The organism is Siccibacter colletis (assembly GCF_000696575.1).
Lineage (GTDB): Bacteria > Pseudomonadota > Gammaproteobacteria > Enterobacterales > Enterobacteriaceae > Siccibacter > Siccibacter colletis.
Window position 1 is genome coordinate 227,439 of the sequence record NZ_JMSQ01000006.1, and the last position, 115,343, is coordinate 342,781.

At 58.8% G+C, this 115,343-nt stretch carries 103 protein-coding genes and 1 tRNA gene (2 of these 104 cut by a window edge); 56 read left to right on the plus strand and 48 right to left on the minus strand.

Annotation, left to right across the window (positions count from 1 at the left end; all coding sequences use genetic code 11):
- A protein-coding gene (gene rnz / locus ET34_RS0106770; RefSeq protein WP_031520592.1) for a ribonuclease Z crosses the window boundary here: on the minus strand, positions 1-226 show its start. The gene continues 689 nt to the left of window position 1, outside the view; only the first 226 of its 915 coding nucleotides appear in the window; the start codon lies at positions 224-226; the stop codon falls past the left edge of the window.
- Positions 227-297: 71 nt separating this feature from the next.
- Here rnz and ET34_RS0106775 point away from each other — a divergent pair, with 71 nt between their 5' ends.
- The 7 genes from ET34_RS0106775 to menE all read left to right on the plus strand — a co-directional run bounded on the left by ET34_RS0106775 (position 298) and on the right by menE (position 6,911).
- On the plus strand, positions 298-747 hold the full coding sequence (locus ET34_RS0106775) for a GNAT family N-acetyltransferase (protein WP_031520594.1): 450 nt from the start codon (positions 298-300) through the stop codon (positions 745-747).
- Between the two features lie 77 nt (positions 748-824).
- Complete coding sequence (gene elaB / locus ET34_RS0106780; RefSeq protein WP_406678781.1) at positions 825-1,127, plus strand: stress response protein ElaB; 303 nt, start codon at positions 825-827, stop codon at positions 1,125-1,127.
- A gap of 160 nt (positions 1,128-1,287) precedes the next feature.
- On the plus strand, positions 1,288-2,958 hold the full coding sequence (menD, locus tag ET34_RS0106785; RefSeq protein WP_031520596.1) for a 2-succinyl-5-enolpyruvyl-6-hydroxy-3-cyclohexene-1-carboxylic-acid synthase: 1,671 nt from the start codon (positions 1,288-1,290) through the stop codon (positions 2,956-2,958).
- Positions 2,955-3,728 (plus strand): 2-succinyl-6-hydroxy-2,4-cyclohexadiene-1-carboxylate synthase, encoded by a 774-nt coding sequence (gene menH, locus ET34_RS0106790; protein ID WP_031520597.1) that lies wholly within the window; start codon positions 2,955-2,957, stop codon positions 3,726-3,728. The genes menD and menH overlap by 4 nt, the downstream gene beginning before the upstream one ends.
- Positions 3,725-4,582 (plus strand): 1,4-dihydroxy-2-naphthoyl-CoA synthase, encoded by an 858-nt coding sequence (gene menB, locus ET34_RS0106795; protein WP_031520599.1) that lies wholly within the window; start codon positions 3,725-3,727, stop codon positions 4,580-4,582. Before menH ends, menB begins: the two co-directional genes overlap by 4 nt.
- Positions 4,582-5,547 carry an o-succinylbenzoate synthase gene (gene menC / locus ET34_RS0106800; protein ID WP_031520601.1) on the plus strand — a complete coding sequence of 322 codons (966 nt, stop codon included), beginning with the start codon at positions 4,582-4,584 and terminating at the stop codon, positions 5,545-5,547. The genes menB and menC overlap by 1 nt, the downstream gene beginning before the upstream one ends.
- The gene (gene menE / locus ET34_RS0106805) at positions 5,544-6,911 is read left to right on the plus strand and encodes an o-succinylbenzoate--CoA ligase (protein WP_031520603.1); all 1,368 of its coding nucleotides are present in this window, start codon (positions 5,544-5,546) and stop codon (positions 6,909-6,911) included. The genes menC and menE overlap by 4 nt, the downstream gene beginning before the upstream one ends.
- 2 nt (positions 6,912-6,913) lie before the next feature.
- Here the strand turns inward: menE and ET34_RS0106810 are convergent, their stop codons facing one another.
- Genes ET34_RS0106810 through ET34_RS0106820 form a run of 3 tightly spaced genes read right to left on the minus strand, consistent with a single transcriptional unit; the run spans position 6,914 to position 9,861 of the window.
- Positions 6,914-8,425 (minus strand): tripartite tricarboxylate transporter permease, encoded by a 1,512-nt coding sequence (locus tag ET34_RS0106810; RefSeq protein WP_031520605.1) that lies wholly within the window; start codon positions 8,423-8,425, stop codon positions 6,914-6,916.
- 12 nt (positions 8,426-8,437) lie between these two features.
- The gene (locus ET34_RS0106815; protein ID WP_031520606.1) at positions 8,438-8,869 is read right to left on the minus strand and encodes a tripartite tricarboxylate transporter TctB family protein; all 432 of its coding nucleotides are present in this window, start codon (positions 8,867-8,869) and stop codon (positions 8,438-8,440) included.
- An 11-nt stretch (positions 8,870-8,880) separates the two neighbouring features.
- Positions 8,881-9,861, minus strand: coding sequence for a Bug family tripartite tricarboxylate transporter substrate binding protein (locus tag ET34_RS0106820; protein ID WP_031520608.1), 981 nt, complete (start codon positions 9,859-9,861; stop codon positions 8,881-8,883).
- A 179-nt stretch (positions 9,862-10,040) separates the two neighbouring features.
- Here ET34_RS0106820 and tctD point away from each other — a divergent pair, with 179 nt between their 5' ends.
- Together tctD and ET34_RS0106830 are read left to right on the plus strand one after the other, a co-directional pair.
- Entirely contained in the window at positions 10,041-10,715 is a 675-nt protein-coding gene (gene tctD, locus ET34_RS0106825) for a transcriptional regulator TctD (protein WP_031520610.1), read from the plus strand.
- The gene (locus tag ET34_RS0106830; protein WP_031520612.1) at positions 10,702-12,117 is read left to right on the plus strand and encodes a sensor histidine kinase; all 1,416 of its coding nucleotides are present in this window, start codon (positions 10,702-10,704) and stop codon (positions 12,115-12,117) included. Before tctD ends, ET34_RS0106830 begins: the two co-directional genes overlap by 14 nt.
- A 42-nt stretch (positions 12,118-12,159) precedes the next feature.
- Here the strand turns inward: ET34_RS0106830 and ET34_RS0106835 are convergent, their stop codons facing one another.
- A complete protein-coding gene (locus ET34_RS0106835) occupies positions 12,160-13,611 on the minus strand; it encodes a catalase (protein ID WP_390901289.1) in 1,452 nt (483 codons plus the stop codon).
- A gap of 262 nt (positions 13,612-13,873) precedes the next feature.
- Here ET34_RS0106835 and ET34_RS0106840 point away from each other — a divergent pair, with 262 nt between their 5' ends.
- The 3 genes from ET34_RS0106840 (at position 13,874) to glpT (ending at position 17,413) form a co-directional block, all read left to right on the plus strand.
- Positions 13,874-14,416: a YfaZ family outer membrane protein gene (locus tag ET34_RS0106840; protein WP_031520616.1), complete on the plus strand. Its 543-nt coding sequence runs from the start codon at positions 13,874-13,876 to the stop codon at positions 14,414-14,416.
- 92 nt (positions 14,417-14,508) lie between these two features.
- Positions 14,509-15,705, plus strand: a complete 1,197-nt coding sequence (locus tag ET34_RS0106845) for a nicotinamide mononucleotide deamidase-related protein YfaY (RefSeq protein WP_031520617.1) — start codon at positions 14,509-14,511, stop codon at positions 15,703-15,705.
- A 355-nt stretch (positions 15,706-16,060) separates the two neighbouring features.
- Positions 16,061-17,413 carry a glycerol-3-phosphate transporter gene (gene glpT, locus ET34_RS0106850; protein ID WP_031520619.1) on the plus strand — a complete coding sequence of 451 codons (1,353 nt, stop codon included), beginning with the start codon at positions 16,061-16,063 and terminating at the stop codon, positions 17,411-17,413.
- 46 nt (positions 17,414-17,459) lie between these two features.
- Here the strand turns inward: glpT and yfaE are convergent, their stop codons facing one another.
- The 4 genes from yfaE to ubiG all read right to left on the minus strand — a co-directional run bounded on the left by yfaE (position 17,460) and on the right by ubiG (position 22,377).
- Positions 17,460-17,717 (minus strand): class I ribonucleotide reductase maintenance protein YfaE, encoded by a 258-nt coding sequence (gene yfaE / locus ET34_RS0106855; protein ID WP_031520621.1) that lies wholly within the window; start codon positions 17,715-17,717, stop codon positions 17,460-17,462.
- Positions 17,718-17,720: 3 nt separating this feature from the next.
- A complete protein-coding gene (nrdB, locus tag ET34_RS0106860) occupies positions 17,721-18,851 on the minus strand; it encodes a class Ia ribonucleoside-diphosphate reductase subunit beta (RefSeq protein WP_031520623.1) in 1,131 nt (376 codons plus the stop codon).
- A gap of 160 nt (positions 18,852-19,011) precedes the next feature.
- Positions 19,012-21,297 carry a class 1a ribonucleoside-diphosphate reductase subunit alpha gene (gene nrdA, locus ET34_RS0106865; RefSeq protein WP_031520625.1) on the minus strand — a complete coding sequence of 762 codons (2,286 nt, stop codon included), beginning with the start codon at positions 21,295-21,297 and terminating at the stop codon, positions 19,012-19,014.
- A gap of 351 nt (positions 21,298-21,648) precedes the next feature.
- A complete protein-coding gene (gene ubiG, locus ET34_RS0106870; protein WP_031520627.1) occupies positions 21,649-22,377 on the minus strand; it encodes a bifunctional 2-polyprenyl-6-hydroxyphenol methylase/3-demethylubiquinol 3-O-methyltransferase UbiG in 729 nt (242 codons plus the stop codon).
- Between the two features lie 225 nt (positions 22,378-22,602).
- Here ubiG and gyrA point away from each other — a divergent pair, with 225 nt between their 5' ends.
- Entirely contained in the window at positions 22,603-25,239 is a 2,637-nt protein-coding gene (gene gyrA / locus ET34_RS0106875) for a DNA topoisomerase (ATP-hydrolyzing) subunit A (protein ID WP_031520629.1), read from the plus strand.
- 149 nt (positions 25,240-25,388) lie between these two features.
- Positions 25,389-28,238 (plus strand): two-component system sensor histidine kinase RcsC, encoded by a 2,850-nt coding sequence (gene rcsC / locus ET34_RS0106880; RefSeq protein WP_031520631.1) that lies wholly within the window; start codon positions 25,389-25,391, stop codon positions 28,236-28,238.
- 47 nt (positions 28,239-28,285) lie between these two features.
- On the opposite strand, the gene rcsB is transcribed toward rcsC, so the two are convergent.
- Both rcsB and rcsD read right to left on the minus strand, forming a co-directional pair.
- Positions 28,286-28,936: a response regulator transcription factor RcsB gene (rcsB, locus tag ET34_RS0106885; protein ID WP_031520632.1), complete on the minus strand. Its 651-nt coding sequence runs from the start codon at positions 28,934-28,936 to the stop codon at positions 28,286-28,288.
- Positions 28,937-28,952: 16 nt separating this feature from the next.
- Positions 28,953-31,622, minus strand: coding sequence for a phosphotransferase RcsD (rcsD, locus tag ET34_RS0106890; protein WP_152548360.1), 2,670 nt, complete (start codon positions 31,620-31,622; stop codon positions 28,953-28,955).
- An 813-nt stretch (positions 31,623-32,435) separates the two neighbouring features.
- Between rcsD and ET34_RS0106895 the strand changes: the two genes are divergently transcribed.
- From ET34_RS0106895 to ET34_RS0106915, 5 genes are all read left to right on the plus strand, one after another.
- On the plus strand, positions 32,436-33,569 hold the full coding sequence (locus ET34_RS0106895) for a porin OmpC (protein ID WP_031520635.1): 1,134 nt from the start codon (positions 32,436-32,438) through the stop codon (positions 33,567-33,569).
- Positions 33,570-33,671: 102 nt separating this feature from the next.
- Positions 33,672-34,703 (plus strand): FAD:protein FMN transferase ApbE, encoded by a 1,032-nt coding sequence (gene apbE / locus ET34_RS0106900; RefSeq protein WP_035890946.1) that lies wholly within the window; start codon positions 33,672-33,674, stop codon positions 34,701-34,703.
- A gap of 72 nt (positions 34,704-34,775) precedes the next feature.
- Complete coding sequence (ada, locus tag ET34_RS0106905) at positions 34,776-35,843, plus strand: bifunctional DNA-binding transcriptional regulator/O6-methylguanine-DNA methyltransferase Ada (protein WP_031520639.1); 1,068 nt, start codon at positions 34,776-34,778, stop codon at positions 35,841-35,843.
- Positions 35,843-36,493, plus strand: coding sequence for a DNA oxidative demethylase AlkB (alkB, locus tag ET34_RS0106910; RefSeq protein WP_031520640.1), 651 nt, complete (start codon positions 35,843-35,845; stop codon positions 36,491-36,493). Before ada ends, alkB begins: the two co-directional genes overlap by 1 nt.
- Positions 36,494-36,572: 79 nt before the next feature.
- Positions 36,573-38,219 (plus strand): multidrug ABC transporter permease/ATP-binding protein, encoded by a 1,647-nt coding sequence (locus ET34_RS0106915; RefSeq protein ID WP_031520642.1) that lies wholly within the window; start codon positions 36,573-36,575, stop codon positions 38,217-38,219.
- Between the two features lie 66 nt (positions 38,220-38,285).
- On the opposite strand, the gene ET34_RS0106920 is transcribed toward ET34_RS0106915, so the two are convergent.
- Complete coding sequence (locus ET34_RS0106920; protein WP_031520644.1) at positions 38,286-39,758, minus strand: SulP family inorganic anion transporter; 1,473 nt, start codon at positions 39,756-39,758, stop codon at positions 38,286-38,288.
- 453 nt (positions 39,759-40,211) lie between these two features.
- Between ET34_RS0106920 and mqo the strand changes: the two genes are divergently transcribed.
- On the plus strand, positions 40,212-41,858 hold the full coding sequence (gene mqo / locus ET34_RS0106925) for a malate dehydrogenase (quinone) (RefSeq protein ID WP_031520645.1): 1,647 nt from the start codon (positions 40,212-40,214) through the stop codon (positions 41,856-41,858).
- Between the two features lie 38 nt (positions 41,859-41,896).
- Here the strand turns inward: mqo and eco are convergent, their stop codons facing one another.
- Both eco and ET34_RS0106935 read right to left on the minus strand, forming a co-directional pair.
- Complete coding sequence (gene eco / locus ET34_RS0106930) at positions 41,897-42,394, minus strand: serine protease inhibitor ecotin (protein ID WP_031520647.1); 498 nt, start codon at positions 42,392-42,394, stop codon at positions 41,897-41,899.
- Between the two features lie 193 nt (positions 42,395-42,587).
- The gene (locus ET34_RS0106935) at positions 42,588-42,815 is read right to left on the minus strand and encodes a YgdI/YgdR family lipoprotein (RefSeq protein WP_031520648.1); all 228 of its coding nucleotides are present in this window, start codon (positions 42,813-42,815) and stop codon (positions 42,588-42,590) included.
- Positions 42,816-43,066: 251 nt separating this feature from the next.
- Here ET34_RS0106935 and ET34_RS23185 point away from each other — a divergent pair, with 251 nt between their 5' ends.
- From ET34_RS23185 to ET34_RS0106950, 3 genes are read left to right on the plus strand one after another with little or no spacing between them, the layout of a single operon-like run.
- The gene (locus ET34_RS23185) at positions 43,067-43,426 is read left to right on the plus strand and encodes a hypothetical protein (protein ID WP_152548361.1); all 360 of its coding nucleotides are present in this window, start codon (positions 43,067-43,069) and stop codon (positions 43,424-43,426) included.
- Positions 43,427-43,436: 10 nt separating this feature from the next.
- On the plus strand, positions 43,437-44,039 hold the full coding sequence (locus ET34_RS21240; RefSeq protein ID WP_031520650.1) for a hypothetical protein: 603 nt from the start codon (positions 43,437-43,439) through the stop codon (positions 44,037-44,039).
- 52 nt (positions 44,040-44,091) lie between these two features.
- The gene (locus tag ET34_RS0106950) at positions 44,092-44,295 is read left to right on the plus strand and encodes a hypothetical protein (RefSeq protein ID WP_031520652.1); all 204 of its coding nucleotides are present in this window, start codon (positions 44,092-44,094) and stop codon (positions 44,293-44,295) included.
- 175 nt (positions 44,296-44,470) lie between these two features.
- Here ET34_RS0106950 and ET34_RS0106960 read toward each other — a convergent pair.
- The 3 genes from ET34_RS0106960 to ET34_RS0106970 all read right to left on the minus strand — a co-directional run bounded on the left by ET34_RS0106960 (position 44,471) and on the right by ET34_RS0106970 (position 46,635).
- A tRNA-Pro gene (locus tag ET34_RS0106960) sits at positions 44,471-44,547 on the minus strand.
- 77 nt (positions 44,548-44,624) lie between these two features.
- Positions 44,625-46,388 (minus strand): LPS biosynthesis-modulating metalloenzyme YejM, encoded by a 1,764-nt coding sequence (yejM, locus tag ET34_RS0106965; RefSeq protein ID WP_031520653.1) that lies wholly within the window; start codon positions 46,386-46,388, stop codon positions 44,625-44,627.
- 19 nt (positions 46,389-46,407) lie between these two features.
- A complete protein-coding gene (locus ET34_RS0106970) occupies positions 46,408-46,635 on the minus strand; it encodes a YejL family protein (RefSeq protein ID WP_024547518.1) in 228 nt (75 codons plus the stop codon).
- A gap of 133 nt (positions 46,636-46,768) precedes the next feature.
- Here ET34_RS0106970 and yejK point away from each other — a divergent pair, with 133 nt between their 5' ends.
- Positions 46,769-47,773, plus strand: coding sequence for a nucleoid-associated protein YejK (yejK, locus tag ET34_RS0106975; RefSeq protein ID WP_031520657.1), 1,005 nt, complete (start codon positions 46,769-46,771; stop codon positions 47,771-47,773).
- Between the two features lie 77 nt (positions 47,774-47,850).
- On the opposite strand, the gene rplY is transcribed toward yejK, so the two are convergent.
- Complete coding sequence (rplY, locus tag ET34_RS0106980; RefSeq protein WP_031520659.1) at positions 47,851-48,135, minus strand: 50S ribosomal protein L25; 285 nt, start codon at positions 48,133-48,135, stop codon at positions 47,851-47,853.
- Between the two features lie 126 nt (positions 48,136-48,261).
- The gene (locus ET34_RS0106985) at positions 48,262-50,022 is read right to left on the minus strand and encodes a DEAD/DEAH box helicase (protein WP_031520661.1); all 1,761 of its coding nucleotides are present in this window, start codon (positions 50,020-50,022) and stop codon (positions 48,262-48,264) included.
- Between the two features lie 179 nt (positions 50,023-50,201).
- Between ET34_RS0106985 and rsuA the strand changes: the two genes are divergently transcribed.
- The 3 genes from rsuA (at position 50,202) to ET34_RS0107000 (ending at position 52,799) form a co-directional block, all read left to right on the plus strand.
- The gene (rsuA, locus tag ET34_RS0106990; RefSeq protein WP_031520663.1) at positions 50,202-50,909 is read left to right on the plus strand and encodes a 16S rRNA pseudouridine(516) synthase RsuA; all 708 of its coding nucleotides are present in this window, start codon (positions 50,202-50,204) and stop codon (positions 50,907-50,909) included.
- A 14-nt stretch (positions 50,910-50,923) separates the two neighbouring features.
- Complete coding sequence (locus ET34_RS0106995) at positions 50,924-52,117, plus strand: Bcr/CflA family multidrug efflux MFS transporter (protein ID WP_031520664.1); 1,194 nt, start codon at positions 50,924-50,926, stop codon at positions 52,115-52,117.
- A gap of 337 nt (positions 52,118-52,454) precedes the next feature.
- On the plus strand, positions 52,455-52,799 hold the full coding sequence (locus ET34_RS0107000) for a YejG family protein (protein ID WP_031520666.1): 345 nt from the start codon (positions 52,455-52,457) through the stop codon (positions 52,797-52,799).
- 1 nt (position 52,800) lies between these two features.
- On the opposite strand, the gene yejF is transcribed toward ET34_RS0107000, so the two are convergent.
- The 9 genes from yejF to ET34_RS0107045 all read right to left on the minus strand — a co-directional run bounded on the left by yejF (position 52,801) and on the right by ET34_RS0107045 (position 64,482).
- Positions 52,801-54,390 carry a microcin C ABC transporter ATP-binding protein YejF gene (gene yejF / locus ET34_RS0107005; protein WP_031520667.1) on the minus strand — a complete coding sequence of 530 codons (1,590 nt, stop codon included), beginning with the start codon at positions 54,388-54,390 and terminating at the stop codon, positions 52,801-52,803.
- Position 54,391: 1 nt separating this feature from the next.
- Positions 54,392-55,417 (minus strand): microcin C ABC transporter permease, encoded by a 1,026-nt coding sequence (locus ET34_RS0107010; RefSeq protein WP_031520669.1) that lies wholly within the window; start codon positions 55,415-55,417, stop codon positions 54,392-54,394.
- Entirely contained in the window at positions 55,414-56,511 is a 1,098-nt protein-coding gene (locus ET34_RS0107015) for a microcin C ABC transporter permease YejB (RefSeq protein WP_031520671.1), read from the minus strand. The genes ET34_RS0107010 and ET34_RS0107015 overlap by 4 nt, the downstream gene beginning before the upstream one ends.
- A gap of 9 nt (positions 56,512-56,520) precedes the next feature.
- Positions 56,521-58,326 carry an extracellular solute-binding protein gene (locus tag ET34_RS0107020; protein WP_031520672.1) on the minus strand — a complete coding sequence of 602 codons (1,806 nt, stop codon included), beginning with the start codon at positions 58,324-58,326 and terminating at the stop codon, positions 56,521-56,523.
- Positions 58,327-58,422: 96 nt separating this feature from the next.
- On the minus strand, positions 58,423-59,979 hold the full coding sequence (locus tag ET34_RS0107025) for a cyclic di-GMP phosphodiesterase (RefSeq protein WP_031520674.1): 1,557 nt from the start codon (positions 59,977-59,979) through the stop codon (positions 58,423-58,425).
- Between the two features lie 184 nt (positions 59,980-60,163).
- A complete protein-coding gene (gene mepS, locus ET34_RS0107030) occupies positions 60,164-60,733 on the minus strand; it encodes a bifunctional murein DD-endopeptidase/murein LD-carboxypeptidase (RefSeq protein ID WP_031520676.1) in 570 nt (189 codons plus the stop codon).
- Positions 60,734-61,143: 410 nt separating this feature from the next.
- Entirely contained in the window at positions 61,144-61,863 is a 720-nt protein-coding gene (locus tag ET34_RS0107035) for a phosphatase PAP2 family protein (RefSeq protein ID WP_031520678.1), read from the minus strand.
- Between the two features lie 33 nt (positions 61,864-61,896).
- Positions 61,897-62,883 carry a CobW family GTP-binding protein gene (locus tag ET34_RS0107040; protein ID WP_031520680.1) on the minus strand — a complete coding sequence of 329 codons (987 nt, stop codon included), beginning with the start codon at positions 62,881-62,883 and terminating at the stop codon, positions 61,897-61,899.
- A 132-nt stretch (positions 62,884-63,015) separates the two neighbouring features.
- Complete coding sequence (locus tag ET34_RS0107045) at positions 63,016-64,482, minus strand: mannitol dehydrogenase family protein (protein WP_031520682.1); 1,467 nt, start codon at positions 64,480-64,482, stop codon at positions 63,016-63,018.
- Between the two features lie 205 nt (positions 64,483-64,687).
- Here ET34_RS0107045 and uxuA point away from each other — a divergent pair, with 205 nt between their 5' ends.
- Positions 64,688-65,878: a mannonate dehydratase gene (uxuA, locus tag ET34_RS0107050; RefSeq protein ID WP_031520685.1), complete on the plus strand. Its 1,191-nt coding sequence runs from the start codon at positions 64,688-64,690 to the stop codon at positions 65,876-65,878.
- Between the two features lie 46 nt (positions 65,879-65,924).
- Here uxuA and yeiP read toward each other — a convergent pair whose 3' ends face one another.
- The gene (gene yeiP, locus ET34_RS0107055) at positions 65,925-66,497 is read right to left on the minus strand and encodes an elongation factor P-like protein YeiP (RefSeq protein ID WP_031520686.1); all 573 of its coding nucleotides are present in this window, start codon (positions 66,495-66,497) and stop codon (positions 65,925-65,927) included.
- A 161-nt stretch (positions 66,498-66,658) separates the two neighbouring features.
- Here yeiP and ET34_RS0107060 point away from each other — a divergent pair, with 161 nt between their 5' ends.
- From ET34_RS0107060 to fruA, 4 genes are all read left to right on the plus strand, one after another.
- Positions 66,659-66,913 carry a YkgJ family cysteine cluster protein gene (locus tag ET34_RS0107060; protein WP_031520688.1) on the plus strand — a complete coding sequence of 85 codons (255 nt, stop codon included), beginning with the start codon at positions 66,659-66,661 and terminating at the stop codon, positions 66,911-66,913.
- A 276-nt stretch (positions 66,914-67,189) separates the two neighbouring features.
- Complete coding sequence (gene fruB, locus ET34_RS0107065) at positions 67,190-68,323, plus strand: fused PTS fructose transporter subunit IIA/HPr protein (RefSeq protein ID WP_031520690.1); 1,134 nt, start codon at positions 67,190-67,192, stop codon at positions 68,321-68,323.
- The gene (gene fruK, locus ET34_RS0107070; protein WP_031520692.1) at positions 68,320-69,258 is read left to right on the plus strand and encodes a 1-phosphofructokinase; all 939 of its coding nucleotides are present in this window, start codon (positions 68,320-68,322) and stop codon (positions 69,256-69,258) included. The genes fruB and fruK overlap by 4 nt, the downstream gene beginning before the upstream one ends.
- A gap of 16 nt (positions 69,259-69,274) precedes the next feature.
- On the plus strand, positions 69,275-70,969 hold the full coding sequence (gene fruA, locus ET34_RS0107075) for a PTS fructose transporter subunit IIBC (protein WP_031520694.1): 1,695 nt from the start codon (positions 69,275-69,277) through the stop codon (positions 70,967-70,969).
- Positions 70,970-71,585: 616 nt separating this feature from the next.
- Here fruA and nfo read toward each other — a convergent pair.
- Entirely contained in the window at positions 71,586-72,434 is an 849-nt protein-coding gene (gene nfo, locus ET34_RS0107080) for a deoxyribonuclease IV (RefSeq protein WP_031520696.1), read from the minus strand.
- Positions 72,435-72,509: 75 nt separating this feature from the next.
- Positions 72,510-73,559: a YeiH family putative sulfate export transporter gene (locus ET34_RS0107085; protein ID WP_031520697.1), complete on the minus strand. Its 1,050-nt coding sequence runs from the start codon at positions 73,557-73,559 to the stop codon at positions 72,510-72,512.
- A gap of 119 nt (positions 73,560-73,678) precedes the next feature.
- On the opposite strand from ET34_RS0107085, the gene yieE reads away from it, so the two are divergent.
- From yieE to cirA, 3 genes are all read left to right on the plus strand, one after another.
- Complete coding sequence (gene yieE, locus ET34_RS0107090; protein ID WP_031520699.1) at positions 73,679-74,545, plus strand: DNA-binding transcriptional regulator YeiE; 867 nt, start codon at positions 73,679-73,681, stop codon at positions 74,543-74,545.
- Positions 74,546-74,710: 165 nt separating this feature from the next.
- Positions 74,711-76,180, plus strand: coding sequence for an amino acid permease (locus ET34_RS0107095; protein WP_031520701.1), 1,470 nt, complete (start codon positions 74,711-74,713; stop codon positions 76,178-76,180).
- Between the two features lie 318 nt (positions 76,181-76,498).
- Entirely contained in the window at positions 76,499-78,472 is a 1,974-nt protein-coding gene (cirA, locus tag ET34_RS0107105) for a catecholate siderophore receptor CirA (RefSeq protein WP_031520704.1), read from the plus strand.
- Between the two features lie 154 nt (positions 78,473-78,626).
- Here the strand turns inward: cirA and fghA are convergent, their stop codons facing one another.
- Positions 78,627-79,457, minus strand: a complete 831-nt coding sequence (fghA, locus tag ET34_RS0107110) for an S-formylglutathione hydrolase (RefSeq protein WP_031520705.1) — start codon at positions 79,455-79,457, stop codon at positions 78,627-78,629.
- Between the two features lie 155 nt (positions 79,458-79,612).
- Between fghA and ET34_RS0107115 the strand changes: the two genes are divergently transcribed.
- From ET34_RS0107115 to mglC, 7 genes are all read left to right on the plus strand, one after another.
- A complete protein-coding gene (locus ET34_RS0107115; protein WP_031520706.1) occupies positions 79,613-80,740 on the plus strand; it encodes a YbfB/YjiJ family MFS transporter in 1,128 nt (375 codons plus the stop codon).
- A 127-nt stretch (positions 80,741-80,867) separates the two neighbouring features.
- Positions 80,868-81,539 carry a GTP cyclohydrolase I FolE gene (gene folE, locus ET34_RS0107120; protein ID WP_031520707.1) on the plus strand — a complete coding sequence of 224 codons (672 nt, stop codon included), beginning with the start codon at positions 80,868-80,870 and terminating at the stop codon, positions 81,537-81,539.
- 15 nt (positions 81,540-81,554) lie between these two features.
- Positions 81,555-82,712 (plus strand): DUF418 domain-containing protein YeiB, encoded by a 1,158-nt coding sequence (gene yeiB / locus ET34_RS0107125; RefSeq protein WP_031520709.1) that lies wholly within the window; start codon positions 81,555-81,557, stop codon positions 82,710-82,712.
- Between the two features lie 155 nt (positions 82,713-82,867).
- Entirely contained in the window at positions 82,868-83,890 is a 1,023-nt protein-coding gene (gene galS / locus ET34_RS0107130; RefSeq protein WP_031520711.1) for an HTH-type transcriptional regulator GalS, read from the plus strand.
- Between the two features lie 294 nt (positions 83,891-84,184).
- On the plus strand, positions 84,185-85,183 hold the full coding sequence (gene mglB / locus ET34_RS0107135; protein WP_031520713.1) for a galactose/glucose ABC transporter substrate-binding protein MglB: 999 nt from the start codon (positions 84,185-84,187) through the stop codon (positions 85,181-85,183).
- Positions 85,184-85,268: 85 nt separating this feature from the next.
- Positions 85,269-86,789, plus strand: coding sequence for a galactose/methyl galactoside ABC transporter ATP-binding protein MglA (gene mglA, locus ET34_RS0107140; protein WP_031520715.1), 1,521 nt, complete (start codon positions 85,269-85,271; stop codon positions 86,787-86,789).
- Positions 86,790-86,804: 15 nt separating this feature from the next.
- Complete coding sequence (gene mglC, locus ET34_RS0107145; RefSeq protein WP_031520717.1) at positions 86,805-87,815, plus strand: galactose/methyl galactoside ABC transporter permease MglC; 1,011 nt, start codon at positions 86,805-86,807, stop codon at positions 87,813-87,815.
- A gap of 45 nt (positions 87,816-87,860) precedes the next feature.
- Here mglC and ET34_RS0107150 read toward each other — a convergent pair whose 3' ends face one another.
- From ET34_RS0107150 to ET34_RS0107180, 7 genes are all read right to left on the minus strand, one after another.
- Positions 87,861-88,622 carry a hypothetical protein gene (locus tag ET34_RS0107150; RefSeq protein WP_031520719.1) on the minus strand — a complete coding sequence of 254 codons (762 nt, stop codon included), beginning with the start codon at positions 88,620-88,622 and terminating at the stop codon, positions 87,861-87,863.
- Between the two features lies 1 nt (position 88,623).
- Positions 88,624-88,818, minus strand: a complete 195-nt coding sequence (locus ET34_RS21630; RefSeq protein ID WP_072001983.1) for a hypothetical protein — start codon at positions 88,816-88,818, stop codon at positions 88,624-88,626.
- Positions 88,819-88,944: 126 nt separating this feature from the next.
- Positions 88,945-90,060: an AI-2E family transporter gene (locus ET34_RS0107160; protein WP_031520721.1), complete on the minus strand. Its 1,116-nt coding sequence runs from the start codon at positions 90,058-90,060 to the stop codon at positions 88,945-88,947.
- A gap of 89 nt (positions 90,061-90,149) precedes the next feature.
- Positions 90,150-90,863: an outer membrane permeability protein SanA gene (gene sanA / locus ET34_RS0107165; RefSeq protein ID WP_031520722.1), complete on the minus strand. Its 714-nt coding sequence runs from the start codon at positions 90,861-90,863 to the stop codon at positions 90,150-90,152.
- 112 nt (positions 90,864-90,975) lie between these two features.
- The gene (gene cdd, locus ET34_RS0107170) at positions 90,976-91,860 is read right to left on the minus strand and encodes a cytidine deaminase (protein ID WP_031520724.1); all 885 of its coding nucleotides are present in this window, start codon (positions 91,858-91,860) and stop codon (positions 90,976-90,978) included.
- A 218-nt stretch (positions 91,861-92,078) separates the two neighbouring features.
- Positions 92,079-92,771: a CidB/LrgB family autolysis modulator gene (locus tag ET34_RS0107175; protein WP_031520726.1), complete on the minus strand. Its 693-nt coding sequence runs from the start codon at positions 92,769-92,771 to the stop codon at positions 92,079-92,081.
- Positions 92,768-93,169, minus strand: coding sequence for a CidA/LrgA family protein (locus tag ET34_RS0107180; protein WP_031520728.1), 402 nt, complete (start codon positions 93,167-93,169; stop codon positions 92,768-92,770). The genes ET34_RS0107175 and ET34_RS0107180 overlap by 4 nt, the downstream gene beginning before the upstream one ends.
- Positions 93,170-93,359: 190 nt before the next feature.
- Here ET34_RS0107180 and dusC point away from each other — a divergent pair, with 190 nt between their 5' ends.
- Positions 93,360-94,319, plus strand: a complete 960-nt coding sequence (gene dusC, locus ET34_RS0107185; protein WP_031520729.1) for a tRNA dihydrouridine(16) synthase DusC — start codon at positions 93,360-93,362, stop codon at positions 94,317-94,319.
- Here the strand turns inward: dusC and ET34_RS0107190 are convergent.
- Entirely contained in the window at positions 94,259-95,221 is a 963-nt protein-coding gene (locus ET34_RS0107190; RefSeq protein ID WP_031520731.1) for a LysR family transcriptional regulator, read from the minus strand. The two genes, dusC and ET34_RS0107190, sit on opposite strands and share 61 nt — an antisense overlap.
- A 75-nt stretch (positions 95,222-95,296) precedes the next feature.
- On the opposite strand from ET34_RS0107190, the gene ET34_RS0107195 reads away from it, so the two are divergent.
- Entirely contained in the window at positions 95,297-96,223 is a 927-nt protein-coding gene (locus ET34_RS0107195; RefSeq protein WP_031520733.1) for an MBL fold metallo-hydrolase, read from the plus strand.
- A gap of 13 nt (positions 96,224-96,236) precedes the next feature.
- Here the strand turns inward: ET34_RS0107195 and yohP are convergent, their stop codons facing one another.
- Positions 96,237-96,320: a small membrane protein YohP gene (gene yohP, locus ET34_RS23085; RefSeq protein ID WP_000698460.1), complete on the minus strand. Its 84-nt coding sequence runs from the start codon at positions 96,318-96,320 to the stop codon at positions 96,237-96,239.
- A 189-nt stretch (positions 96,321-96,509) separates the two neighbouring features.
- Between yohP and ET34_RS0107205 the strand changes: the two genes are divergently transcribed.
- Positions 96,510-97,283 (plus strand): SDR family oxidoreductase, encoded by a 774-nt coding sequence (locus ET34_RS0107205; RefSeq protein WP_031520734.1) that lies wholly within the window; start codon positions 96,510-96,512, stop codon positions 97,281-97,283.
- 13 nt (positions 97,284-97,296) lie between these two features.
- Here ET34_RS0107205 and ET34_RS0107210 read toward each other — a convergent pair whose 3' ends face one another.
- A complete protein-coding gene (locus ET34_RS0107210) occupies positions 97,297-97,872 on the minus strand; it encodes a DedA family protein (protein WP_031520736.1) in 576 nt (191 codons plus the stop codon).
- A gap of 180 nt (positions 97,873-98,052) precedes the next feature.
- Here ET34_RS0107210 and ET34_RS0107215 point away from each other — a divergent pair, with 180 nt between their 5' ends.
- Together ET34_RS0107215 and pbpG are read left to right on the plus strand one after the other, a co-directional pair.
- A complete protein-coding gene (locus tag ET34_RS0107215) occupies positions 98,053-98,640 on the plus strand; it encodes a Yip1 family protein (protein ID WP_031520738.1) in 588 nt (195 codons plus the stop codon).
- Between the two features lie 174 nt (positions 98,641-98,814).
- Positions 98,815-99,732, plus strand: a complete 918-nt coding sequence (gene pbpG, locus ET34_RS0107220) for a D-alanyl-D-alanine endopeptidase (protein ID WP_031520739.1) — start codon at positions 98,815-98,817, stop codon at positions 99,730-99,732.
- A gap of 48 nt (positions 99,733-99,780) precedes the next feature.
- Here pbpG and ET34_RS0107225 read toward each other — a convergent pair whose 3' ends face one another.
- Together ET34_RS0107225 and dld are read right to left on the minus strand one after the other, a co-directional pair.
- Entirely contained in the window at positions 99,781-100,335 is a 555-nt protein-coding gene (locus ET34_RS0107225) for a GNAT family N-acetyltransferase (protein ID WP_031520741.1), read from the minus strand.
- A 93-nt stretch (positions 100,336-100,428) separates the two neighbouring features.
- Complete coding sequence (gene dld, locus ET34_RS0107230) at positions 100,429-102,177, minus strand: D-lactate dehydrogenase (RefSeq protein ID WP_031520744.1); 1,749 nt, start codon at positions 102,175-102,177, stop codon at positions 100,429-100,431.
- A 207-nt stretch (positions 102,178-102,384) separates the two neighbouring features.
- Between dld and bglX the strand changes: the two genes are divergently transcribed.
- The 5 genes from bglX to ET34_RS0107255 all read left to right on the plus strand — a co-directional run bounded on the left by bglX (position 102,385) and on the right by ET34_RS0107255 (position 108,620).
- A complete protein-coding gene (bglX, locus tag ET34_RS0107235; protein ID WP_031520745.1) occupies positions 102,385-104,682 on the plus strand; it encodes a beta-glucosidase BglX in 2,298 nt (765 codons plus the stop codon).
- Positions 104,683-104,909: 227 nt separating this feature from the next.
- On the plus strand, positions 104,910-105,782 hold the full coding sequence (gene osmF, locus ET34_RS0107240; protein ID WP_152548370.1) for a glycine betaine ABC transporter substrate-binding protein OsmF: 873 nt from the start codon (positions 104,910-104,912) through the stop codon (positions 105,780-105,782).
- A 16-nt stretch (positions 105,783-105,798) separates the two neighbouring features.
- Complete coding sequence (locus ET34_RS0107245; RefSeq protein WP_031520748.1) at positions 105,799-106,956, plus strand: ABC transporter permease; 1,158 nt, start codon at positions 105,799-105,801, stop codon at positions 106,954-106,956.
- Positions 106,949-107,905, plus strand: coding sequence for an ABC transporter ATP-binding protein (locus tag ET34_RS0107250; protein ID WP_031520750.1), 957 nt, complete (start codon positions 106,949-106,951; stop codon positions 107,903-107,905). The genes ET34_RS0107245 and ET34_RS0107250 overlap by 8 nt, the downstream gene beginning before the upstream one ends.
- Positions 107,889-108,620 carry an ABC transporter permease gene (locus ET34_RS0107255; RefSeq protein ID WP_031520752.1) on the plus strand — a complete coding sequence of 244 codons (732 nt, stop codon included), beginning with the start codon at positions 107,889-107,891 and terminating at the stop codon, positions 108,618-108,620. Before ET34_RS0107250 ends, ET34_RS0107255 begins: the two co-directional genes overlap by 17 nt.
- On the opposite strand, the gene ET34_RS22475 is transcribed toward ET34_RS0107255, so the two are convergent.
- Both ET34_RS22475 and ET34_RS0107265 read right to left on the minus strand, forming a co-directional pair.
- Positions 108,598-108,708 carry a protein YohO gene (locus ET34_RS22475; protein WP_031520754.1) on the minus strand — a complete coding sequence of 37 codons (111 nt, stop codon included), beginning with the start codon at positions 108,706-108,708 and terminating at the stop codon, positions 108,598-108,600. The two genes, ET34_RS0107255 and ET34_RS22475, sit on opposite strands and share 23 nt — an antisense overlap.
- Positions 108,709-108,768: 60 nt before the next feature.
- The gene (locus ET34_RS0107265) at positions 108,769-109,497 is read right to left on the minus strand and encodes a MerR family transcriptional regulator (protein WP_031520756.1); all 729 of its coding nucleotides are present in this window, start codon (positions 109,495-109,497) and stop codon (positions 108,769-108,771) included.
- A gap of 151 nt (positions 109,498-109,648) precedes the next feature.
- On the opposite strand from ET34_RS0107265, the gene ET34_RS0107270 reads away from it, so the two are divergent.
- Positions 109,649-110,119 carry a YehS family protein gene (locus ET34_RS0107270; RefSeq protein WP_031520758.1) on the plus strand — a complete coding sequence of 157 codons (471 nt, stop codon included), beginning with the start codon at positions 109,649-109,651 and terminating at the stop codon, positions 110,117-110,119.
- Positions 110,120-110,174: 55 nt separating this feature from the next.
- Here ET34_RS0107270 and metG read toward each other — a convergent pair whose 3' ends face one another.
- Positions 110,175-112,208, minus strand: a complete 2,034-nt coding sequence (metG, locus tag ET34_RS0107275; protein ID WP_031520760.1) for a methionine--tRNA ligase — start codon at positions 112,206-112,208, stop codon at positions 110,175-110,177.
- 325 nt (positions 112,209-112,533) lie between these two features.
- Between metG and ET34_RS0107280 the strand changes: the two genes are divergently transcribed.
- Together ET34_RS0107280 and apbC are read left to right on the plus strand one after the other, a co-directional pair.
- Complete coding sequence (locus ET34_RS0107280; RefSeq protein ID WP_031520762.1) at positions 112,534-112,863, plus strand: putative T6SS immunity periplasmic lipoprotein; 330 nt, start codon at positions 112,534-112,536, stop codon at positions 112,861-112,863.
- Between the two features lie 149 nt (positions 112,864-113,012).
- Positions 113,013-114,122: an iron-sulfur cluster carrier protein ApbC gene (gene apbC / locus ET34_RS0107285; protein ID WP_031520763.1), complete on the plus strand. Its 1,110-nt coding sequence runs from the start codon at positions 113,013-113,015 to the stop codon at positions 114,120-114,122.
- 21 nt (positions 114,123-114,143) lie between these two features.
- Here apbC and ET34_RS0107290 read toward each other — a convergent pair whose 3' ends face one another.
- Complete coding sequence (locus ET34_RS0107290; RefSeq protein WP_031520765.1) at positions 114,144-114,569, minus strand: GNAT family N-acetyltransferase; 426 nt, start codon at positions 114,567-114,569, stop codon at positions 114,144-114,146.
- Between the two features lie 338 nt (positions 114,570-114,907).
- On the opposite strand from ET34_RS0107290, the gene ET34_RS0107295 reads away from it, so the two are divergent.
- Positions 114,908-115,343 carry the 5' portion of a vWA domain-containing protein gene (locus ET34_RS0107295; RefSeq protein WP_031520767.1) on the plus strand. It continues 242 nt past the right edge of the window, so the window shows 436 of its 678 coding nt (coding positions 1-436); it begins with the start codon at positions 114,908-114,910; its stop codon lies off the right edge, out of view.

The window sequence follows — 115,343 nt, forward strand, 5'->3', positions numbered from 1 at the left end:
GCAGGCCGGGCAGGCCGAAGATGTGATCGCCGTGCAGATGGGTGATAAAAATACGCGTCAGCTTGCCAGGATTGTATGCGGTATGCAGCATCTGATGCTGCGTACCCTCCCCGCAGTCGAACAGCCACAGTTCCGGTGAGTTGGTCAGGGGCGAGAGCAATATCGCCGTGACGTTACGGGTTTTCGTCGGCACACCCGCCGAGGTGCCCAGGAATGTTAGTTCCATAGCAAGTAACTCCCATGCCAGTGTGAAAAACCTTTAGTATAACGACCATAACGCACATCAAGGAGCAACGCATGATCCAGTGGCAAGACCTGCACCATTCTGAACTTACCGTCCCCACGCTCTACGCCGTATTACAGCTGCGCTGCCAGGTATTTGTTGTTGAGCAAACCTGTCCCTACCTTGATATCGACGGTGACGACCTGGTCGGTGAAAACCGCCACATTCTCGGCTGGCGTGACGGAAAGCTGATTGCTTATGCGAGGATTCTGAAAAGCGAGGAAGATGTTGAGCCGGTAGTGATTGGTCGGGTGATTGTGGATGCGGCTGTCCGGGGTGAAAAACTCGGTGCGCAATTGATGGAACACGCCCTCGCCAGCTGCCAGCAAAACTGGCCGCAGAAGGCGCTGTATCTGGGTGCGCAGGCGCATCTGCAACCCTTTTATGCGCAGTTTGGCTTTCAGCCCGTCACCCCGGTTTACGACGAAGATGGTATTCCGCACGTGGGAATGGCGCGGGAATAGCCGTTACGCAGAATGTCGGGATGTTGTCTATAGTTAGCGGACCAGTAAACGTTTGAATACGGAGAACCGTTATGTCAATGAATTCACAACCATACGAACCGCGACTGGATGATGACCTGACCCTGCTGAGCGATACGCTGGAAGAAGTCCTGCGTGCCTCAGGCGATCCGGCTGACCAGAAATACATTGAGCTGAAGGCGCGCGCAGAGCAGGCGCTGCACGATGTTAAAAACCGCGTCAGCAATGCGTCCGATAACTACTACTTCCGCGCCAAAAAAGCGGCCTATCGTGCAGATGAATACGTGCACGAAAAACCGTGGCAGGGGATCGGTATCGGTGCAGCTGCTGGCCTGGTGCTTGGCCTGCTGCTTCGCCGCTAAGCCCGCCGCCCTGCGTTCCGCGCAGGGCTGGTTTTCAGCCCACCCCCTGCCGCCATCCCCGCACTAAATTCTCTCTGATAGCCACAATAGCGACCCACGTCAAAACAGCCCAAAACGCGCCCCTTATAATGGCCCGGTAAATTTGATACCGGACAACATCATGTCTACAAGCGCGTTTAACCGTCGCTGGGCGACAGTCATTGTCGAAGCGATTACCCGTCACGGCGTGCGGCACGTCTGTATCGCCCCTGGCTCCCGCTCGACTCCGCTGACCCTTGCCGCCGCGGAGCATCCAGAATTGACCACCCATACCCACTTCGATGAACGCGGGCTGGGGCACCTTGCGCTCGGGCTGGCAAAAGCCAGCGGCGAGCCGGTGGCGGTGATCGTCACGTCGGGTACCGCTGTTGCCAACCTCTATCCGGCGGTCATCGAAGCGGGTCTTACCGGTGAAAAGCTGATCCTGCTAACCGCGGATCGGCCGCCGGAGCTTATCGACTGCGGGGCGAATCAGGCCATTCGCCAGACGGATATTTTCGCCTCGCATCCTGCCGCCACGCTGTCGCTGCCGCGCCCGACCCCGGATATCCCGGCGCGCTGGCTTCTCTCTGCTATCGATAATCTGCTGGGGCCGTTGTCCGGTGGGGCGGTGCATATCAACTGCCCGTTTGCCGAGCCGCTTTATGGCGTGATGGATGACACCGGCAGCGCGTGGCTGGAAGAACCCGGGTCATGGTGGCAGAGCGACGCGCCGTGGCTGCACACCTCAGTCCCGCAGCGCATCCACACGCAGCCGGACTGGGCGGCGTGGAGCATGAAGCGCGGCGTCATTCTCGCCGGGCGTCTGGCGGCAAACGAAGGTGAGCAGCTCGCTGCCTGGGCGCAGCGTCTTGGCTGGCCGCTTATCGGCGATACGCTCTCCTGCACCGGTCAGCCGCTGCCCTGCGCCGATCTCTGGCTGGCGCATCCCGAGGCGCAGCGTCTGCTGTCCGGGGCCGATATCGTGCTGCAGTTTGGCGGCAGCCTGACCGGCAAACGTCTGCTGCAGTGGCAGGCGGCCTGTGCGCCGCAGGAGTACTGGCTCATCGACAGCCAGGCGGGGCGGCTCGATCCGGCTCATCATCGCGGTCGGCGTCTGGTTGGCAGCATCAGCGACTGGCTGGCCGCGCATCCGGCACCGTTACAGGCGCCCTGGGCACCCGCGCTGACGGCGCTGGCACGAAGCGCCCTGCATGAGGTGGAAGGGGCTACGACCGGGTTTGGTGAAGCGCAGATTGCCCACCGGCTGCCCGCGCTGCTGCCCGTCGACGGTCAGCTGTTCCTCGGCAATAGCCTGGTGGTACGGCTGGTGGATGCCTTTGCCCGGCTGCCGGCGGGTTACCCGGTGTTCAGCAATCGCGGTGCCAGCGGGATTGATGGCCTGATCTCCACCGCGGCAGGCGTGCAGCGCGGCAGCGGCAGGCCGACGCTGGCCGTGGTCGGCGATCTCTCCGCGCTCTACGATCTCAACGCGCTGGCGCTACTGCGCGAGGTCAGCGCCCCGCTGGTATTACTGATCATCAACAATAATGGCGGGCAGATTTTCTCGCTGCTGCCGACCGATGCCGCGGTGCGCGAACGTTTCTACTGCATGCCGCAGCAGGTTGAGTTCCGCCACGCCGCGGCGATGTTTGGTCTCGACTACCACCAGCCAGCCAGTTTTGCAGCGTTAAGCGCGGTGCTGCATCAGGCGTGGCAGAGGCCACGCGCAACGGTGATTGAGGCCGTGGTCAGCGAAACGGGCGGCGTGGAGGCACTCCAGCAGCTGCTGTCGCGGGTAAGCCAGCTGTGACTCTGCATGCCGTCGTCAAACCCGGAAACCCGGCGCTGCCGTGGATCGTCTGGCTGCACGGTTTTCTTGGCTCCGCCGCTGACTGGCAGGAGATAGCCCCGGCGTTTGACCATCCGCAGTTGCTCATCGATTTGCCCGGACACGGCGGCTCATGCGGCATTCCCCCAGGTAATTTTTCCTCGACCCATCGCCTGCTGCAAAACACGCTGTTTAATTACAACATACTGAACTACTGGCTGGTGGGCTACTCCCTCGGCGGTCGTGTCGCCATGTATCACGCCTGCAGGCAGCCCCGTGGGCTGCAGGGGCTGATCGTGGAAGGATCTCACCCGGGACTAACAACATACCGCGAGCGCCAGGCGCGGCGCGAGTCGGACGCCCGCTGGGTTCTCCGCTTCACTTCTGAGCCGCTGGAGTGCGTGCTTCAGGACTGGTACGCCCAGCCGGTATTTGCTTCGCTGTCGCCCGCCCGTCGTCAGGTTTTTATTGACCAACGCCGTGACAACCACGCCCCGGCACTGGCGACGATGCTGCATGCCACCTCGCTGGGGCGGCAGCCCAACCTGCGCCCGTATCTGGCGAGGCTGCCGGTCGCGTTTCACTTTCTGCATGGCGCGGGCGATACCCGTTTTCAGGCCATCGCGCAGGATATCCCCGCGCAGCGACATGCGATCCCCGATGCCGGGCACAACGCGCACCGGGAAAACCCGCAGGCGTTCTGCGCCTGCCTTGCCACCATTTTGTCTCACTCCACTGAGGATGCCCCATGATTTACCCTGATGACGCAGAGCTTTATGCCCCGGTCGAATGGCTGGACTGCTCCACTGGCTTTACCGATATCCGCTATGAGAAGTCGCGCGACGGCATAGCAAAAATCACCATTAATCGTCCGGAAGTACGCAACGCGTTTCGACCGCAGACGGTGAAGGAGATGATGCAGGCGCTGGCAGAGGCGCGCTACGACGATAACATCGGTGCGATCGTGCTGACTGGCGAGGGGGAAAAAGCCTTCTGTGCCGGCGGGGATCAGAAAGTGCGCGGTGACTACGGCGGTTATCAGGATGATTCCGGCGTGCATCACCTCAACGTGCTCGACTTCCAGCGCCAGATCCGTACCTGCCCGAAACCGGTAGTGGCGATGGTTGCCGGGTACGCCATCGGCGGCGGGCATGTGCTGCATATGATGTGCGACCTGACGCTTGCTGCAGATAACGCCGTGTTCGGCCAGACCGGGCCAAAAGTGGGCTCGTTTGACGGCGGCTGGGGTGCCTCTTATATGGCGCGCATCGTCGGCCAGAAAAAGGCGCGTGAGATCTGGTTCCTGTGCCGCCAGTATGATGCGCAGCAGGCGCTGGAGATGGGGCTGGTGAATACCGTGGTGCCGCTGGCGGATCTGGAAAAGGAAACCGTGCGCTGGTGCCGCGAGATGCTGCAGAACAGCCCGATGGCCCTGCGCTGTCTGAAGGCCGCGCTCAATGCCGACTGCGACGGCCAGGCCGGGCTGCAGGAGCTGGCCGGGAACGCCACCATGCTGTTCTACATGACCGAAGAGGGGCAGGAGGGACGCAACGCCTTCAATCAAAAGCGCCAGCCCGATTTCAGCAAGTTTAAACGGAACCCATAATGCGACGCGCGCGGCTGTTTGCTTATCAGATCCCGATGGATGCGGGCGTGGTGCTGCGCCATCAGCGTCTGAAAACCCGTGACGGGCTGGTGGTCTGTCTTGGCGAAGAGGGGCGCGATGGCTGGGGCGAGATCGCTCCGCTGCCGGGCTTCAGTCAGGAGTCGCTTGAAGCCTGTCGTCAGGCGACGCTGGCGTGGCTGGAGGCGTGGTGCTGCGGTCAACATCCGCCGCTCCCCTCGCTCCCTGCGGTAGCCTTTGGCCTGAGCTGCGCCCTGGCGGAGCTGGAGCAGCAGCTGCCTGTGGCCGGGGAGTACCGCACCGCGCCGTTATGCACCGGCGACCCTGATGCGCTGTTCTCCACGCTGGCGGCGCTGCCGGGGGAGAAAGTGGCGAAGGTGAAGGTCGGGCTGTATGAAGCGGTGCGTGACGGCATGCTGGTGAATCTGCTGCTGGAGGCGGTGCCGGATCTGCGGCTGCGGCTCGACGCCAACCGTGCCTGGACACCGCTGAAAGCGCAGCAGTTTGCGAAGTACATCAATCCGGCGTGGCGCGATCGCATTGCGTTTATTGAAGAGCCGTGCCACACCCGCGACGCCTCGCGCGCCTTTGCCGCCGACAGCGGAATTGCTATCGCCTGGGACGAAAGCCTGCGCGAGCCAGATTTTCGCTTCGTTGCCGAGCCGGGCGTGCGCGCCGTGGTGATCAAGCCCACGCTCACCGGCAGCCTGCAGGCGGTGCGCGCCCAGGTGCAGGCCGCCCATGCAGCCGGGCTTGAGGCAGTGATCAGCGCGTCGCTGGAATCCAGTCTCGGTCTGACCCAACTGGCGCGCATCGCCGCCTGGCTGACGCCGGGCACGCTACCCGGGCTGGACACGCTGTCGCTGATGCAGGCTCAGCTGATCCGCCCCTGGCCCGGCAGTGCGCTACCGCTTTATGGCGTTGAACATCTGGAGGCGGTGCGATGACCTTTTCCGACTGGCCCTGGCGTCACTGGTGTCGGCTGCGCCCCGATGCGCCAGCGGTGGAACTTGCCGGGGAGCAGCTGAGCTGGCGCGCGCTCTGTACGCGGGTGGATGCCCTGGCCGCCGGGTTTTACCAGCAGGGCGTGCGGGAGGGCGACGGCGTGGCGCTGTGCGCCCGCAACCGGGCTGCCACGCTGCTCGCCTGGCTTGCGTTACTGCAGTGCGGGGCGCGCCTGCTGCCGCTCAACCCTCAGCTGCCGGCGGAACAGCTGGCGGCGCTGCTGCCCGGGATGACCCTGCGCTTTGCCCTGACCCTCGACGGTGCCGTGCCGCTTGCCGGTCTGACGGCGCTGCGCATGGACAATGCTACAGGCGACTGCGGCGTGGCGTGGGATGCCCGGCGGCTGGCGACCATGACGCTAACGTCCGGCTCGTCGGGGATGCCGAAAGCAGCGGTACATACGCCCGGTGCGCATCTTGCCAGTGCGGCTGGCGTGCTGGCGGTAATCCCGTTCAGCGAGGACAACTGCTGGCTGCTGTCGCTGCCGCTGTTTCACGTCTCCGGGCAGGGCATTCTCTGGCGCTGGCTGCTGGCCGGGGCGCAGCTGGCAGTCCGGGAGGAGATGGGGCTGGCGCAGGCGTTGAGCGGATGCAGCCACGCCTCGCTGGTGCCGACCCAGCTCTGGCGGCTGCTCAATGACCCTCAGCGGCCGGAGACGCTGCATACCGTGCTGCTTGGCGGGGCGACCATTCCGGTAGAGCTGACCCATGCGGCGCAGCAGCGGGGCATCGCCTGCTTCTGCGGCTACGGTATGACCGAGCTTGCCTCCACGGTCTGTGCCAAAGCGGCGGACGGCTTGCCGGATGTGGGCGCGCCGCTGCCGGGGCGCGAGGTCAGCATCGTGGCAAACGAGGTATGGGTGCGCGCCGCCAGCCTCGCCAGCGGCTACTGGCATAACGGCATGCTGCTGCCGCTCACCAATGCTGAAGGCTGGTTCGCGACCCGGGATCGCGGCGTCATTGCCGATGGGCGGCTCACCATTGTTGGGCGGCTCGATAACCTGTTTTTCAGCGCCGGGGAGGGCATTCAGCCGGAAGAGGTTGAGCGGGTGATCGCCCGCCATCCCGGCGTCTGCCAGGTGTTTGTGGTGCCGGTGAAGGATGCCGAGTTTGGTCAGCGCCCGGTAGCGGTGGTGGAGTGTAGCGATGGCGTACTGCCCGAGCGGCTTAGCGCCTGGGTCAGAGAGAGCCTGGCCCGCTTTCAGCAGCCGGTGCACTGGCTGCCGCTGCCGGACACCCTGAAAACCGGCGGCATCAAGCTTTCGCGCCGCCAGCTTCAGGAGTGGGTTGCCAGCGTACTGGCCTGAACTTAGTCCGGCTGGAGAGTTGCCTTGCGGCGCTTACGCAGCCGTTTTATCAGCGGCGGCAGCGTCACTACCAGCACGGCGAGCAGTAACAGCGACTTCGTCACGCCGCTCTCCCAGAGGATCCCCAGGTTGCCGTTGCTGATGGAGAGCGCGCGCCGCAGGTTCTGCTCCAGCATCTCACCCAGCACAAAGCCCAGAATCAGCGGCGACATCGGGAAGTGCATCTTACGCAGCAGGTAGCCCAGCACACCAAGCGCCACCATCAGCACCAGATCAAAGGTGGTGCTGTGCACCGCGTAAACCCCCACCGCAGAGACGGCGGCGATGGCCGGCGCAAGGAACCACATCGGAATGGTCAGCATGCGGGTGAACAGGCCGATCAGCGGAATGTTCATGATCAGCAGCATGACGTTGGCGATCAGCAGGGCAGCAATTAACCCCCAGACAATATCCGGCTGCTCGGTGAACATCGCCGGGCCGGGCGTGATGTTGTAGAGCGTCAGCGCGCCCATCATCACCGCCGTGGTGCCGGAGCCTGGCACGCCCAGCGTCAGCATGGGAATGAAGGAGCCGCAGGCGGAGGCGTTATTCGCCGCTTCCGGGGCCGCCACCCCACGGATATCCCCGTCGCCAAACGTTCCTTTATCACCGCTGAGTTTCTTCTCGGTCATGTAGGTAATCGCACTGGCGATGGTTGCCCCGGCACCCGGCAGGATGCCGACAAAAAAGCCGATAACCGATGAACGCAGTGTGGTTGCGGTGCAGCTTGCCGCCTCTTTCATCGTGAACATCATCCGGCCTGTCTTACGCACCAGCGTCTGACCGCTGCTGGTGCTTTCCAGCATCAGCAGTATTTCCGATACCGAGAACAGCCCAATTACCACCACGATGAACTGAATGCCGTCGGAGAGGTGAACGCTGTCGAAGGTAAAGCGGTAAACGCCGGTATTGGCATCCACGCCAACCGTTGCCAGCCCGAGACCGAGCAGCGCCGAGAGAAACGACTTGAGCGGGTTCTGCGCCATCATGCTGCCGAGGCAGGCAATGGCAAACACCATCAGGGCAAAATACTCTGCCGGTCCGAACGCCAGCGACCACTGCGCCAGCGTCGGTGCGAAGAGAATAATGCCGCCGATGGCGATCATTGAGCCCACAAAGGAGCTGACGGCTGAAATCGATAACGCCACGCCGCCGCGTCCCTGTTTCGCCATCGGATAGCCGTCGATGGCTGTCATTATGGCGGCGGCATCGCCAGGCACGTTCAGCAGGATGGAGGAGATGCGTCCGCCATATTCACAGCCGATGTACACGGTCGCCAGCAGGATCAGCGCCGAGGCTGCCGGAAGGTGCATGGCAAACGCCAGCGGCAGCAGGATCGCCACGCCATTAATCGGGCCGAGGCCCGGCAGCAGGCCGACGATGGTGCCCGCGAAGCAGCCAATCAGGGCGATCATCAGGTTTTCCGGGGTGAGCGCGACCGCAAACCCCTGAGAGAGATATAACCAGGTATCCATTAGCGTTCTCCGTTAGCGTAGCCAGACACCGAGCGGCAGCGTGACGTCAAGTAGCGAGTCAAACGCGTACCAGAACGCAGTGCCCATAATGGCGCCTGCGACCAGCGCGGCGGGCAGTGTGGCCCCAAACAGCATGCCGAATACGGCGGTGAGCAGCGCGGTGGCCAGCGGGAAGCCCAGCCATTCGAAGGCCCATGCGTAGAGCGTCAGGGCGATCACCATGATCAGCAGCCGTTGCAGCACCGCCTTATGCGGCCACTCCACCAGGTCGGGATGGCGCAGCAGAAGCAGCACCGAACAGAGCAGCATCAGCACCAGAATGCCCACCGGGAACGGACGCGGGCCTACGGGTTCATAGCTGTACTCGCTGTGGATCTGCCAGGCGACCACCAGGCCGCCGAGGCAGAGCAGAAGCCAGATACTGGCAAAAATACGATCGCTCATGATGGCGCTCCTCAGTTGGCCAGGCCAAAGGCCTGGGCCTGTTTGCGGTACTCTTCCACCTGCTGTTTCACATACGTATCCAGCTCTTTACCATTCTTGTTGAATTCAAACAGGCCGCGCAGATCGCGCTGGGTTTTGAACACCTCGGTTTGCTGTAGCTTCCGGAACGTCTCTACCCACCACTGATACTCCGCATCGCTGACTTTCGGCCCGACAAAGAAACCGCGAATGATCGGCCAGACCAGGTCGTAGCCCTGCTCTTTCGCCGTAGGGACGTTGGCCAGCGCGCCCGGCAGACGTTCCGCCGAGAACACCGCCAGCACCCGCAGCTTGTCGCCCTTCAGGTACGGCACCATCTCACTCATATCCCCGGACACCGCCTGCACATGGTTACCCATCAGCGCCGTTACCGGCTCGCCGCCGCCCTCAAACGCCACATAACGCATCTTGCGCGGATCGACATTGGCCTGTTTCGCCAGCAGGGCAGTCTTCATCCAGTCCTGACTGCCGATAGACGCGCCGGCACCAAACACCACGCTATCGGGGTTTTTCTCCAGCGCCGCCATCAGATCGTTGAGGTTTTTCCACGGTGAGTCGGCGCGCACCGCGATCATCCCATAGTCGGTGCCGACGCTGGCTAGCCAGCGCACATCATTCACCCCGTAGCGGCCAAATTTTCCCTGGGAGAGGTTGAGCAGCGATCCGCCGGAAAACGCCACCACGGTACCCGGCTCTGCAGGACGCTGGGCGACGATGGCGTTGTAGGCCACCGCGCCGACGCCGCCGGGCATGTAGGTCACGCGCATGGGTTTCTCTATCACGTCGGTTTCCTGCAGGCTGACCTGAATCAGCTTGCAGGTCAGGTCGAATCCGCCGCCGGGCTTGGCCGGCGCGATGCATTCGGTGCGGGAGGGCGGCTCCGCCGCCAGCAGCGGTGTGGTGCTCAGCAGCAAAGTGGTAGCGATGAAGGTACGACAGAAACGCTTGCTCATAGGGTCCTCACGATACGGGTCAGTGACGTGGGTGTGCCCGGTTTTTACAGTCCGTAGCACGCAGGGGCAGATGTTTTTCTCATTATGTGAACCGCCTTGTAGCGATTCAGTTACATGATTGTTAAAACGTTAACCTTTCATTTCCCTTTCACCGCGGCAGAAACTTTACAGGATGTGATATGCGTCTCTTACTGGCGGAAGATAATCGTGAGCTGGCGCACTGGCTGGAAAAAGCGCTGGTGCAGCACGGGTTTGCAGTGGATTGCGTATTTGACGGCCAGGCAGCGGACCACCTGCTGCAAAGCGAGCGCTACGCGATGGCGGTACTGGATATCGGCATGCCGCGCATGGATGGATTGCAGGTCGTGCAGCGGCTGCGCAAGCGCGGTCAGCATCTGCCGGTCCTGCTGCTGACTGCGCGCAGTGAAGTGGCCGAGCGGGTAAAAGGACTGAATGCCGGGGCGGATGACTATCTGCCAAAGCCGTTTGAACTGGAGGAGCTTGATGCCCGGTTACGCGCCTTGCTCAGGCGCAGCGAAGGGCAGATACAGGAGATCCAGCGGCTTGGCGAGCTGGCGTTTCATGACGAAGGCTACTTCGAGCTGGCCGGTAAACCGCTGGCCCTGACCCCACGCGAATGCGCGCTGCTCACGGTGCTGATGTACCGGCGCGGTCGCCCGGTATCGCGCCAGCACCTGTTCGATCAGGTGTTCAATCTTGCTGACGACGCCAGCCCGGAAAGTATCGAGCTTTACATTCACCGGCTGCGCAAAAAACTCCAGCCAGGCAATGTACGCATCACTACGCTGCGCGGCCTCGGGTACCTGCTGGAGTGCGGTGATGAAACGCCATAGCGTGCCGCCCTCGCTATTTTCCCGTCTGCTGTTGTTCCTGGGGCTGCCACTGTTATTGCTGTGGCTGTTTTCCGCCTTCACCAGCTATTTCAGCGCGATGCAGGCCGCTACCCAGGCCTATGACCGCACGCTGCTCTCGTCGGCGCGCATGGTGGCGGAGCGGCTGGTGGTGCGTAACCAGCAGATCCTGGTTGAGGTGCCGTGGGTGGTGCTCGACAGCGTTGAGCTCAATATGAATGACCGGCTCTACTACAAAGTCACCGATATTAACGGCAAGGTCATTTCCGGCTACGACGACCTTCCGCCGCTGCCGGCAGGTACGCCGCGCACCACGCTCTATCCGGCGCTGGCGTGGTTTTATCATGCGACCTATCGCGGGCAGGCGATACGCGCAGCCCGGCTGTTGCAGCCGGTAAGTGGCGCGGGCGTCAGCGGCATGGTTGAGATCACCGTGGCGGAAACGCTGCAGTCACGCCACCTGCTGGCGCAGCAGCTGCTCTTCTCGTCGGCGGTGAGCCAGGGGGGACTGGTGCTGATAACGCTGCTGCTGGCAGGCTGGCTGCTGCGTCGGGTATTGAAACCGATGCGCCAGCTCTCGGGCATGATGGTGCGCCGCGATCCTGGCGTGCTCACGCCACTGCCAGACCATCTGCTGCCCTGGTCGGAAACCCGGCTGCTGGTGGTGGCGTTCAACCGCTATCTCGACAGATTGCGCGCCATGATTGCCCGCCAGGAGCGGTTCAGCGCCGATGCGTCGCACCAGCTTAAAACCCCGCTGGCAGTGCTTAAAATGCAGACTGCGGTAGCGCTGGCCAGCCCGGAGCCCGCACAGTGGCGTGAGAGCCTGGAGGCCATCAGCCGCACGCTGGATCACACTGTCGGGCTGACGGAGCGCCTGCTGCTGCTGGCGCAGCTGAAGCGCAAAGAGCAGGGGGAGCGGGAGTTTGAGGCGGTGGACATGGCTGCGGTGGCGAGAGAGTGCTGTTTGTCGCGGCTGGCGCAGGCGCGGATAAAACGCATCGATCTGGGCTATGAAGGTGAGAGCGGGGCGCTGTGGGTCGAGGGCGATCCCATTCTGCTGGGCGAGCTGTGCGCCAATCTGCTGGATAACGCGCTGAAATACACCCCCGAGGGCGGAACCATCACCATTCGCGTGACGGCGATGCAGGCGCGGGTCTGGCTTGAGATTGAGGATAGCGGTCCGGGAATTGAGAATGCGCTGTCGCAGCAGGCGCTGCAGCCGTTTCAGCGGCTGGAAAGCGGGATTGAGCAACCGGGCGCGGGCCTCGGGCTGGCGCTGGTCAACGACATCGCGCGCTGGCACCGGACGCGGCCTGAACTGCTAAAAAGCGAAGCGCTGGGTGGTCTGCGGGTGCGCATCGTCCTGTCGCTGCATCGATGAGGCATGGAAAAAACCGGCAGCGTGGCTGCCGGTGAGGGGGGATTATTTCGCGTTGTTAATCGCATCCAGCGCGGCGGCAATGCCCGCGCCGTAAGCCGGGTCCACTTCGCTGAACAGGCCGATCTGGCGCTGCTGGATAAACTCCGGTACCGATTTCATGTCATCCGCAATGCGGCGATACATGCGCTGGCGCTCCTCTTCGCCAATCAGCGCAAACAGCTGGCGCGGCTGGCTGAAGTAGTCGGTATCTTCCCGGTGATTCCAGTGATCGGCAGCGCCTTCCAGCGACAGCGGCGGCTCGCTGTAGTCCGGCTGCTCCTGGAAAACCCCGAAGCTGTTCGGCTCATAGGTCGGGCCGTTGCCGCTGTTGCCGTCCACGCGCATTGCGCCGTCGCGGTGATAGTTGTGGAACGGGCAGCGCGGTTTGTTCACCGGGATCTGGTGGTGGTTGACCCCCAGGCGATAGCGGTGCGCATCCCCGTAAGAGAACAGACGCCCCTGCAGCATGCGGTCCGGCGAGAAACCAATACCGGGCACGATGTTAGCCGGCGACATTGCTACCTGTTCCACTTCGGCAAAGTAGTTATCCGGGTTGCGGTTCAGCTCCAGCTCGCCCACTTCGATCAGCGGATAGTCGCCGTGCGGCCAGACTTTGGTCAGGTCGAACGGGTTGTACGGCACGCGTGACGCGTCGGCTTCCGGCATCACCTGCACATAGAATTTCCAGCGCGGGAAGTCGCCGCCTTCAATGGACTCAAACAGATCGCGCTGGGAGCTTTCTCGATCCTCTGCGACCAGACGTTTCGCCTCATCGTCCATCAGGTTAGCGATACCCTGCGCGGATTTGAGGTGGAACTTCACCCAGAAGCGCTCGTTATCGCTGTTGATGAAGCTGTAGGTGTGGCTGCCGAAGCCGTGCATATGACGGTAGGAGCGCGGCAGCCCGCGGTCGCTGAAGTCGATGGTCAGCTGGTGCAGCGACTCCGGCAGGTGGGAGAAGAAGTCCCATTTCCAGGTCGGGTTGCGCAGGTTGGTGCGCGGGTCGCGTTTTACTACGTGGTTCAGATCCGGGAACTTAAGCGGATCGCGCAGGTAGAATACCGGCGTGTTGTTTCCCACCAGATCCCAGTTACCCTCTTCGGTGTAGAACTTGATGGAGAAGCCGCGGATGTCGCGCTCGGCGTCCGCCGCGCCGCGTTCACCGGCCACGGTGGAGAAGCGCAGGAACAGGTCGGTTTTCTTGCCGATCTCAGAGAAAATTTTCGCACGGCTAAAAGCGGTAATGTCCTGAGTCACGGTAAAGGTGCCGTAGGCGGCGGAGCCTTTGGCGTGCATACGACGTTCAGGGATCACTTCCCGGTCGAAGTGCGCCAGCTTTTCAAGGAACCAGACGTCCTGCAGGAGCATCGGGCCGCGCGGGCCTGCGGTGGCGACATTGTTATTATGGGCGACAGGCGCGCCGGAGGCGGTGGTTAACCCTTTCTTATTCATCATGGCTCCTCGAACGGGTAGTGGTGAGCATCATCGCTCTGTGCAATCAATCGGACTGACTTTTCGCACAACACGGTAACGGCCCGGCCGATCGAGAACAATCTGGCAGTTTCTATTGCAGGAATGGCTGGTGCCTTTCAGACGCAGCGGCAGGTTTCAATTCCTTACAATACCCTGGAGAAACACGGTTTATCGCGCCTTGAAAGCAACAAGCGCAACGGTACAATGCCGGCACATCGATTGTGAGTTTATAAAGAGAGCAAAAATGAAAAAAGTCGTGCTTGCTGGTATCGCCAGCTTATTGTTTGTTTCAGGCTACGCCAGCGCCATCAGCGTGAATGCCCAGGCGGGCAAAGAGTACACCAACGTCGGCGTGGGCTTTGGCACCGATACCACCGGGCTGGCGCTGAGCGGTAACTGGGCGCATAACGATGATGACGGCGACATCGGCGGGCTGGGCATTGGCCTGAATCTACCGCTGGGGCCGCTGCTGGCCACCGTGGGCGGCAAGGGCATCTACCTGAACCCGAAATCCGGTGACGAAGGCTATGCGGCGGCGGTAGGCGGTGGCCTGCAGTGGCCGCTGACCGACAGCTTCCGTCTGTATGGCGAGTACTACTACTCCCCGGACTCGCTCTCCAGCGGCGTGAAGGACTATGAAGAAGCGAACGCCGGCGTGCGCTGGACCATTATGCGTCCGATCAGCATCGAAGCGGGTTATCGCTACATCAACCTCGCCGGCAAAGATGGCGATCGCGACAACGCGGTGGCCGACGGCCCTTACGTGGGTGGCAGCGTCTCCTTCTGATCCCCAGGGCGCGGCACATTGCCGCGCCTTTTCGCTTTCCCCGGTATCGCCTTGCGCTATAGTAGAGCCTTCACTCTATGCGGAGTAAGTCGATGTTAACTGTGGAAATGCTCTCTACCGGCGATGAAGTCCTGCACGGGCAAATCGTTGATACCAACGCCGCCTGGCTTGCCGATTACCTCTTCACGCAGGGTTTACCCTTCACACGCCGCAACACCGTGGGCGACGATCTCGACAGCCTGATCGCCATTTTGCAGGAGCGCAGCACCGAAGCCGATGTGGTTATCGTCAACGGCGGCCTTGGCCCCACCAGCGACGATCTTAGCGCGCTGGCTGCTGCACGCGCCGCTGGCGTTGAGCTGGAGCTGCAGGCGTCGTGGCTTGAGCATATGACGCGCTTTTTCGAAAGCCGTGGCCGGGTGATGGCGCCCAGCAACCGCAAACAGGCGATGATCCCCGCCGGCAGCGAGATGCTCGATAACCCGGTTGGCACTGCCTGCGGCTTTGCACTGACGCTTAACCGCTGCACCTTCTTCTTCACCCCAGGCGTGCCGTCTGAATTTAAAGTGATGGTCGAGAAAGAGATCCTCCCGCGCATTCAGCAGTGTTTTGAACTACCGGCCCCCCCGGTGTGCCTGCGCCTGACTACGTTTGGCCGTTCGGAAAGCGATCTTGCTCAGAGTCTGAGCCACCTGAACCTGCCGGATGGCGTGGTGATGGGGTATCGCTCCTCCATGCCAATCATTGAACTGAAACTCACCGGACCGGCCAACCAGCGGGCGCAGATGGAAGCCCTGTGGCCGGAGGTGCGCCAGGTGGCCGGCGAGAGCCTGATTTTCGAAGGTACCGTGGGGCTGCCGGGTTTGCTGGCCGAGAGCCTGCGCGCCCGTGACCTGCGGCTGTGCGTGAGCGAGCAGTTCACCGCTGGCCTGCTGTCGCTGGAACTGAATCAGGCCGGCGCGCCGCTGGCGGATGGGGAAGTGCTGGCACCGCGTGCTGAGTCGCTGGCTGAGATCGCCGCCCGGGCGCGGGCGCTGTCGCAGGCGGCGGACGGCGCACTGGCGCTGGTGACGGGAGCACATCAGGACGACAGCCTGCTGTTTGCGCTGCACAGCGACGCGGGCAGCCGTGCTATTCGCGTTCAGCTGAGCCTGGCGAATCACCGCCTGCCGGTGCGCCAGGCGGTGGCCTCAATGATTGCCCAGAACATGCTGCGCCGTCTGCTCAACGGGGATGATGTCTCCCAGGGACATGGCTGGGTGCGGGTGACGGAGCGTCTTACCCAGTAGACAGGTAAAACCATACCCTGCTGCATTACCGCGCCCGACAAACCTGCCGGGCGCGGCTCTGTATCTGCCCTGCATATCCTGTCTCATCCCGCCATACAGGCTGTCACGCTAAATTCCGCCTTCACATAACGCAAATCAGCGACCAGCATTTGCTTCGTAAATGCGCGTTTTCGAGCATAAAACGTGATCGGATGCTCTTTTTTGTTGTTTTGTCTTAAATCTGTAACATTCCGTGTGTCATTTCACAGTAACATTGGCCGCCTTTTTCTAACATTGGCACCCTTTTGTTTAACACAGGCGATTCGTTGCCGGGCGTTTCCGCTGACGATAATAACTATATGGCCCCGGAGGCTTAATGATCGGTATTTTTCAACCTGCACCCCATCAATCGCGGCTGCCCGACGGGCAGATCGATCCGCTGTACCGCCGTCTGCGCTGGCAGATCTTTATGGGGATTTTCTTTGGCTATGCAGCCTACTATCTGGTGCGCAAGAACTTTGCGCTGGCAATGCCTTACCTGATTGAGCAGGGCTTCTCGCGCGGCGATCTGGGCTTTGCGCTGTCGGGGATCTCCATCGCCTACGGCTTTTCAAAATTCATCATGGGGTCGGTGTCGGATCGCTCGAATCCGCGCGTCTTTCTGCCGGCGGGGCTGATCCTCGCCGCGGCGGTAATGCTGTTTATGGGCTTTGTGCCCTGGGCGACCTCCAGCATCGCCGTGATGTTCGTGCTGCTGTTCCTGTGCGGCTGGTTCCAGGGTATGGGCTGGCCGCCGTGCGGGCGCACCATGGTGCACTGGTGGTCGCAGAAGGAGCGCGGCGGGATTGTGTCGGTGTGGAACTGCGCACATAACGTCGGCGGCGGGCTGCCACCGCTGCTGTTCCTGCTGGGTATGGCCTGGTTTAACGACTGGAAAGCGGCACTGTATATGCCTGCGTTTGCGGCCATCATCGTGGCGCTGATTGCCTTTGCGCTCATGCGCGATACACCGCAGTCCTGCGGTCTGCCGCCCATTGAGGAGTACAAAAACGACTATCCGGACGACTACAGCGATAAGCATGAGGAAGAGCTGACCGCGAAGCAGATTTTCATGCAGTACGTGCTGCCGAATAAGCTGCTGTGGTATATCGCTATCGCCAACGTGTTTGTCTACCTGCTGCGCTACGGCATCCTCGACTGGTCACCGACCTATCTGAAGGAAGTGAAGCACTTTGCGCTGGATAAATCCTCCTGGGCCTACTTCTTCTATGAGTATGCAGGTATTCCAGGCACGTTGCTGTGCGGCTGGATGTCGGACAAGGTCTTCCGCGGTAACCGAGGCGCAACCGGCGTGTTCTTTATGACGCTGGTGACTATCGCCACCGTGGTGTACTGGCTGAACCCACCGGGCAATCCGCATGTCGATATGATCTGTATGATTGTTATCGGCTTCCTGATCTATGGCCCGGTGATGCTGATTGGTCTGCACGCGCTTGAGCTGGCTCCGAAGAAAGCGGCAGGCACGGCGGCAGGCTTTACCGGGCTGTTCGGTTACCTCGGCGGGTCGGTAGCGGCCAGCGCTATCGTGGGTTACACCGTGGACTTCTTCGGCTGGGACGGCGGCTTCATCGTCATGATTGGCGGAAGCGTACTGGCGGTGCTGCTGCTGATTGTGGTGATGATTGGTGAGCGCAAGCACCATCAGGCGATCGCGGCGAAACGCGGGTAAGAGAAGGGCAGATACGAAAAAGGCGGGCCATCAGGCCCGCCTTTTTTTACAGTTCGATTTCGATATCGCCCCGCGCTTTACAGCAGCAGGGCAGAATATCGCCTGGTTCAATAAATGCCAGCGGCTCGGTAAGCCAGGTGACTTCCCCGGACACCAGACGCGTCCGGCACGACCCGCAGTACCCTTCCCGGCACTGATACTCTACCGGCACCTTATGTGACTCGAGCGCCAGCAGCAGGGAAGGATGCTCTTCCAGGCACTCAAGCTGAGCGCCGGTGAGGCGTAAGGTAATGCGGTTATTCATCACTCAGAGCTGGAAATCGCTGAGGTCGTCGGTGTTCACTTCGGAGTCAATCTGACCCACCAGGTAAGAGCTGACTTCCACTTCCTGCGGTGCCACCTGCACGTTATCGGACACCAGCCAGGTGTTGATCCACGGAATCGGGTTAGAGCGCGTCTGGAATGGCAGATCGAGGCCCACCGCCTGCATACGGATGTTGGTGATGTACTCGACGTACTGGCAGAGAATGTCTTTGTTCAGGCCGATCATCGAGCCGTCTTTGAACAGGTACTCTGCCCACTCTTTCTCCTGCTGTGCCGCCAGCACGAACAGGTCATAGCTTTCCTGTTTGCACTCTTCGGCGATCTCCGCCATTTCCGGGTCATCTGTGCCGCTGCGCAGCAGGTTCAGCATATGCTGCGTGCCGGTGAGGTGCAGCGCTTCGTCGCGGGCGATGAGGCGGATAATCTTGGCATTGCCTTCCATCAGTTCGCGCTCGGCGAAGGCGAAGGAGCAGGCGAAGGAGACATAGAAGCGAATCGCTTCCAGCGCGTTGACGCTCATCAGGCAGAGGTAAAGCTTCTTCTTCAGCTCGCGCAGGTTCACGGTTACGGTCTTGCCGTTAACGCTGTGGGTGCCTTCGCCCAGCAGATGCCAGTAGCTGGTCATCTCAATCAGATCGTCGTAGTAGTGGGAGATGCCTTCCGCACGCTTGAGGATCTGCTCGTTGTTGACGATGTCGTCGAACACCACCGCCGGATCGTTAACGATGTTGCGGATAATGTGGGTGTAGGAGCGCGAGTGGATGGTCTCAGAGAACGCCCAGGTTTCTACCCAGGTTTCCAGCTCCGGAATGGAGATCAGCGGCAGCAGCGCCACGTTCGGGCTGCGGCCCTGGATAGAATCCAGCAGCGTCTGGTATTTCAGGTTGCTGATGAAGATGTGCTTCTCGTGATCCGGCAGCGCCTGATAGTCGATACGGTCGCGGGAAACATCCACTTCTTCCGGACGCCAGAAGAAGGAGAGCTGTTTTTCGATCAGCTTTTCGAAGATGTCATATTTCTGCTGGTCGTAGCGCGCCACGTTAACCGGCTGGCCAAAGAACATCGGTTCCAGCAGCTGATTATTCTTCGTCTGTGAAAAGGTGGTGTATGCCATGAATGTGGGTCCTGTCTGCGAACAATATCTGCTGTTAATGGTGGATGCGCTTCGCTTATCCACCCTACGGCTTGATGTTGCGGTTATTCTCGTAGGGCAGGTAAGCGAAGCGCACCTGCCGCCTTAACAACAAGAGGGCGGGTTTCCCCGCCCCGCTTAATCAGATTTTACATGCGCCGCTTTCGCAGCCGTCGTCCTGAATGGACGGCGCCAGGTCATCCTGGGAGTCCTCTGCACCATCACGGGTGTTCTGGTAGTAGAGGGTTTTCACGCCAAATTTATAGGCGGTGAGCAGGTCTTTCAGCAGCTGCTGCATCGGCACTTTGCCTGACGGGAAACGCGTCGGGTCATAGTTGGTGTTCGCCGAAATAGACTGGTCAATGAACTTCTGCATCAGACCAACCAGCTGCAGGTAACCGTCGTTGTTCGGCATGTCCCACAGCAGTTCGTACTGATCTTTCAGGCGCTCATACTCCGGCACCACCTGGCGCAGGATACCGTCTTTCGACGCTTTGATGCTGACGTGGCCGCGCGGCGGCTCAATGCCGTTGGTGGCGTTCGAGATCTGCGAGGAGGTCTCAGACGGCATCAGGGCAGAGAGCGTGGAGTTACGCAGGCCGTGGGTCTTGATGGACTCACGCAGCGCTTCCCAGTCGAGGTGCAGCGGCTCGTTAGCGATGCCATCGAGATCCTTTTTATAGGTGTCGATCGGCAGGATGCCTTTGCTGTAGGTGGTTTCGTTGAACCACGGGCAGGCGCCTTGCTCTTTTGCCAGCTCGTTCGAGGCTTTCAGCAGGTAGTACTGAATCGCTTCGAAGGTTTTGTGCGTCAGGTTGTTGGCGCTGCCGTTGGAATAACGCACGCCGTGCTTCGCCAGGTAGTAGGCGTAGTTGATGACGCCGATACCCAGGGTACGACGACCCATCGCACCGCGTTTTGCCGCCAGAATCGGGTAGTCCTGATAATCCAGCAGGGCGTCGAGCGCACGTACCGCAAGGATCGCCAGCTCTTCCAGCTCGTCCAGGCTGTCAATCGCGCCGAGGTTGAAGGCGGAGAGGGTGCACAGGGCGATTTCGCCGTTTTCGTCGTTGACGTCGTCCAGCGGTTTTGTCGGCAGGGCGATCTCAAGGCACAGGTTAGACTGGCGCACCGGCGCAACCACCGGGTCGAACGGGCTGTGGGTGTTGCAGTGGTCCACGTTCTGGATGTAGATACGGCCCGTAGAGGCGCGCTCCTGCATCATCAGGGAGAACAGGTCCACCGCTTTCACGCGCTGCTTACGGATGCTGTCGTCTTTTTCGTATTTCACGTACAGGCGCTCAAACTCGTCCTGATCGGCGAAGAAGGCGTCGTACAGGCCAGGAACGTCAGACGGGCTGAACAGGGTGATGTCTTCACCTTTCAGCAGGCGGGTGTACATCAGCTTGTTGATCTGCACCCCGTAGTCCATGTGACGCACGCGGTTGGCGTCGGTACCACGGTTGTTTTTCAGCACCAGCAGGCTTTCCACTTCCAGATGCCACATCGGGTAGAAGAGGGTTGCCGCCCCGCCGCGCACGCCGCCCTGAGAGCAGGATTTCACCGCAGTCTGGAAGTGCTTGTAGAACGGAATACAGCCGGTGTGGAAGGCTTCACCGCCGCGGATCGGGCTGCCCAGCGCACGAATGCGGCCGGCATTGATGCCGATACCGGCGCGCTGGGAAACGTATTTCACAATAGCGCTGGAGGTGGCGTTGATGGAGTCGAGGCTGTCGCCGCACTCGATCAATACGCAAGAGCTGAACTGACGGGTCGGCGTACGCACGCCGGACATGATCGGCGTCGGCAGCGAGATCTTGAAGGTTGATACCGCGTCATAGAAACGCTTCACGTAGTCGAGACGGGTTTCGCGCGGGTAGTTAGAGAACAGGCAGGCCGCGACGAGGATATACAGGAACTGCGCGCTCTCGTAGATTTCGCCGGTGACGCGGTTCTGGACCAGATATTTCCCTTCAAGCTGTTTTACCGCAGCGTAAGAGAAGTTCATGTCGCGCCAGTGGTCAATAAAGCCGTCCATCTGCTCGAACTCTTCTACGGAGTAGTCTTCCAGCAGGTGGCGGTCATATTTGCCCAGCTCCACCATTTTTACCACGTGGTCGTGCAGCGTCGGCGGCTCGAACTGGCCGTAGGCTTTCTTACGCAGGTGGAAAATGGCCAGGCGCGCGGCGAGGTACTGATAATCCGGCGCATCGCGGGAGATCAGGTCGGCTGCGGCCTTGATGATGGTTTCATGAATGTCAGAGGTTTTAATCCCGTCGTAAAACTGGATGTGGGAACGCAGTTCAACCTGAGAGATTGAGACGTTCTCCAGGCCTTCCGCCGCCCAGTCAAGCACACGATGGATTTTATCGAGGTTAATGCGCTCGGTCGCACCGTCACGCTTAGTCACCAGCAGACTCTGATTCATGAGGAATGTACCCGTCCGTAAGAAATAGAAAAAATATCCCCCGCTTATACACAGCCGCCAGTCTGTGACTAACTCTGTGGATAAATACTACATATAGGGGGTTTGAGATAAGTTTAACGCTAGATGATGAGTATTCTAGTAGGGAATCATTTGAGAACAAGAGTTGATTTTGAGATGTTTTTGCGTCTTATTCGACGGGTCTATGGCTAAGCCCTCGTATCGTAAGGCTTGTTGGCTATGTCAATAAGTTGCAAAAAAAAATGAAAATTTGATCGAGTGCTGATTTCTTCAACGACCCGACAAAATTGCGCGGTAAAGCCCGCGCAATCCTTATAGCAAATACTTATGTCGTTAGGCGTTTTTTGCTTCGGTATGCAACATATAGTTAACATCAACCCCCGGCGCGAGACGGAATTTGTTGGTCAGCGGGTTGTAGTGCAGGCCGGTGATATGACGCTCTTTAAGCGGCGTATCGTCAATCCATGCCAGTAGCTCGGACGGCTTGATAAACTTCTTCGCATCGTGGGTGCCCTTCGGCACCATGCGCAGCACGTATTCCGCGCCGACTACCGCCATCAGCCAGGATTTGGCGTTGCGGTTTAGCGTTGAGAAGAATACGTGACCGCCGGGCTTTACCAGCGCGGCGCAGGCGCGTACCACCGATTGCGGGTCCGGAACGTGCTCCAGCATCTCCATACAGGTGACGACATCGTAGCCCGCCGGGTTCTGCGCCGCGTGCTCTTCAACGGTGCGCTGGATGTAGTCAACCTTCACGCCGCTCTCCAGCGCGTGCAGGCGCGCCACTGCCAGCGGTTCCGCGCCCATATCCAGGCCGGTCACGGTAGCGCCTTCGCGCGCCATGCTTTCGGCGAGGATGCCGCCGCCGCAGCCGACGTCGAGCACCGTTTTGCCAAACAGGCCGCCGGCGCGTTCGCTGATGTAGCCCAGACGCAGCGGATTAATACGGTGCAGCGGCTTAAATTCCCCTTCCAGATCCCACCAGCGTGAGGCGACCGCTTCGAATTTCGCGATCTCATTGTGGTCGACGTTATGGGGTGTTGGGGATTGTTCAGCATTCATGAGCGCGTTTACTCCTTGTCTCGTAAGAAAAAGAAGTATAACAGGCCGCCGCGCTGAAGAAAGAATGATTACCGGCGGCCCTGGGTTGCAACGCGGCGTCAACCCGGTGCAAACCGCGAGAAATCAACCTGCTATCCGGGCGGGATAAGGCTTACCGGTATGACCAGGCTTGTGTTATAATTTGCGACCTTTGAATCCGGGATACAGTAGAGGGATAGCGGTTAGATGAGCGACCTTGCGAGAGAAATTACACCGGTCAACATTGAGGAAGAGCTGAAGAGCTCCTATCTGGATTATGCGATGTCGGTCATTGTTGGCCGTGCGCTGCCGGATGTCCGAGATGGCCTGAAACCGGTACACCGTCGCGTGCTTTACGCCATGAACGTATTGGGCAATGACTGGAACAAAGCCTATAAAAAATCTGCCCGTGTCGTTGGTGACGTAATCGGTAAATACCACCCCCACGGTGATACCGCTGTCTATGACACCATCGTGCGTATGGCGCAGCCATTCTCCTTACGCTACATGCTGGTCGATGGCCAGGGTAACTTCGGTTCAGTAGACGGCGACTCCGCCGCGGCGATGCGTTATACGGAAATCCGTATGTCGAAGATCGCCCATGAGCTGATGGCCGATCTCGAAAAAGAGACCGTTGATTTCGTTGATAACTACGACGGTACCGAACGCATTCCTGACGTTATGCCGACCAAGATCCCGAACCTGCTGGTTAACGGGGCTTCCGGTATCGCCGTGGGTATGGCGACTAACATTCCGCCGCACAACCTGACGGAAGTGATTAACGGCTGCCTGGCCTACATCGACGATGAAGACATCAGCGTTGAAGGGCTGATGGAGCACATCCCAGGGCCGGACTTCCCGACCGCCGCTATCATCAATGGCCGTCGCGGTATTGAAGAAGCCTATCGTACCGGCCGCGGCAAAATCTACATTCGCGCCCGCGCGGAAGTGGAAGCCGATGCCAAAACGGGCCGTGAAACTATCATCGTTCATGAGATCCCATACCAGGTTAACAAAGCGCGTCTGATCGAGAAGATCGCCGAGCTGGTAAAAGAAAAACGCGTGGAAGGCATCAGCGCGCTGCGTGACGAGTCCGATAAAGACGGTATGCGCATCGTGATCGAGATTAAACGCGATGCCGTGGGTGAAGTGGTGCTGAACAACCTCTACTCCCAGACGCAGCTGCAGGTCTCCTTCGGCATCAACATGGTGGCTCTGCATCACGGTCAGCCGAAAATCCTGACCTTGAAAGAGATCCTGAGCGCCTTCGTGCGCCATCGCCGCGAAGTAGTGACGCGTCGTACCATCTTTGAACTGCGTAAAGCCCGCGATCGTGCTCATATCCTCGAAGCGCTCGCCGTTGCGCTGGCCAACATCGACCCGATTATCGAGCTGATCCGCCGCGCGCCAACGCCAGCGGAAGCGAAAGCCGGCCTGGTTTCTCAGGCGTGGGATCTGGGCAACGTGGCCGCGATGCTGGCAGGTGCCGGTGATGACGCTGCGCGTCCGGAGTGGCTGGAGCCGGAATTCGGCGTGCGCGACGGGAAATATTATCTGACCGAACAGCAGGCTCAGGCCATCCTCGACCTGCGTCTGCAGAAGCTGACCGGTCTGGAGCACGAAAAACTGCTCGACGAGTACAAAGAGCTGCTGGCGCAGATCGCCGAGCTGCTGCATATCCTCGGCAGCGCCGATCGTCTGATGGAAGTTATCCGCGAAGAGCTGGAGCTGGTGCGCGATCAGTTCGGTGACGAACGTCGTACCGAAATTACCGCCAACACCGCGGACATCAACATCGAAGACCTGATCAACCAGGAAGACGTTGTTGTTACCCTGTCGCACCAGGGCTACGTGAAGTATCAGCCGTTAACCGATTACGAAGCGCAGCGTCGCGGCGGGAAAGGGAAATCGGCGGCACGTATTAAAGAAGAAGACTTTATCGACCGTCTGCTGGTGGCCAACACCCATGACACCATTCTGTGCTTCTCCAGCCGTGGCCGTCTCTACTGGATGAAGGTCTACCAGCTGCCGGAAGCAAGCCGTGGGGCGCGTGGACGTCCTATCGTCAACCTGCTGCCGCTGGAAGCCAACGAACGTATCACCGCCATTCTGCCGGTGCGTGAGTACGAAGAGGGCGTGAACGTCTTTATGGCAACCGCCAGCGGTACCGTGAAGAAAACCGCGCTCAAAGAGTTCAGCCGTCCGCGTACCGCCGGTATTATCGCCGTTAACCTCAACGAGGGCGATGAGCTGATTGGCGTTGACCTGACCACCAGCAGTGACGAAGTGATGCTGTTCTCGGCGCAGGGCAAAGTGGTGCGCTTCAAGGGTGATGCAGTGCGTGCTATGGGTCGTACTGCGACCGGCGTGCGCGGTATTCGTCTGATGGACGGCGACAGCGTGGTCTCCCTGATTGTGCCGCGCGGCGAGGGCGCGATCCTCACCGTGACGCAGAACGGCTACGGCAAGCGTACCGCGGCGGATGAGTATCCGACCAAGTCTCGTGCCACCAAAGGGGTTATCTCCATTAAGGTCACCGACCGCAATGGCCCGGTGGTAGGCGCGGTGCAGGTTGACGACGCCGACCAGATCATGATGATCACCGATGCCGGTACCTTAGTGCGTACCCGCGTATCGGAAATCAGCATCGTTGGCCGTAACACCCAGGGTGTTATCCTCATCCGCACCGCGGAAGACGAAAACGTGGTGGGTCTGCAGCGCGTCGCTGAGCCTGTTGATGATGAAGAACTGGATTCTATCGACGGCACGGTCGCAGAAGGGGACGATGAAATCGCTCCGGAAGCGGAAGGCGATGACGAAGCAGCGGACGACGCTGACGAGTAAGACCGTCAGGCTGCCCGCTGGTTAGCGGGTGGCCTGAGCAAGGCAGGGAAGAGGGCGGCTTGTTCGCCCTTTTTTATTGCCGTTGCGAGTACTGACATTTACCGCTACTTTAAAGCACATTCTTTCATCCTGTTGACGGCTCAGTCATTTTGAAATACTTCGTTTCTTTCCGTACGACGCTCAAAGTGTCGCGCTATCTGTTCCGCGCTTTGGCGCTGTTGCTGTGGCTGCTGATCGCCCTGTTTTCGGTGTTCTACATCGTTAATGCTCTGCATGAAAAAGAGTCTGAAATCCGCCAGGAGTTCAACCTGAGCTATGAACAGGCGCAGCGCTATATCCAGCGCACCTCGGACGTAATGAAAGAGCTGAAGTACATCGCTGAGAATCGCCTGACGGTTGAAAACGGCGTGCTGCCAGGCGCGGCGCGTAACAACGATCGCGTCGGCATTCCCGAATTCCAGCCGCTGTTCCCGGATTCCGACTGCGCAATGCTCGGTAATACCTGGCGCGACTCGCTGCAGTCGCTGGCCTGGTTCCTGCGTTACTGGCGCGATAACTTTTCCGCGGCTTACGATCTGAATCGCGTATTCCTGATTGGCAGCGATAACCTCTGTATGGCAGATTTCGGCCTGCGTGATGCCCCGGTTGAGCACGATAAAACCCTGAAAGCGCTGCACGAGCGCATCCTGAAGTACCGCAACGCGCCGCGTGAAGAGCAGGGCAACAGCCTGTTCTGGATAAGCCAGGGTCCGCGTCCGGGCGTGGGCTACTTCTATACCCTGACGCCGGTCTATCTGGCGAACCGCCTGCAGGCGCTGCTCGGTATCGAGCAGACCATTCGCATGGAAAACTTCTTTACCCCTGGCAGCCTGCCGATGGGCGTGACCATCGTCGATGAGAACAACCAGCCGCTGATCTCGCTGACCGGCCCGGAATCGCGCATCGAACCCGATCCGCGCTGGACCCAGGATCGCGCCTGGTTCGGCTATACCTCCGGCTTCCGCGATCTGGTGCTGAAACGCAGCCTGCCGCCTTCCTCGTTAAGCGTGGTCTATTCCGTGCCGGTGGATCTGGTGCTGGAGCGTATCCGCATGCTGATCCTTAACGCGGTGCTGCTGAATGTGCTGGTCGGCGTGGTGCTGTTTACCCTCGCGCGTATGTACGAGCGACGCATCTTTATTCCGGCGGAAAACGACGCCCAGCGTCTGGAAGAGCACGAGCAGTTCAACCGCAAAATCGTCGCCTCGGCGCCGGTGGGGATCTGTATCCTGCGGACCCAGGATGGCACCAATATCCTGAGTAACGAGCTGGCGCATAACTACCTCAATATGCTGACCCACGAAGATCGGCAGCGGCTGACGCAGATTATCTGCGGCCAGCAGGTCAACTTCGTCGATGTCCTGACCAGCAACCAGACTAACCTGCAAATCAGCTTCGTCCACTCGCGCTATCGCAATGAAAACGTGGCGATCTGCGTGCTGGTGGACGTGTCGGCCCGCGTGAAAATGGAAGAGTCGCTGCAGGACATGGCGCAGGCCGCTGAGCAGGCGAGCCAGTCGAAATCAATGTTCCTCGCCACCGTCAGCCACGAGCTGCGCACGCCGCTCTACGGCATTATCGGTAACCTCGACCTGCTGCAGACCAAGGCGCTGCCTAAAGGCGTGGATCGTCTGGTGACGGCGATGAACAACTCCTCCAGCCTGCTGTTGAAAATCATCAGCGATATTCTCGATTTCTCGAAAATTGAGTCCGAACAGCTGAAAATTGAGCCGCGCGAATTCTCGCCGCGCGAAGTGATGAGCCACGTGACTGCCAACTACCATCCGCTGGTGGTGCGTAAACAGCTGGGGCTGTACTGCTTTATCTCCCCGGACGTGCCGCTGACGCTGCAGGGCGATCCGATGCGTCTGCAGCAGGTGATCTCCAACCTGCTGAGCAATGCCATCAAGTTCACCGACAGCGGCTGCATCATTCTTGATGTCTCTACCGAAGGGGATTACCTCACCTTCCGGGTGCGGGATACCGGCGTCGGGATCCCGGCCAAGGAAGTGGTGCGGCTGTTTGATCCCTTCTTCCAGGTCGGCACCGGCGTACAGCGTAACTTCCAGGGCACCGGGCTGGGGCTGGCTATCTGTGAGAAGCTGATCAGCATGATGGACGGCGATATCGCCGTTGATACCGAGCCGGGTATGGGCAGCCAGTTCACCATCCGCATTCCGCTTTACAGTGCGGGTGAAAATGCTAAAGCGAACGTTGATGGCCTGGCGGATAAACGCTGCTGGCTGGCGGTACGCAACGCGTCGCTGCATGGCTTTATCGAAAATATGCTGGAGCGCAACGGGATTCGCACCCAGCGCTATAACGGTGAAGTGCCGGATCAGGACGATGTGCTGATCACCGATGATGAAACCTTCAGCAACTGGGCAGGTCGCGCGGCGATCCTGTTCTCGCGTCGCCACATTGGTATTCCGGTGGAGCGGGGCGATAACCTCTGGCTGCACAGCGTGGCCTCGCCGCATGAGCTGATCGCGCTGCTGGGCCGCATCTACCGCATTGACGTTGACGTACCGGGCAGCACGCCGTCGCTGGCGGCAGGCTCTGGCTCTGATGCTCAGAACGACGATATGATGATTCTGGTGGTGGACGATCATCCGATCAACCGCCGTCTGCTTGCCGACCAGCTGGGTTCGCTGGGCTATCAGTGCAAAACTGCCAACGACGGCATCGATGCCCTGAACGTGCTGAGCAAGAACCATATCGATATCGTCCTGAGCGACGTCAACATGCCGAACATGGACGGCTATCGCCTGACGCAGCGCATTCGTCAGCTTGGCCTGACGTTGCCGGTGGTGGGCGTAACGGCGAATGCCCTGGCAGAAGAGAAGCAGCGCTGTATCGAGTCGGGTATGGATAGCTGTCTGTCGAAGCCGGTAACGCTGGACGTATTAAGCCAGACGCTGGCGGTATATGCGGAGCGGGTGCGGAAAACGCGGGTATAAGAATGAAGAAACCCCGCCGGCAGGACGCCTGGCGGGGTATAAATGCGTTACTCTTTGTCCGCCGGGGTAAGGCTCACGGAAGAGAGGTAGTTCAGCAGGGCAATATCATTTTCCACACCCAGCTTCATCATCGCTGATTTTTTCTGGCTGCTGATGGTTTTGATGCTGCGGTTCAGCTTCTTGGCGATTTCTGTGACCAGGAAACCTTCAGCGAACAGGCGCAGCACTTCACTCTCTTTCGGTGACAGGCGTTTATCGCCATAACCGCCAGCGCTGATTTTCTCCAGCAGGCGCGACACGCTTTCCGGGGTAAATTTCTTCCCTTTCTGCAGCGCAGCCAGCGCTTTCGGCAGATCCGCCGGTGCGCCCTGTTTCAGCACGATACCTTCGATATCCAGATCCAGCACGGCGCTCAGAATGGCCGGGTTGTTATTCATGGTCAGAACGATGATCGAGATAGCCGGGAAGTGACGCTTGATGTACTTGATCAGGGTAATGCCATCGCCATACTTGTCGCCAGGCATGGAGAGGTCAGTAATCAGTACATGTGCGTCGAGTTTTGGGAGGTTATTGATTAACGCTGTGGAATCTTCAAATTCACCGACAACATTCACCCACTCGATCTGCTCAAGCGATTTGCGAATGCCGAACAGAACAATCGGATGGTCATCGGCAATAATTACGTTCATATTGTTCATGTATTAGGCTACCTTGCTACAGCAAGCTTTTGACGTAAGCGTCAATGTCGCTGATGTATTTTTCTGTCGATGGGGCATCGTTCTCACGAATGTGATGCTCCAGGGTTTCACATAACTGCTTGCCGGGTACCAGATTGAGCATGGCGAACACCCCTTTCAGGCGGTGCGCCGTCTGTGCCAGCGCAGCAAAATCACTGGTTGCTGATTCAGTATACAGTCTCTTCACATCGTCCGGTACTGTGTCCACAAACAGCGCGTAATAGCCGCTGGCGTGGAGCTGGGCGTTTTCATCACCCCCTAACGGGGATTCAGGCAGTTCCTCCTGCGCCAGTTGCTCCTCGATGAGCTGCATCACTGCTTCCTGCATGGCATTACTGATATTGAAGTTTACCCGTAGCTGGCCGGGGCCAATACGACGTACACCGTTCTCATCATCGCTTAAAAGCAACCCTGAGGCAGTAAGATTTGACGGATTATCCGTTAAAAAGATATCAAAGGCTTGACTGGATAACCGCTCGTCAGGGGTGATGCAACTGGCCCCCCAGTGCTCAAGCTGGCGCGTAACGATGTTGCGTACCTCGTTGGAGGTGACATCCACCATCGCCACTACGTCGTCCAGCAGGCGCTCGTCCTGCTCTTCGTCCTGCGGTTCAGCGGCCATTTTCACATGCAGTGAATAGCGCGTACCCAGCTCCTGGCGCGATTTGATATTAAGATGCCCGCCAAGGCGACGCGCCAGCTGGTTGCAGAGATAGAAGGTCAATCCGTTGGCGTGACCATAGCGATCTTCGCTGGTCTCGTTGAGGAACGGGAAGTGCAGATTATCGATTTCATTATTATTGATGCCGTCGCCGGTATCGAGCACCCGGAACGTCAGGCGATCGCTGGCGGATTCATCCGCGCTGATCTCAAGCGTAATTTTGCCGATGTGGGTGGTGGTCACCGAATACTGAATCAGCATCAGCAGAATTTTGCGCAGCGCCTCGCGGTCGCCGTGGCGCTCTTCGTTGCGGGAGAGGTGATTATTGATGAACAGCTGCAGCCCTTTACGCTTAATCACCGGCAGCACTTCCGGCACCACTTCATCAATCAGATCCTGAATGGCGAAGCTTGATGAACTGGTTTTCCAGCTCTCATCTTCCAGCATGTTCAGCAGCTGGATCTCATCCACCAGCCGCACGATGGTATCCGCTTTCTGCGCCATCACCTGGGTTTGCGGGGTATTCAGAGCGGTTAACCCTTCGGCGAGCTGCTTCACCGGCAGCTTCAGCGCCGCGCCAATATGATGCATGAAGGCCGTCCGGCCCTGTTGATTCTTCTCGTAGAGCCGCTGCGCCTGCTTCAGCTTCTTGTTAACCAGGATCTCGCGGTCCTGATCGCGAATGATAAAGATCTGGGTGCGCGGCAGGATCTGGCTGCGGAACTGACGGATTTCATACAGTTCATTATTAATAGTGGCCTGAATCACGCCCTGATGCTGATCCGCCATGGTGGTGATGTTCTGCAGATTAAGGTGCGGCAGCAGGTGATCGGCAATTTTGTTGCTGATCACCGTGCGATTCGCTTCCTGATCGTGCACCAGCAAACCCACCGGCAGCAGGGCGACGATCTCTTCGTTCAGGGCGCGCAGCAGGTGCAGTTCGTTGTTATTCGCCATGGTGGCAGGCATTTCCGCCTGACGCACCGGCTGATGACGAAACGTGGTGTAGCCGAATACCGCCAGCCCCAGCAAGCCGATATTGAGCAGCAGCGGCAGCAGGATATTCTGCAGCGTATCCATCAGCAGGGTGCCGAACGGCACTTCCCACACCAGGCGCAGGCCGGTGCTGTCCACCAGCGAGCTAATTTCAATGCGTGAGCTGTTGAAGTGGATGCGCACGCTGTCCGGATCGCCTTTATCCGCACCCGAGCCGGCAGGCTGGGTGTCGCTCTGGTCGAGGCGGAAGCTGTCCAGCGTCATTCCCGGCGGAATCAGGTCGTTAATCGGCAGATCGAACGCAACCACGGTCGCCAGATGACCCGGCTGGTTGAAGGTGGTACGCAGCGTGAAGTAGTGGCCATTCTGCCAGGCCAGGCGGCGCAGGGGAGAGAAGCTCTCGCGCTCGTCAAGGGCATTAGCCTGCTGAAGCATTTCGGCGCGGCGGGAATCGACGATGTTGCTCACCGTTGATTCTTTAAAGCCGGACGCCAGATCTTTCAGCGGCAGGGTAGAGACCAGGATCATGCTGTTGTCCTGGCCGTTCAGGTAATACATCGACCAGGGCACGTTTTCGGCGCCCCACAGGGTGTCGAGATAGTTCGACATCCGCTGGGTCATCTCAAGGGTGGCGCTGTCGTGAGAGCCGAAAATCAGCGCTTCGGTTTTACGCCGCGTTTTTTCGAGGTAGTAGACGTCCTGCTTCAGGCGAGTCTCCTGCAGGCCATCCGCCGCGTTGCCGCTGCTTGCAGCCGCAATGTTGTCATAGATCTGCCAGGTCGCGTAGCGCCAGGTATCCACCCGTTTATGCAGCGCATGGGTAATGTCCACCACCTGATAGCTTTTGTCTTTCAGCCAGGCGTTAACGGCGCTCTGCACCATTACACCCATAGTCACCAGCAGAACGATGATCAACAAAAGAAAGAAACGGGTAATGCTACCCGGCATCAGTGAAAACTTGTTGGGGATCATTGTGTCAGATTGACTCATTGTTGTGTGTAACTCACTTTAACAACGCCATATAAATAGAGACGAATTCAACCAGGTGTGGCGGCTGAAACTGCTTTTGTAGGCTCTTCCTGAGCGGATGCGATATCGCTCGCTGGGCGTCGATCTCACGTCACGTCCTGCCGGGCAGGTGTACTACTACGCGAGTATCGCAAAAAAAGCAGTATAAAGCGAAATGAATGATTTTCCAGGCGAATAGCGTTAAGACAAGGCCCGGCGCGGGAAAATGTCCGCAACCGGAGACGCTGCATTGTCACAACGGGAGAGAGAAATTAGTGCAACGCAGCGCTGAAAAATAAATCAGCGAAAAAATATAGTTCACCGTAGTGACGGTTAAAAATAGCGCTAATAATAAATCAAAGGCAAAAAAATACCGGATGCGAACATCCGGTAATAATAGGGGTAAACAGACATTCAGATTCGAATGACGGTAATAAATAAAGTTAATGATGATAGCGGGAGTAATTTTAGTCGGCGCTTTACAAATGCGTTTGGCAATCAGTGCGGTAAAGCATAAATTTACCTATCTTGATGTTTTTAATGAGTTACTGAAATTTTTTGATCATCCGTGCGCATATTTTTAGCGATTCGTGCTTTAATAAGTTCCCTTCTATTAACCTTTTGTTACACCGTTGCGGATATATGAAACATCTTAAAAGTTTTCGTATCATATTCCCGTTGGCTTTGTGTTTTAAATTTCATAAGAATTGGGATTGCCGACTGATTACAGGGTTAATCAGTAAGCAGTGGCACATAAAAAGGCATATAAAAAGGCATATACAGAGGGTTAATATAATGAAAGTTAAAGTTCTCGCGCTGTTGGTACCAGCATTGCTGGCAGCAGGCTCCGCGCACGCGGCTGAGATTTACAACAAAGACGGCAACAAACTGGATCTGTTTGGTAAAGTCGATGGCCTGCACTACTTCTCTGATGACAAGAGTGCCGATGGCGATCAGACCTACATGCGTATCGGCTTCAAAGGCGAGACCCAGGTTAATGACCAGCTGACCGGTTACGGCCAGTGGGAATACCAGATCCAGGGCAACACCTCCGAAAGCGACAACGACGCCTGGACCCGTGTGGCCTTCGCCGGTCTGAAATTCGCTGATGCCGGTTCTTTCGACTACGGTCGTAACTATGGCGTTATCTATGACGTGACCTCCTGGACCGACGTACTGCCGGAGTTCGGCGGCGACACCTACGGTGCAGACAACTTCCTGCAGCAGCGTTCTAATGGCGTGGCAACTTACCGTAACACCGACTTCTTCGGTCTGGTGGAAGGCCTGAACTTTGCTCTGCAGTATCAGGGTCAGAACGGCAGCGCTCGCGGTGAAGACGACACCGGCCGTGGCGTCCTGAAACAGAACGGCGACGGCTTCGGCGGCTCTGTGACCTATGATATCGGTCAGGGCTTCAGCATTGGTGCGGCAGCAGCCAGCTCCAAACGTACTGACGACCAGAACAACCTCAACGCAGGCCGTGCGGATGAGATCTACGGCAGCGGCGATCGCGCTTCTGTTTACAGCGGCGGCGTGAAATACGACGCGAACAACCTCTACCTGGCAGCCCAGTACTCCCAGACCTATAACGCCACCCGTTTCGGCGGCGACAGCGATTCTGACGCATTCGGTTTTGCTGACAAAGCGCAGAACTTTGAAGTGGTTGCTCAGTACCAGTTCGACTTCGGTCTGCGTCCGTCTGTGGCATACCTGCAGTCTCGCGGTAAAGACATCAGCAACGGCTCCATCAACTACGGCGACCAGGACCTGGTTAAATACGTTGATGTTGGCGCGACTTACTACTTCAACAAAAACATGTCCACCTATGTTGATTACAAAATCAACCTGCTGGACGACAACGACTTTACCCGTGCCGCTGGCATCGGTACCGACGACATCGTGGGTGTAGGCCTGGTTTACCAGTTCTGATTCGACGGTTGTCATGCGAAAGGGGCCTCTGGCCCCTTTTTTGTTTTTCTGGTCACCCAAAAAACCGTGTACGCTGTCGCGCACGAATAATGAGGAATACCGATGCGACTCCGCTACTCTCTCTTTTTACTGTTAACGCTGATGCTCGCTGGCTGCGATCGCGCGGCGGAAAATGCGCCGCTGGTACTGGAAGGCAAAACCATGGGCACCTCCTGGCGGGTGAGCCTGGCCGGGGTCGATGCGCAACGCACGCCAGAACTACGCCGTCAAATCCAGGCGCAGCTCGATGCCGACGATCGCCTGCTCTCCACCTGGAAAGATGACTCGGCGCTGATGCAGTTTAATCACTCGACCAGCACTGCCCCGTGGCCCGTCGATGCGGCGATGGCGGATATTGTGACGCTCTCGCTGCGCATTGGGCACAAGATGCAGGACGCGATGGATATCACCGTTGGCCCGCTGGTCAATCTCTGGGGATTTGGCCCCGATAAACAGCCTGTCGCCACGCCCGATGCGGCACAGATCGCCGCCGCCAGGGCTCGCACCGGCTTACAGCATCTGCGGGTGATCAACGCCGCTGACAGCCAGTGGCTACAAAAAGATATCCCCGATCTCTTTGTCGATCTCTCCACCGTCGGCGAGGGGTATGCCGCCGATCATCTGGCGCAGCTGATGGCGCGTAACGGCATCAGTCGCTATCTGGTCTCGGTCGGCGGGGCGCTGGTGAGCCGGGGGATGAATGCTGAAGGTAAGCCCTGGCGTGTAGCCATTCAGAAACCCACGGATCGTGAAAATGCCGTGCAGGCAGTGGTGGATATCAACGGCCACGGCATCAGCACCTCCGGCAGCTATCGCAACTACTATGAACTGGACGGCAAACGCCTGTCGCACGTCATCGATCCCGCAACCGGGCGCCCCATCACCCATAAGCTGGTCTCCGCCACGGTGATTGCCCCTACAGCGCTGGAAGCGGATACCTGGGATACCGGTTTTATGGTGCTCGGGCCGGAAAAGGCGCGTGAAGTTGCACTGGCGCAGGGGCTGGCGGTCTATCTGATCAGCAAAGAGCAGGATGGCTTCTCGGTCTGGATGTCCCCGCAGTTCAAAAGCTATCTGGTGGATGCCGGGAATTAAAAAGCAAGATTTCGGGTGTGGTGGAGCAGGCAGCCTGCCAGAGTGAGGCTACCCTTTGAGGAGGAGCCGGACATGAAAACTATTGCTACCCCACAATCTGAACGGCGCTGGCAGGCGGTGCTGGCCCGGGATACCAAAGCCGATGGCCGCTTTGTGTTTGCCGTGAATACCACCGGTATCTACTGCCGGCCCTCCTGCCGGGTACGCCATGCGCGGCGGGAAAACGTGCAGTTTTTTGACAGCCCCGATGCGGCAGAAGCGGCGGGGTTCCGGCCGTGCAAGCGCTGCCAGCCGGACCGCATCCACCCTGACCAGCAGCGGGCGCAGCGCATTGTCGAAGCCTGTCGCATTCTGGCTGCCAGCGAAATGCCGCTTACCCTGAACGCCATCGCCAGTCAGGTCGCCATGAGCCCATGGCATTTTCATCGTCTGTTTAAATCCGTAACCGGCCTGACACCAAAAGCCTGGCAGCAGGCGCTGCGTGCCGGGCGGGTGCGCAGCGCGCTGCACGGCGGTGAAACGGTGACCCGCGCCATGCTGGACGCCGGTTTTCAGACCGGCAGCAGCTTCTATCATCAGGCCGATACCGCGCTGGGCATGACGGCGCAGCAGTATCGTCGCGGTGCGCCGGACCTGACGGTGGATTATACCGTCGCCCCCTGCGTGCTGGGGCTGTGCCTGGTGGCTCGCAGCGCGCGTGGGATCTGCGCGGTGCTGCTGGGGGAGGATGAAAACAGGCTGCGCGATGAGCTGGCGCAGCTGTTTCCTCATGCCACCCGGCTCGACGCGGACGCGGCGTTCAATCAGCAGGTGGCGCAGGTGATCGGCTGCATTGATCACCCGCAGCTGGCCTGCGAGTTGCCGCTCGATATCCGCGGAACCGCGTTTCAGCAGCGGGTCTGGCAGGCGCTGCGGGCCATTCCGCCGGGCGAAACCCTGAGCTATCAGGCGCTGGCACAGCGTCTCGGTCAGCCTGGCGCGAGCCGGGCGGTGGCAAGTGCCTGTGCAGCGAACCGGCTGGCGCTGGTCATTCCCTGTCACCGGGTGGTGCGCAGCAGCGGGGCGCTCGCGGGCTACCGCTGGGGCACCGAACGTAAAGCCATGCTGCTGGCCCGTGAGTCAAAAAGTAAGGAGGAGTAATGCTCGATCTGTTTGACGGAGAAGAACCCTGGCAGGAGCCGCTGGCCGACGGCGCGGTGGTGCTGCGCCGCTTCGCGCTGGCCGATGCCGGTACGCTGATGGCGGGTATTGAGCAGGTGAGCGCTTGCTCCCCGTTTCGCCATATGGTGACGCCGGGCGGGTATACCATGTCGGTGGCGATGACCAACTGCGGCACCCTGGGGTGGGCCACCACCCACGGCGGCTATCTCTACGCCACGCGCGATCCGCAGACCGGCCAGCCCTGGCCTGCGATGCCCGACGCGTTTCGCGCCCTGAGCGATCGCGCCTCGGCGGCGGCGGGCTATGCTGGTTTCACGCCGGATGCCTGCCTGATCAACCGCTATGCGCCGGGGGCGAAGCTGTCGCTGCATCAGGATAAAGACGAACCGGATCTCGGGGCGCCCATTGTCTCGGTATCCCTGGGCCTGCCAGCGGTGTTTCAGTTCGGCGGGCTGCGGCGTAATGACCCCATCAAACGGCTGTTGCTTGAGCACGGGGATGTGGTGGTGTGGGGCGGGGCGTCGCGCCTGTATTATCACGGCATTCAACCCCTGAAACCGGGCGTGCATCCGCTGACCGGCGAGTACCGCTATAACCTGACGTTTCGCGCCGCCGGGGCGGGCGAATAAAAATAAGAATTATTCTTGCCGTGAAACGCGAGCCGTTTAAACTGCGGGCTGAATTTTTCTTATTGGATAGCCCCGTTTTATGGATCTCTTGCTGCTTGTCTGGCGCCAGTATCGCTGGCCTTTTTTGATGGTGATGCTGCTGAGCCTGCTCAGCGCCGCGCTCGGTATTGGCCTTATCGCGTTTATTAATCAGCGCCTGATCGAAAACGTCGATATGTCACTTGCCGTGCTGCCGGAGTTTCTCGGTCTGCTGCTGCTGCTGATGGCGATCACCTTAGGCTCCCAGTTAGCGCTTACTACGCTTGGCCACCACTTCGTATTCCGCCTGCGTAGCGAATTCATCAAGCGCATCCTCGACACCCCGGTTGAGCGCGTGGAGCAGCTCGGCAGTGCCGCACTGCTGGCGGGGCTGACCAGCGATATTCGCAATATCACCATTGCCTTTGTACGCCTGCCGGAGCTGGTGCAGGGCATTATTCTGAGCATCGGTTGTGCGGCCTACCTGGCGCTGCTCTCCACGAAAATGCTGCTGGTGACCACTATCTGGCTGGCAATCACCATCTGGGGCGGCTTTGTGCTGGTATCGCGGGTCTATCGGCATATGGCGATCCTGCGCGAAACCGAAGACAAGCTTTACAAGGATTACCAGACGGTGCTGGAAGGGCGTAAAGAGCTGACCCTCAACCGCGAGCGTGCCGGCTGGATTTTCGACCAGATCTACACCCCCGACGCGAAAGAGTATCGCCACCACATTATTCGCGCCGATACCTTCCACCTGAGTGCGGTGAACTGGTCGAACATCATGATGCTCGGTGCCATCGGGCTGGTGTTCTGGATGGCAAACAGCCTCGGCTGGGCCGATACCAACGTGGCGGCTATCTACTCCCTGACGTTACTGTTCCTGCGCACGCCGCTGCTCTCTGCGGTGGGGGCGCTGCCGACGCTGCTTACCGCCCAGGTAGCGTTCAACAAGCTGAACAAATTCGCCCTCGCGCCTTATCACCCGGCATTTCCGACGCGCGGTGAGAAGCAGACGTGGCAGACGCTGGAGCTGCGCGATGTGGTGTTCCACTATGCGGACAACAGCTTTGGCGTCGGGCCGATCAATCTCACTATCCAGCGCGGCGAGCTGCTGTTCCTGATTGGCGGCAACGGCAGCGGGAAATCCACGCTCGCGATGCTGCTCACCGGGCTGTATCAGCCGGTATCCGGCACCATTCTGCTGGATGGCGAACCGGTTACTGCCGCGACGCTCGATGACTACCGGGCGCATTTCTCCGCGGTATTCACCGACGTCTGGCTGTTTGACAAGCTGCTGGGCCACAACGGGCAGGAGGCGCGACCGGAGCTGGTGGCGCAGTGGCTGGAGCGGCTGAAGATGAGTGAAAAGCTGACGCTGGAGAACGGGAAGATCCTCAACCTGAACCTGTCAAAAGGGCAGAAGAAGCGCGTGGCATTGCTGCTGGCGCTGGCTGAGGATCGCGACATTATTCTGCTGGATGAGTGGGCTGCCGATCAGGACCCGCACTTCCGCCGCGAGTTCTATCAGGTGCTGTTGCCGCTGATGCAGGAGATGGGCAAAACCATCTTTGCGATCAGCCATGACGACCACTATTTCATTCATGCCGATCGTCTGCTGGAGATGCGCAGCGGCCAGTTGGCAGAATTGCACGGAGAAGAGCGCGCCCTTGCCAGCCGCGACGCGGTGGCGCGTACCGGGAGCTGACGGGGCGCAGGGTGATACACCCGCCAGTCCAGTAGGGCGGGTAAGTTCGCGCACCCGACGTGAGCATCAGACTTTACCGCTTAAGCGCTGGTGGAAATCGCGGCTACGCAGGTCGAGGCCTTGGATGGTCACCGTTGCATCATGACGCGCATAGCGGGTTTCAATTGCATCCAGCATCGCTACGGTAGAGGCGTCCCAGATCTGGGCGTGGGTCAGGTCGATAGTGACCTGCGCCGGATCGTCCGCATAGTTAAAGTGTTCGAACAGGTCGTTGCTGCTGGCGAAGAACAGCGGGCCGCGCACGGTGTAGCGCACGCTCTGTCCGTCCGCGGCCAGTTCGCGCTCGGCGCGCACCACATGCGCCACGCGGCGGGCGAACAGCACCATCGCAAACACCACGCCGCCGGCCACGCCAATCGCCAGATTTCCGGTTGCCACCGTTGCGGCCACCGTCACCAGCATCACCAGGGTTTCCGGCACCGGCATATGCTTCAGGGTGGCGGGCCTGACGCTGTGCCAGTCGAGGGTTTTCACCGCCACAATCATCATAATGCCCGCCAGCACCACCATCGGGATCTGCGCCATGATCTCGCTCAGTACCGTTACCAGCAGCAGCAGGACCAGCCCGGCGGCAACGGTAGAGACGCGGGAACGCGCTTTACCCAGCCCGACGTTAACAATGGTCTGGCCGATCATCGCGCAGCCGGCGATGCCGCCATAGAAGCCGGCAAAAATATTCGCTACCCCGAGGCCCCAGCATTCGCGGCGTTTGCTGGACGGGGTGTCGGTGATCTCATCCACCAGCTTGGCGGTGAGCAGCGATTCCATCAGGCCGACAAAGGCAACGCTCAGGGCGCACGGCCAGATGATCTGCAGGGTTTGCAGGTTTAGCGGCACCAGCAGCTCGGTCAGCCCTGGCAGACCCGGCAGCATCGGCCCTTCGTCGCCCACGGTGGGCGTCAGCAGACCGAAGCCCATGGTGATAGCGGTAACCGCCACGATAGCCACCAGCGGGGAGGGAACGCTTTTCGTCACGTAAGGCAGGCCGAGCACGATGACCAGCGTCAGAGCAAACAGCCCCCACACCAGCGGTGACTGGCCCCAGATATGCGGCACCTGCGCGAAGAAGATAAGAATGCCGAGGGCATTAACAAACCCGGTCATTACCGAGCGCGGAATATAGCGCATCATGCGCGCCAGGCCGCAGACGCCAAACAGGATCTGGATAATGCCCGCCAGCACGACCGCTGGCAGGATGTAGCCCACGCCGTGCTGATGCACCATCGGGCCAATCACCAGCGCCACCGAGCCGGCAGCGGCAGTCACCATCGCCGGGCGACCGCCGAGTACGGACATCGCCAGACACAGCACCACCGAGGCGATAAGGCTGACTTTCGGATCGACACCGGCAATAACGGAGAAGGAGATCACTTCCGGGATCAGCGCCAGGGCAGTGATCACGCCAGCCAGGGTCTCTCTCACCAGCAGACGTGGCGAACGCAGGACGGTAGCAACCGCAGCGATATTGTTTTCAGACATATTATTTTCGCAGGGAGTGGGTAGTTATCAGTCAATATTGCCGCAGTGAAGGCAACGAAGAGGCCGCGCTGGCGCGGCGCGCGTTATCTTACAAGTCTGCAACAAATCACGCTACTGTTATCTGTGTCACAGTTTTTTGGCGCTAAAAGTGCATTTATCGCTATGTCCATTAACAGGATTATTGCTTTTATATCAGTTCATTAGCGCAATCACTTTCAGGCTCAGCCGCAAATACGTATAAAAACAACGGATTAACAACTTAAGACAAATATTAATTTAATTTTTAAACATTATTTCAATCTTTTCCTGGTAGTGTTAACTTTAGCCCCCCTTAAGTATGGAAATGTCAGCGTATCCAGGCCGCGCGTGCGCGTGGCTGCGGCGACAACTTTCACCTGCAAAGACCATATAAGCGCCTGAATAAGGCCAGAAGAAAGCGATAAGGCTATGAATATGAAAAACTTATCTGCCATTCTCTTCGCGGCAGCGATGGGAACCGGACTGTTTACCGGAATGGCTAACGCAGCGCAAGAAGAGCAAACCGACGTTCTGCTCATCGGCGGCGGCGTCATGAGTGCCACCCTCGGCACCTACCTGCACGAGCTGGAGCCGGACTGGTCGATGACCATGGTTGAGCGCCTGGACGGCGTGGCGGAAGAGAGCTCTAACGGCTGGAACAACGCCGGTACCGGCCACTCTGCGCTGATGGAACTGAACTACACCCCGCAGAACTCCGACGGCAGCATCAGCATCGAGAAAGCGGTTGAGATCAACGAAGCCTTCCAGATCTCCCGTCAGTTCTGGGCGCACCAGGTCAACCTGGGCGTGCTGACCAACCCGAAAACCTTTATCAATACCGTACCGCACATGAGTTTCGTGTGGGGCGATCAGAACGTGAACTTCCTGCGCGCGCGCTATGCCGCTCTGCAGAAAAGCTCCCTGTTCCGCGGCATGCTCTACTCTGAAGATCACGCGCAGATCAAGCAGTGGGCACCGCTGGTAATGGAAGGTCGCGACCCGAACCAGAAAGTCGCTGCCACCCGCACTGAAATCGGTACCGACGTTAACTACGGCGAAATCACCCGTCAGCTGGTCGCCTCTCTGAAGAAGAACGATAAGTTCGATCTGCAGCTCAGCACCGAAGTGCGCGGCTTCAAGCGTAACGACGACAAGTCCTGGACTGTGACCGTTGCCGATCTGAAAAACAACGAGCAGGAACGTACCATCAAGGCGAAATTCGTCTTTATCGGTGCGGGCGGCGCGGCGCTGAAACTGCTGCAGGAAACCGGTATTCCGGAAGCGGAAAACTACGCAGGCTTCCCGGTCGGCGGTCAGTTCCTGGTGTCTGAGAACCCGGAAGTGGTTAACCGTCACCTGGCGAAAGTCTACGGTCAGGCTTCCGTGGGTGCGCCACCGATGTCGGTTCCGCACATTGATACCCGTATGCTGGACGGCAAGCGCGTCGTTCTGTTCGGGCCGTTCGCGACCTTCTCCACCAAGTTCCTGAAAAACGGTTCCCTGTGGGATCTGATGAGCGCGACCACCACCTCGAACTTCATGCCGATGGTAAACGTAGGCCTGGATAACTTCGATCTGGTGAAATACCTGATTAGCCAGGTAATGCTGTCTGACGACGAGCGTTTCGAAGCGCTGCAGGAATACTACCCGCAGGCGAAGAAAGAAGACTGGCGTCTGTGGCAGGCGGGTCAGCGCGTGCAGATCATCAAACGTGATGAAGAGAAGGGCGGCGTGCTGCGCCTGGGTACTGAAGTAGTCAGCGACAAAGACGGCACCGTTGCCGCGCTGCTGGGTGCATCACCGGGCGCGTCTACTGCGGCACCGATCATGCTGCACCTGATGGAAAAAGTGTTTAAAGACAAGGTTGCGACCCCAGAGTGGCAGGCGAAGCTGAAAACCATCATCCCGTCTTATGGCACTAAGCTGAACGGCAACGTTGAAGCCACGGAACGTGAACTGGAAAACACCAGCCGCGTACTGGGCCTGAAATACGAAGCGCCGAAAGCGGTCTCTCCGGCGCCGAAGCCGGAAGGCAAAATGCCGGACCAGGAAGTTAACGCGGTATCTGATATCGCGCTGTAACTGACAAAAAACCCCGCTGCGGCGGGGTTTTTTTATGCTTATCGTTCAACGGCGCTCTGCAGCGTCTCATCCGCTTTCCACACCCGATACTTCACCTCAATATTCTCCGGCGCATAGACCACGATCGGCAGCTTGCTGTTGTAGCGCAGCATAGCCTTATCGCCGAGCTGTACCGGCACAAACTTCTGCGTTTTCTCGTTTTTCGGGCAGGCCATCATGGTGGATGCCGGCGCGCTGACGCGGCTCAGCTGGTAATAGTCATAGCCCCAGCCCTCCAGGGTTTTCGTCTCCAGCGTGCCGCCCATGCGGTGCTGGTTGCAGTCCACGCCCATGGTTTTACCGGGCAGCAGTTCTACTTTGTAATTCTGTTCGTTCTCCAGCGCAGGCAGAGCAATCGCCACGCGCTTCATGCCTTTTTCCGCCGCCGGATAAGGCGCGATTTTCTCAAGCGGCTGGGACGTCGAAGCGGGGAGGGTGTCAGCCCATGCGGCACCGCTGGCGCAGGCAGCGATAATCAGCATCAGTGCATGTTTCATCGTGGTTCCTTAAAGCAAATTCATCGTGCTGAAAGATTACCATAGGGTCTTAATGAATTAATTCAGATTTACGATATTTTTCGGTGTAAAAAACTGGTTAATGAAATATAGATGGTGTTTCAGGCTGTTTGTGGGGATTTAGTTGAAGGGATGTATGGAGGGTAAGTAAAAGCCCCCGCAGGGGCTTCGACGATCAGTGCGGCACTTCCGCCACTTTCTCGACTTCGGTTTTGTTGATCTGCTGCTTCACGCCGTTCGCATCGGTATAGCCCAGCAGGCCAGCATCAGACTCTTTTGGTTTGCCATCGCTGATGATGGTACGCCCGTCCGTTGTGTGGATAGCGTAGCTTGTGCGCGTACAACCTGACAGTGCGGTTACCGCCAGCAGTGCGGCTAACGGAATGATCAGTGTCTTTTTCATATCCATCCTCTCTATTGGTTGTTTTGCTTAGGTTTTATTATAGCAGAGGATTTTTTGTCAGTGGTTTATGACGGTTAAATGTAAAGATTTCGCACTAACTGCTAAAAATATATGTCGTGCCAGCAGGTGATTCGGAGGGTGATTTCGGCGGTTTAACGCCACGACCAACAGGCTTGATTGTGATCAATATCACATTCCGGAGTGTCGCTATATTAGCGACACAAATAGTTGACCTCCGGAAATATCACCAAATGAAACTTAGACACGCGGTCTATACATTGACGTTACTCGCCATCGTTGCCACGCCATCGCATGCCATCAGTACTAAATACCGCGCCCAGCTTGAGCGCTCCGGCTGTACTCAGATTACTGAGCTACAGGGCTGCGATATTCACCAGACAAAAATGCAAAACACCAATGCCGAGCGCCAGCAGATCAGCGCATTTCTGCGCGACTCCGTTCTCAATCAGCCGACGGATGCAGCATACGAAGCGCTGAATGGGTACGGATTCACTAACCCTGCGCCACTCAAATGGGTGAAAGGGAAGTACGCCATTAACCTGACCATCAATCAAAAAGACGTTGTTACTCATGCAACGGTTACCCCTTAAGGCACATTTTATGTTTATTAATCGTACAAAACTCGTGGTGCTGTCTTTGAGCACTTTGGCCTGGTTTGCTGCCGGGAATGCAAACGCAACAGTTGATTTTACAGGTGGCCAAATCGTTGCCCAGGCTACTGATGGCTCCTATTCCGTGAAAGATGACTATGGTTCTGTATGGTCAGGTGTCGAGCGCGAGCAGGTAACCGCATCACAAGTGAAATCTTTTGGCATGACTCAGGCCAAAACTGCTGCAGAGCTTGAGGCAGCACAGCGTGCCCGTACAGAAATCCAGACAAACGCTCTCGCACAGGCAAAAGAATTAGCAGCTCACAACAAACGATACGATGCCGCTAATACCATCAATGTAAATGTCTCCAGTCTGAAGCCGGATATGCTGGTAAATACGCCTGCAGGTAGGGTTAAGGCCAGCACGCTCAAGCCGGGCACCCAGGTTCAGGTAGCATTCAATTCTGCTTTCCATCCCTCTGTTAAAGGCGGCCATGATGGAGCAACAAAGGGTGGTTCTCATGGTGACCATGGCACGGGCACGGGGGGTGATAACGCCCATGACCATGCGTTCGGCGGGCATACCGGAGCGGGTCACGGATTCCACATGTAATGGTTGATGATGATAGCCCACATCAGAGGGGCTTTTCGTTGGATGATAGCAGATGAAATTATTCGCTTTTCTTTGGCTGGCTATCTATATGGGCGGCCTTGCCATCTGTAGCCTGAGTGACAGTACCGCACTGTTCGACAGCTGGGGCTTTATCGGAATTGCTTTTGTGATTGCAGTTTCTGTGTATGCCCTGCTGCTTGTGAATCAGCGCTGCATCAGGGAGATCAGGATCTCGCAGCTGAAGAGTGATAAATGATCGATTTCCTTTATCGCATCTTGGTACTTTTCCTGTGTCTCGTTTGTGTAGTGTTCTGGCTGGCGGTGCTGGCGGCTTTGTGGGTGATGTAATGAGGCGCGTTACGCCAGCGAAGGTATGAAGCGGCAATAAAAAAGGGCTTATCGAAATGATAAGCCCTTTTTTAAAGGATTTTTGGTCGGCACGAGAGGATTTGAACCTCCGACCCCTGACACCCCATGACAGTGCGCTACCAGGCTGCGCTACGTGCCGACACGTGGAGGCTAATACTACCCATTTCCCGACCGATTGCAAGGGTACGGCAAACTGACTGGATTATAATTAATCAATCAGTTAGCGATAAACCGTTTTTCATCGGTCAGCACCTGCAGCAGCAGCCCGAGCTGCGGTTTATCGTCATCAAGCCGATGACCGCTCTCGTCCCAGGTGCGGTAGTTGCCGTTGTTATCCAGCACCAGCGTCATCTGCGGGGTGGTCACCGCCAGCGTGTTGCTGTCGGCACCGATGGCCCAGTTATTTTTGCGCGTCGCGGCAAACAGATCTTCACCCTGAGAGTATTCCCCCGGCGACGTGCTGACATGCAGCAGGCGCATCATCAGGGTCGTCATCACATCCTGATGCTGCGTGAGCTTACTGATGCTCTGCGCCGGCGTACCCGGCCAGTGGATCACCAGCGGAACCTGAATGCGCGAACGATCCCAGGCGAAGCTGTCGCGCGCGTCGTCAAGCGGCACGCCGCGTCCGGCGGTGATAATCACCACGGTATTATCAAACTTACCGGCGGCTTTTAAGGCCTCCAGCACGCGGGAAATCTGCCCGTCAACGTTCTGTGCCGCCCGGCCATAGCGACGGGTAAAGTTCTGCTGGTTGCTGTCGCCGTCAAGCGTTGTGCCGTTGAAGGAGACCCACGAGAACCAGCGATTATCTTCCGTTGCGTATTTATCGAGCCAGTTGATCCACTGCCCGGCGGTCTGGGCATCGCTTTGCGGTTTTGCCGTAGGCAGCGAGAAGTCAGAGAGCAGGGCCTGTCGATAGAGCGCACTGTTGAAGCCGTCTGACGAGAATAGGCCGAGCTGATAGCCCTGCTGGTTCAACGCGGTGATCAGCGCTGCCGGAATGCGCGCCGAGAGCACGCCGTCCATATAGGCCGGAGAGATACCGTAGAACAGGCCGAAGATGCCGTTATCGCTGTAGTTACCGGCACTCATATGCTGGGTAAAGCTGATGTTCTGCCCGGCGAACTGTGCCAGGTTTGGCATCAGCTTCTCGTAGCGCGAATAGTTCAGGCCATCGATGGTGATCAGCAGAACGTTATGCCCGGTGCCCATGTCGCGATAGCGCAAGTCGCTGAGCGGATACTGTACCGATACCGCTTCCGGGTTGCCCTGTTCCACCAGGCGACGCTGGTACTCCTGAGCATCCAGCAGGCCGTGCTTCTCAAGGAAGCGGCGCGCGGTCATCGGGTAGGAGAGCGGCAGGTTGGCGCGCTGCATGGTGATCGGACGGTAGAAGTTGGCGTCGGCCCAGATATACATCAGGTGCGAGGCCACAAACGAGACGAAAAACAGCGTCGCTACCGGGCGGGCGTAATGACGGCGGCGACTCAGGCTGCGCAGCTTCTGCCAGCTCCAGGTGGCGAACAGCATTTCGATCAGCAGCAGGATCGGCACGCCGATAAACATCAGCTGCCAGTCGCGGGCCATTTCGCTCTGATCGGGGTTTATCACCAGTTCCCACACCACCGGATTGAGGTGCAGGTGGAAACGGGTAAAGACTTCGCTGTCGATAAGCAGCAGCGTCATGCCAGCGGTGGCAAAAGCGGCGGAGAGGAAGCGCATCAGCCGCTGCGACATCACCACGAAGGTGAGCGGGAACAGGATCAGCAGGTAACCGGCGAAGACCAGAAAGCTGAAGTGGCCCATCAGGCTGACCCAGGAGAATACCCGGCCCGTCAGGGTCGTCGGCCAGTCAGCGATGAACAGGTAGCGACTTCCCAGCGCTATGGCAACCAGAATGTTGAACAGGGCGAACCAGTGCCCCCAGCTAATCATCTGGGAGACTTTTTCACGGTAGCGCTGGCGGTTAGTCACCATAACGAGTCGTTAATATCCCTTAGTGCTTGCTGTCTTCGTGAATGGAAGACTGCAAGGCCTGGGCGAACGAACGGGCGATCGCCTGACGTTGTGCGGAGGAGACGCTGGTGTTGATAAGGTTCGTGACCATATTGCCCAGTACCATCAGGGAAAGGTCGGTTGGCGTCTGATGCTTTTCCAGCACCTGCGCCAGTTCACTCAGCAGTTGTTCGACGTGTTCGTCACTATAGCGGGATTGTTGTGGCATAACTCAAAATCAGTTTGTGAAGAAAGTCCGACATCTTACCGTAGCAGAGGCATTTTTTCCGCATTTTTATCAACGGTTGCACAAGGCGACGGGCGGTGGTTGAATACCGCCCGGTCTGAAAGGAGAGTTTATCATGAGTCTGGATATCAACCAGATTGCCATACACCAGCTTATCAAGCGTGATGAGCAGAACCTTGAGCTGGTCTTGCGCAATTCATTGCTGGAAACCAGCGCCGCCGTAGAAGAGATGATGGCGGAGCTGCACCGGGTTTATAGCGCCAAAAGTAAAGCCTACGGCCTGTTCGCGGAAGAGAGCGAGCTGGCGCAGACCCTGCGTCTGCACCGCCAGGGTGAAGAAGATTTCCTGCCGTTCAGCCGTGCGGCGACGGCGCGTCTGCGCGACGAGCTGGCGAAATACCCGTTCGCCGACGGCGGGGTGGTGCTGTTCTGCCACTATCGCTATCTGGCGGTGGAATATCTGCTGGTGGCAGTGCTGACGAACCTCAGCAGCATGCGCGTGAATGAGAATTTGGATATCAGTTCGACGCACTATCTGGACATCGCCCATGCCGATATCGTGGCGCGTATCGATCTCACCGAGTGGGAAACCAACCCGGAATCGACCCGCTACCTGACGTTCCTGAAAGGGCGCGTGGGGCGCAAGGTGTCAGACTTCTTTATGGATTTCCTCGGTGCCAGCGAGGGGCTGGATACCAAAGCGCAGAACCGCGGCCTGTTACAGGCGGTGGATGACTACACCGCGGAAGCGCAGCTCGATAAAAACGAGCGCCAGAACGTGCGTCAGCAGGTGTACAGCTACTGCAGCGAGCAGCTTCAGGCGGGGGAGGAGATTGCGCTTTCCGAGCTGGCAAAAGAGCTGCCAAGCTTTGGCGAGAAAAATTTCCAGGAGTTTACTGCCGAGCAGGGTTATGAGCTGGAAGAGACGTTCCCGGCGGATCGCAGCACCCTGCGTCAGCTCACTAAATACGCCGGTAGCGGCGGCGGTCTGACCATCAATTTCGATGCCATGCTGCTGGGCGAGCGCATTTTCTGGGACCCGGCCACCGATACCCTGACCATCAAGGGTACGCCGCCGAACCTGCGCGATCAGCTTCAGCGCCGCACGTCGGGCAAATAACACCGGGCGGTGCGCCGCCCTGATTCAGCCATAAAAAAACGCCGCATAAGCGGCGTTTATTCTGGTTTCATCTGCACTTACGCGCGAACGAAGTCCACGTGGGCCAGTTTAGGTTTGTACGGGTGACGCTGTACAGCCTGAACTTTAACTTTGATTTCTTTACCGTCAACAGCGATGGTCAGAACTTCAGAGTAGAACTCAGGCTTCGCCTGCATGTTCATTACTTTGTCGTGATCCAGTTCGATGGCGATTGCCGCTTCAGAACCACCATAGATGATGGCCGGGAACTTGTTCGCTGTGCGCAGGCGGCGGCTCGCACCCTTACCCTGCTCTTTACGTGCTTGTGCTTCGATAGTGAACATTGCTGTCTCTCTTCAAATAAAAAACCTGTTACAGGCGACCCAGCAACAGGCGATTGTTCTGCTTTGCGGATGCAAAAGCGGGCGGCATTATAGCTTTGTTTTCAGGCAGCAGCAACGAAAACAGCCTCAGCCGCGCAATTCATTGGCGCGCCGGAAACGCCCCTGGTAGTCGAACACCTTCTCGCGTACCTGCCAGTAGTGACCTTTTTTACGCGCGACCACAAAGTCGGGATGGCGCAGCAAGGCCTGCTGCCGCTGAATGTCCGCGGCGGTTTTCCACGCCAGCGGTACACCGGGCGTGCGGGTATGCGGGCGGATAAACAGCTGCTCAAAGGCGGTGCGCTGTGCCGGGGTGGTCAACCGGAAGCGTTCGCTGACATCGGCACCCTCTTCATCATAATAGGTGACGTTCAGCCACTCGCCCTTATCGTCGGCACCGCTCGCCAACGCCATACCGCCGCAGCGCAGCACCAGCGCGTCTTTCAGTTTCAGCGCGGCTTTCAGCATATCGTCAGGGTCAACCAGCACCTGGTCGCACTCGCGGCAGCGACGGGCCGCGATGTCGTTTTCCGCATTGCAGTTCGGGCAGTTCTTAAAGCGGAAGCGGTAGTCGCACTGCTCGCGCGTGCCGTCGTCATCCTCAAACCACCCCTGGCAGCGGCGGCCAAAGTGTTCGAGCAGCGTGCCGTCCGCGGTGGTCTTTCCCCAGAAGGTGTTGGCGAAGCCGCAGGCCGGGCAGAACACCTGCACCGGGACGTTATCGCTTTTCCCTTTCGGACTGCCCACTTCCGGGGTGTAAAGATCGTGCGGGTTACCGGCATAGTCGAGGATCAGACAGTCGGTTTTGCCCGGCGCGAGGCGCAGGCCGCGTCCGACGATCTGCTGGTACAGGCTGACCGATTCGGTAGGGCGCAGAATTGCGATCAGGTCGACGTGCGGCGCATCAAACCCGGTGGTCAGTACCGACACGTTCACCAGATAGCGATAGCGCTGGGCTTTGAACGCCTCAATCAGCTCATCGCGTACCGGCCCGGGCGTATCGCCAGTGATCAGCGCGGCTTCATCGGTTGGCAGCAGGCCGGTGATTTCCCGCGCGTGCTCCACGGTGGCGGCAAAAATCATCACCCCTTTGCGCGTCTGAGCGAACTCCATAATCTGGCTAATGATGTGTGGCGTGATGCGCTTCTGGTTTTTCAGTTCGCGGTTGAGGTCTGCCTCGCTGAACAGGCCGTTGGACTGGGCCGTCAGGCGGCTGAAGTCATACTGCACCACCGGCATATCAAGGCGCTCCGGCGGCGTCAGATAGCCGTGCTTAATCATGTAGCGCAGCGGCAGCTCGTAGATGCAGTCCCGGAACAGCGCTTTCGTATCGCCGCGCACCATGCCGTGGTAGTGGAACTGATAGATCCAGCCTTTGCCGAGGCGGTAGGGCGTCGCGGTCAGTCCCAGCAGGCGCAGTTGCGGATTGGCCTTGCGCAGATGGGTGAGGATCTGCTGGTACTGGCTGTCGTCGTCACCGCTGATGCGGTGGCACTCATCGACGATCAGCAGGGAGAACGCGCCCTGAAAGTGGTCGGGATTACGCGCCACCGACTGTACGCTGCCGAACACCACTTTTCCCTGGCTCTCTTTACGCGACAGGCCAGCGGCGTAGATATCCGCCTCCAGTCCCAGCGCCTGGTATTTGGCGTGGTTTTGCGCCACCAGCTCTTTGACGTGCGCCAGCACCAGCACGCGCCCGCGCGCGACCCGCGCCAGCTCGGCGATAACCAGACTTTTTCCCGCCCCGGTGGGCAGAACGATAACCGCAGGCGTCTGATGTTGACGGAAGTAGCGCAGGGTGGCGTCCACCGCGTCGCGCTGATAGGGGCGAAGAGTAAAAGACATCTCAAACCGTAATAATGATCACACCGTGCCATTATGGCATGAAAAGCCAGGGAAATATGGCTTTTGCCTTGTGAGCAATCCCAGTCTCGTTATACTGGACGCGTTACTCCTTATACCTTCTTCTTTTCAGCGTTTTGCCCCTCCGACACAGCGAAACGCGCAACAGGCAATCAGATTTAATGCGACTCGATAAGTTTATTTCTCAACAGCTCGAAATCAGCCGCGCACTGGCCGCGCGTGAAATCCGCGCCAGCCGCGTCACCGTCGACGGCGACATCGTCAGAGACAGCGCCTTCAAAATTCTGCCCGAGCACGAGGTGGCCTACGAGGGCAATACGCTGGCACAGCAGCGCGGCCCGCGCTATTTCATGCTCAACAAGCCAGAAGGCTACGTCTGCTCCACCGACGATCCGGATCATCCGACCATCCTCTATTTCATTGAGGAGCCGATGGCGTACAAGCTGCATGCCGCAGGGCGTCTGGATATCGATACCACCGGCCTGGTGCTGCTTACCGATGATGGCCAGTGGTCGCACCGCATTACTTCTCCGCGCCACCACTGTGAGAAAACCTACCTGGTGACCCTGGATGCGCCGCTGAGCGACGAAACCGTGGCACAGTTCGCGGCAGGTATTCAGCTGCACAATGAAAAAGATCTCACTAAACCGGCGACGCTGGAGATCATCACCCCGACCGAAGCGCGGGTAACCATCAGCGAAGGGCGCTACCACCAGGTGAAACGCATGTTCGCGGCGGTGGGTAACCACGTTGTCGGGTTGCATCGCGAGCGCATCGGCGAAGTGGTGCTTGACCCGGAACTGGAACCCGGTGAATACCGTCCGCTGACCGACGAAGAGATTGCTCTCGCCATTACGCCTTCACGTTAATTCAGGAGAACACTGTGACATCCAGGCAGAATTCATCGCTGGGGATTGTATTTATTCTTGGCCTGCTGGCCATGCTGATGCCGCTGTCGATCGACATGTACCTTCCGGCGCTGCCGGTTATTGCCAACGAGTACGGCGTACCGGCGGGCAGCGCGCAGATGACCCTCAGCACCTATATCCTGGGCTTTGCAGTGGGACAGCTGTTTTACGGCCCGATGGCCGACAGCTTTGGCCGCAAGCCGGTGGTGCTGGGCGGCACGCTGGTGTTTGCCTTTGCCGCGATGGCCTGCGCGCTTTCCAGCACCATTGACCAGCTGATCGCCATGCGCTTCGTGCACGGTCTGGCGGCAGCGGCGGCGAGCGTGGTGATCAACGCCCTGATGCGCGATATCTACCCGAAAGAGGAGTTCTCGCGCATGATGTCGTTTGTCATGCTGGTCACTACTGTTGCGCCGCTGGTGGCGCCGATGGTCGGGGGCGCGGTGCTGGTATGGTTTACCTGGCACTATATCTTCTGGATCCTCGCGGTGATGGCGCTGCTGGCCTGCGGCATGATCTACTTCCTGATCCACGAAACCCTGCCGGTGGAGAAGCGTCAGAAGTTTCACCTGCGCACCACGGTGGGTAACTTCGCCGCGCTGTTCCGCCACAAGCGCGTGCTGAGCTACATGCTGGCGAGCGGCTTCAGCTTTGCGGCGATGTTCTCGTTCCTCAGCGCCGGACCGTTTGTTTACATCGAGCTGAATCACGTTTCGCCCCAGCACTTCGGCTATTACTTTGCGCTGAATATCGTGTTCCTGTTCATCATGACCATCATCAACAGCCGCTTTGTGCGGCGCGTCGGGGCGCTGAACATGTTCCGCACCGGGCTGTGGGTCCAGTTTGTGATGGCGATATGGATGGTAGTTACGGCATTGCTGGACGTCGGGTTCTGGACGCTGGTACTGGGTATCGCGGTGTTTGTCGGCTGTATCTCAATGGTGGCGTCCAATGCCATGGCGGTCATTCTTGACGAGTTCCCGCACATGGCCGGGACCGCGTCGTCCCTGGCAGGCACCTTCCGCTTCGGCATCGGGGCGATTACCGGCGCGCTGCTGTCGCTGGCAACCTTCACCACCGCCTGGCCGATGCTGCTCTCTATAGCCATCTGCGCCAGCTGCTCAATCTTCTTCTATCTGTACGCCAGTCGGCCGAAGCGCACAGCCTGAAGCAACAGCTTGCCGATTTCAGGGGACCCGCGGTCCCCTTTTTGCTGCCGGTGATGATAGCGAATCGATTAATTTGTTTCCTGAATGTAAAAGCGCTGGCAGTAAAAAGTCATAAATTTGTAGGTGAAAAAGGTTGAGTTAGCGCTCAGAACGCGTTACATATAGCGCGAAAATGCGTGCCAGAGCACAAAAATAAAACCCTGATAGTGAAAGGGTAACGCGAAATGTGCTGTGGCTGGTGAGCAAAAATGTTGCGAATGTTGAACATTAATGCAACATTGTATTAACTTTGCCGCGCGCATGATGAGCTGTTTTTATGATATCCGGGGACACCATTTTGAATACGTTACAACTCTCCATCGTCCATCGCTTGCCGCAGAGCTTTCGTTGGCTGGCGGGTTCCGCAGGCACTAAAGTCGAACCGATTCCGCAAAACGGCCAGGCCGGCGACAACAGCCTTATCGCGCTGAAGCTCCTGAGCGCCGACGGCGAAAATGCCTGGGTGGTGATGCAGAAGCTGAGCCAGGCGCTGAGCGATATCGCCGTAGAGTGTTCGGTGCTGGAGTGCGAGGGCGAACCCTGCCTGTTCGTCAAACGCCAGGACGAATTCGCCGCGACCGGGCGGTTAAAAAACTTTGGCGTGGCTATCGCCGAAAGCTTCTCTGCCAACAACCCTGTCTGATCTAGCGCAGCGCGAGCAGCTCTCGCGTGTACTCCGCGCCCGGCGAGGTGAAGATCTCGTCGCATTTCCCCTGTTCAACCACCTCGCCCTGGCGCAGCACTGCGACCTGATGGCACAGCGAACGCACGACCTGTAAATCATGGCTGATAAAGATATACGCCAGGCCGTGACGGGCCTGCAGTGCTTTCAGTAAGGTGAGGATCTGGGCCTGCACCGAGCGATCGAGCGATGAGGTCGGCTCATCCAGAATGATCAGTTCCGGTTTGAGGATCAGGGCGCGCGCAATGGCGATGCGCTGACGCTGGCCGCCGGAAAACTCCGCCGGGTAACGATGGCGCGTCTCGGGATCAAGCCCCACTTCCTGCATCACGCTGATCACGGCCGCCTCGCGAGCCGCCGCATCAAGCGACGGCTGATGCACGCGTAACCCTTCGGCAATAATCTGCTGCACGTCAAGCCGCGGGTTGAGTGAGGAGTTCGGGTCCTGGAACACCACCTGGATGCGGTGGCGCAGCGGCAACAGCTGCTTGCGGTTCATCTGGTGCAGCGGCTGTCCGTCAAAAATGATGTCGCCACCGGACGGGATAAGCCGCAGCAGCGCCAGCCCGGTCGTGCTTTTTCCGGAGCCGGACTCGCCCACCAATCCAAGACTCTCTCCGGCACGCAGGGTGATGTTGAGCTGCTTCAGCGCGTGATGATGTCCGACGGTGCGACGTAGCACACCTTTCCTGATAGCAAAGGCGACGCTGAGGTTGCGCACCTCCAGCAGCACGCGGGCGTCCGCTGCCAGCGGGACGGGCTCGCCATCCGGTTCCGCCGCCAGCAGCCGCCGGGTGTAGTCATGCTGCGGGGCGTTGAACAGCGCCTGACGGGTATTACGCTCCACGCAGCGTCCGTTGTGCATCACCGCCACGTTATCGGCGATGCGGCGCACCAGCGTCAGGTTATGGGTGATAAACAGCAGCCCCATGTTAAGCTCCTGCTTCAGCTCCGCCAGCAGGGTAAGGATCTGCGCCTGTACCGAGACGTCCAGCGCGGTGGTTGGCTCGTCGGCAATCAGCAGGGCCGGACGCGTCAGCAGCGCCATGGCGATCATCACCCGCTGACGCTCCCCACCGGAAAGCTGATGCGGATAGTCGTTGAGCCGGGCGCGTGGCGTGCGAATGCCCACCCGATCGAGGCAGGTGAGGATCTCGGCGCGGGCCGCTTCCCGGCGCATACCGCGATGCAGGGAGAGCACTTCACAGAGCTGCTTTTCCAGGGTGTGCAGCGGGTTGAGCGATACCATCGGCTCCTGAAAGATCATGGCAATCTGGTTACCGCGCACGCCGCGCAGAGTGCGCTCGTCGGCGTCGAGCAGCGACTGGCCGCGAAAGCGAATGCTGCCCTGCGGATACACTACCGGCGGGGAAGGCAGTAGCCGCAGCACCGACAGCGCGGTGACACTTTTGCCGGAGCCGGATTCCCCCACCAGCGCCAGCGTCTCGCCAGCATCAACGCTGAGCGACAGGTCGTGCACCACCTGGCGCTCAACGCCGTTCTGGCGAAAGGCAATCGATAAATTCTCAATGGTCAGCAGCGGAGCGCTCATATCAGGCAGCCTTACTCGGGTCGAAAGCGTCGCGCACGGCTTCGCCAATAAAGATCAACAGCGACAGCAGGATCGCCAGCGAGAAGAAGGCGGTAATACCCAGCCAGGGCGCCTGCAGATTATTTTTGCCCTGCAGCAGCAGTTCACCCAGCGACGCTGAACCGGGCGGCAGGCCGAAACCGAGGAAATCGAGGGAGCTTAACAGCGCAATCGATCCGCACAGGATGAATGGCAGGAAGGTGAGGGTGGCCACCATCGCATTGGGCAGCATATGGCGAAAGATGATGCTGCGGTCGCTGACGCCGAGCGCCTGAGCGGCACGAATATAGTCGAAGTTACGGGTGCGCAGAAACTCGGCGCGCACCACCCCCACGAGGCTCATCCAGCCGAACAGCACGGTTATAGCCAGCAGCCACCAGAAGCCCGGCTGCACCACGCTTGAAAGCAAAATAATCAGAAACAGCGTTGGCATCCCGGACCAGATTTCAATCAGGCGCTGGCCAAAGAGATCGATTTTTCCCCCGTAGTAGCCCTGAATCGCGCCCACCGTCACGCCAATAACGCTGGAGAGCAGGGTCAGCATCAGACCAAACAGGATCGAGATGCGCGTGCCGTAGAGCGTGCGGGCCAGCACGTCGCCGCCGTTGGCGTCGGTACCGAGCCAGTTTTCATGCGAAGGCGGAGAGGGAAACGGCTCGCGGCTGGCGAAATGAATGGAGCTGCCGCTGAAGTGCACCGGCGGCCACAGCGCCCAGCCGCGCTGGTCGAGCTGCTGGCGCAGCCACGGATCCTGATAATCAGCCGCGGTGGCGAAGGGGCCGCCGAAGTCGCTTTCACTGTAGTTTTTTACCACCGGAAAATACCACTCGCCTTCATAGCGGGCGACCAGCGGCCTGTCGTTCGCCACCAGCTCGGCGCCGAGGCTGAGAATGAAAATGACAAGAAAGATCCACAGCGACCAGAAGCCGCGGCGGTTGCGGCGAAAGCGCGCCCAGCGCATCTGGTTTACCGGACTAAGTCTGCTCATCCGCGTCCCTCAAAATCAATGCGTGGGTCCACCAGGGTATAGGTGATGTCGCTCAGAATATTGAGCAGCAGCCCCACCAGCGTAAAGATATAGAGCGTACCGAACATCACCGGATAATCGCGCGATACCGTCGCTTCGTAACCCAGCAGGCCGAGGCCGTTAAGGGAGAACACCACTTCAATCAACAGTGAACCGGTAAAGAACATGCTGATAAAGGTGGCCGGGAAACCGGCGATCACCAGCAGCATGGCGTTGCGAAACACGTGTTTCCAGAGGATCTGCCGCTCCGGCACGCCTTTTGCCCTGGCGGTAACCACGTACTGTTTGCGGATCTCATCCATAAACGAGTTTTTGGTCAGCATGGTGAGCGCGGCAAAGCCGCCGATCACCGTCGCCAGCACCGGCAGGGTGATATGCCAGAGGTAGTCGATGACTTTGCCGTACCACGGCAGGGTGTCGAAGTTTGCTGACACCAGTCCGCGCAGCGGGAAGACGTCGAAATAGCTGCCGCCAGCAAAAAAGACAATCATCAGCACCGCGAACAGAAATGGCGGGATGGCATAGCCGATGATGATCGCCGCACTGCTCCAGACGTCGAAGCTGCTGCCGTTGTGCACTGCCTTGCGAATACCGAGCGGGATTGACACCAGGTAGATAATTAACGTGCTCCACAGCCCCAGCGTAATGGAAACCGGCAGGCTCTCTTTTATCAGTTGCAGCACCGACGCGCTGCGGAACAGGCTGTCGCCAAAATCAAAGCGCACATAGTTCCAGAGCATCTGGAAATAGCGCTCGTGCAGCGGCTTGTCGAAGCCGTAGCGATGGGTAATTTCGGCGATCACTTCCGGGTCGAGGCCGCGCGCACCGCGGTACTGGCTGTCGCCGGGAGCCGCTACGCCCGTGCGGGCGTGGGTGCTGCCCATGCCTTCGCCCCCGCCGCCCGGCATCGTGCTGCTGTTGCCAAACTGCAGGGCGGCGATGGCCTGATCCACCGGCCCGCCGGGGGCTATCTGCACGATGAAAAAGTTAATGGTGATGATTGCCCACAGCGTCGGGATCAGCAGCAGCAGGCGTCGAACAAGATAGGCTCCCACGTTCGCTCCTTAGCGCCGCGCTTCCGGCAGTTTTGCTGCCTTGTTGATGTCATACCACCAGTTGTCCAGCCCCAGATCGTAGACCGGGCGCACCGCCGGGCGGGAGAATTTATCCCAGTAAGCGAAACGGTCAGAGGCCATGTACCACATCGGGATCATGTAATAATTCCACGTCAGAACTCGATCAAGTGCCCGCCCCAGCGTCAGCAGGGCTGCTTTGTCATCCTGACGGGCAATCACCTTTTCAATCAGCTGGTCAATAACCGGGTTGCTGACCCCCGGCGAGTTATAGGTGGAGTCGATGTACTGCGACGACCAGGAAATTTGCAGGTCAGAGCCAGGGAACGGCATGGCGCGATAGAGCGTCGGGATCATGTCGTAGTCCCGGCTGCGCAGGCGGTTGGTGATCTGCGAGTTGTCCACCGGACGCAGGTCGAGGGTAATGCCGAGGCGCTCAAGATTATGCTGGAACGGGATCACCCACTGGTTATTACCTCCCGATGAGAGCAGCAGCTCGAAGCGAAACGGCTGACCGGTCTTCACATTCACCAGCTTCTGATTCTTGATCTCCCAGCCGGCGCTTTTCAGCAGCGCGGCGGCTTTGAGCAGGTTATCGCGGTTAAAGCCGTCGCCTTTCGACACCGGCGGCTGGTAGATCGCGGTGAACACCTCCGGTGGCAGGTCTGCTTTCATCGGTGCCAGTAGCGTCAGTTCGGCGGCGTCCGGGTAGCCGCGGGCGGCGTATTCCGTATTCTGGAAGTAGCTGTTGGCACGGCTGTATGCGCCGTAGAACAGTGCTTTATTCATCCATTCGAAGTCGAAGGCGAGCGTAATTGCTTCGCGCACCCGGCGGTCGCTGAACAGAGGGCGCTGGATATTAAACGCCAGCCAGCGCGTGTCCTGGGCGGAGGTATTGGGCTGCTCCTCTTTGGTGATATAGCCCTGCGCGAAGTTGCGCCCGATATAGCGCGTGGCCCAGTTTTTCGCGCTCGACTCGGTGCGGAAATCAAACGCGCCGGCTTTAAAAGCCTCAAAGGCGACGTTATCGTCGAGATAGTAGTCGTAGCGCACGGTATCAAAATTCCAGCGGCCACGATTGACCGGCAGCGTTGCCGCCCAGTAATCCTTCACCCGGGAATAGGTGATGTACTGACCCATGCGCCAGGCGCTGATTTTATACGGCCCGCTGGCAAGGGGCGGCGTTGGCAGCGGGTCGCTGAGCTTGCGGCTTTTCCAGTATTTCTCCGGCATGACCGGCAGGGTGAACAGGCTGAGCAGCTTCTCTTTCCCGGCCTCGCCCAGCGCAATGCGCACTGTCAGCGGGGCGATGGCTTTTACCGTGGTGCCTTTATAGAAGATACGAAACTGCGGCACGCCCTCGGTCATAAACTTCTGAAAGGTAAACGCCACGTCGCGGGCAGTGACTGGCGTGCCGTCGTGAAAGCGCGCCCGGGGATTGATGGCGATCTCGGCCCAGGCGTAGTCGCTGGAATAGCGTGCTGATTCGGCAATCAGCGGGTAGTAGCTGCCGGGTTCATCGTCAGAGGTGGTATAGAGCGAGTCGTACAGCGAGCCGGTACGTTCCCCCGGGTTACCGCGCAGCGCAAAGCGGTTGAAGTTATCGAAGGTGCCGATTTTCGCCAGCGTAATACTGCCGCCTTTGGGGGCGGCCGGGTTGACGTAATCATAGTGGGTGAAGTCAACGGCATATTTCGGCTCGCCGATAACTGCAAATGCTTCGGCCTCTTCAATGGTGGCTGCCAGACCCGGGAGTGACACCAGGCTCATCAGCACTATCGCTATACGCGCAATCATGGCAGGGCAGTATCCTTATTAACCAGTGCGAATTCACGGGCGAGCGCCCGGCCTGCTGCATAATAAGTGACGGGGTATGGATTGTGAAACCCCATGCTACTCCTCAGGCAGTACGCGGTTGCGTTGCCAGATGACCAGTTCGCGCACCGTCAGCGGATAGCTGAACAGATAACCTTGCAGATAATTCACGCCGCGCGCGCGCAGCCATTTCGCCTGCTCCGGCGTTTCAACCCCTTCGGCGACAGTGGTCATATTGAGCTTATTGGCCAGAGTCAGCACCGCATCCAGCACCGGCGAGGTGACCGTTTCGGTGCCGATAGCGTTGATAAATCCACGATCGATTTTCAGAAAATCGAGGGTAAATTTCTCAAGATAAATCAGCGCGCTATGGCCGGTACCGAAATCATCAATCGCAATCTCAATGCCCTGCTGGTGGATCCAGTCGAACAGCGAGGCCGCTTCCGTCTCCTTAAGCATGTCGCGTTCGGTAATTTCAAATACCAGCTGGAAGTAGCCGTGGGGCAGGGAGGCGAGAAAGCGCAGCACGTCATCCTTAAAAGATGGAGCGTGCATATGGCCAGGGGCGATATTGACCCCGAGCTTCGCGCCGGGCGGCAGCACGGTTTGCAACGTGGTGGCATCGGCGGCAATCAGCTTAAACAGATGGCGGGTCAGGGGAACAATCAGATCCTGCGCTTCCGCGTAGCCAATAAAAGCATCGGGTGGGATCGCCCCGGCCTGAGGATGCTTCCAGCGCAGCAGCGCCTCCGCGCCGGTGACCCGCAGTTTTCCGGACTCCACCACCGGCTGCCACACCACGTAAAACTGGTTGCGCTTGATGCCGCTTAAGATCTCGCGCCCCGGCTGCAGGCGCATATTGAGTATGTAACCGCTGGCAAGCGTGGTCAGCACCCCGACAAACAAGCCGAGCAGCACTGAAATCTGAATATCATCCGTCGGCCAGAGATCGCCGTAGAGTGCAAACGAGACCGGATAACCGGGCAGCGGCCTCTCACCAATGCGGGTATCCGGCAGTTCACTGGCGGGGATCACGTTGGGCGAGAAGGTGGTGAGGGCTTTACCATTGACGATAAGCGCCACTCCGGCGATATCGCGCTGGCGCGAGGTATAGAGCAGGTAGGGAGTCAGGTTGACGTTAAGGGTGGTAAAGACCCCGCGGCCCGCCAGCAGCGGATTGCGAAACCAGACGGCAATGGCCGGCTTGCCGGGCAGCATCGGCGTACCCTGCAGGAAGCTGATGTCGATATCTTTATTCTGATCGATATCCGGAACGAACTCATTCAGCGGCAGCGACATATCACCGGTTGCCGATGAGCAGTAGGCTATTTCATCTTTTACCAGCAGAAACGCGCGCACGTTAACATGAAACGCGGAGCGGGATGTCAGCTCGGCTGACACGTCGCGGCAGGTGGACGCCGTCAGAGGCTGAATATTATCGGCGGTGACTTTTAATTCGCGGAAATAGCTTTCGAGATAGACGCTGAGATCGTTTATCAGAACCTGGTAACGCTGTTCGCGTTTGGCATGCTGATAAAAGGCGTGAATGCCGGCGACCAGGAACGCAGCCAGCAGACCATAAAGCAGGCTCAGGATGAGAATTTTTTTTGGGCTCGACAGATAGCGTGTGAGCATAGGTTAAGACATCCTCAGTCGCCTCCCCGCACGGATGGCAGGGACAGAGATAGCGCTTCGCAGACTATAGCCCACCTTAATCACCATCGTCATCGGATTATCGGTTGGCCCATAAAAAAACGCTGCCGAAGCAGCGTTTTAGCGTAGTCTCGTTGACATCAAGGGATTGAATGGCAACGCGGTATCAGGAGCGGCTGAGTACCCGGCGCGCTTCGTTATAGCGCTTTTTCCAGTACGGCTCGTTCATGCTGGAAATCATCACACCACTGCTGGTGGAAGCATGAACAAACTGGTTGTTGCCGATGTAGATCCCGACGTGACGGCCGGTAGAGCCTGCACGGAACAGAACCAGATCGCCAGTACGCAGGCTGGTGCGGGAGACGGATTTACCCATTTCCTGCTGCTCGTACGTGGAACGCGGTAATTCTAAGCCAAACTGTTCGCGGAAGGTGCGCTGTACGAAACCGGAGCAGTCGATGCCGCTTTTGGTGCTGCCACCCATGCGGTAACGAACGCCTTTCCAGCTGGCGTACTGATCCATAAGGCGGGTTTTAACATCCAGCGTACGGACCATCTCTTCAAATTCATCCTGAGAGGCTTGCAGTAGAAAACCATCTTTCTCGTTCACTGCATGCGTCTCAGAATGCATGTTATTGGCGGTGTTTGTTGAGCTACATGCTGAAAGCAGAACCGCGACTGCTATGGCGGGGATCGCCCGCAATACATATCTCAAAATCGGCTGAGATCTGACCATGTTATTTATTTTCCCTTGATGTCCTTAACGATAAAAATCGTTATAAAAATGCCAAACGTGACGAGACTAATTAGCGCCGCAATTGCAGACAAATACCTGAATGAGAAACTGTGGTTTAACGCACAAAAAAATTCAGACGTTTACCAAAACGTGCCAGAACGGCGAAACCCGAGTGAGACTACCCGATCGACATAGTCAATGCGAGAGTTTTTATGCGTTTTTTTATAAGAAAATGTGATGCAGGATGTGAATCGGTTATTTTGCCGCAGGCCAGGCATCACGCGGGCTGGCGTCTATCCCCTTATAAAAGCGTGACTTTACTGAAATCGACTGAAACATCGCCGTTTCGCTGACAAAAAAATCCCCCGTTACCGATGTGATAACGGGGGATTTTTGTTATGGAAGTTTATTTATTTGTTATCGATTTGTTTATATTTGCCGGGTAATCGATGATTAAGTTGATTAATAACCTTATCCGCCAGTGGGGTTAATAACACCCAGGGCAAACCGACTAACACCACCGATAAAGAACCGACGAAAATATCGCTAAACCAGTGGGCGCCAATCATCATTCGCGGCAATGCGAACACCACAAAAATAACCAGTGCCACAGCGAACGCTTTTTGACCAAAATAACGCCACATAAAGCAGGCGAAAATAAGCAGCATCATACCGTGATCCCCCGGGAACGAGTCGCGGGAGGCATCTTTGGTGGGGATTGCCGGCAGCAGATCGCGCACCCGCACCACATCATTAAAGCTCAGCGACGGGCTGGTGCGCTGCACCGGAATGACAGACTGCCCCAGCACGTTCAGCACCACCGCGGTCATCAGCATGGTCAGGCCGATCATCACCACGCGTCGGCGTCCCGGCTTGTCTGCCTGCCGCCAGAACCACAGCATCAACAGCCCCATGCAGAGCAGCGAACAGCCATCAAAAGCGCGATTGTTGGTAATCGCAACGAACCAGAGAAACGACTGGCTTTCGACGATTTTGTGGTTGAAAAAGTGGAACAGCCCGGTGTCGATCGGCCACCAGAAACCATGCTGTGCGGGCAGATACCAGGAGAAGAAAAGCAGGAAACCCGCTGCGTTAAGCAGCAGGATGAGAAGCAGGCGACATGTTTTCATTGTGATTCACTACGTCATTATTCAGCCGCAAACTTAGTCCGATGCGGTTAAACGAAGCTTCAACAAACTGGATTGCAGTGCATTCCAGTCGGCATCGCCGGACGTAATAAGTTCGATTCGACTGTCCGGCGGCGCCACGCTTTGGGTTTCAATATGAAAATCGTTGCCCTGCCGGTTAACCCGCACCAGCCCTTCGGGGATGCGCAGCACGCCTTTCACACGATCCACCGGGGCGAGACGCGCCCACTCCAGCACGCCGATAGTGTCGAACTGGGTTTCGCTGTCAAAGATCCAGCCGCAGGCCTGGTAACCCTGGCCCTGATTCAGGCTGCGTCGCCAGCGCTGATGGCCCGGCAGGCTCAGCGCGCCGAGGCCGCGTTCCATGTTGTGCCCGTGCTGATGCGCCGCGCTGGCCGGCACCTCACGCGCGCCGTTGCGCGGCAGGTCCAGCAGTGCGCCATCAATTTCACCCCGGGAGGTAAAGCGTAGCTCGCGCCCGTCAAGATGGGCCTTGCACCAGGCGTCGAGTGCGGCCGTGCTGCTGGCATCGGCTTTATCTTCTTTATTAGCAATGATGATGTCGGCTGCGGTGAGCTGATCGCGGAAGTTATCGTTGCTGGTGTACTGTTCCTCCAGCAGCTGACGCGGGTCGAGCAGGCACAGAGTGGCACGCAGATCGATCCACGGCTCGTAAACCGCAGCGGTAAGCATATCGAGGATCTGTTTTGGATGGCCGAGTCCGGTAGGTTCGATCAGCAGGCGATCCGGCTTACCCTGGCGCAGCAGGGTATTTAACCCCACCTGCATCGGTAAACCGTTAACGCAGCACATGCAACCGCCGGGGATCTCTTTCAGCAATGCGCCGCTGTCGGCGAGCAGCGCCCCGTCAATGCCCACTTCGCCAAATTCGTTGACCAGCACGGCCCATTTTTCCGCCGGATCTTTGTTTGCCAGCAGATGCAGAATGGTGGTGGTTTTACCGCTACCCAGGAAACCGGTAATCAGGTTGGTCTTTGTCACAATCGCTCCAGAATTTGCTCAGGCCACAGCGTGGCGCGGGAAAATGCCGGAACATCCTGGCGAAAAACGCAAAGAAAGAGAAGGAAAAACACGAGCACCGCGATGGGCGCCCGTGGGGGAAGGGCAGGGAAATCAGCGGACCAGGCGCGCAACGGCCTCCCGGGCGCCGACCTCGCAAAGGGTGTCCCATGCCTGTTGAACAGCGCTGACGAAGCGTGGATCGGCGGGCAGATCGCTGCCGAAGATAGCGTTCAGTCGCAGCAGTACAGCCGGGCGCCCGGTCTCGCTGCTGCCTGCAACCTGAGCGTCAATGGCTTCACGCAGCGGATCGCGCACGTCGATGCTGTTCCCGCGATCGTCGGTGCCGCTGACGTAGCGCATCCAGCCGGCAACCCCCAGCGCCAGCAGCGGCCACGGCCGCTCCTGTTTCAGATGCCAGCGAATGCCCTCCAGCATGCGCTGGGGCAACTTCTGACTGCCGTCCATCGCGATCTGCCAGGTGCGGTGCTTCAGCGCCGGGTTGGCAAAGCGGTCGATCAGGCTGTCGGCATAGCCGGCCAGATCGACATCGGTGATGCGCAGCGTCGGCGCCTGTTCCTCCAGCATCAGCTGGCGTGCGGCGCGTTTAAAATGCGGGTCGGCCATGCAGTCGCTGATGTGCTCATACCCGGCAAGGTAACCCAGATATGCCAGGAACGAGTGGCTGCCGTTGAGCATACGCAGCTTCATCTCTTCCCAGGGCAGCACGTCGGAGACCAGCTGTACGCCCACCTTTTCCCAGTCCGGGCGGCCCGCAACAAAATTATCTTCCACCACCCACTGGATAAAGGGTTCGCAGCTGATGGCAACCGGATCGTCCACGCCGCCCAGCGCGGTGGCGATCTCAGCGAGGGAGTCCGGCGTGGCGGCGGGCACAATGCGATCCACCATGGTCCCCGGGAAGGTAACTTGAACAGCGATCCAGCGCGCCAGCTCCGGATCGCGCTTCTCTGCCATCCCCAGTACCGCGTTTTTCACCACGTGGCCGTTATCCGGAATGTTATCGCACGAGAGCACGGTAAACGGTGCCAGCCCACGGCTGCGGCGACGGTAAAGCGCTTCTATCAGAATGCCGGGTGCGGATTGCGGCGCGGTCGGGTTTTCCAGATCGTGGACGATGCGGGTATTGGTCACATCGAGGCGGCCGGTTGCCGGGTCGATGCAGTAGCCTTTTTCGGTAATGGTCAGGGAGACAATCGCCACCTGCGGCGCGCAAAATGCCTCGATCACCGCTTCCAGTCCGTCGAGGGTGGCGCTGCGGCAGTCGTTAACCGCGCCGATGATCGTTGCCTGGTTACCTTCAGCACCTTTTTCCAGCACGGTATAGAGATGATCCTGAGCGCGCAGGGCGGTCATCAGTTGTTCGCCGCTGAACAGGCTGATCTCACAGATGCCCCAGTCACCGCCCTGCAGGTTAAGCACCCGGTCCGTCAGCAGCGCCTGGTGTGCGCGATGAAAGGCACCAAAGCCGAAGTGGACGATACGGTTTTGTAACGCGCTGCGGTCGTACTGCGGCTGGCGAACCGATTCGGGAAGCGGAGCGGAGGCAATTGTATTCATTTAGTTCATACCTGCTTAACCATTGATTAACAAAGCGCAGTGTAAAGTTATATGACAGCAAATTGAATTGGTAAGCCGTAAATAAGATCAGAATGTGAGGTGGATCAATCAATGCTGCCGGGAAATTTGACCGTTAACTGAAAGCATGTATGGTAGTCGTCATCCATATTTATAAAATTGGTATAACAACTTATCGAGGTGAAGCATGGAACAAACCTGGCGTTGGTATGGCCCTAAGGATCCGGTCTCGCTGGATGATGTGCGTCAGGCAGGCGCGACCGGGGTAGTGACCGCCCTGCATCATATTCCCAACGGTGAAGTCTGGCCGGTGGAGGAGATCAAAGCGCGTCAGGTGCTGCTGGCCGAGAAAGGGTTAACCTGGTCCGTGGTTGAGAGCATCCCGGTGCATGAGGAGATTAAAACCCACACCGGTAACGTTGATAAGCATATTGCTAACTACCAGCAGAGCATTCGCAACCTCGCGGCCTGCGGCATCGATACCGTGTGCTACAACTTCATGCCAATCCTCGACTGGACGCGTACCGATCTCGAATATCAGCTGCCGGACGGCTCTAAGGCGTTGCGCTTTGACCAGGCGGCGTTTGCTGCGTTTGAGCTGCACATTCTGAAGCGCCCGGGTGCGGAGGCGGATTACAGCAAAGCGGAGCAGCACGACGCCCAGGTATGGTTTAACCAGGCGAGTGAGGCCGATCGCGAGAAGCTGGTGGCTAATATCATCGCCGGTCTGCCGGGGGCTGAAGAAGGCTATACCCTGGACCAGTTCCGCGCCCGCCTGAATGAATATGCCGGCATTGATAAAGCGGCACTGCGCGAAAACATGGCGTATTTCCTGCGTGCCATTGTGCCGGTGGCAGAAGAGGCTGGCGTGCGGCTGGCGGTACACCCGGACGATCCGCCGCGCCCGATCCTCGGCCTGCCGCGCATCGTCTCGACCATTGAGGATATGCAGTGGCTGAAAGAGACCGTGGACAGCATTCATAACGGTTTCACCATGTGTACCGGCTCCTACGGCGTACGCGCGGATAACGATCTGGTGAAGATGGTGGAAACCTTTGGCGACCGCATCCACTTTACCCACCTGCGTTCAACCTGTCGGGAAGCAAACCCGAAAACTTTCCATGAAGCGGCGCATCTTGGCGGCGATGTGGATATGGTGGCAGTGGTAGCGGCGATCCTGAAAGAGGAGCTGCGCCGTAAAAATGCCGGCGATCGGCGTCCCATCCCGTTCCGCCCGGACCACGGGCACCAGATGCTGGACGACCTGCGTAAGAAAACCAACCCGGGCTACTCGGCGATTGGTCGTCTGAAGGGGCTGGCGGAAGTGCGCGGCGTGGAACTGGCGCTGAAAAAGACGCTGTTCCCGGAATTGCTGTAAAGTTGCTGAACGAAAAAAAGGGACAGCCCAGGCTGTCCCTTTTTTATCAGTCGGCGCGGCCCATGTAGCGCTTTTCTGCGATATGAATGCGGATCTTCTCCCCGCTGACCAGATATTCCGGCACCTGAATTACCAGGCCGGTAGAGAGCGTGGCCGGCTTGGTACGCGAGCTGGCAGAAGCCCCCTTGATACCCGGTGCGGTCTCAACGATCTCCAGATCCACGGTCTGCGGAAGCTCCAGCGCCAGCAGCTGGCCGTCCCAGGTCAGCACCTGGATACCCGGCATACCGCCTTCCGGAATGAACTGCAGCTCTTCTTCAATCTGCTCTTTATTGAAGGTGAACGGCGTGTAGTCTTCGTTATCCATAAACACGTATTCGTTGCCGTCCACGTAGGAGAAGGTCACCTGGCGACGCGACAGGCTGATGGTGTCGAGAATATCGTCACCCTTAAAGCGTTCTTCCACCTTCAGACCAGTGCGCACGTCGGAGAAACGCATTTTGTACAGCGTCGCCGCCCCGCGGGCGCTCGGTGCCTGAATATCAATATCTTTTACCAGCAGCAGTTTGCCGTTGTAATTGATAGCCATACCTTTTTTAACTTCATTCGCTCTTGGCATAAAAACATCCCTTAAAGTGGCAAAAAATATCGCGTCAAGGTACTCGCGGCGTCAGGTGCAGGCAAGCGGAATTGATGGCTTTTGCGTTGCAGCAGTAAACAGGGTAGTGTGCGCAGCATTATTCGCCCGCGCTATGCGTAAATAAACCGATGAGGACTCGAATGGACTGCCGCTCAGACTGTGGTGCCTGCTGCACCGCCCCGTCCATTTCCAGTCCGATCCCCGGTATGCCGAACGGCAAGCCTGCCAACACCCCCTGCGTTCAGCTTGACCAGCACCAGCGCTGTAAAATCTTCGGCTCCCCGCTGCGCCCGAAGGTCTGCGCCGGGCTTCAGCCTGCCGCAGAAATGTGCGGGCGCACCCGCCAACAGGCGATGGAGTACCTGATTCACCTCGAAGCGCTGACCGCCCCATAACGCCCTCATTAATAGATGCTGTAACCCCGCTGAACATAAGCTGAATTTTTTTATCAACCGCCTCGCTCAACTTCAGCTAATTCGTCAACTAAAATCAGATTTGTGCGGCATATCTAAATTTTGTCACGCTATTCACGACTTTGCTTGCCAGCTTTACTGGATATCATGAAACTCCTTGAAACGTTTCAGCGTGGCCGGAGTGAGGTGAACACACAGGCTGGCGCTACATTTCGCAGAATGGCTGAAACGATTCAATTTCAGCAAGCGAGGAGACCTATGTTCGAATTATCTGTGCAGGACATTCATCCCGGCATGCAGGCCGGTAATAAAGAAGAGGCGATCCGTCAGATTGCCGCTGCGCTGGTGCAGGCCGGGAACGTGGCGGATGGCTACGTCAACGGCATGCTGGCCCGCGAGCAGCAGACCTCGACGTTCCTCGGTAACGGCATCGCGATTCCCCACGGCACCACCGACACCCGCGACCAGGTGCTGAAAACCGGCGTGCAGGTGTTCCAGTTCCCGCAGGGCGTGACCTGGGGCGACGATCAGGTAGCGTATGTCGCTATCGGCATCGCTGCCAGCTCCGATGAGCACCTCGGTCTGCTGCGCCAGCTGACCCACGTTCTGAGCGACGATAACGTGGCGGAGGCGCTGAAAACCGCCACTACCGCGGAAGAGCTGCGCGCGCTGCTGATGGGCGAGAAGCAGGTCTCCGGCCTGAAGCTGGATAACGAGATGTTCTCCCTTGACGTTACCGCCAGCGATCTGGTGACGCTTCAGGCGCTGAACGCCGGACGTCTGAGTGAAGCGGGCGCGGTTGATACCACTTTTTTATCCAACGTCATTACCGGCAAGCCGCTGAATCTCGGTCAGGGCATCTGGCTGAACGACAGCCCGGAAGGCAACCTGGCGAGCGCCATCGCCGTCAGCCGTCCGGCCAATATTTTTGAACAGCACGGCGCGACGGTCGGGCTGCTGCTGACCGTGGCCGTGGTTGACGATCAGCCGCTGGCCGTGCTGAACCGCCTGAGCGACCTGCTGCTGGCGAACAAAGCTGACCGTCTGCTGAACGCCGACAGCGCGACGCTGCTGGCGCTGCTTACCAGCGACGACGCGCTGGCTGAAGACGTGCTGAGCGCCGAGTTTACGGTACGCAACGAGCATGGTCTGCACGCCCGTCCGGGCACCGTGCTGGTGAATACCATCAAACAGTTCAACAGCGATATTACCGTCACCAATCTCGACGGCAGCGGCAAACCGGCCAACGGTCGCAGCCTGATGAAAGTGGTGGCGCTTGGCGTGAAGCACGGTCACCGCCTGCGCTTTACCGCCCAGGGCGAAGATGCTGAACAGGCGCTGAAAGCGATTGGCGACGCCATCGCCGCCGGCCTTGGGGAGGGCGCAGCATGAGCAGACGCGTAGCCACAATCACCCTGAACCCGGCCTACGATCTGGTCGGCTACTGCACAGAGATCGAGCGCGGCGAAGTCAACCTGGTGCGTACCACCGGGCTGCATGCAGCAGGCAAAGGTATCAACGTAGCCAAAGTGCTGAAAGATCTTGGTATCGACGTCACCGTCGGCGGCTTCCTCGGTAAAGACAACCAGGATGGTTTTCAGCAGCTGTTCAGCGAGCTGGGCATCGCCAACCGCTTCCAGGTGGTGCAGGGCCGTACCCGCATCAACGTGAAGCTGACGGAAAAAGATGGCGAAGTCACCGATCTGAACTTCTCCGGCTTTGAAGTGACCCCGGCAGACTGGGAGCGTTTCGTTACTGATTCCCTGAGCTGGCTCGGCCAGTTCGATATGGTCTGCGTCAGCGGCAGTCTGCCGTCCGGCGTCAGCCCGGAAGCCTTCACCGACTGGATGACACGTCTGCGCAGCCAGTGCCCGTGCATCATCTTCGACAGCAGCCGCGATGCGCTGGTGGCCGGACTGAAAGCCTCGCCGTGGCTGGTGAAGCCGAACCGTCGCGAGCTGGAAATCTGGGCCGGGCGCAAACTGCCCGAGCTGAAAGATGTGATTGAAGCCGCGCACGCGCTTCGCGAGCAGGGGATCGCCCACGTGGTGATTTCGCTGGGCGAAGAGGGCGCGCTGTGGGTTAACGCCTCCGGCGAATGGATTGCCACACCGCCTTCCGTTGAGGTGGTCAGCACCGTGGGTGCCGGCGACTCGATGGTTGGCGGTCTGATTTACGGTCTGCTGATGCGTGAATCAAGCGAACACACGTTGCGTCTGGCAACGGCCGTCGCGGCGCTGGCGGTGAGCCAGAGCAACGTCGGTATCACTGACAGAACCCAGTTGGCCGCAATGATGGCGCGCGTCGACTTGAAACCCTTTAACTGACAGCAGGAGAGGCATAATGAAAACGCTGCTGATTATTGAATCCGGACTGGGCCAGGCCCGCGCGTACATCGCGAAAACCCTGCTCAGCGCCGCGGCGCAGAAAGCGCACCTTGAGATTATCGACAACCCGAATGACGCCGAGCTGGCCATTGTCGTTGGCAGCGCAATGCCAACTGACAGCGCGCTGAACGGCAAAAACGTGTACCTCGGCGATATCGATCGCGCCGTGGCGCACCCGGAGCTGTTCCTGAGCGAAGCTAAAGACATGGCCCAGCCGTATCAGGCACCGGCGGCGGTTGCCGCCCCGCAGCCTGCCGCGGGCGGTGCGAAGCGTATCGTGGCGGTGACTGCCTGTCCGACCGGCGTGGCGCACACCTTTATGGCGGCAGAAGCCATCGAAACCGAAGCGAAAAAACGCGGCTGGTGGGCGAAGGTGGAAACCCGTGGTTCCGTGGGTGCCGGCAATGCCATCACCCCGGAAGAGATTGCCGACGCCGATCTGGTGATCGTGGCGGCTGACATCGAAGTGGATCTGGCGAAGTTCGCCGGTAAACCGATGTACCGCACCTCGACCGGGCTGGCGCTGAAGAAAACCGCGCAGGAGTTCGACAAAGCGGTAGCCCAGGCGAAGCCGTATCAGCCGGCGGGGCAGAGCAGTGCTGCTGCAACCTCCGACAAAAAAGAGAGCGCGGGTCCGTATCGTCACCTGCTGACCGGCGTTTCCTACATGCTGCCGATGGTGGTTGCGGGCGGTCTGCTGATCGCACTGTCGTTCGTGTTTGGTATCGAAGCCTTTAAAGTCGAAGGTACGCTGGCGGCGGCGCTGATGCAGATCGGCGGCGGCTCCGCGTTTGCCCTGATGGTGCCGGTCCTTGCCGGGTTTATCGCCTTCTCCATTGCTGACCGTCCGGGTCTGACGCCGGGTCTCATCGGCGGTATGCTGGCGGTGAGCACCGGTTCCGGGTTTATCGGCGGTATCATTGCCGGTTTCCTTGCGGGCTACGTGGCGCGTGCAATCAGCACGAAGCTGAAGCTGCCGAACAGCATGGAAGCCCTGAAACCTATCCTGATTATTCCGCTGATCTCAAGCCTGGTCGTAGGGCTGGCGATGATCTACGTCATCGGCAAACCGGTTTCCGGTATCCTGGCGGGTCTGACCCACTGGCTGCAGACGATGGGCACAGCGAATGCGGTCCTGCTCGGGGCGATCCTCGGCGGCATGATGTGTACCGACATGGGCGGTCCGGTGAACAAAGCGGCATACGCGTTTGGCGTGGGCCTGCTGAGTACTCAGACCTATGCACCGATGGCGGCGATCATGGCCGCTGGCATGGTGCCACCGCTGGCGATGGGGCTGGCAACGCTGGTGGCGCGTCGTAAGTTCGACAAAGGCCAGCAGGAAGGTGGTAAAGCCGCGCTGGTACTTGGCCTGTGCTTTATCTCCGAAGGTGCGATTCCGTTCGCGGCGCGCGATCCGATGCGCGTGCTGCCGTGCTGTATCGTCGGCGGTGCGCTGACCGGTGCCATCTCTATGGCGGTAGGCGCTAAGCTGATGGCTCCGCACGGCGGGCTGTTTGTGCTGCTGATCCCAGGCGCAATTACGCCGGTGCTGGGTTACCTGCTGGCGATCGTTGCCGGTACCCTTGTGGCGGGGCTGGCCTATGCCTTCCTGAAACGTCCGGAAAGCGAGCTGGCAGCGAAAGCCGCGTAAGGGTTGTTAAGACAGAGTGAAAAGGGCCGATGCGAATCGGCCCTTTTTTTATGGGGGATGGCTTGAGGCAGGGGGAATTGTAGGGTGGGTAAACGGAGTGCGCCCACCGTTTATCCTGCGCCCCGTTCTGGCATGAGGCTATGGCAGTAATTGTAGGGTGGGTAAGCGTAGCGCACCCACCTTTAACGTGCATCCACCGGGTTTGGCGTGAGGACTATGGCAGGGCGGTGAAGGTTCCGTTCACCGGGGCACGGTATTTACATGGGAACGCTGCCGCACGTGAACGGGTGAAGGGGGCTCGCCGCCGCCCCCTTCACAATCCCGGCTCCCGGCTAAAAAACCGGCCCTGCGGGCTGCCCTTGCCTCCGGCGTTTCGCTTCCGGTCGGGCGCGATACCCCATCCCGGGGCTCGCGCCCTCTGGCGGTTCCCGACCGCCAGCCCGGACTCAACGCCTGCGCCGCGGCGGTTTTGATGCCGGACGGGGCCATCCCTCCGGCATGGGATATATTTCGTGATTTCAGGTGCGCTCGTAGGGTGGGTAAACGAAGTGCACCCACCGCTGAACGCTCCCGCAGTTCCGAGGCAGATAAACGACGTGCACCCACCGTTGACCGGTCAGGCGGCGTGCTGCTGCGCGCGCAGCCAGGCGATCTCTTCGGCCCAGATATCCGGGTTGATGGTTTCGAGGATCATCGGAATATTGTCGAACCGCGGGTCGCGCATGATCCAGGCAAAGGCCTCGTGGCCGATATTGCCTTCGCCAAGGCTGTGGTGGCGGTCAACGCGGCTGCCAAAGGCGCTTTTCGCGTCGTTGAGGTGCATGCCGCGCAGATAGTTAAAACCAACCACGCGCCCGAACTCGGCGAAGGTTTGCTCACACGCTTCTGCGCTGCGCAGGTCGTACCCGGCGGCGAAAGCGTGGCAGGTATCGATGCAGACCCCGACGCGGGATTTATCTTCCACGCCGTCGATGATCGCCGCCAGATGTTCGAAACGGAACCCGAGATTACTGCCCTGACCGGCGGTGTTTTCAATCACCGCCGTCACGCCCGCAGTCTTATCCAGCGCGATGTTGATGGATTCGGCAATGCGCGCCAGACAGTCGTCGACCGGGATCTTCGTCAGGTGACTGCCGGGATGGAAATTGAGCAGCGTCAGCCCGAGCTGCTCGCAGCGCTGCAGTTCATCGATAAACGCTTCGCGGGACTTGTCCAGCGCTTCCTGTTCCGGGTGCCCGAGGTTAATCAGGTAGCTGTCATGCGGCAGGATCTGGCCTGGCTGAAAATTGTGGGTGTCGCAGGCGCGCTTAAAATCGTCAATTGCCGCGGGGGTGAGCGCCGCGGCTTTCCACTGGCGCTGGTTTTTAGTAAACAGCGCAAAAGCGCTGGCATTAATTTCCGCGGCACGGATAGCAGCGTTCGCTACACCGCCTGAGGCGCTGACATGCGCTCCAATAAACTTCATCTGTCGTCTCTCTTCGCAACCCGCAGGGGTAAAAGGCGGTATCATAACCGCTCTTGCCCCGCTGCGTCGCACTGATTACGCCAGCAAATAAGTGACCGCCAGATTGATCGCGCCGCCGCCGATAATCAGCCAGACCAGCAGCACCAGCGCCAGCAGCAGCGGACGTATGCCTGCCTGTTTTAGCGCGCTGATATGCGTGGTCAGCCCCAGCGCCGCCATCGCCATCGTCAGCAGCACGGTGTCCAGCGTCACCAGCGCGTCAACCGCTACCGCAGGCAGCAGATGGAATGAGTTGATGATGGCGACCAGCACAAACAGCAGGGCAAACCACGGCACGGTGATCGTGCCGCCAGCCGCCTCTCCGGCAGGGGCCAGCTGCTTCACCCGCGCGGCGATCAGCAGCAGGAATGGAGCCAGCATCATCACGCGCAGCATTTTGGCAATTACCGCCGCGTTACCTGCATCCGGGGAGACTGCCTCGCCCGCCGCCACCACCTGCGCGACTTCATGCACCGTGGAGCCGATAAACACCCCGTAAGTCTGCGGACTAAACCAGGCTGCCAGCCACGGCCAGAGCAGGGGATAGATAACCATCGACAGGGTGCCAAAAATCACCACCGTGGCGATGGCGACGGTCACTTTGCTGGCTTCGGCTTTCACCACCGGCTCGGTCGCAAGAATTGCCGCCGCGCCGCAGATGCTGCTGCCCGCGCCGATAAGCCAGCTGGTCTGGCGATCCAGCCTGAAGATCTTCTGCCCCAGCCAGCAGGCGAGCATAAAGGTGGTGCTCAGGGTCAGGATATCGATCAGCAGCCCGCTGGCCCCGACCCCGGCGATTTGCCCGAACGTCAGGCGAAAACCGTAGAGAATAATTCCCAGCCGCAGCAAATGTTGCTTCGCGAACAGAACCCCCGGCTCGCAGCGCGGGCTGAGCCGCGGCCACAGGGTATTGCCAATGATCATGCCGGACAAAATTGCGAGGGTCAGGGCGCTCAGCCCGGCACGGGAAAAGGCTGGCAGGGCGCCTGCATATAACGCCACGCCGGTAATCACGGCGCTGCAGGTCAGGCCGGGAACTAATTGCCGCAGCGAGCGGCCAGAATCAGAGAGTGTAAGCGCAGTCATCGTCGCCTCCTTAAATTGAGGAAAGCGTAAGGTCGGCGCGCTTAAAAATAAAATTGATTATATATTTATAATCAACCAATATAAGTGGTAACAACATTGCCTTTATTGCGGAACACCCTATGCACATTACCCTTCGCCAGCTGGAAGTGTTTGCCGAAGTCCTGAAAAGCGGCTCCACCACGCAGGCCTCGCAGATGCTGGCGCTGTCACAGTCGGCGGTCAGTGCCGCGCTGGCGGATCTCGAAGGGCAGCTTGGCGTCCAGCTTTTCGACCGGGTAGGGAAGCGGCTGGTGGTGAACGAGCATGGTCGGCTGCTCTATCCGCGCGTGGTGGCGCTGCTGGAACAGGCGGGGGAGATAGAACAGCTGTTTCGCGAGGACAACGGCGCGATCCGCGTGTACGCCAGCAGCACCATCGGCAACTACATTCTGCCGGAGATCATCGCCCGCTATCGCCGCGATTTCCCTGGCCTGCCGCTGGAGCTGAGCGTCGGCAACAGTCAGGACGTGATTAACGCGGTGGCGGATTTTCGCGTCGATATCGGCCTTATTGAAGGGCCGTGTCATACCGCGGACATCGTGACTGAACCCTGGCTGGAAGACGAGCTGGTAGTGTTTGCCGCCCCCGGTAGCGCGATATTCAACGCGCCGGTGACGCTGGGAAGTCTCGCCGCCGCCCCCTGGATCCTGCGCGAGCGCGGCTCCGGCACCCGGGAAATCGTCGATTATCTGCTGCTGTCGCACCTGCCGCAGTTTCAATTGGGCATGGAGCTAGGCAACTCCGAGGCCATCAAGCACGCCGTGCGCCACGGCCTGGGCATCAGTTGCCTGTCGCGCCGGGTAATCGCCGAGCAGCTGGAAACCGGCTCGCTGGTGGAGGTGCCGGTGCCGCTGCCGCGCCTGGTGCGCACGTTATACCGCATTCGCCATCGTCAGAAGCACCTCTCCAGCGCCCTGATGCGCTTTCTGCGCTACTGCGACATCTGATCCCCAGCCGCCCCCAACGGGCGGCTCGCAAACCCCCATAATCCTGCTTTACTTATAATCCTCGGGCGATCATGAAGCTCTCTTATAACTGCGCATTTATCCCCTGCGGGCGCGGTCTGGTCTGCTACAATCGCGCCTCATTTTTTGGATGGACAAGATATTCCTATGGTTTCGGAATCTAAAACCACACAACAGCCTGCGCTGCGGCGCGAACTAAAGGCGCGCCATCTCACCATGATCGCCATCGGCGGTTCGATCGGTACCGGCCTGTTTGTCGCCTCCGGGGCGACCATCTCCCAGGCGGGTCCGGGCGGAGCGCTGCTCTCCTATATTCTGATTGGCCTGATGGTCTATTTCCTGATGACCAGCCTCGGCGAACTGGCGGCGTACATGCCGGTTTCCGGCTCGTTTGCGACCTACGGGCAAAAATACGTGGAAGAAGGCTTCGGCTTCGCGCTGGGCTGGAACTACTGGTACAACTGGGCGGTGACCATCGCGGTGGATCTGGTGGCGGCACAGCTGGTGATGTCGTACTGGTTCCCGGACACCCCGGGCTGGATCTGGAGCGCGCTGTTCCTCGGCATCATGTTCCTGCTGAACTGGATCTCGGTGAAAGGCTTTGGCGAGGCGGAGTACTGGTTCTCGCTGATTAAGGTCGCTACCGTCGTTATCTTTATCATCGTCGGCATCCTGATGATCGTCGGCATCTTCCAGGGCGCGAAACCGGCGGGCTGGAGCAACTGGTCTGTTGGCGAAGCGCCGTTTGCCGGTGGCTTTGCCGCCATGATTGGCGTGGCGATGATTGTCGGCTTCTCGTTCCAGGGCACCGAGCTTATCGGCATTGCTGCGGGCGAATCCGAAAACCCGGAGAAGAACATCCCGCGCGCGGTGCGTCAGGTGTTCTGGCGTATCCTGCTGTTCTATGTGTTCGCCATCCTGATTATCAGCCTGATTATCCCGTATACCGATCCGAGCCTGCTGCGTAACGATGTGAAAGACATTAGCGTCAGCCCGTTCACCCTGGTGTTTGAACACGCGGGCCTGCTGGGCGCGGCGGCGATCATGAATGCGGTGATCCTGACGGCGGTGCTGTCGGCGGGTAACTCCGGTATGTACGCCTCAACCCGTATGCTCTACACCCTGGCCTGTGACGGCAAAGCGCCGCGCATCTTTGCGAAGCTCTCTCAGGGCGGCGTACCGCGTAACGCGCTGTATGCCACCACGGTGATTGCCGGGCTGTGCTTCCTGACGTCCATGTTTGGCAACCAGACCGTCTACCTGTGGCTGCTCAACACCTCGGGGATGACCGGGTTTATCGCCTGGCTTGGCATCGCCATCAGCCACTACCGTTTCCGTCGCGGCTATGTGATGCAGGGCCACTCGCTGGATAACCTGCCGTACCGCTCGGGCTTCTTCCCGCTGGGGCCGATTTTCGCCTTCGTGCTGTGCCTGATCATCACGCTGGGTCAGAATTATGAAGCCTTCCTGTCAGACACCATTGACTGGGGCGGCGTGGCGGCGACCTACATCGGTATCCCGCTGTTCCTGATTATCTGGTTTGGCTATAAGTTCACCCGCGGCACCCGCTTCGTGGCCTATCGCGATATGGAATTCCCGGAACGCTTTACCAAATAATCCCCATCCCCTCCTGCATCCGCAGGAGGGGAGTCTGCTTTTCCCGCCCGTTTCCCCGTCGATTGCTGCTAATCCCGCCAGATGACCGTTTCTTTACAGTAATAGTATTGATAAGGATTATCATTTGCTTTATCGTTTGCCGCACTTGTAACAGGACGTAAACAACCCGGCGGCCATTCATATAAATAAGCATCCCATTCATGGGGTTAAGTCTCGCCTGTACCTGTTACATAACATTACGCTTGCGCTGCCGTGCAGCGAGCGACCCCTGTGAGCAATACCTTATTTGCAGTTGTGTTTACCTCATGGAGAAATGGAATGTTTAGGTTGAATGCTGTAATGCGCGGAGGCCTGTGCGCGTCTCTGTTTACCCTGGCGCTGCCGGTTCTGGCGGTTGATGATAACGCCGATACCATGGTGGTCACGGCGTCAGCAACGGAACAGAATCTGAAGGACGCGCCCGCCAGTATCAGCGTCATTACTCAGGAAGATCTGCAGCGCCGTCCGGTGAATAATTTGAAGGACGTGCTGCAGGAGATCCCCGGCGTTCAGCTCACTAACGAAGGCGATAACCGCAAAGGGGTCAGCCTGCGCGGCCTCAGCAGCAGCTACACCCTGATTCTGGTAGACGGTAAGCGCGTTAACTCCCGCAATGTGGTATTCCGCCACAACGATTTCGATCTCAACTGGGTGCCGGTGGAAGCCATCGAACGCATTGAAGTGGTGCGCGGCCCGATGTCCTCCCTTTACGGTTCAGACGCGCTCGGCGGCGTGGTGAACATCATCACCAAAAAAGTCGGCAGCGGCTGGCACGGCTCGGTGACCGCCGATACCACCATTCAGGAACACCGCGACCGCGGCGATACCCACAAAGGGCAGTTCTTCACCAGCGGCCCGCTGATTGACGATCTGCTGGGGGTGAAGGTGTACGGCAACCTGTCAAAGCGTGAAAAGGATCAGCAGCAGGATTCCACGAGCAGCGCCAGCGGCGAATCGCCGCGTATCGAAGGCTTCACCAGCCGCGATGCCAACGTGGAATTTGCCCTGACGCCGCATGAAAACCACGACTTCAACTTCGGCTACGGCTTTAACCGTCAGGACCGCGATTCCGACTCGCTGGATAAAAACCGTCTGGAGCGCCAGAACTACTCGCTGGGCCACAACGGGCGCTGGGATCTGGGTAACAGCGAGCTGAAGTTCTACGGCGAAAAAGTGGATAACAAAAATCCGGGCAGCCAGGGCATTACCTCCGAGAGCAACGCCGTGGACGGCAAATTCATGCTGCCGCTGGGTGAAATCAACCAGATGCTGACCTTCGGCGGAGAGTGGCGTCACGACAAACTGAGCGATCCGGTTAACCTGACCGGCGGCTCCAGCAGCAAAACCTCTGCCACCCAGTACGCCCTGTTCCTGGAAGACGAATGGCGCATTATCGATCCGCTGGCGCTGACCGCGGGCCTGCGTATGGACGATCACGAAACCTACGGCGATCACTGGAGCCCGCGTGCCTACCTCGTCTATAACGCCACCGATACCGTAACGGTGAAAGGGGGCTGGTCAACCGCCTTTAAAGCGCCGTCCCTGCTGCAGCTTAGCCCGGACTGGACCACCGGTTCGTGCCGCGGCAGCTGCCAGATCGTCGGTAGCCCTGAGCTGAAGCCGGAAACCAGCGAGAGCTATGAGATCGGTATTTACTATGCGGGGGAAGAGGGCTGGCTGGAGGGCGTTGATGCCAGCATCACCACGTTCCAGAACGATATCGACGATATGATCGGTATCAACCGCACCGCTAATCGCGGGCTGGCACCGTCTTATGACAACTTCGTTGGCTTTGATGATGAAACCGGTAACCCGATATTCCGCTACTACAACGTCAATAAGGCGCGTATTCGCGGGGTGGAAACCGAACTGAAAATACCGTTCGATGACCAGTGGAAGCTGACGCTGAACTACACCTATAACGACGGGCGCGATCTCAGCGACGGCGGTAACAAACCGCTCTCCGAGTTACCGCTGCACACCGCTAACGGAACGGTAGACTGGAAGCCGCTGGCCGACTGGTCATTCTATGTTTCCGCCAACTATACCGGTGAGAAGCGCACCACCACCACCGACGGCCCGACGCCGGGCGGGTACGTGATCTGGAACGCGGGTGGCGCATGGCAGGCGACGAAAAACGTCAAGCTGCGCGCCGGGGTGATGAACCTGGGTGATAAAGATCTCAGCCGCGACGATTACAGCTACAACGAAGACGGCCGCCGCTACTTCCTGGCGATGGATTACCGTTTCTGACGGGAGCCTGAAGGTGGGTGCGCTGCGCTTACCCACCCTACCGGTTTCAGGGCGGGCCCTGGGCGGGGTAGGGCGGGTAAGCTTGCGCACCCGCCGTTTACCATGCGCACCCGCCGTTTAGCACAGGCATAACCCGGTCAACGACCGGGTTTTTTTATGAAAACAAATGCTGCGCGTGGAAACGCAGGTGGTCTTCGACAAAGCTGGCGATGAAGTAGTAGCTGTGGTCATACCCCGGCTGCATCCGCAGTTCCAGCGGCCAGCCTTTGGCCTTCGCCACCGCCGCCAGGCGCTCAGGCTTCAGCTGCCCTTCAAGGAAATTGTCGCTCTCGCCCTGATCGATAAGCGTCGGCAGCATCGCATCGGCATTTTCCATCAGGGCACAGCTGTCCCACGCCTGCCACGCCGCACGGTCATCGCCGAGATAGGCGCTGAACGCCTTCTCACCCCAGGGCACCGCCGCCGGATTGACAATAGGCGCAAAGGCCGATACCGACCGGAAGCGGCCCGGATTTTTCAGCGCCATCACCAGCGCCCCGTGACCGCCCATCGAATGCCCGAAAATGGATTCTCGCTCGCCAACCGTGAAGTGACTGCGGATCAACGCCGGCAGCTCATCGCGCAGGTAGTCATACATCCGGTAGTGCGCCGCCCAGGGTTCACGGGTGGCGTTGAGATAAAACCCGGCACCTTTACCCAGATCGTAAGCGTCATCATCCGCCACCGCGTCGCCGCGCGGGCTGGTATCCGGCATCACCAGCACGATACCCAGCTCTGCCGCCACGCGCTGCGCTCCGGCTTTGGTGGTGAAGTTCTCATCGTTGCAGGTCAGGCCTGACAGCCAGTAAAGCACCGGCGGCGGCGCGTCGTGGCGCGCTGGCGGAATAAAAATACTGAATGTCATCTCGCACTGGAGCACCGACGAAGTATGGCGCCAGCGCTGCTGCTGGCCTGCAAAAATACGATGTTCTTCAACCATTTCCATCCGGGTTCTCCTCTTTCATTGATGGCATAACCCTAAGTGTCCGTGCGGTTTCGCATTAACGCAAGGAATGGATTAAGCCAGCAGAGGTTTTACTTCTCCTGCTAACTTATCTGCGGCATCATGCTGATAACAAAAATATAACAAGAGGACAGGCCGTGGCGCTGCGTATTGCAATGAGTGGCTTTCTGGCACTGGTGGTGGTGATGGGCATCGGGCGCTTTGCCTTTACGCCCCAGGTGCCGCTGATGATCCGCGACGGCGAACTGACCCTGACGTCGGCCGGGCTGGTGGCCGCCTGTAACTACCTCGGTTATCTGGTGGGCGCCTGGGATGCGATGCGCGCCACTACGCGCGTTGAGTGGCGGTTACATGGCGGCGTCTGGGGCGCCGTGGCGCTCACGCTGCTTTCAGCCGTCGCCAATGACGCGCTGTTACACGGCGTACTGCGCTTCGTGATTGGCTGCATGAGCGGCTGGGGGCTGGTGCTCATCGCTGCCTGGACTAACGAACAGCTGGCGCACCACGGCAGGCCGGGACTCAGCGCCGCGGTGTTTGCCGGGCCGGGGGCGGGTATTGCCCTCAGCGGCCTGCTGGCGCTGGGCGTTCAGTCTTACGGGATGCCCGCCTGGGGCGGCTGGCTGGTGTACGGCGTGCTGGCGCTGGTGCTGATCGCGCTTATCGCCCGCAACCTGCCGGGGCGCGGCGAGCTGCACCGCCCGGAGAGCGCGCCGCCGCCGCTGATGTTAACTCCTGGCCTGAGAAAGCTGGTGTGGAGCTACAGCCTGGCGGGTTTTGGTTACATCCTGCCCGCGACGTTTTTGTCGCAGATGGCGGCGCAGCGTTTTCCCGGTAGCCTGTTCGCCCAGTTTGTCTGGCCGGTGTTCGGCATCGCGGCGGTGGTCGGCATCGCGCTCAGCATCCTGCTGCGCCATCGCCTGCTGAGCAATCATCGCCTGGCGCTGGTGCTCTGGCTGCAGGGCATCGGCGTGAGCGCGGCCGCCAGCCTGCCGGGTATGGCCGGGCTGGTAACCGGCTCGCTGCTGGTGGGCGGCGGCTTTCTCTGCGCGGTACAGCTCTCCATGCAGTACGGTCGCGAACTGGCCCCGGCGCACAGCCGCTATATGGCGGGGCTGCTGACCACCGGTTACGCCCTCGGACAGCTTGTCGGGCCGGTGACCTCGTCGCTGGCGACCGCGCTGCTGCACCGTCTCGAACCGGCGCTCTGGCTGGCCGGGGCGGCGCTGTTTATCGGCGGGCTGCTGGTGTGGCATCGTGATGAATAAAAGGATTCAGCAATTTCAATAATTATCACCATGAATAGCTGGATTCTGAAAACGCGCTCGCGCACAATGTGGCAACACTCTGTCCCATGCAGGGCAGAGGTTAGCCCCACCTGCCGGAGAAAAAATCATGTCATCACTCAGTAAAGAAGCCGCCCTGGTTCATGAGGCGTTAGTGTCCCGCGGTCTTGAAACCCCGCTTCGTCCGCCCGTTCATGAACTGGACAACGAGACGCGCCGGAGCCTGATCGCCGGTCATATGACCGAGATCATGAAGCTGCTGAACCTGGATTTGAGCGATGACAGCCTCGCGGAAACCCCGCACCGTATCGCCAAAATGTACGTGAATGAGATTTTCTCTGGTCTGGACTACGCTAACTTCCCGAAAATCACCATCATTGAAAACAAAATGAAGGTCGATGAGATGGTCACGGTGCGCGACATTACCTTTACCAGCACCTGCGAACACCATTTCGTGACCATCGACGGCAAAGCGACCGTCGCCTATATTCCTAAAGACGGCGTTATCGGCCTGTCGAAGATCAACCGCATCGTGCAGTTCTTCGCGCAGCGCCCGCAGGTGCAGGAGCGTCTGACCCAGCAGGTGCTGATTGCCCTGCAGACGCTGCTTGGCACCAACAATGTCGCCGTGTCGATGGATGCGGTGCACTACTGTGTGAAAGCGCGCGGCGTGCGCGATGCCACCAGTGCCACCACCACCACCTCGCTGGGCGGACTGTTCAAGTCCAGCCAGAACACCCGTCAGGAATTCCTGCGCGCGGTACGTCACCACAGCAACTAACAGGGCGGGATACGCATGGAGAGAAATGTCACGCTGGATTTCGTTCGTGGCGTTGCCATCCTGGGTATCCTGTTGCTCAATATCGTCGCCTTTGGTCTGCCTAAGGCGGCGTATCTTAATCCCGCCTGGTATGGCGACATCACCTCCCGCGATGCCTGGACCTGGGCGATCCTCGACCTGTTTGCGCAGGTAAAATTCCTCACCCTGTTTGCCCTGCTGTTTGGCGCGGGCCTGCAGATACTGCTGGCGCGCGGTAAGCGCTGGATCCAGTCGCGCCTCTCCCTGCTGCTGCTGCTCGGGTTCGCCCACGCCATTCTGCTGTGGGATGGCGATATTTTGCTGGCTTACGGGCTGATTGGGCTGGTGATCTGGCGCATGATCCGTGACGCTCCCAGCGGCAAATCGCTGTTTAACATGGGCGTGGTGCTCTATCTGGCGGGCGTGTTTGTGCTGCTGCTGCTGGGCCTCATTTCCGGCAACCAGACCAGCCGCTCCTGGGTGCCGGATCTGGCGAATCTGCAGTATGAGCAGCTGTGGAAGCTCAACGGCGGGGCAGAGGCTATCGATAACCGCCTCGATCTGCTGGCGAACAATCTGCTGGCGCTGGGCGCGCAGTACGGCTGGCAGCTTGCCGGCATGATGCTGATGGGGGCGGCGCTGATGCGTAGCGGCTGGCTGCGCGGTCAGTTCAGCCTCAGCCACTACCGGCGCTGCGCCGCTATCCTGATCCCCCTCGGCATGGCCATTAACCTGCCGGCAATCGTGGCCCAGTGGCAGCTCGGCTGGGATTTCCGCTGGTGCGGCTTCCTGCTGCAGACGCCGCGCGAGCTGAGCGCGCCGTTTCAGACCATCGGCTATGCCGCGCTGGCGTTTGGCTTCTGGCCGCAGCTGGCACGCTTTCGCCTGACCAGCGCCGTGGCCTGCGTGGGCCGCATGGCGCTTACCAATTACCTGCTGCAAACCCTCATCTGTACCACGCTGTTCTATCGATTCGATCTGTTTATGAAATTCGACCGTCTGTCGCTGCTGGCCTTCGTGCCGGCGGTGTGGGCCGTTAACCTGCTGCTCTCTGTAGTGTGGCTGCGCTATTTCCGCCAGGGGCCGGTAGAGTGGGCCTGGCGCCAGCTGACGCGTCTTACCTGCGGCAGTGCTGTAACTGATACATCCAGATAACGATCAAGATCACAATCATTAACAAAACGGATGTAACCGTTTTCAAGCATGTGATTTCCCTCACGCAGCGTCCGCCTGCACGCTGCCAGAATAGCGCCTCGTCCTGAACAGGGAGGTGCCTGTGCGTTGCTGCTCAATTCAAAAAGGTGATGTCTATGATCACCATTCGTGATGTTGCCCGTCAGGCGGGCGTCTCCGTCGCGACCGTTTCCCGCGTGCTGAACAACAGCGCGCTGGTCAGCCCGGATACCCGCGACGCCGTGATGCAGGCGGTTTCCCAGCTTGGCTATCGACCCAACGCGAACGCGCAGGCGCTGGCGACGCAGGTCAGCGATACCATTGGCGTGGTGGTGATGGACGTGTCCGACGCCTTCTTCGGTGCGCTGGTGAAAGCGGTGGATATGGTGGCGCAGCAGCACAACAAGTACGTGCTGATCGGCAACAGCTATCACGAAGCGGAGAAGGAGCGGCATGCGATTGAGGTGCTTATCCGCCAGCGCTGCAGTGCGCTGATCGTGCACTCCAAAGCGTTGGGAGATGACGAGCTGGCGGCCTTTATGGAGCACATGCCGGGGATGGTGCTGATCAACCGCATCGTGCCGGGGTACGAACACCGCTGCGTCGGGCTGGACAACATTGCCGGGGCGATGATGGCAACGCGTTTACTGCTGGCGCAGGGCCACCAGCGGGTTGGCTATCTGGCGTCCAGCCACAGTATTGAAGATGACGCCCAGCGGCGCGAAGGCTGGCTGCGCGCGCTGGCGGAGCAGGGCATTACCCCTTCCGACAGCTGGATTGGCACCGGATCGCCGGATATGCAGGGCGGCGAGGCCGCGATGGTGGAACTGCTCGGCCGCAATTTACAGCTCAGCGCGGTATTCGCCTACAACGACAGTATGGCCGCCGGGGCGCTGACCACCCTCAAAGACAACGGCATCGCCGTGCCGCAGCAGCTTTCACTCATTGGTTTCGATGATATTCCCATTGCCCGGTACACCGATCCGCAGCTCACGACAGTGCGTTATCCGGTGGTGTCGATGGCGCGTCTGGCTACCGAGCTGGCCCTGCAGGGGGCGGCGGGAATGCTGGATCGCGAGGCGACGCATTGCTTTATGCCGACGGTAGTAAGACGCCATTCTGTGGCCTCGAAACAAAGTGTGGCGCCGATCACTAACTGATTATCTGACGTGATGTAACCGTTTTCAATCTGTGAGTAAATTCACAGATTATTAACAAGGCGGTGTCTATAGTGACAGCGTTTTCAGGGCTGAAACGCTATGTAACGGTGATTAATCGTTTTAACCATAGTCATTACCTCTAAAACATCTAAAAAAACGCAGTTCTGGAGCGTTACCGAACACGGAAGAAAAAACTTTAGTCAGTGAACTTCGGCATTCAGTAACGTCTCATTAACATTGCTGTCCTGCCGCCAGTTATACACTCGAACTACCCTGCATAAAACCGGAGATACCATGAATAAGAAGGTGTTAACCCTGTCCGCCGTGATGTCTTGTATGCTGTTTGGGGCGGCTGCCAATGCTGCTGATACCCGCATCGGTGTGACCATCTATAAGTATGACGACAACTTTATGTCCGTTGTGCGCAAGGCCGTCGAGAAGGAAGCCAAAGCCTCCCCGGATGTTCAGCTGCTGATGAACGACTCGCAGAACGACCAGTCCAAACAGAACGACCAGATCGACGTACTGCTGGCAAAAGGGGTTAAATCCCTGGCGATTAACCTGGTAGACCCGGCTGCTGCAGGGACCGTTATCGAGAAAGCGCGCGGCCAGAATGTGCCGATCGTCTTCTTCAACAAAGAGCCGGCCCGCAAAGCGCTCGACAGCTATGACAAAGCGTTTTACGTCGGTACCGACTCCAAAGAATCCGGCATTATTCAGGGCGACCTGATTGCCAAGCACTGGGCAGCAAACCAGGGCTGGGATCTGAACAAAGACGGTCAGATCCAGTTCGTCCTGCTGAAAGGCGAGCCGGGCCACCCGGATGCTGAAGCACGTACCACTTACGTGATCAAAGAGCTGAACGACAAAGGCCTGAAAACCCAGCAGCTGCAGATGGATACCGCCATGTGGGATACCGCTATGGCTAAAGACAAAATGGACGCGTGGCTCTCTGGCCCGAACGCCAACAAAATTGAAGTCGTGATCGCCAACAACGATGCGATGGCAATGGGTGCCGTGGAAGCGCTGAAAGCACACAATAAATCCAGCATTCCGGTATTCGGTGTTGATGCCCTGCCAGAAGCGCTGGCGCTGGTGAAATCCGGTGCGCTGGCCGGTACCGTGCTGAACGATGCGAACAACCAGGCGAAAGCGACCTTCGATCTGGCGAAAAACCTGGCCGACGGTAAAGAAGCCGCAGCCGGTACCAACTGGAAAATCGAAAATAAAGTCGTGCGTATCCCGTACGTTGGGGTTGATAAAGAAAACCTCGCGCAGTTCAGCAATAAATAAAAGTCAGCACGATATTCCTGGGCGCACGTTGTGCGCCCTTTTAGACGCTTACGCGTAAACATTATATACGCCGTCAGGGTTAACTATGGTCAGCAATAATACGCAATCGGCAGGCGAATACTTGTTGGAAATGAGCGGTATCAACAAGACATTCCCCGGCGTTAAGGCACTCGATAATGTGAACCTTAAGGTGCGTCCGCACTCTATTCACGCGCTGATGGGCGAGAATGGGGCGGGCAAATCCACATTGCTCAAATGCCTTTTCGGGATCTATAAAAAAGATTCCGGCAGTATTCTTTTTCAGGGACAAGAGATTGATTTCCAGTCGGCCAAAGAGGCGCTGGAAAACGGTATTTCGATGGTGCATCAGGAACTGAACCTGGTATTACAGCGTTCGGTTATGGATAACATGTGGCTGGGGCGTTACCCCACCAAAGGCGTATTTGTCGATCAGGACAAAATGTACCGCGATACCAAAGCGATCTTTGACGAGCTGGATATTGATATCGATCCGCGCGCGCGCGTGGGTACGCTTTCCGTATCGCAGATGCAGATGATCGAAATCGCCAAAGCGTTTTCCTACGATGCCAAAATCGTCATTATGGACGAGCCCACCTCGTCGCTGACGGAAAAAGAAGTTAACCACCTGTTCTCTATTATTCGTAAGCTGAAAGAGCGTGGCTGCGGTATTGTTTATATCTCTCATAAGATGGAAGAGATATTCCAGCTGTGCGATGAAATTACCATTCTGCGCGACGGTCAGTGGATCGCCACCCAGCCGCTGGAAGGGCTGGACATGGATAAGATCATCGCCATGATGGTCGGCCGCTCGCTCAACCAGCGCTTCCCGGATAAAGAGAACCAGCCGGGTGAAGTGATCCTTGAGGTGCGCAACCTGACTTCGCTGCGCCAGCCGTCAATTCGTGATGTCTCTTTCGACCTGCATAAAGGTGAAATTCTTGGCATCGCCGGGCTGGTTGGGGCGAAGCGTACCGATATTGTGGAAACGCTGTTCGGTATTCGCGAGAAGTCCGGCGGCACTATTTCCCTGCACGGTAAGAAAATTAATAACCACACCGCCAACGAAGCGATTAATCATGGCTTCGCGTTGGTAACCGAAGAACGCCGTTCGACCGGGATCTATGCCTATCTCGATATTGGTTTTAACTCGTTAATTTCCAATATTCGTAACTATAAAAGCAAAATCGGCCTGCTTGATACTTCACGCATGAAAAGCGATACCCAGTGGGTAATCGACTCTATGCGCGTAAAAACGCCGGGGCATCATACCCAGATCGGTTCCTTGTCCGGGGGTAACCAGCAGAAGGTGATTATTGGTCGCTGGCTGTTAACCCAGCCGGAAATACTGATGCTTGATGAACCGACCCGCGGTATTGACGTCGGCGCGAAGTTTGAAATTTATCAGCTGATTGCCGAACTGGCGAAGAAAGGGAAGGGGATCATTATTATCTCCTCCGAAATGCCGGAGCTGTTAGGCATCACAGACCGTATTCTGGTTATGAGCAATGGCCTCGTCTCCGGAATTGTTGACACCAAAACGACAACGCAAAACGAAATACTGCGTCTTGCGTCTTTGCACCTTTAAGATCAGGGGCTCCTCATGAGTGCGTTAAATAAGAAAAGTTTTCTTACTTATCTGAAAGAAGGCGGTATTTACGTCGTCCTTTTAGTGTTATTAGCCATTATTATTTTCCAGGATCCCACATTCTTAAGTCTGCTCAACCTGAGTAACATTCTGACCCAGTCGTCGGTGCGTATTATTATCGCCCTCGGCGTGGCCGGGCTTATCGTGACCCAGGGTACTGACCTGTCAGCCGGTCGCCAGGTGGGTCTGGCGGCGGTGGTAGCGGCAACGCTGCTACAGTCGATGGAGAACGCCAACAAGGTGTTCCCGGAGATGGCAACCATGCCGATTGCGCTGGTGATCCTGATCGTCTGCGCCATTGGTGCCATTATCGGTCTGATTAACGGCATTATCATTGCCTATCTGAACGTGACGCCGTTTATTACCACCCTCGGCACCATGATTATCGTTTACGGTATCAACTCCCTGTACTACGACTTCGTGGGCGCATCGCCGATTTCGGGCTTCGACAGTGGATTCTCGACCTTCACCCAGGGATTTATCGCCATGGGCAGCTTCCGCCTCTCCTACATCACCTTCTACGCCCTGATTGCGGTGGCGTTCGTCTGGGTGCTGTGGAACAAAACCCGCTTCGGTAAGAACATCTTCGCCATCGGTGGTAACCCGGAAGCGGCGAAAGTGTCAGGCGTAAACGTCGCGCTGAACCTGCTGATGATCTATGCCCTGTCAGGCGTGTTCTATGCCTTCGGCGGGCTGCTGGAAGCGGGCCGTATCGGCTCTGCCACCAACAACCTCGGCTTTATGTATGAGCTGGACGCCATTGCCGCCTGCGTGGTGGGTGGCGTATCGTTCAGCGGCGGTGTGGGCACTGTGTTTGGCGTGGTGACCGGGGTGATCATCTTCACCGTGATCAACTATGGCCTTACCTATATCGGCATCAACCCTTACTGGCAGTACATCATCAAGGGCGCAATCATTATCTTCGCCGTCGCCCTGGATTCACTGAAGTACGCGCGTAAAAAATAACAAATACGTGGTTATCGTCCTGCCCCCGCTTGCGGGGGCTTTTTTTTATTCCGCGTTCTGCATTCCCAGCGCCAGCGTGTGTGCCGGGTCGAACAGCGAGACGCTCTCCACTTCGCTCAACAGCACCACCTTGCGAAAATCCAGCGCCGACTGTGGCTCAGACGTGAGGTCGATGTCGTGGCTGGCATACCAGGCACTGTAGTTGTTCTCCACCACAAAGCTGCCCTTATGGCGATCGCGATAGCCGCTGAGCATCGGGACCAGCACCAGGTTGTTAGTATCGAAGCTGTCGAACGTTGCCCGGTGCACCATACCGATATACACCCGTTGGGATTTGAGCGTGACCCACGCCAGCTGACCTGTCTCCATGCACTGGTACAGCAGCCCTTCAAAACCGTTGGTGCGCGACAGCTGCTTATACAGCTTGCGTCGGCCCAGGCTGTCGAGGCGGGCGCTGCCTGCCCAGTTGGAGCGATAGAGGCAGAACAGCACCGCAAACGACAGCATGATCACCACCGGTGCCTGAATACCCAGGAAGCTCCAGGTCATAAAATCGACGTGGTAATTATGCGTTTCCGGGCCGAACATTCCCGGCAGGGCGTTCATACCGAGCGAGGCAAGCAGGAGCAGGATCCACAGCAGGGCGGTAGCAAGAATGCCCTGCAGGACGAAGATACAGCCGTAGAGCGCCACCAGGAAATAGACATCCCAGCCTGAGGTGCGTTTGAATTTGAAGCGGGTCGAGAGATCGGTACTGGTGTACCAGTAGCCGCAGACCATTAATACCATAAAGATTGCCGTACCCACGTTAAGCCCTCTTCAGCGATTCAACGTGACGGGCAAAATCTTCTTTAACCGCCTTACAGTGGATATTGACCCGCGCATTGCCATCTTCATCAATGACAATCCGCGCGCCATCATCGATAGCATCCTGGACATCTTCCCGGCTCAGAACCTGAACCAGTTTTTCGGGACTGGTAAAAAGTGAACGAAATAATCTCATAGGTAAAAACCTCCTCGGCAGAAAGTATAGGAGGTCAGACCGGGTTTACGGATAAAGTCTGTGGGTTATAGAACATTCCTGGGAAATAGGGCGACGCGCAGCGAAAGACGCGTCGCCAGAGGCGGGTTACTCTTTGGACGTGTCCGGGGCAGTATGGCCGGGCGTCAGCTCGTCGTCGCCGGTGATACGACGTTTTTCACTGTCGGCCTGATAGAAGTAGTTCCAGCAGGTCACGAACAGCGCAGCGATCAGCGGCCCGATCACAAAGCCGTTGATGCCGTAGATGCTAAGCCCGCCGAGTGTGGCAATCAGGATCAGCCAGTCCGGCATGCGAATGTCTTTCCCCACCAGCAACGGACGCAGCAGGTTGTCTGACAGACCGACCACCACCACAAACCACAGCGTCAGCAGGACGCCTTTCACCACCATACCGGTAGCGAACAGATAGATGGCCGCAGGGATCCAGATAAGCGCGGTGCCTACCGCCGGGATCAGCGACAGGAACGCCATCAGCGCGCCCCACAGCAGGCTGGCTTCGATACCGGCAAACCAGAACGCGACCCCACCGAGAATACCCTGCACCACGGCGACCACAATGGTGCCTTTTACCGTTGCCCTGGCGACCGCGGCAAAACGGGCAAACAGGCGGTACTTCATGTGGTTATCCAGCGGAATGGCTTTGAAGATCAACTCTACCAGCCGCGCGCCGTCTTTCAGGAAGAAGAACAGCAGATAGAGCATCACGCCGAAGCCGATAGCGACGCTGAAGGTGTTGCGGCCAATGAGCATCACGCTACCGGCAGCGTACTGGCTGCCCTGCAGCGCCATATCCGACAGCCTGGTGCGGATGGCGGGCAGGTTATCCACCTGATAGTCGGCCATGATGCGGCGCGCCCAGTCCGGCAGATAACTGACGACGTCATTGAACAGCGAAGTCATGGTGGCGTTATCGCCCTGCATTGAGCGATAGACGGTGTTGAACTCACTCGCCAGCGACGAGGTGATCATCACCAGTGGAGTAAACACGATCAGGCAGATCAGCAGCAGCGTGAGCAGCGAGGCGAGGCCGTTTCTGCCGCCGGTGGTGCGGCTGAGCCAGATTTTCGTTCTGTAGAAGATGACGGCCAGAATCGCGGCCCACAGCACCGGGGAGCTGTAGGGGCGTAAAATATTAAAAAACGCCAGCGTAACCAGCGCGAGAATCAACCCAAAAAGGATTTTTGAGGTTCGTCCTGTAAGCATGTGACTTCCTTATTTTTCGACATGTTGCACAGAGTATGGCCCATAAGCGTGGTTTGGGCGCAATCCCACAGCCGGCAACAAACGGGCGGTTATTTACTGTTTTGCAGTTCTAGCAGTTGTTCCGGGGTGACGGCCGGATAGCCCTGAGCATCTTCCGGCACTTCATGCGCTGCCGGAATGGGCACCAGCGGTCCGAGGAAACGCGGTTCACGTTTGAAGAGATAAAGGTCGGCCAGCGCCCCAAGCCGGGCGCCAAATTCGCGCACCCGCACCGTCAGCATGTCTTTCGGTGACGGCACGGCGTAACACTGGGCCTGAATACCCATGTGCAGCGCAATGAACAGCGCACGCTCGCAGTGAAAGCGCTGGGTAATGATGATGAAGTCGTTGGTGTCGAACACTTTGCGGGTGCGGACGATAGAATCCAGCGTGCGGAAACCGGCGTAATCCAGCACGATATCCGCAGGATCGACGCCGGCGGCAATCAAATCCTTACGCATCGTCATCGGCTCGTTATAGCTTTGCTGGGCGTTATCGCCGCTCAGCAGCAGGTAGTTCACCTTGCCGCTGTTATAGGCATTAATTGCGCCCTGAATGCGGTAGCGGTAGTACTGATTGATAACGCCGGTGCGGTAATACTTGGCGGTGCCGAGCACCACGCCGACCTGGCGATAGGGCAGATCCTGCAGCTCATCATAGACCCAGGGGGAGGTTTTCCAGCTGATCCAGCGATCGAGAACAAGCGCCGATAACAGCAGTAAGCCGATGATGACTAACAGGCTGTATAACGCACGCTTAAACATGGAAGTGACTCAAATGCGGATGAAATTTCACCCCAAGGCTACTGTAAGCGCGGGGTTTCGGCAACCGGTGGCGATGCGGTTGCGCTAAATTTCACCGCATCGCACACCGGTATCAGGCGATTGTCAGACGTTCGACGCGCTCGCAGCCCACGGATTTCAGCGTTGCCACGGTGGCGTCCCACTGCATCAGCGTCGCGTCGGCTTTCTCCGCCAGCACCGCGCGGGTGATGTCAGCATAGTCGTAGCCGCTCAGGCTCAGCACGTTAAGAGCGCATTGCAGCGGCGGCAGCGTCGGGTTGAATGCGGCGTTTTCCGCGTAGCTGCCGGTGAACACCGTGCCGTCCTGCATCTCAATGGCGATGCCGGATGGCGAGTTACTGTAGGGCGCGTGGCTGCGGTTGGCAGCAGCCAGTGCGGCCTGGCTCAGCGCGTCGCCTTCGGCGTGCAGACCGTGGGACTGCGGGTCCATCAGCAGGTGGACGATCTCCAGATCGCGCGGGCCGAACGCATCTGGCAGGTAGTCACCCAGCGTGGCGCTGGTGCGGCCCGGCAGGTTGATGCGCAGGGTCAGGCCGCTGTTCAGCTCGTTCATAAACTGGCGGCAGTGCCCGCACGGCGTGTAGTTGACGGTGAGCGCTGCCAGCTGCGTCTCACCGCGCATCCAGGCGTGGCTGATGGCGCTCTGCTCGGCGTGGACCGTCTGCTGCATGGTGGTGCCCGGGAATTCCATGTTACCGCCGAAGTAGAGATTGCCGCTGACGCCGCGCGCTACCGCGCCGACGTTAAAATGCGAAATCCCGGTGCGTGCACAGGCAGCAGCCAGCGGTAGCAGGGCGAAGGCCAGCGCGTCATCATCGAGGCCACTTCGTTTCTTCAGCCCGGTTGCCTGGTCGGCGGTAAACATTGCCGGGAAATGATCATGGTCGAGCAGGAGAGCAAGCGCGGATTGCAGATCTGCCGTCAGCTGTTCAAACGATGAGTGAAAACGTGAGTGCATGGCTACGCCTCTTAGCAAAAATAGAACCATCAAAATCGGGATCGTAGTTTACGGGCCCGGTTGCCCTTTATATGTGATCTGTGTCGCGCTGAAAATGTAATAAATGAAATTAAAAACAAAATTGCGCGACGCATCGCAAGTTTTTGGGGCATGAGAGGGGCAAAACCGCTTTAGCCTGCACTAAAGCGGTGACGGACAGATGACGGGAGCGGAGCGCTTTAGCCCCAGAGCAGCAGAATGAGCGGGAAGATAAACGGGGCCAGCAGGGAGGTAATAATCCCGCACATCACCAGCGCCAGCGAGCTGAACGCCCCTTCCTGATAATCGAGTTCCGCACAGCGGGCGGTGCCGAGGGCGTGGGACGCAGTGCCCATCGCCAGGCCGCGCGAGGCTTTCGTGCGGATGCGCATCGCGTTGAGCAGCGTGTGACCAAACACCGCGCCGAGAATGCCGACAAAAATCACGCATACCGCGCTGATAGCCGGAATACCGCCGATGCTGCCGCCCACCGCCATCGCAATCGGCGTGGTGACGGACTTAGGCAGGACCGAGGCGGCGATCTCCGGCGACGCGCCCATCCACAGGGCCACCGAGGTGCCGGTGAACATCGCCACCACGCTGCCAATAAAGCAGACCAGAATAATGGATTTCCAGCGCGCGCGGATCTGGTGCAGCTGTTCATACAGCGGGAAGGCCAGCGCCACTACCGCGGGCTGCAGCAGGTCGTTAAGGATTTTGCTGCCGGCAAAGTACCGTTCATAGGAGACGCCGGTGACCAGCAGCAGCGGAATAATCACGGCCATCGATACCAGCAGCGGATTAAGCAGCGGCATTTTCACCCACGCCGCCAGCCTGCGTGCAGCAAAAAAGACGATCAGGGATAACGGCAACGACCACCAGATTTCGCTCATTTTTGTTTACGCTCGCGCTGACCAACGATCGGGCGTTCGCCGTGCAGCAGATGCGAACTCCAGCTGACCACCAGGAATACCACCAGCGTACTGATGGCGCAGGAGACAACCACCGGGCCGAACTGGGCGCGCAGCACGTCGGTGTACTGCATCACCCCGACGCCGACCGGCACAAACAGCAGTACCATATAGCGGATGAGGGCGTGGCAGCCCGGCTTCACCCACTTCGCCGGCACAATCTGCAGCGACAGCAGCACAAACAGGATCAGCATCCCGATAATGCTGCCAGGAATCGCCACGGGAAGCAGCGTCGCAATGCCGATGCCGGCATAGAGACAGGCATAGAGAACAATAAACGCGCGCACGAAGTGCCAGCATGTGATAAGCCATTTATTCATGGGGATAGCCCTTAGTTATTCGCATTCATCATACAATTAAAAATAATTCTGTGCTACCGATCACATCACTCTGTGAGCATAACAAGCTTTTCCGGCGCAGGCCTCAGACAGATTACCCGCGTTATCGCACCACTGGCACCCGTCAGGCGGAGGCGCTACCATAGCGCCTCATTTTTCTCCGGGTAGCACTATGCGCGTTTTGCTGGCACCGATGGAGGGCGTCCTCGACGCCCTGGTGCGTGAAATTTTAACCGACGTTAACGATTACGACCTCTGCATCACCGAATTTTTACGGGTGGTGGACTCGCTGCTGCCGGCGAAATCCTTCTATAAACTCTGCCCGGAACTGCACCACCACAGCCGTACCCCGTCCGGCACCCGGGTGCGCATCCAGCTACTGGGTCAGCATCCGGCGTGGCTGGCGGAGAACGCCGCCCGTGCGGTGGAACTTGGCTCATGGGGGGTCGATCTCAACTGCGGCTGTCCGTCGAAGCTGGTCAACGGCAGCGGCGGCGGCGCGACGCTGCTGAAAGATCCGGATCTGATTTACCGCGGCGCGAAGGCGATGCGCGAGGCGGTGCCGTCGCACCTGCCGGTCACGGTTAAAATCCGTCTCGGCTGGGACAGCGGCGCGCGGCAGTTTGAGATCGCCGATGCGGTGCAGCAGGCGGGGGCCAGCGAGCTGGTGGTGCATGGCCGCACCAAAGAGGATGGCTATAAAGCCGAGCGCATTAACTGGCAGGCTATCGGTGAAATCCGCCAGCGGCTGAGCATTCCGGTGATCGCCAACGGCGAAATCTGGGACTGGCAGAGCGCGCAGGATTGTCTGGCGGTGACCGGCTGCGATGCGGTGATGATCGGGCGCGGGGCGCTGAACGTGCCGAATTTAAGCCGGGTGATCAAATATAACGAGCCGCGCATGCCGTGGCCGCAGGTGGTGGCGCTGCTGCAAAAGTATGTCCGGCTGGAGAAGCAGGGCGACACCGGGATGTATCACGTCGCCCGCATCAAGCAGTGGCTGGGCTATCTGCGCAAAGAGTACGCAGACGCGGGCGATCTCTTCGATACCATTCGCACCCTGAAAACGTCTCAGGCTATCGCTGCGGTCATCGACGGGCAGTCGGCTGCGTCAGTCATTTCCGCCACCTGACGGCGAATAAACTCCCGCAGCCACATCAGCGCCGGGTCGGAGTTATGGCGCTGGTGCCAGAGCAGCGACAGCGTAAACGGCGGCACCTCCAGCGGCACTGGTGCTGACGCCAGCCCCCATGTTTTTTCCCATCCCTGCGCCAGCCCGGCGGGCACGCTGGCGAACGCCGGTAGCGACGCCAGCAGCCCCGGCAGGGCGGCGAAATGCGGCGTGGTATAGCTGACGCGACGCGCCAGTCCCTGTTTCGCCAGCAGGGTATCAATCTGGCTGCTGTTCGCTTCGCGGTAGCTCACCAGCAGATGCGGATACGTCGTAAAGGTGTCCACGTCAGGCGCACCGCGCAACGGCAGCAGCGCCGGGTGCCACAGTGTAGTTAAGGACATCGCGGTCAGGGGTTCGCGCTCCAGCCAGCGCGGCCCGGCAGTGGCAACGCTTATCGCCATATCCAGCTCTCCGGCCTCCAGCCGCTCGGCATCGCTGAACGGATCGCTCGCCACCGTGCTCAGGCGCACGCCGGGTGCCACGGCACGCAGCGCCGGGATCAGGACCGGCATCAGCCACATCTCTACCCAGTCGGTCATGCCCAGCGTGACGGTGACCTGCGCCTGCGCAGGATGAAACTCCGCCTGCTGAAACAGTGCCGACTGCAGCTGCTCCAGCAGCGGCATCAGTTCGCTGTGCAGCGCCACGGCGCGGGCGGTGGGCTGCATCCGGTGGCCGCTGCGGATAAACAGCGGATCGTCAAACATATCCCGCAGGCGCGACAGCGCGCCGCTCACCGCCGGCTGGCCGAGATGCAGCTTATCCGCCGCTGCCGACACGCTCTGCTCGCGAAACAGCACCGCAAAGGCGATCAGCAGATTGAGGTCGATTTTGCGAAAATCATTCTCTTTGATAGTCATTATTTCTCCAATCAATTGGAGTGATAGTAGCGGGCGGTGGATACTTCAGCAACTTTTTAGCCAACGGAGTATTCCATGAAAGCTTCCCTGTTGCTTGCTGCCCTTGTTGGGGCGGTGCTCTCCTTACCCACTCAGGCCGCGACGCCTGCCACCTCATGGCAGATGTCGCTCGGCGACTGGCGCATTACCGCGGTGTCTGATGGCTCGGTGGTGGTGCCGCTGGACAAACTGCTTACCCATATCACGCCTGAAGCGCTGGCCAGCCGAATGGCCGCCGTGGGGAAAACGCCGCAGGCCGAGACCGCCATTAATACCTATGTCATCGATACCGGTCGCCAGCGCTATCTGGTGGACACCGGGGCCGGGGCGCTGTTGGGTAACGCCGGCGGCCATCTGCCGGATAACCTGCGCGCCGCCGGTATTCCCCCGGAATCCATTGACCAGGTGCTGCTGACGCATATTCACGGCGACCATTCGGGCGGCTTGCAGCACGACGGCGTACCGGTCTTCCCCAACGCGACGGTGCGTGTCGAGCAGAAGGATGTCGATTTCTGGCTGGACCCGGCACACGCCTCGCAGGTTGAGGCCAGCCAGCGTCATACCTTTGCCGAATCGGAACGCTCGCTGCGCCCGGTGATTAATGCCGGAAAACTTCAGACCTTTACGGCACCGGTGAAGATAGCCGAGGGCATCGAGGCCATTCCCGCACCGGGCCATACGCCGGGTAGCGTCATCTACCGCGTAACGCACGGCGGTAAAACGCTGCTGCTGTGGGGCGATATTATTCATGCCGAACCGGTACAGATGCCGCAGCCGGAGGTGGCGATCCATTTCGATGTCGATCAGACGCAGGCGGTGGCTACGCGTAAGCAGGTCTTAGAAAAAGCGGCAGCGGACGGAGACTGGATTGCCTCGGCGCATATTGCGTTCCCGGGCATCGGGAAAGTGGAGAAGAACGGGCAGGGATATCGCTGGATGCCAGCGCCGCAGACGCAGCGCTGACAGAGGGGCGTGTTCAGAAAATCATTTTGAACACGCCGGTTACTACCAGCAGACCGATCAGGAAAATAATCAAAATTGCCCACAGTAAAATCTTCATTCCTTACTCCTTCTTCGCGCGAATGTCTTGTTTACGTTATGAAAAGTGTAGACGCTCTGCATCGGATTTCCTCCCCGATTGCTAAACGGCAATTAAACGACGCGTCAGCACCGGGCTTTTCCCATATTTACGGTTGCTTAATCCCCACCGCCTATACTTAGCGCTTAATCGCACACCACGGAGGTCAAGATGAGTTCTGGAAACAAAGTGGCAATTGTTACCGCATCCGATTCAGGCATCGGCAAAAAATGCGCGCTGCTGCTGGCGGAGCAGGGGTTTGATATCGGCATCACCTGGCACTCGGACGACGAGGGGGCGAGGGAGACCGCGCAGGACGTTGAAGCCCTGGGCCGCCGGGCAGAGATGATCCAGCTCGACCTCGGTCACCTGCCGGAGGGCGCGCAGGCGATTCAGACCCTGATCGATCGCTTCGGGCGGATCGACGTGCTGGTGAATAACGCCGGCGCGATGTCGAAAGCGCCGTTCCTTGAGCTGGCGTTTGACGACTGGCGCAAGATATTCACTGTGGACGTGGACGGCGCGTTCCTGGTTTCGCAGATTGCTGCAAAAGCGATGGTGAAGCAGGGGCAGGGCGGACGCATCATCAACATTACCTCCGTGCATGAGCATACCCCGCTGCCGGAAGCGAGCGCCTATACTGCCGCGAAACATGCTCTCGGCGGGCTGACCAAGTCGATGGCGCTGGAGCTGGTGGAGCACGGCATTCTGGTGAACGCCGTCGCACCGGGAGCGATTGCCACGCCGATGAACGACATGGACGAAGGTGATGCCAAACCCGGCTCGCTGCCGATTGTGCCGATGGCGCGTCCGGGGGAAACCTTTGAAATTGCCAGCCTGGTCGCCTGGCTGGCTGGCGAAGGGGCCAGCTACACCACCGGGCAATCCTTTATCGTTGACGGCGGCTTTATGCTTGCCAACCCGCAGTTCAACGCCCAGCGTTAAGCGCACGCGCCAGCTACGGCTGGCGCTTTGCTTTCCAGCGCCGCAGCGCAAATCGCACCAGCCAGACGAGTATCACCGCCCCGACTACCCACACCAGGTGTTTCAGATGCTGATCGAGCGCGTGCAGCCACGGCGCGATCACTTCCCCACCCACATAGCCCAGGGTGGTAAACAGCGTCGCCCAGACCACGGCCCCGAGGATATTAAGCGGCAGGAACACGCGCGGCGGCAGGCGGCTGGCACCGATAATAATCGGCCCGATAATGCGAAAACCGTACATAAAACGCGTACCGATGACGAACAACCACGGGTGGCGGGTAATCAGCGTTCTGGCGCGATCGATTTTGTGCTGATGGCGCTGGAGCCGCCGGTGCTGAAGAATGCGCTCGCCAAAATGGCGCCCGACCAGATAGAGCAGCTGATCGCCGATCATGCCACCCAGCGCCACCGCCAGCACCACCAGCGGGAAACGCAGCAGTCCCTGATGCGCCGCCACTCCGCCCAGCAAGGTGATGGTTTCTCCCTCCGCTACGCTGCCGATGAGCAGCGCCGCGTACCCGTACTGCGAAATCAGTTGATTAATATCCACCAGACTAATGTATCTCCCTGTTCATATTTCTTTTCAGCATACACCCTGACGCCTGAGCGGGTGACCGGGGCGCGACGAGGTGGGCAAAAAATAATCAGAATCTGACGTATACTTGAGAGGACAGGTCGCGGCGGGCTGGTCCTGACGCGCTTTTATACATGACCACCTGAAGGGGGTTATATGAACCACGTCTGGGGACTCTTCTCCCATCCCGATCGCGAAATGCAGTCTATCAAGCGCGAAAATGAATCCGTAACCTACCACTACACCCACCATGTGCTGATCATGGCCGCCGTACCGGTGATCTGCGCCTTTATCGGCACTACGCAGATTGGCTGGGACTTCGGCGAGGGCAACGTCGTTAAGCTCTCGTTGTTTACCGGGTTTTATCTGGCAGTGCTGTTCTACGCCCTGATGCTGGCCGGTGTGGCGGTGATGGGGCGGATAATCTGGTGGATGGCGCGTCGCTATCCGCAGCGTCCAACCCTGGCGCGCTGCATGGTGTTTGCCGGCTACGTGGCGACGCCGCTGTTCTTGAGCGGTGTGGTGGCGCTCTGGCCGCTGGTGTGGCTGTGCGCACTGGTGGGTACCGCCGCGCTGTTTTACACCGGCTATCTGCTTTACGTCGGCATTCCGACCTTCCTGAACATTGACCGCGAAGAGGGGATGAGCTTCTCCAGCTCTACCCTTGCGATTGGCGTGCTGCTGCTTGAGGTGCTGCTGGCGCTGTCGGTGATCTTGTGGGGCTACGGATATCGTCTATTCTGAATGTCGCGGGGGAGCGGGCTGCCGCGCCCCCGCATTGCAGTGTTTCGTCACGATTCTCCAGTAGCGACAGAGCAGGACGCCGGAGTATCATGCCGGCGCCAGCTCCGTTATTCAGCGTACTGACGGATGCGGTGTGCGCCATCACGCACATGAATAATCGACAGAATGACCGCCATGCCGAAAACTATCCGTTTTTCTCTGCTTAGCCTTGCCCTGTTTATGGCCGTGCCCGCGCTGCCACAGGCCGTAGCCAAAACCACGCCCGTTGTTCAGCCCTCCCAGCCGGAAATCGCCTCCGGGAGTGCGATGATCGTCGATCTTGAAACCAACAAGGTGATCTTTTCCAGCCACCCCGATCTGGTGCGCCCGATAGCCTCCATCACCAAAGTGATGACGGCAATGGTGGTGCTGGACGCCAGCCTGCCGCTCGATGAGAAGCTGAAGGTGGACATCAGCCATACGCCAGAGATGAAAGGGATATACTCCCGCGTGCGTCTCAACAGCGAGATCAGCCGCAAAAACATGCTGCTGCTGGCGCTGATGTCCTCTGAGAACCGCGCCGCCGCGAGCCTCGCGCACCATTATCCCGGCGGGTATGACGCGTTTATCCGCGCCATGAACGCCAAAGCGAAAGCGCTGGGCATGACCCATACGCGCTTCGTTGAACCGACGGGGCTGTCGATTCAGAACGTCTCCACCGCCCGGGACCTGACGAAGCTGCTGATCGCCAGCAAGCAGTATCCGCTCATCGGCCAGCTCAGCACCACCCGCGAGGAGATGGCGACCTTCTCCAGCCCGGCGTACACCCTGCCGTTCCGTAACACCAACCATCTGGTGTACCGCGATAACTGGAATATTCAGCTGACCAAAACCGGCTTTACCAATGCGGCAGGCCACTGCCTGGTGATGCGCACCCTGATCAATAATCGCCCGGTGGCGCTGGTGGTGATGGATGCGTTCGGGAAGTACACCCATTTTGCCGACGCGAGCCGGCTACGGACCTGGATTGAAACCGGGAAGGTGACGCCGGTGCCGGCGTCAGCGTTGAGCTATAAGCGCCAGAAAGCGGCGCAGATGGCGAGCGTGGAGTAATGTTTTTACCGTACCCTCTCTGAAAAGAGAGGGTGCGTTATGCCTGAGCTACTCCGGCAGCGTCCAGTCGCCGTCATTCAGCGGGCGCTGCATGATGATGGTGTCGCGCCAGGCGCCCATCTTGTAACCGACGCTGCGCAACTGCCCGGCCTTCACGAAACCCAGTTGCTTGTGCAGACGCAGCGACGCGGGGTTGTTATCCCCGTCGCCAATCACCGCCAGCAGCTGACGCCACGGCCCCGCCTCGCAGCGGGCGATCAGCGCCATCAGCAATCCACTGCCGATGCCCCGTCCCGTCATGCTGGCATCCACGTAGATAGACTCTTCCAGGGTATAACGGTACGCCTGACGCGGGCGATAGCTGTCTGCATAGCAATATCCCACCAGAATGCCGCGGTACATCGCCACCAGCCAGGGCAGCCCCTGCGCCTGAACCGCCTGCATCCGTTCCGCCATTTGCTCTGCGGTTGGCGGAACTTCTTCAAACGAGGCGCGGCCATGCAGAACGTGCCAGGTATAGATGGTGGCAATGGCGGTGCTGTCGTCCGATTTGGCATCGCGTATTTCAATATCTGCCAGCGGCAGCACTTCGACTACGGACATAGCGAGATTCCTGTCATTATCAAAAAAGCCGAAGAATATATCTTCGGCAAGATGCGGATAATGTAGTACGGAGTTCGCGTGCCGAACAGCCTGTTAGCGAATGATTTCTTGTTCTGCTCCGGGCGTAGCCTGGTCCGGCAGCGTATCGCCCCAGTATTTGCGCTTACTGGTCTTGCCGATACCGGGGTTCATGCTGTTGGTAGGGTCATTTTCGCGATAAAACTGCGCCAGCGCCGGGGGGGCCTGGTAAAGATGCCCGACGTTGTGTTCCGCCGGGTATTGCGCCCCGCGTTCGTGCAGCAGCGCCAGCATCTGTTCTTTCAGGGCATGCACGTCCACGCCTTTTTTCACGATGTAATCCTGGTGGAACACGTGACACATGAAATGCCCGTAATAGAGCTTGTGCACCAGCTGGCTGTCGATCTCCGGCGGCAGGGTTTCGAACCAGTCGGTATCGTTGCGGCGCAGGGCGATATCGAGCGCGAGGATGTCCTCCACCTCGTCGTGATGCACCGCGTGATAGCGCACCGCAGCCCCCGCCGCGGCGAAACGGTGCAGGAACGCTTTGCTACCTTCCTCTGGGGTGCAGGCGAAGAAGTCCCCGTCGGCGGTTTTAAAGTACTCCGACAGCCAGGCCTGGGCTTCAGCGATACCCTCTCCGGCCATTTTCAGCAGCAGATGGTGCTCATACTTTTCGCGCCAGCTTTTCATGCGCGGCGGCAGATGGCTCGGGAAAATATTCCCCAGCTTCTGCATCGCCCGGTCGGTGAAATTAGGGCGGAAGAAGCGCACCTTCTCCAGCATCGCATCGGTACGGCCTTTGATGTTGAAGAACAACGGCATCTTGTCGGTGCCGAGCTTGTCGATCATCAGGAAGGTGTCTTTCCCGTAGCGCTCGGCGATGTCGTAGATGTCGCGGTGCATATACTCCCCGGCCACCGGCAGGGTTGCGAAGTTGGCCAGAATATGGCGGCGAATGTTCGTCAGCACCGCCGGGTCGTTGGTGCCGATGTAAAACACCTCCTGGCGCTTTTCGGCGACAAAGGTATCGAGGCGTACGGCAAACACTGCCAGTTTCCCGGCGCAGCCCGAAGCTTCAAACAGGCGATCCGGATCGGCATTAAAGCGTGCCGGGGTATCCGCATCCACGTCGCGCACGCGGGAAACGTAATCGTGATCCGACGCCAGACGGCCATCGTGACGTACCTGGCCTGGCTTCAGGCGCTCATCATCCAGCGTGGAGAGGATCTGCTCCGGCGTGGCACCCAGATCGATACCCAGGTGGTTCACCAGATGCAGTTTTCCCTGCTCGTCGATGCGTGCATAGAGCGCCATTTCGGTGTAAGCCGGGCCGCGCTGCACCAGCGAACCGCCGGAGTTGTTGCAGATCCCGCCGATAACCGACGCCCCGATGCACGAGGAGCCAATCACCGAGTGCGGCTCGCGCCCCAGCGGCTTGAGCGCTTTTTCCAGTTGATAAAGCGTGGTGCCGGGGAAGGCCAGCACCTGTTTTCCGTCGTTCAGCAGCTGGAGCTTATCGAGGCGGCGGGTGCTGATGATGACGATCTCGCGATCATAGTCGTTGCCGTTAGGCGTAGAGCCTTCGGTCAGCCCGGTATTGGCAGCCTGCATCAGAATGATGGCATCCGCCGCCACGCAGGCGTTGAGTACGCGCCAGAGCTCCAGCAGCGAGCCGGGAAACACCACGGCGGCAGCATCGCCCTGACCGGAACGAAAGCCCTTGCGGTAGCGCGCGGTTTTTTCCGGGTCGGTGAGCAGGTGCTGGCTGCCCACCAGCCGGGTGAGTTCGTTTATCAGCGTAGTTTGTAGGGTACGGGACATGTCCACTCCTTGTGGTCAGGCGGAAATAACGTCTTTAATCATAGCCCTCAGGCGCCAAAGCGAACGGGATAAATCGCAGAAAAATCAGAGAACAGGCGTGGCGTGACGCTTCTTACCCGTTTACGCTTATGGCACACTGCGTGCTTATCTTCATGCTCTTACGAGCAGACTCACATTATCAGACCGTCTAACCGAGAGAATTACTACATGAAATGGCTCTGTTCTGTAGGTGTCGCTGTCAGCCTTGCGCTGCAACCTGCCCTGGCTGCTGACCCGTCCGGCGATCGTCCGTTAACCCCCGAAGCGCGGGATGCCTTCGTTGCGGATCTCCTCACGAAAATGACGGTCGATGAAAAAATCGGCCAGCTGCGCCTGATAAGCGTCGGCCCGGATAACCCGAAAGAGGCGATCCGCGACATGATCAAAGAAGGGCAGGTGGGGGCAATTTTCAACACCGTCACTCGTCAGGACATCCGCGCCATGCAGGATCAGGTGATGCAGCTCAGCCGCCTGAAAATTCCTCTGTTCTTCGCCTATGACGTGGTGCACGGTCAGCGTACCGTGTTCCCGATTAGCCTCGGTCTGGCATCGTCGTTCAATCTCGACGCGGTGAAAACCGTCGGGCGCGTCTCGGCTTACGAGGCGGCGGATGACGGGCTGAATATGACCTGGGCGCCCATGGTTGACGTCTCGCGCGACGCGCGCTGGGGTCGTATCTCTGAAGGCTTTGGCGAAGACACCTTCCTGACCAGCCAGATGGGCAAAACTATGGTGGAGTCAATGCAGGGCAAAAGCCCGGCGGATCGCTACTCGGTGATGACCAGCGTGAAGCACTTCGCCGCCTACGGTGCAGTTGAGGGCGGGAAGGAGTACAACACCGTTGATATGAGCGCGCAGCGCCTGTTCAACGACTATATGCCGCCGTACAAAGAGGCGCTGGATGCGGGCAGCGGCGGGGTGATGATGGCTCTGAACTCGCTGAACGGTGCTCCGGCCGCGTCTGATTCCTGGCTGCTGAAAGATCTGCTGCGTGGCGACTGGGGCTTCAAGGGCATCACCATCTCCGATCACGGTGCCATTAAAGAGCTGATCAAGCACGGCACCGCCGCCGATCCGGAAGACGCGGTGCGCGTGGCAATTAAAGCCGGCGTCGATATGAGCATGGCCGATGAGTATTACAGCAAGTATCTGCCGGGGCTTATCAAGAGCGGCAAGGTGACAATGGCGGAGCTGGACGACGCGGCGCGCCACGTACTGAACGTCAAATATGACATGGGCCTGTTCAACGACCCGTACAGCCACCTGGGGGCGAAAGAGAGTGACCCGCAGGACACCAATGCTGAGAGCCGCCTGCACCGCGACGAGGCGCGCAAGGTGGCGCGTGAAAGTCTGGTGCTGCTGAAAAACCGTCTGGAAACGCTGCCGCTGAAAAAATCCGGTACCATTGCCGTAGTAGGGCCGCTGGCTGACAGCAAGCGCGATATCATGGGCAGCTGGTCAGCCGCCGGCGTCGCCGATCAGTCGGTGACGCTGCTCACCGGCATCAAAAATGCCGTCGGTGATAACGCGAAGATCGTCTATGCCAAAGGCGCTAACGTTACCGATGACAAAGGCATCGTCGATTTCCTGAACCAGTATGAACCGGCAGTGGTGGTGGATAAACGCACTCCGCAGGCGATGATTGATGAAGCGGTAGCCGCTGCCAAAAACGCCGACGTTGTGGTCGCGGCGGTGGGTGAAGCTCAGGGGATGGCACATGAGGCCTCCAGCCGTACCGATCTGATCCTTCCTCAGAGCCAGCGCGACCTGATCGCCGCGCTGAAAGCTACCGGCAAGCCGCTGGTGCTGGTGCTGATGAACGGGCGTCCGCTGGCGCTGGTGAAAGAGGATCAGCAGGCCGATGCGCTGCTGGAAACCTGGTATGCCGGTACCGAAGGCGGGAACGCCATCGCCGACGTGCTGTTTGGTGACTACAACCCGTCCGGCAAACTGCCGATCTCCTTCCCGCGCTCGGTCGGGCAGATCCCGGTGTACTACAGCCATCTCAATACCGGTCGCCCGTACAACCCGGAAAAACCGAACAAATACACCTCGCGCTACTTCGATGAAGCCAATGGCCCGCTCTATCCGTTCGGTTTCGGTCTGAGCTACACCACCTTCACCGTGTCGGACGTGAAACTGTCGTCGCCGACCATGAAACGTGACGGCAAGGTCACCGCCAGCGTCGACGTGACCAACACCGGGAAACGCGCCGGGGAAACCGTGGTGCAGATGTATCTCCAGGACGTGACCGCCTCGGTCAGCCGTCCGGTGAAGCAGCTGCGAGGGTTTGATAAGGTGATGCTCAAGCCGGGCGAAACCCAGACCGTCAGCTTCCCGATTGACGTTGAAGCGCTGAAGTTCTGGAACCAGCGGATGAAATACGACGCCGAGCCTGGCACGTTTAACGTCTTTATCGGCCTCGACTCCGCGCGGGTGAAGCAGGGCGAGTTTGAACTGCAGTAACTGTAAAAAACAAAAAAGGCCGGATAACCGGCCTTTTTTTATGGGTGTTGGGAAAGCAGCAGCGCGATGGGAGTGCGCACCTGCTTGCGTCTTTACAACAGGGGGCAGAGCGTCTCGCCTGATTATCGACTACGCTTTTTCGTAAGCCCATGAACCGGGTCGGGAAATAACGAGGAACGATGATGACTATTCCAGTGTGGAAACTTGCGCCGCTGTTTGCGGGGCTGATGGTAGCAGGCACGGCACAGGCGGCGGATCCGGTAAAAGTGGGTTCTAAAATCGATACCGAAGGGGCGCTGCTCGGCAATATTATTCTGCAGGTACTTGAGAGCCATGACGTCAAAACGATCAATAAAGTGCAGCTCGGTACCACGCCGGTAGTGCGCGGGGCGATCACCTCCGGCGAGCTGGATATTTACCCGGAATACACCGGCAACGGCGCGTTCTTCTTTAAAGACGAGAACGACGCGGCGTGGAAGAACGCGCAGCAGGGCTACGAGAAAGTGAAAAAGCTCGACGCTGAGCAGAACAAGCTGGTGTGGCTTACCCCGGCTCCGGCCAATAACACCTGGACCATCGCGGTGCGCCAGGATCTTGCCAAGAAAAATAATCTGACCTCGCTCGACGATCTCGGGCGCTATCTGAAAGAGGGCGGCGAGTTCAAACTGGCGGCCTCCGCTGAATTTATCGAGCGTGCCGATGCGCTGCCTGCCTTCGAGAAGGCCTACGGCTTTAAGCTCAATCAGAACCAGACGCTGTCACTGGCCGGGGGCGATACCGCGGTCACCATCAAAGCCGCGGCACAGCAAACCTCCGGCGTGAATGCTGCGATGGCTTACGGCACCGATGGCCCGGTGGCGGCGCTGGGTCTGCAAACCCTGACCGATCCGAAAGGCGTACAGCCGATCTACGCTCCGACGCCGGTGGTGCGTGAGGCGGTGCTCAAACAGTATCCGCAGCTGGAAAGCTGGCTGAAGCCGGTATTCGCCAGCCTCGATGAAAAAACGCTCCAGCAGCTTAACGCCAGCATCGCGGTGGAAGGGCTGGACGCGAAAAAGGTAGCGGCGGATTACCTGAAGCAGAAAGGGTTTGTGAAGTAAGCCAAAGGATGGTTGCGTGTTGATACGATGTCACAATCGGGTGGTGCTGCTGCTGTTACTTGTAATGGCTGCCGCCGCCCTGTTGCCGTTTCTGTCGCTGGCACCGAACCGTCTGGTGTCAGGCTCCCCGGTTCATGTAAGCGATCTTGCGGCTGCTGCATTCTGGCAGCCGGCACTGCTTTGGGCAGCGCTGGTAGTGCTGGCTTTTGTTCCGGGGCGCAAAGCCCTGGCGGCAACGTTGCTGCTCAGCGAAGCGCTGTTTGCGCTGCTGATGTGGCGCAGCGGCGATGCGGCCCGCCAGCTTATCGCTGACAGCGGGGCACTGGCGCGGGTGTCGGTAGGCAGCGGGCTGTGGCTGATGCTGGCGATGATCCTGCTGATGTTCAGTGATGCGGCGCAGCGGCTGTTCAAAACGGCGCTGGTCCGCGTGCTGCTTAATCTCCAGTTACTGCTTATACCTCTCGCGCTGCTGCTCAGCGGCGGGTTTGATGCGCTGTCGCTGCTCAGGGAGTACAGCAACCGTCAGGACGTGTTCAATGATGCGGTGGGGCAGCACCTGACGCTGCTGTTCGGAACGCTGGTCCCGGCGCTGGCGATCGGGATTGCTGTCGGCCTGTGGTGCCACCGTCGTCCCGCCTCCCAGGCACCGGTTTTTGCCGTGCTGAACGTGATTCAGACCGTGCCGTCGGTGGCGTTGTTTGGGCTACTGATGGTGCCGCTTTCCGGGCTGGCCAGCGCGTTGCCGCTGCTGGGGCAGTGGGGCATTTCGGGCATCGGGCTGGCCCCGGCGCTGATTGCGCTGGTGCTCTACGCGCTGTTGCCGCTGGTACGCGGCGTGGTGGCGGGCCTGGGGCAGGTGCCGCGCGAGGTGCTGGAGAGCGCCCGGGCGATGGGCATGTCATCGCGCCAGATTTTCTTCAAAGCCCAGGTGCCGCTGGCGCTGCCGGTTCTGCTGCGTAGCCTGCGGGTGGTGGCGATCCAGACGGTAGGCATGGCGGTGATCGCGGCGCTGATTGGCGCTGGCGGTTTTGGCGCGCTGGTGTTTCAGGGATTGCTCAGCAGCGCGCTCGATCTGGTGCTGCTGGGTGTCATCCCGGTGATTGCGCTCGCGGTAATAATGGATGCGCTGTTTAATCTTGCTATCGCCGCGCTGGAGGCAAAGCACCATGATTGAATTTGACCAGGTAAGTAAAATTTATGGCGGCGCGGCGGCGGTGGATAACGTCTCGCTGCAGTTTAAGGAAGGGGCGTTCTCGGTGCTGATCGGCACCTCCGGCTCGGGAAAATCCACCACCCTGAAGATGATCAACCGGCTGGTGGAGCATGACAGCGGGCGCATTCTGCTGTCGGGAAAACCGATCCGCGACTATCCGCTTCAGGCGCTGCGCCGCCGCATGGGCTATGCCATCCAGTCCATCGGCCTGTTCCCTCACTGGACGGTGGCGCAGAACATCGCCACGGTGCCGTCGCTGTTGAAATGGCCGAAGGGGCGCATTGCTGAGCGCGTCGATGAACTGCTGGCGCTGCTCGGGCTTGACCCGGCGCAGTTCCGCAGCCGCTTTCCCCATGAGCTGTCCGGCGGGCAGCAGCAGCGCGTCGGCGTGGCCAGGGCGCTGGCCGCCGACCCGGAAGTGCTGCTGATGGATGAACCGTTCGGTGCGCTCGATCCGGTGACGCGGGCGGCGCTTCAGCAGGAGATGCGGCGCATCCACCGCCTGCTGGGCCGCACCATAATTCTGGTGACTCACGATATCGACGAGGCGCTGCAGCTGGCGGACCACCTGGTGCTGATGGATAACGGGCGCGTGGTGCAGCAGGGCACGCCGCTGCAGCTGCTGACGCACCCGGAAAATGCTTTTGTGCGCGACTTCTTTGGTCGCAGCGAGCTGGGCGTGCGGCTGCTCTCTCTGCGTACCGTCGGGGAGTATCTGCGTCCTCACGAACGGCTCGACGGCGAAGGGGTGATGGCGCACCTGACGCTGCGCGAAGCGCTGTCGCACTTTGTCGAGCGCCAGTGTGATGCGCTGCCGGTGGTATCAGCCCAGGGCGAACCGTGCGGCGTGCTGCACTTCCGCGATCTGCTGGCGGACGTGCCGGAGGTGAGCCGTGCGCCTGCTCCGTGATCCGCTGCTCTGGCTGACGGCGACCTTTATCGCCTTGCTGATCGCGCTACCCCACAGCGAGGCGCTGTTCGCCTGGTTGTTCCCGCAGCAGCCGCGCCCGGTATATCAGCAGGAGTCGTTTGTTAATCTCGCGCTGGCGCACCTGGAGCTGGTAGCCATCTCCAGCTTCGCGGCAGTGGTTATCGGCATGGCGCTGGGCATTATGGTCACCCGCCCGTGGGGACGCGAGTTTCGCACCCTGGCAGAAACGGTGGTGGCGGCCGGACAGACCTTTCCCCCGGTGGCGGTGCTGGCGGTAGCGGTGCCGGTGATGGGGTTCGGGCGCGATCCGGCGCTGATTGCCCTGACAATCTATGGCCTGTTGCCGGTGGTGCAGGGGACGCTGGCCGGGCTGGCATCGGTACCAGACGGGGCAAAAGAGGTGGCGACCGGCATGGGCATGAGCCGGCTGCAGCAGCTGGTTAAGGTCGAGCTGCCGCTGGCCGCCCCGGTGATCCTGGCGGGGGTGAGAACCTCGGTGATTATCAACATCGGGACGGCGACTATCGCCTCAACGGTGGGGGCCAGCACGCTCGGGACGCCGATCATCATCGGCCTGAGCGGATTTAATACGGCTTATGTGATGCAGGGGGCGCTGCTGGTGGCATTGCTGGCCATTATTGTCGATCGTGGTTTTGAGCGGTTAGTACGGCTTACGACCCGGCATGCAGGATAACGGTGTAGCCAGCCAGCATCACGCCGCCGATACCGCCAATAGCCATTACGATCATGCCGGTAACCAGCGCGGCTTTGGTAAATTTCATGGTGTGCTCCTTATTCAGACCGGGGGATTATACGGCGAAGTGGCCGTCAAATATACCCGCTTAGCCAAGCAGCGCGACCGGCTGCCCTTCCTGCTGCCAGGTTTCAATCTGCATACGCTGCGCGGGGGAGGGGTCATCACCGCACCAGATGAGCAGCGTCTGGCCGGGAAACATCTCCGGACGCAGCTGGGTCAGCGGGTGCGCCAGCACCTCCGGACGCCAGCCCTGATCCAGCGCCGACCAGGCCGCCAGCCACAGCCGCGTAGCATCAGTGATATTCCAGCCAACGATAAGCGCATCGCGGCCAGCTCTTCTGCGCGCCTGCGCCAGGCACACCGAAATATGACCAATCAGAATGCCATCAAGCAGACTCAGCATCGCGGTCAGCGTCGCCTGCTGACCGTGCAGGCGACGGCGCAGCGGCACATACAGGTGCGTCACCAGCGTCGCGACAGAGTGTTCCTTGCCCACTTCCGCAATCCACTTGCGCAGCTGCCCCGGGCCGCTGTTTTGCAGGTGGTGCATCAGCGTCGCCTGGTGCTCGTGCCAGCCGCTCTGCTGGTTACTCTCTTCCTCGCTGAGCAGGGCTTTCACTTTACTGACCTGCACGCCACCTTCAATCCAGCGCTTTATCTCGTGGATGCGCTCGATGTCCTCTTCGGTGAACAGCCGGTGGCCGCCGTCGGTGCGCTGTGGCTTAAGTAATCCATACCGCCGCTGCCAGGCGCGCAGCGTAACCGGGTTGACATTGCACAACTCCGCCACTTCCCCAATTGTGTAAAATGCCATTTCGTTCCTCTGCCCTTACCTTTCCCTGTTAACTGTAGCCGCGATATATCGTCCCTGGAAGCGCTACGCGGCTTTTGTACTGATTCTGGCGCGGCATCTCCGCTCTGAAAATGGTACACTGCGCGCCCGCAATGATAAAACCGAAGACACCATGCTGAATAACGATATTTTACGTAGCCTGCGCTATACGCTCAAAACGAATAATGAGGGGCTGGTGCGGATTCTGGCGCTTGCCGAGGTCGAGGCCACGCCGGCACAGATTGAGGGCTGGATGAAAAAGGAAGAAGAGGACGGTTTTCAGCGCTGCCCGGACATCGTCCTGTCGAGTTTTCTCAACGGCCTGATCTATGACAAGCGCGGTCGCGATGAAAGCACACCGCCGCTGGCGGCCGAACGTCGCCTGAACAACAACATCGTGCTGAAGAAGCTGCGTATCGCTTTCTCGCTGAAAACCGACGATATTCTGGCAATCCTCACCGAACAGCAGTTCCGCATTTCGATGCCGGAAATTACCGCCATGATGCGTGCGCCGGATCATAAAAACTTCCGCGAATGCGGTGACCAGGTGCTGCGCTACTTCCTGCGCGGGCTGGCGACGCGGCATAACGTGAAAAGCGCCTGACGCCAGACGCTTTTCCCCGCGCACACAAAAACGCCCTCATTCGAGGGCGTTTTGCTTATTTCACCTGCTGACCCGGCTGGGCGCCGCTGTCCGGGCTTAACAGGAAGATATCTTTCCCGCCAGGGCCGGCCGCCATCACCATGCCTTCGGACATGCCGAAGCGCATTTTGCGCGGCGCAAGGTTCGCGACCATCACCGTCAGGCGGCCGATCAGCGCCTGCGGCTCCGGATAGGCGGAGCGGATGCCGGAGAAGACGTTACGCTTCTCGCCGCCGAGATCCAGCGTCAGGCGCAGCAGCTTGTCGGAGCCGTCAACAAATTCCGCGTTCTCAATCAGCGCCACGCGCAGATCGATTTTCGCGAAGTCGTCAAAGGTGATGGTCTCCTGAATCGGATCGTCTGCCAGCGGGCCGCTAACCGGAGCCGCTGCGGCTTTCACTTCTTCTTTTGACGCTTCCACCAGCGCTTCCACCTGTTTCATCTCAAGACGGTTATACAGGGCTTTAAAGCTGTTGACCGTATGGTCGAGCAGCGGGGCGTTGATGCTGTCCCAGCTCAGCTCGGTGTTCAGGAACGCCTCTGCGCGCTCGCTCAGGGACGGCAGCACCGGCTTGAGCCAGGTCATCAGCACGCGGAACATATTCAGGCCCATGGTGCAGATGGCCTGCAGCTCGGCATCGCGGCCTTCCTGTTTTGCCACCACCCACGGAGCCTGCTCGTCCACGTAGCGGTTAGCGAGATCCGCCAGCGCCATGATTTCGCGCACCGCTTTACCGAACTCGCGGCTCTCCCACGCATCGCCAATAGTGGCCGCCGCGTCGGTGAAGGTTTTATACAGTGCCGGGTCTGCCAGTTCAGCGGCCAGCTTGCCGTCGAAGCGTTTGGCGATAAAGCCGGCGTTACGCGAGGCGAGGTTCACCACTTTATTCACGATATCGGCATTCACGCGCTGCACGAAATCTTCCAGATTCAGGTCGATGTCGTCGATGCGCGACGAGAGTTTTGCGGCGTAGTAGTAGCGCAGACTGTCAGCGTCGAAGTGGTTCAGCCAGGTGCTGGCTTTGATGAAGGTGCCGCGGGATTTTGACATCTTCGCGCCGTTCACCGTCACGTAGCCGTGGACAAACAGGTTGGTCGGCTTGCGGAAACCGCTGCCTTCCAGCATCGCCGGCCAGAACAGGCTGTGGAAATAGACGATGTCTTTCCCGATAAAGTGATACAGCTCGGCGCTGGAGTCTTTTTTCCAGTACTCGTCAAAGCTGGTGGTATCGCCGCGCTTGTCGCACAGGTTACGGAAGGAACCCATGTAGCCGATAGGCGCGTCCAGCCAGACGTAGAAATATTTGCCCGGCGCGTCAGGGATTTCAAAGCCGAAGTAGGGCGCATCACGGGAAATATCCCACTGTTGCAGGCCGGATTCGAACCACTCCTGCATCTTGTTCGCCACCTGCTCCTGCAGCGCACCGCTGCGGGTCCATGCCTGCAGCATGGCGCTGAAGGAGGGCAGGTCAAAGAAGAAGTGTTCGGAGTCGCGCATCACTGGCGTCGCGCCGGACACCACGGATTTCGGCTCAATCAGCTCGGTCGGGCTGTAGGTCGCGCCGCACACTTCGCAGTTATCGCCGTACTGGTCCGGAGATTTACATTTCGGGCAGGTGCCTTTGACGAAACGGTCCGGCAGGAACATCCCTTTTTCCGGATCGTAGAGCTGAGAGATGGTGCGGTTCTTAATGAAGCCGTTCTCTTTCAGACGCGTGTAGATCAGTTCGGACAGCTCGCGGTTCTCGTCGCTGTGGGTCGAGTGATAGTTGTCGTAGCTGATGTTGAAGCCTGCGAAATCGGTCTGATGCTCCTGACTCATTTCACCAATCATCTGCTCCGGAGTGATGCCAAGCTGCTGGGCTTTCAGCATGATCGGCGTGCCGTGGGCGTCATCCGCACAGATGAAATTGACCTCGTGGCCGCGCATTCGCTGGTAACGGACCCAGACATCAGCCTGGATGTGCTCCAGCATGTGGCCTAAGTGAATGGAGCCGTTGGCGTACGGCAGCGCGCACGTTACCAGAATCTTTTTCGCGACTTGAGTCATAGTGAGTATTACGTCTTCTGTGGCAAATGGGGGAGTAATACTACCCGAATCAACCCGCGTTGAGTACCGCGAGGCGGTAAAACGGCGGAAAAAATCGATAGCAGGTAAGGCACTGTTGTTAAGGGCGCGATATCCCGCCTGAGCGCTTCAGTTTCAGTTTCCATAACTCAGATTCCGCGCTGCTTAAAATTCCTGGTTGTCGCCATTAATGGCACCTGAACCTGTATTTCCCTGAGTTAATCGTTATTGTGCATAGTCTTTAACCAGTCACAATCTGCCTGAAACAGCGATAAAAAATCGCTGCAGCTGGCAGCAAAGGATTGCAATGAAGTCTGCTTATTTAATGTCGATTATGTTCTTGTGCGGGTGTACTGGCGACAAGGCAACCTTTGATCATGCAGGTGACGTGACAGTCATTAACGGCGAGTTGTGTGCAGGTACCAAAGACGCCGAGCCAGGTGATGTTTTTACTCAGTACGCTATTTACCCGGTTCATGAAACCAATCCCCGGCGGCATTATGTCACTTTGCCTGCCTGGAAGCAGTGCCTGCCGAACGGTACTTATCATTCAGGTGAAACCTGGGCCGCGGAGTACATTCTGATGAAACCCGGCGGGGCGTTGCGCAGGTATCTGGTTGAATTTATTGTCCCCTGACGACCTGCATCTATCTGCCAGCCCGGTACACCGCATTTAAAGCACACCAGGCCAAAGCAAGCCGGGCGTTTAGTGTCGTCTTACTCCCCCGGACTCTGTTATGATTCTCAGACTCAATTTTTTAACATCAGAACAACAAAGGAGTCGGGATGAGTTCGCAATCCCAGGCCAAATCCCCGGAAGCCCTGCGCGCCATGGTTGCCGGTACACTGGCAAATTTTCAGCACCCAACGCTTAAGCACAATCTCACCGCGCTGAAAGCGCTGCACCACGTCGCCTGGCTGGACGACACCATTCATATTGAACTGGTGATGCCGTTTGCCTGGCGCACCGCGTTTGACGAGCTGAAAGAGCAGTGCAGCGCCGATCTGCTGCGCATCACCGGCGCGAGCGCGATTGACTGGAAGCTGTCGCACAGCATCGCCACCCTGAAGCGCGTGAAAAATCAGACCGGCGTCAACGGCGTGAAAAACATCATCGCGGTCAGCTCCGGTAAAGGCGGCGTGGGTAAATCCTCCACCGCGGTAAACCTCGCGCTGGCGCTGGCAGCAGAAGGGGCCAAAGTGGGCATCCTTGATGCCGATATCTATGGCCCGTCGATTCCGACCATGCTCGGCACCGAAAACCAGCGCCCGACCTCCCCGGACGGTACGCGTATGGCGCCGATCAACGTCCACGGCCTGGCAACCAACTCCATTGGCTATCTGGTGACCGACGATAACGCTATGGTGTGGCGCGGCCCGATGGCCAGCAAAGCGCTGCTGCAGCTGCTGCAGGAAACCATGTGGCCGGATCTGGACTATCTGGTACTCGATATGCCGCCGGGCACCGGTGACATCCAGCTGACGCTGGCGCAGAACATCCCGGTAACCGGTGCGGTTGTGGTCACGACCCCGCAGGACATCGCCCTGATTGACGCCCGTAAAGGCATGGTGATGTTTGAGAAGGTAGAAGTGCCGGTGCTGGGCGTGGTGGAGAACATGAGCATGCATATCTGCAGCAACTGTGGTCACCACGAGCCGATCTTCGGCACCGGCGGGGCAGAGAAGCTGGCGCAGCAGTACCACACCGCACTGCTCGGTCAGCTGCCGCTGCACATCCAGCTGCGTGAAGATCTCGATGCCGGCACGCCGACCGTGGTGCACCGTCCGGAGAGTGAATTCACCGCCATCTATCGCCAGCTGGCCGGGCGCGTAGCCGCACAGCTCTACTGGCAGGGCGAAGTGATCCCGGGCGACATCGCGTTCCGCGCGGTATAAGCCTTTCCGGCTGCCCTGGCCTCAGGGCAGCCGATAATGCATCAGCAGATACTCCCCCTCCGGCGACGCGCCCGTCGCTTCAATCGTCCAGCCGTGCTGCTGGTAAAATTCTATCGCACACTGGTTTTTCGCCAGGCATTTCAGCGCCCCGGTGCTGGTGAACTGCTGCTGTACGTGCTCAAGCAGGGCGCTGCCAATGCCTTTTCCCTGCCAGGCCGGATCGATAAACAGGTTATGCAGGAAGTTACCGTTCTCCACCAGTGAAGCGAAGCCGACGCGGTGTCCGTCCTCCAGCGCGACATAAATGCGCTCGTTACGCGTTGCGGCGTCAAAGTCTTCCAGCTGCCAGTCGCTGCCGTTAAGCCAGGTCCAGCTTTCGCGGCGGGCATGTAAGTAAAGGGTGCGCAGAAAAGGGCGATCGCCCTCCTGCCAGCATCGAATTTCCACAGGTGCTCCTTGTTATCGTTTTGCTAAGTGTTGACCCTGCATCGCGATGTCTCAAGTACGCCGCGCTGAACGGCCGTGTCACCGCACTGCGCAGTTTGGCTTAAGTGTGGAAAACGGGGGGCTAACGGCGGCGAATGTGTCGCTAAAATCAGCCTTAAGGCAAATTACCTGCGTAAATTCAGTGAGTTGTTGATAACGCTGTCATCAATTGGTATATCCATGGGGGCTTGTGCCGCAAAAAATGCGCCCGCACCCGAAAAGGGGATTTTTTGCCGCACCCGCGCACTCGCATCACCGTCGCGAAAACGGTGCATGTTATGACGCCACTGGGAGGGTAAATGACTGACTTTACGCAACAGCCGTTCGCGGACGCTGAATTTCTTGATAACCCGCAGGCGCGCTGCCCCTGCATCCTGCTGCTGGACGTTTCCGCCTCTATGACCGGTGCGCCCATTGAGCAGCTTAACCAGGGGCTGCTGCATCTGCAGGAAGAGATCCAGAGCGACAGCCTGGCCGCGAAACGCGTGGAGTTTGCCATCGTCACCTTTGGCCCGGTAAAAACCGAAGTGGACTTCACCAGCGCCACCCAGTTCTTCCCGCCGCATCTGGAAACCCAGGGCAATACGCCGATGGGCGAAGCCATTGAAACGGCGCTGCAGATGCTGAGCGATCGCAAAGAGCGCTACCGTACCAACGGCGTCAGCTTCTATCGCCCGTGGGTGTTTCTCATCACCGACGGTGCGCCAACCGACAGCTGGCAGCGTGCCGCGCAGC

Coding starts and splice junctions, on each gene's coding strand:
- ET34_RS0107010 (WP_031520669.1), bottom strand. CDS start 55,417: ATGAGCAGACTTAGTCCGGTAAACCAGATGCGCTGGGCGCGCTTTCGC.
- fruA (WP_031520694.1), top strand. CDS start 69,275: ATGAAAACGCTGCTGATTATTGAATCCGGACTGGGCCAGGCCCGCGCG.
- eco (WP_031520647.1), bottom strand. CDS start 42,394: ATGAAACATGCACTGATGCTGATTATCGCTGCCTGCGCCAGCGGTGCC.
- nrdA (WP_031520625.1), bottom strand. CDS start 21,297: ATGAATCAGAGTCTGCTGGTGACTAAGCGTGACGGTGCGACCGAGCGC.
- elaB (WP_406678781.1), top strand. CDS start 825: ATGAATTCACAACCATACGAACCGCGACTGGATGATGACCTGACCCTG.
- osmF (WP_152548370.1), top strand. CDS start 104,910: ATGGTAGCAGGCACGGCACAGGCGGCGGATCCGGTAAAAGTGGGTTCT.
- cdd (WP_031520724.1), bottom strand. CDS start 91,860: ATGCACTCACGTTTTCACTCATCGTTTGAACAGCTGACGGCAGATCTG.
- ET34_RS0107095 (WP_031520701.1), top strand. CDS start 74,711: ATGGTTTCGGAATCTAAAACCACACAACAGCCTGCGCTGCGGCGCGAA.
- tctD (WP_031520610.1), top strand. CDS start 10,041: ATGCGTCTCTTACTGGCGGAAGATAATCGTGAGCTGGCGCACTGGCTG.
- menE (WP_031520603.1), top strand. CDS start 5,544: ATGACCTTTTCCGACTGGCCCTGGCGTCACTGGTGTCGGCTGCGCCCC.
- mglA (WP_031520715.1), top strand. CDS start 85,269: ATGGTCAGCAATAATACGCAATCGGCAGGCGAATACTTGTTGGAAATG.
- alkB (WP_031520640.1), top strand. CDS start 35,843: ATGCTCGATCTGTTTGACGGAGAAGAACCCTGGCAGGAGCCGCTGGCC.
- mglB (WP_031520713.1), top strand. CDS start 84,185: ATGAATAAGAAGGTGTTAACCCTGTCCGCCGTGATGTCTTGTATGCTG.
- ET34_RS22475 (WP_031520754.1), bottom strand. CDS start 108,708: ATGAAATTTACCAAAGCCGCGCTGGTTACCGGCATGATCGTAATGGCT.
- metG (WP_031520760.1), bottom strand. CDS start 112,208: ATGACTCAAGTCGCGAAAAAGATTCTGGTAACGTGCGCGCTGCCGTAC.
- rcsD (WP_152548360.1), bottom strand. CDS start 31,622: ATGAGTCAATCTGACACAATGATCCCCAACAAGTTTTCACTGATGCCG.
- cirA (WP_031520704.1), top strand. CDS start 76,499: ATGTTTAGGTTGAATGCTGTAATGCGCGGAGGCCTGTGCGCGTCTCTG.
- ET34_RS0107270 (WP_031520758.1), top strand. CDS start 109,649: ATGCTGAATAACGATATTTTACGTAGCCTGCGCTATACGCTCAAAACG.
- ET34_RS0106915 (WP_031520642.1), top strand. CDS start 36,573: ATGGATCTCTTGCTGCTTGTCTGGCGCCAGTATCGCTGGCCTTTTTTG.
- ET34_RS23185 (WP_152548361.1), top strand. CDS start 43,067: ATGAAACTTAGACACGCGGTCTATACATTGACGTTACTCGCCATCGTT.
- ET34_RS0106845 (WP_031520617.1), top strand. CDS start 14,509: ATGTTAACTGTGGAAATGCTCTCTACCGGCGATGAAGTCCTGCACGGG.
- ET34_RS21240 (WP_031520650.1), top strand. CDS start 43,437: ATGTTTATTAATCGTACAAAACTCGTGGTGCTGTCTTTGAGCACTTTG.
- pbpG (WP_031520739.1), top strand. CDS start 98,815: ATGCCGAAAACTATCCGTTTTTCTCTGCTTAGCCTTGCCCTGTTTATG.
- ET34_RS0106815 (WP_031520606.1), bottom strand. CDS start 8,869: ATGAGCGATCGTATTTTTGCCAGTATCTGGCTTCTGCTCTGCCTCGGC.
- dusC (WP_031520729.1), top strand. CDS start 93,360: ATGCGCGTTTTGCTGGCACCGATGGAGGGCGTCCTCGACGCCCTGGTG.
- ET34_RS0106920 (WP_031520644.1), bottom strand. CDS start 39,758: ATGTCTGAAAACAATATCGCTGCGGTTGCTACCGTCCTGCGTTCGCCA.
- mepS (WP_031520676.1), bottom strand. CDS start 60,733: ATGGTCAGATCTCAGCCGATTTTGAGATATGTATTGCGGGCGATCCCC.
- nrdB (WP_031520623.1), bottom strand. CDS start 18,851: ATGGCATACACCACCTTTTCACAGACGAAGAATAATCAGCTGCTGGAA.
- fruK (WP_031520692.1), top strand. CDS start 68,320: ATGAGCAGACGCGTAGCCACAATCACCCTGAACCCGGCCTACGATCTG.
- apbE (WP_035890946.1), top strand. CDS start 33,672: ATGCGACTCCGCTACTCTCTCTTTTTACTGTTAACGCTGATGCTCGCT.
- ET34_RS0107045 (WP_031520682.1), bottom strand. CDS start 64,482: ATGAATACAATTGCCTCCGCTCCGCTTCCCGAATCGGTTCGCCAGCCG.
- mqo (WP_031520645.1), top strand. CDS start 40,212: ATGAAAAACTTATCTGCCATTCTCTTCGCGGCAGCGATGGGAACCGGA.
- sanA (WP_031520722.1), bottom strand. CDS start 90,863: ATGTTTAAGCGTGCGTTATACAGCCTGTTAGTCATCATCGGCTTACTG.
- yfaE (WP_031520621.1), bottom strand. CDS start 17,717: ATGAATAACCGCATTACCTTACGCCTCACCGGCGCTCAGCTTGAGTGC.
- ET34_RS0107085 (WP_031520697.1), bottom strand. CDS start 73,559: ATGACTGCGCTTACACTCTCTGATTCTGGCCGCTCGCTGCGGCAATTA.
- fruB (WP_031520690.1), top strand. CDS start 67,190: ATGTTCGAATTATCTGTGCAGGACATTCATCCCGGCATGCAGGCCGGT.
- ET34_RS0106840 (WP_031520616.1), top strand. CDS start 13,874: ATGAAAAAAGTCGTGCTTGCTGGTATCGCCAGCTTATTGTTTGTTTCA.
- ubiG (WP_031520627.1), bottom strand. CDS start 22,377: ATGAATGCTGAACAATCCCCAACACCCCATAACGTCGACCACAATGAG.
- ET34_RS0106830 (WP_031520612.1), top strand. CDS start 10,702: ATGAAACGCCATAGCGTGCCGCCCTCGCTATTTTCCCGTCTGCTGTTG.
- galS (WP_031520711.1), top strand. CDS start 82,868: ATGATCACCATTCGTGATGTTGCCCGTCAGGCGGGCGTCTCCGTCGCG.
- uxuA (WP_031520685.1), top strand. CDS start 64,688: ATGGAACAAACCTGGCGTTGGTATGGCCCTAAGGATCCGGTCTCGCTG.
- ET34_RS0107020 (WP_031520672.1), bottom strand. CDS start 58,326: ATGATTGCGCGTATAGCGATAGTGCTGATGAGCCTGGTGTCACTCCCG.
- menB (WP_031520599.1), top strand. CDS start 3,725: ATGATTTACCCTGATGACGCAGAGCTTTATGCCCCGGTCGAATGGCTG.
- bglX (WP_031520745.1), top strand. CDS start 102,385: ATGAAATGGCTCTGTTCTGTAGGTGTCGCTGTCAGCCTTGCGCTGCAA.
- rcsB (WP_031520632.1), bottom strand. CDS start 28,936: ATGAACAATATGAACGTAATTATTGCCGATGACCATCCGATTGTTCTG.
- rsuA (WP_031520663.1), top strand. CDS start 50,202: ATGCGACTCGATAAGTTTATTTCTCAACAGCTCGAAATCAGCCGCGCA.
- ET34_RS0107060 (WP_031520688.1), top strand. CDS start 66,659: ATGGACTGCCGCTCAGACTGTGGTGCCTGCTGCACCGCCCCGTCCATT.
- ET34_RS0107205 (WP_031520734.1), top strand. CDS start 96,510: ATGAGTTCTGGAAACAAAGTGGCAATTGTTACCGCATCCGATTCAGGC.
- ET34_RS0106810 (WP_031520605.1), bottom strand. CDS start 8,425: ATGGATACCTGGTTATATCTCTCTCAGGGGTTTGCGGTCGCGCTCACC.
- ET34_RS0106895 (WP_031520635.1), top strand. CDS start 32,436: ATGAAAGTTAAAGTTCTCGCGCTGTTGGTACCAGCATTGCTGGCAGCA.
- gyrA (WP_031520629.1), top strand. CDS start 22,603: ATGAGCGACCTTGCGAGAGAAATTACACCGGTCAACATTGAGGAAGAG.
- ada (WP_031520639.1), top strand. CDS start 34,776: ATGAAAACTATTGCTACCCCACAATCTGAACGGCGCTGGCAGGCGGTG.
- menD (WP_031520596.1), top strand. CDS start 1,288: ATGTCTACAAGCGCGTTTAACCGTCGCTGGGCGACAGTCATTGTCGAA.
- ET34_RS0107225 (WP_031520741.1), bottom strand. CDS start 100,335: ATGTCCGTAGTCGAAGTGCTGCCGCTGGCAGATATTGAAATACGCGAT.
- ET34_RS0106985 (WP_031520661.1), bottom strand. CDS start 50,022: ATGTCTTTTACTCTTCGCCCCTATCAGCGCGACGCGGTGGACGCCACC.
- yieE (WP_031520699.1), top strand. CDS start 73,679: ATGCACATTACCCTTCGCCAGCTGGAAGTGTTTGCCGAAGTCCTGAAA.
- dld (WP_031520744.1), bottom strand. CDS start 102,177: ATGTCCCGTACCCTACAAACTACGCTGATAAACGAACTCACCCGGCTG.
- menC (WP_031520601.1), top strand. CDS start 4,582: ATGCGACGCGCGCGGCTGTTTGCTTATCAGATCCCGATGGATGCGGGC.
- yohP (WP_000698460.1), bottom strand. CDS start 96,320: ATGAAGATTTTACTGTGGGCAATTTTGATTATTTTCCTGATCGGTCTG.
- mglC (WP_031520717.1), top strand. CDS start 86,805: ATGAGTGCGTTAAATAAGAAAAGTTTTCTTACTTATCTGAAAGAAGGC.
- nfo (WP_031520696.1), bottom strand. CDS start 72,434: ATGAAGTTTATTGGAGCGCATGTCAGCGCCTCAGGCGGTGTAGCGAAC.
- ET34_RS0106835 (WP_390901289.1), bottom strand. CDS start 13,611: ATGATGAATAAGAAAGGGTTAACCACCGCCTCCGGCGCGCCTGTCGCC.
- glpT (WP_031520619.1), top strand. CDS start 16,061: ATGATCGGTATTTTTCAACCTGCACCCCATCAATCGCGGCTGCCCGAC.
- apbC (WP_031520763.1), top strand. CDS start 113,013: ATGAGTTCGCAATCCCAGGCCAAATCCCCGGAAGCCCTGCGCGCCATG.
- ET34_RS21630 (WP_072001983.1), bottom strand. CDS start 88,818: ATGAGATTATTTCGTTCACTTTTTACCAGTCCCGAAAAACTGGTTCAG.
- folE (WP_031520707.1), top strand. CDS start 80,868: ATGTCATCACTCAGTAAAGAAGCCGCCCTGGTTCATGAGGCGTTAGTG.
- ET34_RS0107250 (WP_031520750.1), top strand. CDS start 106,949: ATGATTGAATTTGACCAGGTAAGTAAAATTTATGGCGGCGCGGCGGCG.
- ET34_RS0107280 (WP_031520762.1), top strand. CDS start 112,534: ATGAAGTCTGCTTATTTAATGTCGATTATGTTCTTGTGCGGGTGTACT.
- ET34_RS0107180 (WP_031520728.1), bottom strand. CDS start 93,169: ATGAATAAATGGCTTATCACATGCTGGCACTTCGTGCGCGCGTTTATT.
- ET34_RS0106935 (WP_031520648.1), bottom strand. CDS start 42,815: ATGAAAAAGACACTGATCATTCCGTTAGCCGCACTGCTGGCGGTAACC.
- ET34_RS0106950 (WP_031520652.1), top strand. CDS start 44,092: ATGAAATTATTCGCTTTTCTTTGGCTGGCTATCTATATGGGCGGCCTT.
- ET34_RS0106775 (WP_031520594.1), top strand. CDS start 298: ATGATCCAGTGGCAAGACCTGCACCATTCTGAACTTACCGTCCCCACG.
- rplY (WP_031520659.1), bottom strand. CDS start 48,135: ATGTTCACTATCGAAGCACAAGCACGTAAAGAGCAGGGTAAGGGTGCG.
- ET34_RS0107215 (WP_031520738.1), top strand. CDS start 98,053: ATGAACCACGTCTGGGGACTCTTCTCCCATCCCGATCGCGAAATGCAG.
- ET34_RS0107035 (WP_031520678.1), bottom strand. CDS start 61,863: ATGAAAACATGTCGCCTGCTTCTCATCCTGCTGCTTAACGCAGCGGGT.
- ET34_RS0106820 (WP_031520608.1), bottom strand. CDS start 9,861: ATGAGCAAGCGTTTCTGTCGTACCTTCATCGCTACCACTTTGCTGCTG.
- yejK (WP_031520657.1), top strand. CDS start 46,769: ATGAGTCTGGATATCAACCAGATTGCCATACACCAGCTTATCAAGCGT.
- yejF (WP_031520667.1), bottom strand. CDS start 54,390: ATGAGCGCTCCGCTGCTGACCATTGAGAATTTATCGATTGCCTTTCGC.
- ET34_RS0107195 (WP_031520733.1), top strand. CDS start 95,297: ATGAAAGCTTCCCTGTTGCTTGCTGCCCTTGTTGGGGCGGTGCTCTCC.
- yeiP (WP_031520686.1), bottom strand. CDS start 66,497: ATGCCAAGAGCGAATGAAGTTAAAAAAGGTATGGCTATCAATTACAAC.
- ET34_RS0107175 (WP_031520726.1), bottom strand. CDS start 92,771: ATGAGCGAAATCTGGTGGTCGTTGCCGTTATCCCTGATCGTCTTTTTT.
- fghA (WP_031520705.1), bottom strand. CDS start 79,457: ATGGAAATGGTTGAAGAACATCGTATTTTTGCAGGCCAGCAGCAGCGC.
- ET34_RS0107265 (WP_031520756.1), bottom strand. CDS start 109,497: ATGGCATTTTACACAATTGGGGAAGTGGCGGAGTTGTGCAATGTCAAC.
- ET34_RS0107025 (WP_031520674.1), bottom strand. CDS start 59,979: ATGCTCACACGCTATCTGTCGAGCCCAAAAAAAATTCTCATCCTGAGC.
- ET34_RS0106970 (WP_024547518.1), bottom strand. CDS start 46,635: ATGCCACAACAATCCCGCTATAGTGACGAACACGTCGAACAACTGCTG.
- yejM (WP_031520653.1), bottom strand. CDS start 46,388: ATGGTGACTAACCGCCAGCGCTACCGTGAAAAAGTCTCCCAGATGATT.
- ET34_RS0107160 (WP_031520721.1), bottom strand. CDS start 90,060: ATGCTTACAGGACGAACCTCAAAAATCCTTTTTGGGTTGATTCTCGCG.
- yeiB (WP_031520709.1), top strand. CDS start 81,555: ATGGAGAGAAATGTCACGCTGGATTTCGTTCGTGGCGTTGCCATCCTG.
- ET34_RS0107190 (WP_031520731.1), bottom strand. CDS start 95,221: ATGACTATCAAAGAGAATGATTTTCGCAAAATCGACCTCAATCTGCTG.